Origin of the sequence: Burkholderia sp. RF7-non_BP4 (genome assembly GCF_001521935.1) — a bacterium.
GTDB lineage: Bacteria > Pseudomonadota > Gammaproteobacteria > Burkholderiales > Burkholderiaceae > Burkholderia > Burkholderia diffusa.
The window spans coordinates 1-112,492 of sequence record NZ_LOTA01000034.1 but is presented as its reverse complement, the minus strand read 5'-3'; the positions used below and the strand labels follow the sequence as shown (position 1 = coordinate 112,492).

105 protein-coding genes, 1 tRNA gene and 1 pseudogene (1 of these 107 cut by a window edge) are annotated in these 112,492 nt (G+C 65.7%); 46 read left to right on the top strand and 61 right to left on the bottom strand.

The window, feature by feature from the left end; all coding sequences use genetic code 11:
* The 4 genes from WS49_RS33590 to WS49_RS14330 all read left to right on the top strand — a co-directional run.
* On the top strand, positions 1–459 hold the 3' portion of the coding sequence (locus tag WS49_RS33590; RefSeq protein ID WP_081332273.1) for an acetyltransferase. Its footprint begins 9 nt before the window's first position; the window shows 459 of its 468 coding nt (coding positions 10–468); the start codon falls outside the window, past its left edge; the stop codon is at positions 457–459.
* Positions 460–521: 62 nt separating this feature from the next.
* Complete coding sequence (locus tag WS49_RS33585; RefSeq protein WP_081332274.1) at positions 522–1,298, top strand: NAD(P)H-dependent oxidoreductase; 777 nt, start codon at positions 522–524, stop codon at positions 1,296–1,298.
* A 101-nt stretch (positions 1,299–1,399) separates the two neighbouring features.
* Complete coding sequence (locus WS49_RS14335) at positions 1,400–1,942, top strand: hypothetical protein (protein ID WP_059529469.1); 543 nt, start codon at positions 1,400–1,402, stop codon at positions 1,940–1,942.
* Between the two features lie 129 nt (positions 1,943–2,071).
* Positions 2,072–2,569 (top strand): AAA family ATPase, encoded by a 498-nt coding sequence (locus tag WS49_RS14330; RefSeq protein ID WP_059529466.1) that lies wholly within the window; start codon positions 2,072–2,074, stop codon positions 2,567–2,569.
* A 371-nt stretch (positions 2,570–2,940) separates the two neighbouring features.
* Here WS49_RS14330 and WS49_RS14325 read toward each other — a convergent pair whose 3' ends face one another.
* Positions 2,941–3,417, bottom strand: a complete 477-nt coding sequence (locus WS49_RS14325; RefSeq protein WP_059529463.1) for a hypothetical protein — start codon at positions 3,415–3,417, stop codon at positions 2,941–2,943.
* 344 nt (positions 3,418–3,761) lie between these two features.
* Positions 3,762–4,385, bottom strand: a complete 624-nt coding sequence (locus WS49_RS14320; RefSeq protein WP_059529460.1) for a LysE family translocator — start codon at positions 4,383–4,385, stop codon at positions 3,762–3,764.
* 58 nt (positions 4,386–4,443) lie between these two features.
* On the opposite strand from WS49_RS14320, the gene WS49_RS14315 reads away from it, so the two are divergent.
* The 7 genes from WS49_RS14315 to WS49_RS14290 all read left to right on the top strand — a co-directional run bounded on the left by WS49_RS14315 (position 4,444) and on the right by WS49_RS14290 (position 10,463).
* Entirely contained in the window at positions 4,444–5,295 is an 852-nt protein-coding gene (locus tag WS49_RS14315; protein ID WP_059529965.1) for an AraC family transcriptional regulator, read from the top strand.
* A 54-nt stretch (positions 5,296–5,349) separates the two neighbouring features.
* The gene (locus tag WS49_RS14310) at positions 5,350–5,922 is read left to right on the top strand and encodes a GNAT family N-acetyltransferase (protein ID WP_059529457.1); all 573 of its coding nucleotides are present in this window, start codon (positions 5,350–5,352) and stop codon (positions 5,920–5,922) included.
* On the top strand, positions 5,919–6,089 hold the full coding sequence (locus WS49_RS35020) for a hypothetical protein (protein ID WP_155771103.1): 171 nt from the start codon (positions 5,919–5,921) through the stop codon (positions 6,087–6,089). Before WS49_RS14310 ends, WS49_RS35020 begins: the two co-directional genes overlap by 4 nt.
* Positions 6,090–6,359: 270 nt before the next feature.
* The gene (locus tag WS49_RS14305; protein WP_059529454.1) at positions 6,360–6,749 is read left to right on the top strand and encodes a BlaI/MecI/CopY family transcriptional regulator; all 390 of its coding nucleotides are present in this window, start codon (positions 6,360–6,362) and stop codon (positions 6,747–6,749) included.
* The gene (locus WS49_RS14300) at positions 6,746–8,455 is read left to right on the top strand and encodes a M56 family metallopeptidase (RefSeq protein ID WP_059529451.1); all 1,710 of its coding nucleotides are present in this window, start codon (positions 6,746–6,748) and stop codon (positions 8,453–8,455) included. Before WS49_RS14305 ends, WS49_RS14300 begins: the two co-directional genes overlap by 4 nt.
* Positions 8,456–8,495: 40 nt before the next feature.
* Positions 8,496–9,323: a class D beta-lactamase gene (gene blaOXA / locus WS49_RS14295; protein WP_059529448.1), complete on the top strand. Its 828-nt coding sequence runs from the start codon at positions 8,496–8,498 to the stop codon at positions 9,321–9,323.
* 18 nt (positions 9,324–9,341) lie between these two features.
* Positions 9,342–10,463 (top strand): acyltransferase family protein, encoded by a 1,122-nt coding sequence (locus WS49_RS14290; protein ID WP_059529445.1) that lies wholly within the window; start codon positions 9,342–9,344, stop codon positions 10,461–10,463.
* Between the two features lie 168 nt (positions 10,464–10,631).
* Here the strand turns inward: WS49_RS14290 and WS49_RS14285 are convergent, their stop codons facing one another.
* From WS49_RS14285 to WS49_RS14245, 10 genes are all read right to left on the bottom strand, one after another.
* Positions 10,632–12,590, bottom strand: a complete 1,959-nt coding sequence (locus tag WS49_RS14285; protein ID WP_059529442.1) for a relaxase/mobilization nuclease and DUF3363 domain-containing protein — start codon at positions 12,588–12,590, stop codon at positions 10,632–10,634.
* Positions 12,587–13,030, bottom strand: a complete 444-nt coding sequence (locus WS49_RS33580; protein WP_081332276.1) for a hypothetical protein — start codon at positions 13,028–13,030, stop codon at positions 12,587–12,589. The genes WS49_RS14285 and WS49_RS33580 overlap by 4 nt, the downstream gene beginning before the upstream one ends.
* Positions 13,027–13,614 (bottom strand): S26 family signal peptidase, encoded by a 588-nt coding sequence (locus tag WS49_RS14280; protein ID WP_059529439.1) that lies wholly within the window; start codon positions 13,612–13,614, stop codon positions 13,027–13,029. The genes WS49_RS33580 and WS49_RS14280 overlap by 4 nt, the downstream gene beginning before the upstream one ends.
* Entirely contained in the window at positions 13,611–14,144 is a 534-nt protein-coding gene (locus tag WS49_RS14275; protein ID WP_059529436.1) for a DUF2840 domain-containing protein, read from the bottom strand. The genes WS49_RS14280 and WS49_RS14275 overlap by 4 nt, the downstream gene beginning before the upstream one ends.
* Positions 14,141–14,392, bottom strand: coding sequence for a hypothetical protein (locus tag WS49_RS14270; RefSeq protein WP_059529962.1), 252 nt, complete (start codon positions 14,390–14,392; stop codon positions 14,141–14,143). Before WS49_RS14270 ends, WS49_RS14275 begins: the two co-directional genes overlap by 4 nt.
* Positions 14,389–15,027: a ParA family partition ATPase gene (gene parA, locus WS49_RS14265; RefSeq protein WP_059529433.1), complete on the bottom strand. Its 639-nt coding sequence runs from the start codon at positions 15,025–15,027 to the stop codon at positions 14,389–14,391. Before parA ends, WS49_RS14270 begins: the two co-directional genes overlap by 4 nt.
* 241 nt (positions 15,028–15,268) lie before the next feature.
* Positions 15,269–16,102, bottom strand: a complete 834-nt coding sequence (locus WS49_RS14260) for a replication initiator protein A (RefSeq protein ID WP_179949253.1) — start codon at positions 16,100–16,102, stop codon at positions 15,269–15,271.
* A gap of 26 nt (positions 16,103–16,128) precedes the next feature.
* Positions 16,129–16,410 carry a helix-turn-helix transcriptional regulator gene (locus tag WS49_RS14255; RefSeq protein ID WP_059529959.1) on the bottom strand — a complete coding sequence of 94 codons (282 nt, stop codon included), beginning with the start codon at positions 16,408–16,410 and terminating at the stop codon, positions 16,129–16,131.
* A 125-nt stretch (positions 16,411–16,535) separates the two neighbouring features.
* Positions 16,536–17,291 (bottom strand): DUF2285 domain-containing protein, encoded by a 756-nt coding sequence (locus WS49_RS14250; protein ID WP_059529427.1) that lies wholly within the window; start codon positions 17,289–17,291, stop codon positions 16,536–16,538.
* 316 nt (positions 17,292–17,607) lie between these two features.
* Positions 17,608–17,958, bottom strand: a complete 351-nt coding sequence (locus tag WS49_RS14245) for a DUF2958 domain-containing protein (protein WP_059529424.1) — start codon at positions 17,956–17,958, stop codon at positions 17,608–17,610.
* A gap of 318 nt (positions 17,959–18,276) precedes the next feature.
* Between WS49_RS14245 and WS49_RS14240 the strand changes: the two genes are divergently transcribed.
* Positions 18,277–18,576 carry a helix-turn-helix domain-containing protein gene (locus tag WS49_RS14240; protein ID WP_059529421.1) on the top strand — a complete coding sequence of 100 codons (300 nt, stop codon included), beginning with the start codon at positions 18,277–18,279 and terminating at the stop codon, positions 18,574–18,576.
* Between the two features lie 30 nt (positions 18,577–18,606).
* The gene (locus WS49_RS14235; RefSeq protein ID WP_156437248.1) at positions 18,607–19,299 is read left to right on the top strand and encodes a hypothetical protein; all 693 of its coding nucleotides are present in this window, start codon (positions 18,607–18,609) and stop codon (positions 19,297–19,299) included.
* A 39-nt stretch (positions 19,300–19,338) separates the two neighbouring features.
* On the opposite strand, the gene WS49_RS14230 is transcribed toward WS49_RS14235, so the two are convergent.
* The 3 genes from WS49_RS14230 to WS49_RS14220 form a co-directional block, all read right to left on the bottom strand.
* Entirely contained in the window at positions 19,339–19,656 is a 318-nt protein-coding gene (locus WS49_RS14230) for a DUF736 domain-containing protein (protein WP_059529415.1), read from the bottom strand.
* A gap of 765 nt (positions 19,657–20,421) precedes the next feature.
* Positions 20,422–22,467 (bottom strand): ParB/RepB/Spo0J family partition protein, encoded by a 2,046-nt coding sequence (locus WS49_RS14225; protein WP_059529412.1) that lies wholly within the window; start codon positions 22,465–22,467, stop codon positions 20,422–20,424.
* Between the two features lie 77 nt (positions 22,468–22,544).
* Positions 22,545–23,369 carry a DUF932 domain-containing protein gene (locus WS49_RS14220; RefSeq protein WP_059529408.1) on the bottom strand — a complete coding sequence of 275 codons (825 nt, stop codon included), beginning with the start codon at positions 23,367–23,369 and terminating at the stop codon, positions 22,545–22,547.
* 540 nt (positions 23,370–23,909) lie between these two features.
* On the opposite strand from WS49_RS14220, the gene WS49_RS35015 reads away from it, so the two are divergent.
* A complete protein-coding gene (locus WS49_RS35015; protein WP_156437247.1) occupies positions 23,910–24,578 on the top strand; it encodes a hypothetical protein in 669 nt (222 codons plus the stop codon).
* A 113-nt stretch (positions 24,579–24,691) separates the two neighbouring features.
* On the opposite strand, the pseudogene WS49_RS14215 reads toward WS49_RS35015, so the two are convergent.
* Positions 24,692–25,041: pseudogene (locus tag WS49_RS14215) on the bottom strand (DUF2958 domain-containing protein).
* Positions 25,042–25,470: 429 nt separating this feature from the next.
* On the opposite strand from WS49_RS14215, the gene WS49_RS14210 reads away from it, so the two are divergent.
* The 8 genes from WS49_RS14210 to WS49_RS14175 all read left to right on the top strand — a co-directional run bounded on the left by WS49_RS14210 (position 25,471) and on the right by WS49_RS14175 (position 35,953).
* Entirely contained in the window at positions 25,471–26,568 is a 1,098-nt protein-coding gene (locus WS49_RS14210; RefSeq protein WP_059529405.1) for a hypothetical protein, read from the top strand.
* On the top strand, positions 26,568–27,464 hold the full coding sequence (locus tag WS49_RS14205) for a hypothetical protein (RefSeq protein ID WP_059529402.1): 897 nt from the start codon (positions 26,568–26,570) through the stop codon (positions 27,462–27,464). Before WS49_RS14210 ends, WS49_RS14205 begins: the two co-directional genes overlap by 1 nt.
* Positions 27,465–27,475: 11 nt before the next feature.
* Positions 27,476–30,496, top strand: a complete 3,021-nt coding sequence (locus WS49_RS14200) for a DEAD/DEAH box helicase (RefSeq protein WP_059529399.1) — start codon at positions 27,476–27,478, stop codon at positions 30,494–30,496.
* Positions 30,497–30,511: 15 nt separating this feature from the next.
* Entirely contained in the window at positions 30,512–32,446 is a 1,935-nt protein-coding gene (gene qatA / locus WS49_RS14195; protein WP_059529396.1) for a Qat anti-phage system ATPase QatA, read from the top strand.
* On the top strand, positions 32,446–33,330 hold the full coding sequence (gene qatB, locus WS49_RS14190; protein WP_032966680.1) for a Qat anti-phage system associated protein QatB: 885 nt from the start codon (positions 32,446–32,448) through the stop codon (positions 33,328–33,330). The genes qatA and qatB overlap by 1 nt, the downstream gene beginning before the upstream one ends.
* Positions 33,327–34,694: a Qat anti-phage system QueC-like protein QatC gene (qatC, locus tag WS49_RS14185; protein ID WP_059529393.1), complete on the top strand. Its 1,368-nt coding sequence runs from the start codon at positions 33,327–33,329 to the stop codon at positions 34,692–34,694. Before qatB ends, qatC begins: the two co-directional genes overlap by 4 nt.
* 10 nt (positions 34,695–34,704) lie before the next feature.
* Positions 34,705–35,454: a Qat anti-phage system TatD family nuclease QatD gene (gene qatD / locus WS49_RS14180; protein ID WP_059529390.1), complete on the top strand. Its 750-nt coding sequence runs from the start codon at positions 34,705–34,707 to the stop codon at positions 35,452–35,454.
* A 115-nt stretch (positions 35,455–35,569) separates the two neighbouring features.
* Positions 35,570–35,953 carry a helix-turn-helix transcriptional regulator gene (locus WS49_RS14175; protein WP_059529386.1) on the top strand — a complete coding sequence of 128 codons (384 nt, stop codon included), beginning with the start codon at positions 35,570–35,572 and terminating at the stop codon, positions 35,951–35,953.
* 118 nt (positions 35,954–36,071) lie between these two features.
* Here WS49_RS14175 and WS49_RS14170 read toward each other — a convergent pair whose 3' ends face one another.
* A complete protein-coding gene (locus WS49_RS14170; protein WP_059529381.1) occupies positions 36,072–37,328 on the bottom strand; it encodes a tyrosine-type recombinase/integrase in 1,257 nt (418 codons plus the stop codon).
* 57 nt (positions 37,329–37,385) lie between these two features.
* Here WS49_RS14170 and WS49_RS35635 point away from each other — a divergent pair, with 57 nt between their 5' ends.
* Positions 37,386–37,547 carry a hypothetical protein gene (locus WS49_RS35635; protein WP_179949252.1) on the top strand — a complete coding sequence of 54 codons (162 nt, stop codon included), beginning with the start codon at positions 37,386–37,388 and terminating at the stop codon, positions 37,545–37,547.
* 81 nt (positions 37,548–37,628) lie between these two features.
* On the opposite strand, the gene guaA is transcribed toward WS49_RS35635, so the two are convergent.
* From guaA to WS49_RS14145, 5 genes are all read right to left on the bottom strand, one after another.
* On the bottom strand, positions 37,629–39,248 hold the full coding sequence (gene guaA, locus WS49_RS14165; RefSeq protein ID WP_059529378.1) for a glutamine-hydrolyzing GMP synthase: 1,620 nt from the start codon (positions 39,246–39,248) through the stop codon (positions 37,629–37,631).
* 107 nt (positions 39,249–39,355) lie between these two features.
* A complete protein-coding gene (locus WS49_RS14160) occupies positions 39,356–39,943 on the bottom strand; it encodes a hypothetical protein (protein WP_059529375.1) in 588 nt (195 codons plus the stop codon).
* Positions 39,944–39,949: 6 nt separating this feature from the next.
* Positions 39,950–41,410 (bottom strand): IMP dehydrogenase, encoded by a 1,461-nt coding sequence (guaB, locus tag WS49_RS14155; protein ID WP_059464274.1) that lies wholly within the window; start codon positions 41,408–41,410, stop codon positions 39,950–39,952.
* Positions 41,411–41,686: 276 nt separating this feature from the next.
* Positions 41,687–42,514 (bottom strand): DUF2182 domain-containing protein, encoded by an 828-nt coding sequence (locus WS49_RS14150; RefSeq protein ID WP_059529372.1) that lies wholly within the window; start codon positions 42,512–42,514, stop codon positions 41,687–41,689.
* A 30-nt stretch (positions 42,515–42,544) separates the two neighbouring features.
* Positions 42,545–43,309, bottom strand: a complete 765-nt coding sequence (locus tag WS49_RS14145; RefSeq protein WP_059529368.1) for a DUF899 domain-containing protein — start codon at positions 43,307–43,309, stop codon at positions 42,545–42,547.
* Between the two features lie 113 nt (positions 43,310–43,422).
* Between WS49_RS14145 and WS49_RS14140 the strand changes: the two genes are divergently transcribed.
* From WS49_RS14140 to WS49_RS14130, 3 genes are all read left to right on the top strand, one after another.
* The gene (locus WS49_RS14140) at positions 43,423–44,643 is read left to right on the top strand and encodes a hypothetical protein (RefSeq protein ID WP_059529364.1); all 1,221 of its coding nucleotides are present in this window, start codon (positions 43,423–43,425) and stop codon (positions 44,641–44,643) included.
* Positions 44,644–44,673: 30 nt separating this feature from the next.
* A complete protein-coding gene (locus WS49_RS14135; protein WP_059529361.1) occupies positions 44,674–45,357 on the top strand; it encodes a Vgb family protein in 684 nt (227 codons plus the stop codon).
* Between the two features lie 182 nt (positions 45,358–45,539).
* Positions 45,540–46,523, top strand: a complete 984-nt coding sequence (locus WS49_RS14130) for a DMT family transporter (protein WP_059529358.1) — start codon at positions 45,540–45,542, stop codon at positions 46,521–46,523.
* Positions 46,524–46,587: 64 nt separating this feature from the next.
* On the opposite strand, the gene WS49_RS14125 is transcribed toward WS49_RS14130, so the two are convergent.
* Together WS49_RS14125 and WS49_RS14120 are read right to left on the bottom strand one after the other, a co-directional pair.
* A complete protein-coding gene (locus WS49_RS14125) occupies positions 46,588–46,911 on the bottom strand; it encodes an RnfH family protein (RefSeq protein ID WP_059450006.1) in 324 nt (107 codons plus the stop codon).
* Between the two features lie 4 nt (positions 46,912–46,915).
* A complete protein-coding gene (locus tag WS49_RS14120; RefSeq protein WP_059529356.1) occupies positions 46,916–47,353 on the bottom strand; it encodes a type II toxin-antitoxin system RatA family toxin in 438 nt (145 codons plus the stop codon).
* Between the two features lie 98 nt (positions 47,354–47,451).
* Between WS49_RS14120 and smpB the strand changes: the two genes are divergently transcribed.
* The gene (smpB, locus tag WS49_RS14115; RefSeq protein ID WP_050012888.1) at positions 47,452–47,898 is read left to right on the top strand and encodes an SsrA-binding protein SmpB; all 447 of its coding nucleotides are present in this window, start codon (positions 47,452–47,454) and stop codon (positions 47,896–47,898) included.
* Positions 47,899–48,123: 225 nt separating this feature from the next.
* Here the strand turns inward: smpB and WS49_RS14110 are convergent, their stop codons facing one another.
* From WS49_RS14110 to ppsA, 3 genes are all read right to left on the bottom strand, one after another.
* Entirely contained in the window at positions 48,124–49,059 is a 936-nt protein-coding gene (locus WS49_RS14110; RefSeq protein ID WP_059529353.1) for an SPFH domain-containing protein, read from the bottom strand.
* Between the two features lie 33 nt (positions 49,060–49,092).
* Complete coding sequence (locus tag WS49_RS14105) at positions 49,093–49,527, bottom strand: NfeD family protein (RefSeq protein WP_059529350.1); 435 nt, start codon at positions 49,525–49,527, stop codon at positions 49,093–49,095.
* A 218-nt stretch (positions 49,528–49,745) separates the two neighbouring features.
* Positions 49,746–52,145: a phosphoenolpyruvate synthase gene (gene ppsA, locus WS49_RS14100; RefSeq protein ID WP_059529348.1), complete on the bottom strand. Its 2,400-nt coding sequence runs from the start codon at positions 52,143–52,145 to the stop codon at positions 49,746–49,748.
* 376 nt (positions 52,146–52,521) lie between these two features.
* Here ppsA and ppsR point away from each other — a divergent pair, with 376 nt between their 5' ends.
* Positions 52,522–53,337: a posphoenolpyruvate synthetase regulatory kinase/phosphorylase PpsR gene (gene ppsR / locus WS49_RS14095; RefSeq protein WP_059450011.1), complete on the top strand. Its 816-nt coding sequence runs from the start codon at positions 52,522–52,524 to the stop codon at positions 53,335–53,337.
* A 119-nt stretch (positions 53,338–53,456) separates the two neighbouring features.
* Here the strand turns inward: ppsR and WS49_RS14090 are convergent, their stop codons facing one another.
* From WS49_RS14090 to rpsB, 16 genes are all read right to left on the bottom strand, one after another.
* Complete coding sequence (locus WS49_RS14090; RefSeq protein WP_059529345.1) at positions 53,457–54,239, bottom strand: TrmH family RNA methyltransferase; 783 nt, start codon at positions 54,237–54,239, stop codon at positions 53,457–53,459.
* Positions 54,236–54,880, bottom strand: a complete 645-nt coding sequence (gene rnhB, locus WS49_RS14085) for a ribonuclease HII (protein ID WP_059529342.1) — start codon at positions 54,878–54,880, stop codon at positions 54,236–54,238. Before rnhB ends, WS49_RS14090 begins: the two co-directional genes overlap by 4 nt.
* Positions 54,877–56,046 (bottom strand): lipid-A-disaccharide synthase, encoded by a 1,170-nt coding sequence (gene lpxB, locus WS49_RS14080; protein ID WP_059529340.1) that lies wholly within the window; start codon positions 56,044–56,046, stop codon positions 54,877–54,879. The genes rnhB and lpxB overlap by 4 nt, the downstream gene beginning before the upstream one ends.
* 3 nt (positions 56,047–56,049) lie before the next feature.
* Positions 56,050–56,838, bottom strand: coding sequence for an acyl-ACP--UDP-N-acetylglucosamine O-acyltransferase (lpxA, locus tag WS49_RS14075; protein WP_059529336.1), 789 nt, complete (start codon positions 56,836–56,838; stop codon positions 56,050–56,052).
* 67 nt (positions 56,839–56,905) lie between these two features.
* A complete protein-coding gene (gene fabZ, locus WS49_RS14070) occupies positions 56,906–57,373 on the bottom strand; it encodes a 3-hydroxyacyl-ACP dehydratase FabZ (RefSeq protein ID WP_006495559.1) in 468 nt (155 codons plus the stop codon).
* Positions 57,374–57,502: 129 nt separating this feature from the next.
* Positions 57,503–58,597: a UDP-3-O-(3-hydroxymyristoyl)glucosamine N-acyltransferase gene (gene lpxD, locus WS49_RS14065; RefSeq protein WP_059529333.1), complete on the bottom strand. Its 1,095-nt coding sequence runs from the start codon at positions 58,595–58,597 to the stop codon at positions 57,503–57,505.
* A gap of 16 nt (positions 58,598–58,613) precedes the next feature.
* Positions 58,614–59,111 (bottom strand): OmpH family outer membrane protein, encoded by a 498-nt coding sequence (locus WS49_RS14060; protein WP_059529330.1) that lies wholly within the window; start codon positions 59,109–59,111, stop codon positions 58,614–58,616.
* A gap of 64 nt (positions 59,112–59,175) precedes the next feature.
* Positions 59,176–61,482, bottom strand: a complete 2,307-nt coding sequence (gene bamA / locus WS49_RS14055) for an outer membrane protein assembly factor BamA (protein WP_059529329.1) — start codon at positions 61,480–61,482, stop codon at positions 59,176–59,178.
* A 64-nt stretch (positions 61,483–61,546) separates the two neighbouring features.
* Positions 61,547–62,935, bottom strand: a complete 1,389-nt coding sequence (gene rseP, locus WS49_RS14050; protein WP_059529326.1) for an RIP metalloprotease RseP — start codon at positions 62,933–62,935, stop codon at positions 61,547–61,549.
* Between the two features lie 11 nt (positions 62,936–62,946).
* Complete coding sequence (locus tag WS49_RS14045) at positions 62,947–64,143, bottom strand: 1-deoxy-D-xylulose-5-phosphate reductoisomerase (RefSeq protein WP_059529323.1); 1,197 nt, start codon at positions 64,141–64,143, stop codon at positions 62,947–62,949.
* 15 nt (positions 64,144–64,158) lie between these two features.
* Positions 64,159–64,980 (bottom strand): phosphatidate cytidylyltransferase, encoded by an 822-nt coding sequence (locus WS49_RS14040; protein ID WP_059529320.1) that lies wholly within the window; start codon positions 64,978–64,980, stop codon positions 64,159–64,161.
* Positions 64,974–65,756 (bottom strand): polyprenyl diphosphate synthase, encoded by a 783-nt coding sequence (uppS, locus tag WS49_RS14035; protein ID WP_006758563.1) that lies wholly within the window; start codon positions 65,754–65,756, stop codon positions 64,974–64,976. The genes WS49_RS14040 and uppS overlap by 7 nt, the downstream gene beginning before the upstream one ends.
* 49 nt (positions 65,757–65,805) lie before the next feature.
* Complete coding sequence (gene frr / locus WS49_RS14030; RefSeq protein ID WP_006752152.1) at positions 65,806–66,366, bottom strand: ribosome recycling factor; 561 nt, start codon at positions 66,364–66,366, stop codon at positions 65,806–65,808.
* Between the two features lie 102 nt (positions 66,367–66,468).
* The gene (gene pyrH, locus WS49_RS14025; RefSeq protein ID WP_011885142.1) at positions 66,469–67,182 is read right to left on the bottom strand and encodes a UMP kinase; all 714 of its coding nucleotides are present in this window, start codon (positions 67,180–67,182) and stop codon (positions 66,469–66,471) included.
* A 156-nt stretch (positions 67,183–67,338) separates the two neighbouring features.
* Positions 67,339–68,220, bottom strand: a complete 882-nt coding sequence (tsf, locus tag WS49_RS14020; RefSeq protein WP_034188848.1) for a translation elongation factor Ts — start codon at positions 68,218–68,220, stop codon at positions 67,339–67,341.
* 162 nt (positions 68,221–68,382) lie between these two features.
* Positions 68,383–69,123 (bottom strand): 30S ribosomal protein S2, encoded by a 741-nt coding sequence (gene rpsB, locus WS49_RS14015; RefSeq protein WP_006483818.1) that lies wholly within the window; start codon positions 69,121–69,123, stop codon positions 68,383–68,385.
* A 388-nt stretch (positions 69,124–69,511) separates the two neighbouring features.
* Between rpsB and map the strand changes: the two genes are divergently transcribed.
* The 3 genes from map to WS49_RS33560 are packed head-to-tail and all read left to right on the top strand — an operon-like array spanning position 69,512 to position 74,859.
* Complete coding sequence (map, locus tag WS49_RS14010) at positions 69,512–70,327, top strand: type I methionyl aminopeptidase (RefSeq protein ID WP_012328760.1); 816 nt, start codon at positions 69,512–69,514, stop codon at positions 70,325–70,327.
* Positions 70,328–70,382: 55 nt separating this feature from the next.
* Positions 70,383–72,959, top strand: a complete 2,577-nt coding sequence (locus WS49_RS14005) for a [protein-PII] uridylyltransferase (RefSeq protein ID WP_059529317.1) — start codon at positions 70,383–70,385, stop codon at positions 72,957–72,959.
* Positions 72,960–72,975: 16 nt separating this feature from the next.
* Positions 72,976–74,859 carry a pseudouridine synthase gene (locus WS49_RS33560; protein WP_082725518.1) on the top strand — a complete coding sequence of 628 codons (1,884 nt, stop codon included), beginning with the start codon at positions 72,976–72,978 and terminating at the stop codon, positions 74,857–74,859.
* 96 nt (positions 74,860–74,955) lie between these two features.
* Here WS49_RS33560 and def read toward each other — a convergent pair whose 3' ends face one another.
* The 5 genes from def to WS49_RS13975 all read right to left on the bottom strand — a co-directional run bounded on the left by def (position 74,956) and on the right by WS49_RS13975 (position 83,709).
* Positions 74,956–75,489 carry a peptide deformylase gene (gene def, locus WS49_RS13995; RefSeq protein WP_059511077.1) on the bottom strand — a complete coding sequence of 178 codons (534 nt, stop codon included), beginning with the start codon at positions 75,487–75,489 and terminating at the stop codon, positions 74,956–74,958.
* On the bottom strand, positions 75,486–77,561 hold the full coding sequence (gene ligA, locus WS49_RS13990) for an NAD-dependent DNA ligase LigA (protein WP_059529314.1): 2,076 nt from the start codon (positions 77,559–77,561) through the stop codon (positions 75,486–75,488). Before ligA ends, def begins: the two co-directional genes overlap by 4 nt.
* A gap of 173 nt (positions 77,562–77,734) precedes the next feature.
* Positions 77,735–79,030 carry a cell division protein ZipA C-terminal FtsZ-binding domain-containing protein gene (locus WS49_RS13985; RefSeq protein ID WP_059529311.1) on the bottom strand — a complete coding sequence of 432 codons (1,296 nt, stop codon included), beginning with the start codon at positions 79,028–79,030 and terminating at the stop codon, positions 77,735–77,737.
* A gap of 85 nt (positions 79,031–79,115) precedes the next feature.
* Positions 79,116–82,628, bottom strand: a complete 3,513-nt coding sequence (gene smc / locus WS49_RS13980; protein ID WP_059529308.1) for a chromosome segregation protein SMC — start codon at positions 82,626–82,628, stop codon at positions 79,116–79,118.
* 139 nt (positions 82,629–82,767) lie between these two features.
* Positions 82,768–83,709 (bottom strand): DMT family transporter, encoded by a 942-nt coding sequence (locus WS49_RS13975; RefSeq protein ID WP_059529305.1) that lies wholly within the window; start codon positions 83,707–83,709, stop codon positions 82,768–82,770.
* A gap of 159 nt (positions 83,710–83,868) precedes the next feature.
* Between WS49_RS13975 and dapC the strand changes: the two genes are divergently transcribed.
* From dapC to cls, 6 genes are all read left to right on the top strand, one after another.
* The gene (dapC, locus tag WS49_RS13970) at positions 83,869–85,101 is read left to right on the top strand and encodes a succinyldiaminopimelate transaminase (RefSeq protein ID WP_059529303.1); all 1,233 of its coding nucleotides are present in this window, start codon (positions 83,869–83,871) and stop codon (positions 85,099–85,101) included.
* Between the two features lie 45 nt (positions 85,102–85,146).
* A complete protein-coding gene (dapD, locus tag WS49_RS13965) occupies positions 85,147–85,974 on the top strand; it encodes a 2,3,4,5-tetrahydropyridine-2,6-dicarboxylate N-succinyltransferase (RefSeq protein ID WP_006478479.1) in 828 nt (275 codons plus the stop codon).
* Complete coding sequence (locus WS49_RS13960; protein WP_044847939.1) at positions 85,974–86,342, top strand: ArsC family reductase; 369 nt, start codon at positions 85,974–85,976, stop codon at positions 86,340–86,342. The genes dapD and WS49_RS13960 overlap by 1 nt, the downstream gene beginning before the upstream one ends.
* 88 nt (positions 86,343–86,430) lie before the next feature.
* A complete protein-coding gene (gene dapE / locus WS49_RS13955) occupies positions 86,431–87,570 on the top strand; it encodes a succinyl-diaminopimelate desuccinylase (RefSeq protein ID WP_059529300.1) in 1,140 nt (379 codons plus the stop codon).
* An 11-nt stretch (positions 87,571–87,581) separates the two neighbouring features.
* A complete protein-coding gene (prmB, locus tag WS49_RS13950) occupies positions 87,582–88,490 on the top strand; it encodes a 50S ribosomal protein L3 N(5)-glutamine methyltransferase (RefSeq protein WP_059529297.1) in 909 nt (302 codons plus the stop codon).
* A 113-nt stretch (positions 88,491–88,603) separates the two neighbouring features.
* Complete coding sequence (gene cls / locus WS49_RS13945) at positions 88,604–90,043, top strand: cardiolipin synthase (protein ID WP_059529294.1); 1,440 nt, start codon at positions 88,604–88,606, stop codon at positions 90,041–90,043.
* Positions 90,044–90,163: 120 nt separating this feature from the next.
* Here cls and WS49_RS13940 read toward each other — a convergent pair whose 3' ends face one another.
* Positions 90,164–90,643 (bottom strand): glutathione peroxidase, encoded by a 480-nt coding sequence (locus tag WS49_RS13940; protein WP_059529292.1) that lies wholly within the window; start codon positions 90,641–90,643, stop codon positions 90,164–90,166.
* 136 nt (positions 90,644–90,779) lie between these two features.
* On the opposite strand from WS49_RS13940, the gene WS49_RS13935 reads away from it, so the two are divergent.
* The gene (locus WS49_RS13935) at positions 90,780–92,711 is read left to right on the top strand and encodes an ATP-binding cassette domain-containing protein (RefSeq protein WP_059529289.1); all 1,932 of its coding nucleotides are present in this window, start codon (positions 90,780–90,782) and stop codon (positions 92,709–92,711) included.
* A 176-nt stretch (positions 92,712–92,887) separates the two neighbouring features.
* Here WS49_RS13935 and WS49_RS13930 read toward each other — a convergent pair whose 3' ends face one another.
* The 3 genes from WS49_RS13930 to alr all read right to left on the bottom strand — a co-directional run bounded on the left by WS49_RS13930 (position 92,888) and on the right by alr (position 95,761).
* Positions 92,888–93,154 (bottom strand): DUF2866 domain-containing protein, encoded by a 267-nt coding sequence (locus WS49_RS13930; RefSeq protein WP_059529286.1) that lies wholly within the window; start codon positions 93,152–93,154, stop codon positions 92,888–92,890.
* 148 nt (positions 93,155–93,302) lie between these two features.
* Positions 93,303–94,679 (bottom strand): DNA repair protein RadA, encoded by a 1,377-nt coding sequence (gene radA, locus WS49_RS13925; RefSeq protein ID WP_044847946.1) that lies wholly within the window; start codon positions 94,677–94,679, stop codon positions 93,303–93,305.
* Between the two features lie 11 nt (positions 94,680–94,690).
* On the bottom strand, positions 94,691–95,761 hold the full coding sequence (gene alr, locus WS49_RS13920; protein WP_059529283.1) for an alanine racemase: 1,071 nt from the start codon (positions 95,759–95,761) through the stop codon (positions 94,691–94,693).
* Between the two features lie 218 nt (positions 95,762–95,979).
* On the opposite strand from alr, the gene lplT reads away from it, so the two are divergent.
* Both lplT and thiD read left to right on the top strand, forming a co-directional pair.
* On the top strand, positions 95,980–97,287 hold the full coding sequence (gene lplT, locus WS49_RS13915; protein ID WP_059529280.1) for a lysophospholipid transporter LplT: 1,308 nt from the start codon (positions 95,980–95,982) through the stop codon (positions 97,285–97,287).
* Positions 97,288–97,345: 58 nt separating this feature from the next.
* Entirely contained in the window at positions 97,346–98,155 is an 810-nt protein-coding gene (gene thiD / locus WS49_RS13910; RefSeq protein ID WP_059529277.1) for a bifunctional hydroxymethylpyrimidine kinase/phosphomethylpyrimidine kinase, read from the top strand.
* Between the two features lie 18 nt (positions 98,156–98,173).
* Here thiD and WS49_RS13905 read toward each other — a convergent pair whose 3' ends face one another.
* The 4 genes from WS49_RS13905 to tsaB are packed head-to-tail and all read right to left on the bottom strand — an operon-like array spanning position 98,174 to position 101,427.
* The gene (locus tag WS49_RS13905) at positions 98,174–99,133 is read right to left on the bottom strand and encodes a DUF1853 family protein (RefSeq protein ID WP_059529274.1); all 960 of its coding nucleotides are present in this window, start codon (positions 99,131–99,133) and stop codon (positions 98,174–98,176) included.
* On the bottom strand, positions 99,130–100,176 hold the full coding sequence (locus tag WS49_RS13900; protein WP_059529272.1) for a uracil-DNA glycosylase: 1,047 nt from the start codon (positions 100,174–100,176) through the stop codon (positions 99,130–99,132). Before WS49_RS13900 ends, WS49_RS13905 begins: the two co-directional genes overlap by 4 nt.
* Positions 100,163–100,663, bottom strand: a complete 501-nt coding sequence (rimI, locus tag WS49_RS13895) for a ribosomal protein S18-alanine N-acetyltransferase (RefSeq protein WP_059529269.1) — start codon at positions 100,661–100,663, stop codon at positions 100,163–100,165. Before rimI ends, WS49_RS13900 begins: the two co-directional genes overlap by 14 nt.
* A complete protein-coding gene (gene tsaB, locus WS49_RS13890; protein WP_059529266.1) occupies positions 100,660–101,427 on the bottom strand; it encodes a tRNA (adenosine(37)-N6)-threonylcarbamoyltransferase complex dimerization subunit type 1 TsaB in 768 nt (255 codons plus the stop codon). The genes rimI and tsaB overlap by 4 nt, the downstream gene beginning before the upstream one ends.
* 147 nt (positions 101,428–101,574) lie before the next feature.
* Here tsaB and WS49_RS13885 point away from each other — a divergent pair, with 147 nt between their 5' ends.
* From WS49_RS13885 to aceA, 3 genes are all read left to right on the top strand, one after another.
* Positions 101,575–101,844: an acyl-CoA-binding protein gene (locus WS49_RS13885; RefSeq protein WP_059529263.1), complete on the top strand. Its 270-nt coding sequence runs from the start codon at positions 101,575–101,577 to the stop codon at positions 101,842–101,844.
* Positions 101,845–102,203: 359 nt separating this feature from the next.
* On the top strand, positions 102,204–103,745 hold the full coding sequence (locus WS49_RS13880) for a DEAD/DEAH box helicase (RefSeq protein WP_059529260.1): 1,542 nt from the start codon (positions 102,204–102,206) through the stop codon (positions 103,743–103,745).
* Between the two features lie 381 nt (positions 103,746–104,126).
* Complete coding sequence (gene aceA / locus WS49_RS13875; RefSeq protein ID WP_059529257.1) at positions 104,127–105,434, top strand: isocitrate lyase; 1,308 nt, start codon at positions 104,127–104,129, stop codon at positions 105,432–105,434.
* A gap of 223 nt (positions 105,435–105,657) precedes the next feature.
* On the opposite strand, the gene WS49_RS13870 is transcribed toward aceA, so the two are convergent.
* Together WS49_RS13870 and WS49_RS13865 are read right to left on the bottom strand one after the other, a co-directional pair.
* Positions 105,658–106,092: a universal stress protein gene (locus tag WS49_RS13870; protein WP_057929788.1), complete on the bottom strand. Its 435-nt coding sequence runs from the start codon at positions 106,090–106,092 to the stop codon at positions 105,658–105,660.
* A 159-nt stretch (positions 106,093–106,251) separates the two neighbouring features.
* Positions 106,252–107,157, bottom strand: coding sequence for a LysR family transcriptional regulator (locus WS49_RS13865; RefSeq protein WP_059529255.1), 906 nt, complete (start codon positions 107,155–107,157; stop codon positions 106,252–106,254).
* Positions 107,158–107,310: 153 nt separating this feature from the next.
* On the opposite strand from WS49_RS13865, the gene WS49_RS13860 reads away from it, so the two are divergent.
* A complete protein-coding gene (locus tag WS49_RS13860; protein WP_059529252.1) occupies positions 107,311–108,072 on the top strand; it encodes a haloacid dehalogenase type II in 762 nt (253 codons plus the stop codon).
* 67 nt (positions 108,073–108,139) lie between these two features.
* Positions 108,140–109,732: a malate synthase A gene (gene aceB, locus WS49_RS13855; RefSeq protein ID WP_059529953.1), complete on the top strand. Its 1,593-nt coding sequence runs from the start codon at positions 108,140–108,142 to the stop codon at positions 109,730–109,732.
* A gap of 132 nt (positions 109,733–109,864) precedes the next feature.
* Here aceB and WS49_RS13850 read toward each other — a convergent pair whose 3' ends face one another.
* Entirely contained in the window at positions 109,865–110,278 is a 414-nt protein-coding gene (locus WS49_RS13850) for a gamma-glutamylcyclotransferase family protein (protein ID WP_059529250.1), read from the bottom strand.
* A gap of 301 nt (positions 110,279–110,579) precedes the next feature.
* On the opposite strand from WS49_RS13850, the gene WS49_RS13845 reads away from it, so the two are divergent.
* Positions 110,580–111,458, top strand: coding sequence for an AraC family transcriptional regulator (locus tag WS49_RS13845; RefSeq protein WP_059529248.1), 879 nt, complete (start codon positions 110,580–110,582; stop codon positions 111,456–111,458).
* A gap of 38 nt (positions 111,459–111,496) precedes the next feature.
* On the opposite strand, the gene WS49_RS13840 is transcribed toward WS49_RS13845, so the two are convergent.
* Positions 111,497–111,961, bottom strand: coding sequence for a GNAT family N-acetyltransferase (locus tag WS49_RS13840; RefSeq protein WP_059529245.1), 465 nt, complete (start codon positions 111,959–111,961; stop codon positions 111,497–111,499).
* Between the two features lie 315 nt (positions 111,962–112,276).
* Positions 112,277–112,353, bottom strand: a tRNA-Asp gene (locus WS49_RS13835).
* Positions 112,354–112,492: the final 139 nt, after the last annotated feature.

Below are 112,492 nucleotides of genomic sequence, written 5' to 3'. Positions count from 1 at the left end.
ATACGAAAGTCAATGCCAATGGACAGTTTTCGAGTAATGGAAATTTGGCGAAGCTCCGTTGATGCAACACATCATTTCCTTGCTGCGGCGGATCGCCGGGATATTGAGTCCGAGGTCGCCGCATTTCTCCCTGAGGCGCCGCTGGATTTGGCGGTTGATGAGTCAGGTCGTGCCGTTGCTTTCATGTTACTCAATGGCGATCACATGGAAGCTCTATTTGTCGACCCGGATCACCGCGGGCGGGGCGTTGGCCGGGTCCTCGTGCGAGAGGCCATAAGGCGCCACCCTAGCCTTTCGACTGATGTCAACGAACAGAATCACCAAGCGGTCGGGTTCTATGAAAGGCTGGGATTCGAACCGTGCGGCCGATCCAACGTGGACGGTCAAGGACGACCATATCCCCTGATACACCTTCGGTACAAGTCGACAAGACATTCTTCGGAATTGACTGAAGACTAGTATCTGCTTCATATCGCGGGAATTGTTCCGTTGCAATGGCAACTAGTGCAGAGGGAGGCCGCATGCATGCGCTCATTGTATTGGCTCACCCTGAGCAGAGGTCTTTTAATGCGTACCTGGCTGAACTCGCCAGACAGGCATGGGGTGTTCAAGGACATGACGCCACCGTCCTTGATCTCTACGCAGAGGATTTCGAACCACGTGAAGCATCCTGGCATTATTCTTCGCTGAAGAGCGGAGATAAATTTGATCCGATGCAGGAGCAACGTCATCATTGGAGCTCCAATACTCTGCCACCCGTAGTCGCACAACACATTGAGCTTTTGCAGAAATCCGACGCCTTGATACTTCAATTTCCATTCTGGTGGTTTGGGATGCCCGCCATTATGAAAGGATGGATGGACCGAGTTTTCGTTTACGGCGGTTTATATCGGAGCCAGCATCGTTACGAAAGCGGCGTGATGCGCGGGAAAAAGGCCCTGATTGTGTCCACGGCCGGCTCTTCGGCCCAAGCTTGTGCACCGGATGGACGCGACGGCGATATGCGTCTGCTTCTGTGGCCCGTCATGCACGCGCTGCACTACCTTGGCTTTACCGTGCTGGAACCCTATCTCATCCATGGCGTTCGTGGCGGTTTATCGGGTAAGGAGGCTCAACAGCAACGCCACTTCCTTGAGCAACGAGCCATCGACTATCGCGTAAGGCTGCAACATTGGTCGACATGGCCTTCGATTCCCTTCAATCATGGAGACGACTTTACTGACGGGGTAAGCCTGAAGCCAGACGCTCCAGTATATAGCCCGTTCGTTCGCCATCGATTAGGTGACGAAAGTCGATAACGCATGGAGTTATCGGAATAGACACCGCGGGATGCTTTGTTATGGAGTGGCCCTCTCCTGCAGCATGCGATTTCGGAATTCATTTCTAACAGGAGGTTCACATGAGCATGACCTATTCGGAAGCTCTCAAGGTAAACGCCGAGAAGGGGGAGGCTGGCGCTTACAGCGCCGGGTTCTCGGATTTCATTGCTATGAAAATACTGGCAAGTAAACGCACAGAACGCTTTGGGAACGTCTATGGCGCGAATGCTTATCTCATGGCGTTTTCACAGCGCAAAGAACTGGTTTGCGATCTTGACATTCGTATCGATGCGATTCGCCTGGCCGAACTGGATGCGGTGACGGAAATTCTAAACTGCAACAAGCAGGAGTTTGCACTGGAACTCATTGTCGCCGGCATAGAGCAAGCAAAGCAGGCGCTCACCGCTGCAGGACTTCAACATGCCTACGATAAAGCAGTTGACAAAAAAATTGCGGAGATAGGTATCTCGATCGCACCCTCAGCATCCCAAGGATGCTGGACACTTCACCACAATGGCGAGCCCATCGTGAACCAGGACGCCGATCGGCATGGCAAGGCTGCGAATACAATTTCCGATATGGTCCAGGAGGCTGCCACTGGGCCTATGAATCCGGTTGCGTGAATAAACAGGGCTAATGCTAGCTCATTCATCAGGTTTGCAAGGGGCGCCTAGCCTTTGCAGAGTAGGCGAAAGCCGCACCGAGGCATCGTATGCGATTCGCTGCGCCCCTCTTTGAATGGATTAACTGAAATGGCGAAGATTCACTTGGTTGAAGGTCCCGTTGGAGCCGGTAAGTCCACGTTCGTTGCTACGCTCCGAAAGCAATACGCAGCACCAGGGTTCATCCTCGATGCGTGGTTCGTCAGACTCTACAGTCCTGATCGTCCTGCGGTGAATGTGATGGACTGGTATATAACTAGGAAAGAGCGCTGTCTGGAACAGATCTGGGCAACGGCTAAGGAAGTCCTTGATGCTGGTCATGACGTAGTCCTTGAGCTAGGACTGGTGGAGAAGATCAACCGCGAACGTTTCTATACTCAGGCCAGTGAGGCCGGCTACGAGTTGGCAATTTACTTAGTCGATGCCCCGCGAGAGGTTCGGCGGGAACGCGTCCGCAGGCGCAATCGGGAACGTGGCGCGACATATGCCATGGAAGTGCCGGATACATTTTTCGAGCTAGCAAGTGATCATTGGGAACCCATCGATGAGATCGAGCGCGAAATGTACGGCGTCCATGTGGTGACTTGAGGACAAAGTTCCGTCATGGTGGTGAAGTTGCCCTCAATCCGCCTTCATTTGGTTGATAAGGGCATGTGATGATGCTCGTTCTATTGGCCTCGACCTGCCTTGACGCACGCAGCGGCAACGCACACGTTACCAGGCTGAAATGGCACAAAAACTGTCAATACGGGGTTAGGCCGCCCCATAGTGCTACCGAGCACGCAATTGCCTCATCTGACCACGGGCATCCTTATCCCTTTGTCTCGCGAGGGGAACATCAACGCGGAAGGGCAGCAATCCAGCCGCGCGCGCTCCCATCACCGAGTCTCTGGCGCACCGCCTCGCCTGGCACAAACGTCCGGCACTCGTCCGGAAGTAACCGAGGCGGCAAGCCGTCCCTACGCTGACTCTTCCTCTCGCGGCGCCAGGAAGGCCATCACAAGGCGGACCGGCAACTCCTTGTCCTCGTGGCGTAGCTCAAGAGTGAGCTGATTTTCTGGGTCAATGTGCCAGCTAACTGCACGCAGGGCATCGCGATAGGGGTTCTCGGATACTACACCGGTGTTTCCGAGGATTCTGCCTAGGTCCGCCCAGACGTTATCAAAATCGTCATTGAAGCTAGTGATAACGGCTTCATATTCGTTCGGCCCGTCTAAGCTGTCCATATCTGTTGATCTGAGGGTCATCTCGACCGAATTGATTTTGCCTTTAACACCACTGTACACACTAAACTTGTTTGATCGACTGTCTCGATAAGTCTTCCTTCGGCCGACCTCTTGGGTGAGTTGCAGCCCCGAGCGCTCGACGGCTTCGCTCTCTGGGTAGATCCCGAAAGACTTCAGCGTATCGATAAAGACATCGAGTGCATATTGCATGTCTGGCGCTCCGACATCGGCTCCTAGTGATTAGAATCTGATTCTTAGTTTAGTACCCACGATGCCCTCTGATCCGTTGCCGACTTTGGGCAGCGGCGTCCAACCGTTGCAGAACCTTTCTTATATATATCCGGCACAGGTTGTGGCATCCGAATGCAAAACCATACGGTTTCAGTCTCGACGTATCGAATACCGCATCGTGATCTTGCCGCCCACTGGCTCAGGCGCGCCGCTTGCACGGGTGATGCCGGGCGATTATCAAGAAAGATGGGATCATCGAAGATATGGCAACGGCATCTTCCCCGCAATGATCATCGATTTAACGTATTACATTACTTGTTCCATTACTTGATCAGTTCAAAGACGGTCATCCCCACTAGGAGGAGGGCCATGAACACGTTCACGACACGTGAGGTCAAAGGATGGCGTAATAGCCTCGACAGCATCGTTCCCGCCAGCAACCATCCAAAATGAATCACAACGATCATGAGACTCAAGATCAATGTCTTCATCCAAGCATCAATGGCGCTCTCGGTGTAAATCGTAGCTCCCGCAAATACAGCGGCAATTGCGAGATAGGCCTTGGGATTGGCAACCGCAAGGACAAAACCCGCCACGAACGGAGGGGCGGCGGCTTGGTCCGGAAGGCTCGACAAAGGTGGAGAGGTCGCGATCTGGTAAGCGAGATAGCAGATATAGATTGCCGCAACGATGCTCAGAGCACGCGCCCCGAACGGAAACGACGTCACGAAAGCCATAACGCCGAACGCAACCAACACTAGCGCAGCTATCGTTCCTGCAATCAAACCCCATGTATAGCGGAGCGAGCGACCAACGCCATAAGAAGCCGCGACGGCTGTTACACTGACGGTTGAGGGCCCAGGGCTACCCATAATAAGCAATGATTGGAGTACGAAGAGCAGAATCGGCTGCCAATTGCCCGGCATCCACGCCACTGAATCATGCATGTAAGCTCCGTCAAAATGATCACGATCTTGACGTTAGATGAGCGATGGAGAGACTGTCTTGAATGATTGTGCGGAGCTGCCCTGCAGCGGTAGCCATGGACTGATATTTGGACCCGATGCCAAGGGTCTGCAGCTTGCGCAAGCAAGCTTCTCCAGGGAAGCCTTTTCCGCTCATCGTCACGATACCTATGCCATTGGCATTACTGTGAGCGGGGTTCAGGCATTTCGTTATCGCCGCGAGCAACACCACTGCCTACCGGGGCAATGCCACATCCTGCATCCCGATGAACTCCATGATGGCAAGGCTGCGACGGAAGCAGGATTTGCCTATCGCATCGCCTATATCGATCCCGCTCTCGTTCAAGCCGCCTTGCGCGGCCGCACGCTACCCTTTGTTGGCTCGCCGGTAACAGACATATCTCGTTTGCCAGACGACATCACTGGAAGGCTGATGCGTTTCGATGAGCCGTTCGACGATCTGTCGCGAACCGAATTCATCGTCTCTATCGCTGATTTTCTCGAAGAAGCGGCTGGAAATCGTGGCATCCGCAAAACAGAACCTCTGGCACTTCCGCAACTTTCCCGAGTGCGAGACATGATTACAGCGGAACCGATCAGGCAGTTCAAGATGACTGAACTGGAACAAATTGCCGGAATGGATCGATGGACCATCGCCCGGCAATTCCGCCTGTTGTTCGGCACCAGCCCCCGCCGGTTCCGCACTTTGCGCCAACTCGATATCACGCGGAATCTGCTCGAGAAGGGAGCATCGCTTTCGGTGGCCGCCGCCGAAGCCGGCTTCGCTGACCAAAGCCATATGACGCGACACTTCAAAGGGGCCTTCGGTTTCACACCCCGGAGGTGGATTGAAACAACGCGCAGTGTCTCAAACGCACACGAGTCACGATAGTGCGCACCTCCCGGTGCCCTGCGCGCGTCTGGATTCCGCCACGAAGGAACCCGCATGACCACTTTTCCCATTTCCACCGAACGCCTCGTCCTGCGCCCGTTCAAACGCGGCGATCTTGCCGCGTTCACCGCATACAGGAACCATCCTGACGTCGCGCGCTATCAGAGTTGGTCGTCGTACGCGGATGCCGACGCGGCGGCGTTCTTCGCCGAGCAGCAGACGCTTGAGTTCGACACCGACGGCACGTGGTTCCAGATCGCGGCCGAGCACCAGGCCGACGGCGCGCTGATCGGCGACGTCGCGGTGCATTTCTTCGACGAAGGGCGGCAGGCCGAGCTGGGCGCAACGTTCGACGTCGCCGCGCAGCAGCATGGCTTTGCGCTCGAAGCGGTGTCGCGGGTGATCGAACTGCTGTTCGCAGATTTTGGCAAGCACCGCATCGTCGCGACGGTGGACGCGCACAACGTACGCGCGCAGCGTCTGTTTGAGCGACAGGGCTTTCGCCGCGAAGGGCATTATCGCGAGAACATCTTCTTCAAAGGTGCGTGGTCCGACGAGTACGGCTATGCGTTGCTGAGCCGCGAATGGCGGGCTCTACGGCAAGCGGCGACGGGAGGCGCGCAATGACGGCGTTCGGGAATTTCGTCGAGCTGTGCACGCACCGCACCGCCGCGAATGGTGACGCGCTCGCCTACCGTTATCTGAGCCGTCACGGCGAGGACTGCACGCTCAGCTTCGGTACGCTCGATTTCGCGACGCGTCGCTACACGGCGTTCCTGCCGACCGAAAACTGACCACCTGCTGGTTATCAATTTTCAACCTGCGGCAGGCAGCCCATACCTCACACGTCAATGCTAGCGCTGCAGGCCGCAATAGGAAGGTGCCGTTCTCGAAGCGGCGCTGCGCGGCTCCCGACATCGATGTTGCCTCCTCTGTCGCGGGGTCTAGAAGTTCACTCAAGTTTGCGAACTTCCGAGGGCGTCGGAGGTGCCGTCATTGTCGTAGACAAACTGTTCTAGACAATTTATTCTAGACGCACATTTTGCCTTGTACCGTCCTTTTTCATGGCCAACAGGAACCAGCCCAGCGCCAAGCCGACCGCCGCCGAACTCGACGTGCTGCAGACGTTGTGGGAAACCGGCCCCGCCACCGTCAAGCAAGTCCACGCCGCCATGGCCGCCCGGCGCGACGGCATCACCTACGCAAACGTGCTGCGACTGATGCAGATCATGCATGGCAAGGGCGTGTTGACACGCGATGAAAGCCAACGCTCCCATGTCTATGCCGCTGCGCAAAGCCAGAGGGCGACGCAGGGCCGCCTGATCAAGGATCTGATTGGCAAGGCTTTCGCCGGCTCGGGCAAGGCACTGGTTCTGGCCGCCCTGCGCGGAGGTTACGTCAGCAAGAAAGACCGCGCGGAAATAGAAGCCCTCCTGCGCGACGACAAACTGTGAGCGACCTTCTGCTTGCCACCGCCTGGGCCATTGGCGGTGGCCTGCCGGCGCTGGCTTGGAAAATCCTGTGCCTCCACGCCGCCACGCTAGCGCTACTGTCACTTACGCGGCCAGACGACGCGAAACTGCGTTATGTGTTGCTCGGAACAGCGCTTTTCTCCAGCGTCGGTGTTGGCGTGGCCGAGGTGGCGTTGGCGTGGCGCGGCCTGCCGCCCACCTCGCCCGACGCCCCGGCTGTAGCCGACAGCGCAACGTTGGCCTGGCCGTTGTGGCTAGCGTTGGCCTGGCTAGTCGGCAGTGCAGTCGCGGCGCTGCGAGTGTGTCTCGGACTGACATGGCTGCGTGGCATTGTGCGTGCCAGCGCCCCGTGGATCGATCCCGCCTGGCAGGCGCGTGTGGCCGACATGGCGCGCCGCCTGCGGCTCTCGCGCACGGTTGGGTTGCGGGTAGTGCGAAACCTGTCCACGCCCGTCACGGCCGGATGGTTTAAGCCGGTGATCCTGGTACCGGCTTCGCTCGTCACCGGAATGCCAGCGGACCTGTTGGCGGCGCTGCTGGCGCATGAGTTGGCGCACGTACGACGCCATGACTATCTGATCAACCTGTTGCAACATGCGGCGGAGGTTCTACTGTTCTTCCACCCGTCCATCTGGTCACTGTCCCGCGCTATTCGTATCGAACGCGAGCGCATCGCCGACCAGATTGCGGCAGCGTTGATCGGCAGTCCCATGCCGCTGGCGCGCGCCCTGCACGCCCTGGACAACTCCGAGATCGGCACGCCGGTGCCGGTGGCTCCCGGCGCGCGCGACGGTGAATTGCTTGACCGCATCCGCCGTCTGGTGCGGCCCGAGAGTCTTTCCGCTCGGCGCGCGGTGGCCCTACCTGTCACGACCCTATCAATTGCGCTGGCAGGCTTTGGCGCCTGGTCAGCGCTGACCTCCGGACGAACGCATCCCTTGTCGGCGCAGGAAGAGCAACGCCTCATGGCACAGCTACCGGGGATACAGGCATTGGTCGAGGCGAGCGGCGCGTCCCACGTGCTGGTGCTGGATGCCCGCTCCGGCGCCACGCTGCTCGGCCGCGCCGAGAACGAGGCCGTGCCGATCGCGTCGCTGACTAAACTGATGACGGCCATGGTGGTTCTGGATACGGTGCCGGACTTGTCGCGTCGCATTCTCATCGACGAACGCGATGCGAGCGCCACGGCCTCGGGCGCGGCCTCGCCGCTGCCAGTGGGCGCCAGCGTGACGCTGGAGACCCTGCTCAAGCTGGCGCTGATGGCGTCGGACAACCGCGCGGCCCACGCCTTAGCCCGCACCTACCCGGGCGGTGAGCCAGCCTTCGCGCAAGCATTGCGGCGCAAGACCGCGGCGCTACACCTCGAACACACTACGCTCGAAGAAGCTACCGGCTTGTCGACCGCCAATCGCGCGAGTGCCGCAGACATCGGCAAGATTGTTGGTGCGGCCGCTGCCTACCCGCAAATCGCGCGCGACACCACTGCGCTCGCCGAGACCGTCGAGGCGGCTGGCAATCGGCTGCATTACCACAACACCAACCCACTGGTCGGCGCGCAGGGCTGGAATATCCGCCTGTCCAAGACCGGCACTTCCGCCGAAGCTGGGCGCTGCCTGGCCATGCGCATTCATATCGAGGACCGCGACCTGACGCTGGTCCTGCTCAACGGCCGTTCTGACAACGCGTGAGCCCTTCCTCCCGCTTTCCCCCGACGCCATTTCATCGATCATGACCATTCGACTCTCTTCGTTCGCTGTCGGCACAGCCCTTTCCCTGTTCGCGCTGGCCGCCGCCCCGGCCCGTGCGACCGTCCTATGCACCGTCGTCGCCGACGCCGCCGACGGCCGAATCGTCTTCCAGCAAGGCACGCAGCAGGCTTGCGCGGAACGCTACACGCCCGCCTCGACCTTCAAACTGCCCATCGCCCTGATGGGCGCGGATGCCGGCATCCTGCAAAGCCCGCACGAACCGGTCTGGAACTATCGGCCAGGCTACCCCGACTGGGGCGGTGACGCCTGGCGCCAGCCCACGGATCCAGCGCGCTGGATCAAATACTCGGTGGTCTGGTATTCGCAGTTGGCCGCCAAGGCATTGGGACAAGAGCGCTTCCAGCGCTATACCTCGGCGTTCCACTACGGCAACGAGGATGTCTCGGGCGAGCCAGGCAAGCACAACGGCACGGACGGCGCGTGGATCATCTCGTCGCTACGCATTTCGCCGTTGGAGCAGCTGGCCTTCCTGCGCAAAGTCGTCAACCGGCAATTGCCGGTCAAGGCTGCGGCCTACGAGTTGGCGGAAAGCCTATTCGACGTTGGCGAGGCCGGCGGCTGGCGCCTGTACGGCAAGACCGGCACCGGCTCACCCGGCAGTAACGGCGTCTACAACGCTGCCAACGCCTACGGCTGGTTCGTTGGCTGGGCCCGCAAGGACGGCCGCCAGTTGGTGTTCGCCCGCCTGGTGCAGGACGAGCGCGCAACCAAGCCCAACGCCGGCTTGCGCGCCCGCGACGACTTGATGCACGACTGGCCCGCCATGGTCGGCACGCCCCGCAAGTAAGCCTGGCAACGCCCGATCATGAACGCCTCTGATACACGCGACGACGCCATCGACCTCCTGCGCGGCCTGTCGATCCTGCTGGTACTGCTGCATCATTTCAATATCGCCTATTCCCTTGGCGATACCACGCTTGCCGGCCTGCTTGGCTGGCCGCTGTTGCGCGCCATCGCGCGTAACGGCAACTACGGCGTAACGATTTTCTTTGCGATATCGGGCTTTCTGATCACCCGCAACTCGCTGGAGCGCTGGGGCCGACTCGACGCCATTCGGACGGTGTCGTTCTGGCGACTGCGCTTCGCGCGAATCCTTCCCATGCTGGTCCTGACGCTCGCGGCGGTCGACGCGCTCGCGCTGGCCGGCCTGCCGCTGTTCGGCAACCGGGCGGCGAGCACGGTGCCGCTGTGGACGACCAACGCCGCCGCGCTAGGCGCCTGGATGAATGTACTGGTCATCCGCGAGGGATGGATCAACTATCCGCTGGGCGTGATGTGGTCGCTGTCGGTCGAGATGGCCTTCTACCTCCTGTTTCCATTGGCTTGTGTGTTGTTGCGGCGTAGCACGCGACTGGCGTTGCTGGCCGCCGTCCTAGTTGTTGCCGGCCCGCTCTACCGCCTCGCCAACCAGGGAAACGGTGAGGCCTATCTGTATGGCTATCTCGCCTGCTTCGACGCCATCGCCATCGGTTGCTGCGCTGGTGTCCTTGCGCGGCGGCGGACATGGCCGGCGTTGCAGCGGCCATACGTCCGTCCATTGATCGGCATCACCATGACACTGCTCTACCTGATGTGGCCGATCAGCCAGAGCAACATTCTCGGCGTCAGTGCCATGGCACTAGGAACCGCCTTGCTTCTGCTCGGCCGCCCCGCGGCGAGACATAGTTCGCCCGGCCTGTCGCGGCGCATCCTGACACGTTGCGGCAGCGACTGCTACGAGATCTACCTGCTGCACCTGCTGGTGCTGGGCCTGCTGCGCACCTGGCTGCCACCGGCGCAGCTCCTAAGCGACGCCAGGCTTGGGTTGCTGCTGGCCTATTTCGCCGGATCATGCCTGCTGGGCGCGCTGGTGTCCCGCGGCTACTCCACGCCCCTGAATCGCTGGCTACGGCAACGTTCTGGCGTTGTATTCCGGGCTACGCGCTAACGCTGGGTCGCGGTTCGAAGCGGCAGCGCGCCGGAGTAACGCGGCAAGCCCACAAAATTCCCAGTTAAGTGACGCTTTCTTGGATGCGGCGCTGGCCGGCCAGGCATTGCTCTGGTATCCGACTGGCTAATGGCCGAACCTTTGAGAAGCGCCGTGGAAGATGCGCGCCTAAATTTCCAGGCCACGTTGTCGCCCAACCTCCCACGACACTCCGCCGGCTCGCACCGTAGCGGTGAGCTGCTGCCCCAACCGCTGTTCGATCACCGGCTTCCACGGCACGAGCGAGAACCCCATACCATCATCGAGCATCGCGTAGCGCCCGCTGGCGAGCATGACGGAGCGCCGGTAGATGCCGGCCACGCGCTGCCCCTCGGCGACGGGGCGATGTTCCAGACCGGTTGTGGCGGTAATGTCCTTGGCAGCCTGCGCCAATTCGCGCCGGCGCAGCGTTGCCAACAGGTTGCGCGCGAGAACGACACGCTGCCCGCGACGCTCGGCCAGTCCCTGTTCGGCCAGGAACTCGGCTCGCTGGCGCAGCGCGTCCTTGACCTCGGCCCCAAAGCCAAGGTCGCCCAGGCCTTTGCCGCCGCCAATCAACTGCTGGTCGAGCCACGTGGCTCCGATCACGCGGGTCTGTCGCTCGATGGGTAGGTGCGATTTCAACTCCACCATCACGCCGCCACCAAGGCGTTGCGCGTCGTACTGGCGACCTTGCTCGGCCAGGTCGTCGGGCAGGCGCCAGACGCCTTCGGCCTCGCGCTCCACGATGCCGACGCGGCGCAAAGCTTCGAGCCGGCGCACATGGGCGGCCACCACTTCGCGCGGATCGCGCTCGGGCGTCGCCTGACCTTGGGCGACGGCCAGGTGATGATCGGTGCGATACACGCCATCAACAGCCAGCGCGGCGATGTTGCGGTCAGCCGCGCGCACGTCGGCCGCCCCTTTCACTTCCACCACGGCCCCGGTCGGATACTTCTCCAGTTCGGCGCGCGGTGGCAGCGCGATATAGTGCGCCTTGCCGTCCGTGCCATCCACGATCAGATAGCCCTTGTCGTACAGTTCGTCGGCCAGCCCCTTGCCGACGACACGGCCAACGACGGCGCGGCCACCCTCGCCAGACTGGAATACAGTTAATTCACGCTGCTTGCCGCTCATGGCCCGCTGCATCGTTCGGATGATGTCGCCACGTTCGCCCATCGCCCGCAGGGTCAGTTCGGCGTCGGCATGGACGGCCCACGTGCCGGGCCGAGGCTCGGACGCCAGGCCCATTCGCTGCAGATGTTGCAGGCGGCCGATCAGCACTTGCCGCTGGCCTTGCAACCTAGGTTCGGCGAAGCGTTCGACGCGCACCAGGCCATCGTCACCGGTCTCGCGCTGCAAGGTGCGATCCAGGCCCGTCCACCGCTCTTGATCGACTTCGCGCTGCATGGCGCGCTGCAGCTCCAGTTCGGTGCGTGGCCCCAGCCATTCAGTCGCCAATTCCGACGCCCGCCGGCGCATCCCCTCGGCGATGTAGTCGCGGGAAACGATGAGGTCTTTGCTGGTGTCGTCCTTGCCGCGCAGGACGACGTGCGTGTGCGGGTTGTCGGTATTCCAGTGATCGACGGCCACCCATTCCAGCCGCGTCCCCAGGTCGGCCTCCATGCGCGCCATCAGGTGCCGGGTGTAGGTACGCAAATCGTCGATCTGTTCGGCATCCTCCGGCGAGACGATGAACCGGAACTGGTGCCGATCCTCGCGCCCGCGTTCCTCGAACGCCTTGGTGTCCGCCTCGTCGGTCGTCGGCCCGTAGGCGTGGCCCGGCCCGCCCTGGCGATCGACGCCTTCCCGCTCGATGTAGCGCAGGTGCGCGGCGGTCGAGCGCGGCCCGGCCTGCGCCAGATTGACCAGCCGCGCCTTGATCGTCACGCGCCGGGCGTTGGCCCCAAGTCCCCGGCCTGCGAAGCGCGCCGCAACGTGGCCGCGGCCCAGCCGGGAACCGGGTCGCTGGCTGACCTTGCCTGCCGCCTTGCCAAGCTTCGCGCCGGCCTTGTTGGCTTGCCGCAGAACCTTGTTGACGTAGGCATCGCCTCGCTGCTTCGGAGCGCCAGGCCGGACGCGAAATCGGTCGTCGTCGCGCTGGCTCATGGTATGGCCCCATCCAACGCCGGCGCAGTCCAGCGGACAAAGCACGCGACTTCGCCAATACCGATGCGGCATTGCGCACCTTCGCGGCACGCTGCCGCCCCGTGGCGCGTGCCGCGCCCCCCCCATGTGCAGACAAGGTTTTCAAGCGGCCATGTGCCGCGACCTTTTATCTTGCCTTCCGCCTTTGCCCTGCGCTGTCGCTCAGGGCGTGGACGGCCCGGCGGCGCGGCGCTGCTTGCAGCCAGCGCGCCGGCGAACGCGGCCACGGCCACCGGCCGGGCGCGTTCGAGGCAAGACGCCTGCACGTGGGAAAGCGGCGCCGGATGTTGCGCGACGTGCGACGCGGATGCGCTCGCACGACACGCGCGGCGACACGGCGACGGCCAGCAGGACGACACGCCGGATGGCACGATGAAGCGCAGCGAATCGGCGGCCATCATCGGCGTGTCTCCAGCCAGACCGGATGCGCGATGCCGAGCACGGTGGATGCACCGACCGGGCCGAAATACCGGCTGTCGAACGATGCTGGGTTGGTCGTGCTCAACAGGAACAGCTCGCCGGGTTCAAGGCGACGGCATTGCGTCCACGACGGCAGCGGCCGGCCCAGCCGGTCGGCGGGAAGCGCGGTGGCGGCTGGCACACCGTCGATGCGCACGCTACGACCGACGATGCACACCTCCTGCGGCGCGACCGCACCCACGCGCTTGAGCAACGGCACGTGCGTCGGCAGGTAGCCGCGCCGTGCAGCCAGCGCGGCGGCTTCGGCCGGCAGCGGGACGAGCACGATGCTGTCTACGGCCAACGGAGGGGCCCGGTGATAGAGTGGCTCGACGCGATACCAGCCGACCGCCACGCTGTCGGACGGGTTGTAGGTCAGGCGCGGCAGCGGCCGCATATCGTCAGGCAGGAAGGACACCCAGGCCAGCGCAGCGAGGCCGCAGGCGGATACGCCGCCAAGCACGAGGCAAGCGCGCAGGCGCGAGCGAGGACGTGGCACAGTACCGGACGTGGAAAGCGTGGTCATGACAGCATCCTCCCGGCCCGCCAAGCGGCGTGCCGCTCGGCGGTGTATGCCGGCAGCGGCAGGCGCGCGGCGAGACGGTTGCCGAGCGTTCGCCAGTACGCGGGCGACACGTCGGCAGGCGCGATGCCTTGCGCCTCAATGGCGTCGAGCTGCGCCAGCACGGCGCGCACGGGGGGTTCGCCTTCGGCGTGTAGCAGCAGGCACGCGCCGGGCAGCACGCCGGGGATGCGCTGAGCCGCGTCCAGCGGCGTGCACGCCTGCATCACCATGAGCTGCCAGCGGATGGTGCCGTAGTCGTTGGCCTGCCAGCGGATGCGACAGAACACGGCACCGGGCAGGAACACCGCGACGCGCCGCCAGCGATCGAGGCGGACGGTGCGCGCCGGTTCGCCAAAGCGCAGGTAGAGGTCGATGCGCTGCTCGACGTAGGCGAGCGATACGCGGGTCAGCGGCGCGGCGCCGGCCTGGCCGGCGAGCACCGCGAGCGATGGCGGCGGCGCAGCCGTGACCGTCGAGAATTGCGCGTTCATGGGGTCGTCTCCGGAAACTCGCGTTCCAGCAAAGCGCGCAGCAGTTCGGCGACGGTCACACCCTGGGTGAACGCCGACACCTTGATGCGGGCGCGCATCGCAGGCGTGATGTCGAGGGTCAGGCGCGCGGTGTAGAGATCGCCTTTCTGGAGGCCGTCGGCGTCGCCCTGGCGAATCCACGCCTCGGCGTGCGGGTTCGCGGGCGGACGTGCGCCGATGCCGACGCGTTTGCCGTTGCGCTGGCTCATGTCGGCCACCGCAGCAGCTCGTCAGTCAGCGCGGCAATCTCGCGTGCGGCGGCGCTGTCCGGTGCCGTCTCGCGTGCAAGCCGGCCAGCGGCCACGCTGTCGGCGAACACGATGCGCTGGCGCACCTCGGCGTGCAGCGCCGGCAGCGGCTGTTCGGCGAGCGACTGCCGTGCTTCGCGGCCGATGATGGTGGTGCTGATGCGTCGGTTGATGACGAAGGCCGCTGCTAGCTGCGGCCGGAACACCTGCGCCTCGCGGATGAGCATCACCATCTCGGCGCTGGCCCACACGTCATAGGGACTCGGCTGCACCGGGATCAGTACGCGCTCGGCCGCCAGCAGCGCGGAACGCGCCAAGGCGGCGATGCGCGGCGGGCCGTCGATGATGACGTGATCGGCACGGCGGGCCAGCTCCGGCGCTTCCTGGTGCAGCGTTTCGCGGGCGAGGCCCACGGCGCTGAACAAGCGCGGCAAGCCCTGCTGGGCACGCCGTTGCGTCCAGTCCAGCGAAGAACCCTGCGGGTCGGCGTCCAGCAGGACGACGTGCTGACCGCGCAGCGCGAGTTCACCCGCGATGTGGGTGGCGAGCGTGGTCTTGCCGACGCCGCCTTTCTGGTTGAGCAGCGCGACGATCATGACGCGGCCCTCCGTGTTGGAAAGCCGGCTCGGCCGTGCCGTTTCGTGGTTGTCCACCGAAACGGCGCGCTCTTTTCAAAAGTTAGAGATTTAGAGTTAGGGAAGTTAGAGAGCGCCGAAACCCTCGCCGTTATTGGCTTTGCGGCGATTTCGCACGCCTGATGGCACGATAGGGACACGCCCGATAGCACGATACCCGGCACGCCTGATAGCACGAGGCCGTCCACACGTTTTCCCGCAGTTATCCCCGTGCCGTCTGCGGCACGGGCCGGAAGGTCAGCAACTCGGCCCCGTCCTCGGGCATGCGCACGATGCCCAGGACGTAGCCCGGCATGGACTGCCGCGCCACCAGAGCGCGCAGGTCGCAGGCGAAGTCGTAGGGCTTGGCCGTGCTGCCCGACTTGCGGTGCAGGTGCCGAAAGTCGAATTGCCAACCGCCTGGCTGCTTGCCGCCGTGCTTGCGCACCAGGCGGTACAGCCATCGCTCGATGCCGCCGGTCAGCCGGAAATACGCCGGGTCGATGGTCAGCACCAGCGCGGCGTCCAGTACGCCCGCGTAGAACCAATCCGGCAGGATTAGCTCGATGCCCAGCGGCGTACCGCGGGCGTCGGCCAGCTCCTTCCATTCGTTGATCCACGAGAAGCGATGCAGGCGCCGCCCGGTCGTCTCGCGGATGGACGTCGCCACGGTGGTCGATTGCAGCCGGTCGAGCGCGGCCTTGAGGCGCTGGTAGTCGCGCAGCGACACCCCACGGCCGATGAAACGCAGGATCTCGTAGGGCGTGGCGTGCATCAGGCGCGACGGGCGCAAGCCCGCGTCGCGCGCTTCGACGATCTGCGAGGCCGCCCAAATCAGTACGTCCGCATCCCAAATCGTGGCGATGCCGTGTTCCTGCGTGCCCTCCACGCGGATGGTGACGTTGCCGCTGCGGAAGTCGATCGGCGCCGTGCGCCGCGACTTCGCCAGCGAGAAGAATGGATACGCCATCAGGTCCTGGGCATCGCGCGGCGCCATGTCGCCCGGCAAGGCGCGGAACAGGTCGAGCTGTTCCCGCTCCCGCGATGGGCTGGACATGGCGATGGCCACCGGCGAGCCGCCGATCAGCGCACACGACTGTCGGCCGAATGGTGCTCGGCATACTCGGGGTCGGACGTGGCCTCGAAACTGCGCTGGTCGGCCCAGGCGTCGAGGTCAGCCACCGCGTACATGACGCGGCGACCGAATTTGCGGAACTTCGGTCCGCCACCGATCACGCGCTGCTTTTCGAGCGTGCGCGGCGACAGCCGCAGGTACTCGGCGGCTTCGTCGTTGGTGAGGTAGCGTTGGGGTTGCGGCGGCGTGGTGGCGGCAGCGGCAGCAGGCCGCAAGGGTGCGGGTCGCATCGGATGAACCTCCATCGGTCAGGAACGCCCGGCCACACAGCGCGACCGGATGGAGGCAGTCTTGGGAAAGCGGCGCGTCCTGCTGAGGGTCGTTTTGCACCGTGGACGAAACGACCCTCCCCGGGTCATTCGAGCTGTGCAAGGCGGCGGTAGCCGCCGCGCATCAGCGATTGGCCACGCCGTACCAGGCGGCGCACGCGCGAGCGCAGGCCGCCGTCCGTGTACCAGCCGGTGGCCACGGCCTCGGCGCCGAACAACCCTGCGGCTGTTTCGCGCAAGGACACGCCCGCAAGGGTCGCGTCGAGCGCCTGCAGGGTGTGCAATTCCAGCAGCGCGGCCGACGTGGGCCGAGAGCGGGCCGCCGCCGCAGGCGCGGCCTCGTCCACCGTCGCCAGCTTGTCCAGCTCGGCCATGATCGTGCGGTAGTGCGTGCAGGGTTCGGCGCACGCGCGGACGGCATACAGGTAGGCCATGCCATCGGCCAGGCCCGGTGACAGTGCGAGCCGCACGCAGCAGCCGGGCCAGCGCGCCGTCAGCACCAGGCGCTTGCCATCGTGGATCAGGTGTTTGTGACCGGGGATGCGCCAGAACGCGAAGGCGTCCGCATGCGGCGGCGGGTCAGCATCCGGGTAGAGCTGAAGCATGCCGACAGGATCGGGAAACCAGTCTGGATGCGCGTCACGCGCATCCAGTGCCGGGTCTTCCAGCAGGCGCAAGCCCCAGGCGTGCGCCGCGCCCGGCGGGTGGCGACAGCGCCGCCAGTCGCGCCGGTAGTCGGGATGGCGGCGCAGGTACTCCCACGCCAAGGAGGGGCCGTCCAGATGCAGCACATACAGGTACGCGGCAGTGGGATACCAGGCTTCGGCACTTCGATCAGCCATGATTCGACCTCCCGTTCAACAGGAACGTCGCTACGGCGTCGAACACAGGAGCTACAACATCAGAGCGCCATCCAGTGGACGTAGACTCAAGCTGTAACAAGGGGTGTCAAGACCGATCAGCTCCGATGCCTTGCAAGGGTCGTCCGAATGCGACGGCTGCGCCGCACGGAAACGGCGCGCAGCACCGGGCACCTTGCCGCAAGCCGCGGCGCGCATCATGTCTCTTTCGGTCACGGTCGCACCTGCTTGGTGCCGAAACGCCGATCCAGACCGTAACCGTCTTGAACTAGACTGAGAAAGACACAATACGCCCCGATTAGTCGGGAATGGAGCCATCACGCTGCGCCAGCCTGACGTACTCCGATAGTGGCCGTGCGGCGTGGAAATAGAGGTCGCGCAAGACAGGCCGTAGCTGCGGCCCGACGATGCCGGCCAAGTCGGACAGCTTGACCGTCCCGAGCGCCGGCATCCCGATACCAAGGTCAATCAGTCCCCAAGCGGTATCGCCATCGGCGGGATCGAGCGAAGCCAGCAACCAGGTCGCATGCGCGTCCGGCGTGAACAGCCGCACCACCGGCAGCGGGTCAATGTCCTGCCCCGCAGCACGCACTGTACCGGCGGCGAGCAGCTGCGCGCGCTGTTCTGCGGTGACGAGCGGCTGGGTCATGGGCGGCTATCCCACGAATCCGACAATGCAAGGATGCGCTTCTCTTGAGAAGCACGGAACTGACGAAGCGGATGCGTGCTTTCTTGTGAAAGCATGAAGACGCAAGCCGTCGAATCCGTACAGCCACGGAAGCGTAAAAGTGGAATTGTGCAGGTCAGGAAAGGCACGAATGTGACTCTCTGGTTCAGCTTGAATCCGCGGATGCGGATTTCCGTAAAGGCACGAATATGGAAATCAGCACCGCCAAATGAACACTATAGATTGTAGCCCTATAGAGTGCAATGAGATGTCATCTTGGTTTTCTAGGGGAAACCATAGGTGGCAGCGAAACCCTCTTTGGCGACGGCGATACGGATGGTCAGGAAGGCGCGTGGCTTAAGCCAGGAAGCGTTCTCTGACGTATCCAGCCGTACCTATATGAGTTCGCTGGAGCGCGATCAGAAAAATCCGACCATGCACAAGCTGACCGAGTTGTGCGAGGTCATGGAAGTGCATCCACTCACGCTTTTGACATTGGCATACGCAGGGCGCGACCCGCTCAATGCCGATCAGCTCCTTGCGCAAATCCAGCGGGAGCTGAAGGAAATCGTTGCGGCATCGAAAATCGAGAACTCATGATCGCGGTCTAGCTGGCCGTTGAAACGCCCTATGGCCATACCGACACATTGCGGCATGCCGCCGCTTCACCTGAACATTGAGGGTCTTCGCTCGCACGCCATGCTTGTAGGCATGTTCATGCTCGAGCCAGATGTTTCGGTCGAAAAAAGAAAGTGGCGTTCGTGGCTGGTGCATTGCCTTGTCAAAACGGCCCGTCACTACAACGATGCACGATCGTTAATACTTGCGCAGATAAATGAAGGCAAACGATCTTCTGCCGAGATGGAAAAAGGCCGACTTTTGCCCGTGTTCGACTTCGCGTTTGCTATGGAAGACTGCATTACATCGCTGGAAAAAGCGGTAGCGTGCATCCGGGCTTTGGCAGACAAGGGAGAAATGCCATCGGCATTTGTTCTCGCGTTAGATGACGAGCGACAATCCCTAAACGCTTTTCGCAGGCAACAGGAACACATGCATTCTCAGATCGCCGCAGGCCAAACCGGCGATGGCCCAATCCTCGTGACGCTGTCAGACGATGGTGAGGGCATGAGACTCCGCAGTCTTACAATGTCGTTCGTTGCTCTGTTTCGGTTGATCGACGCTATCTATCGCGATGTAGCGACCTTCTTCCCTGCACACGATATTCAGTCGCCTCCATCGCCGGGAGGTGTGCCTCAAATTTCAATGTCTATGACGATTGAGGTCGTCCAGGGCGGGTCCAAGCCGCCGGAAGTTCCATCATAGGAAAGCCCCGCCGCAGTGCGCGGGGCTTTGTGGCTGCGATCAGCCCGCCTGCTGCGGCCTGCTGCGCGACCAGATCAGGTCGTACGTGCCGTCCTCGTTCTCGATCAGGCGGGCGTAGACCGTCGCCGGGAATGAAGGATCGTCGAGGGTCACGGACAGGTATTCCCGCTTGGCCTCGCTGGTTTTCTTCCACGCCGCGCCGATGTCGTGGCCGGCCGCCTGCAGGCGGTAGTCCGGGGCTTTCTCGTTGTCGCCCTTGTCGTTGGGAATCAGCTTGACCTTGACGTTGAGCATCAGGGTGCGAAGCGTGCCGGTGAAGCCGTCTTTCTCTGCGGTGAAGGTGCCGATGTTAGCCATGATGTTTCTCCGTTCGGGTTGAACAAGGTCGCGCCAGTGCGTCCTTGTTGTGAACCGGCCGGCGGGGGATGGGCGGGCCGCACCGCGCAGCGGTCGCAACAACGTGGAGAACCTGGAAGCGAAAAGAATTTGTTCCGCGAGGAAGCCGCGCAGCGGCGGGGAAATTGTTTTCGCTAAAAGGTTGCGGCCATGAAGCCCAAGGCGTAGCCGTGCCCTCGCCAGGATTCACGACAAGCCAAGGACGCACGGGCCGCCCGCTCCCGGAAGGAGATGTGGCTGACTCGGTGTCTCCGCGTGACGGCTTCTCCGGCTTGCGCCCTGCCGCGGACAAGGCCAACTCTCCAGCGACAAGGCCAGAACGCCCCTTGCCGCGAGCAGGCGGCCTTCGTACTTGAGGCGTGGCATGGAAACTCCATAAGCGCGGCCGGGCGGCGTGTCGGAGAACCGACCTTCGTGACGTACAGGCGACGAGCCATCAGCGTCGAGGACGGCAGGCTTTTGCACAACCTACGGCAGCAAGCCGGGGCGTAGCCCCACAAACCCCGCCCCTTGCGGCGGGGCGCCGTCGAAATCTTGCCCGCGCCAGCGGGCGCCGCTGGCCGTGCCGCGCGAAATACATTGCGCGCCCGCCCCGTCGCCGCCTAGTGGAAGGCGGCGACGGGGCGATTTTGGTTTTGCGGTGGACGTTGAAACCGGGCGCGGCAACCTGCCGCGCCCGGTTTGAGTGAAAACCCCGGCGCGATGCGCCGGGGCTACGCTGCTGCCTCACGCGGCCAGCGTGTGCACTTCCTCCACATCGGCCGCATCTTCAGGTGTATCCGCGTCGTCTGCCACCTCCGGCACGTCTTCCGGTTCGGTGTGGTGGTCGACCTGGAACACCGCTGGCATCCAGCCGGTGCCATCCGCTAGCCGTTCCGCTTCGCTGGCAATGTCGGCCTTCTTCAACTTCGACAGGCGGGTGACGTGCGCCGGGGCGTACTGGTTCACGGCGTCCAGAATCGCGGTCTTGGCGATGTGGCGAAAATAGCCCTCGGCGGTCGGCTTCCACCATGCGGCCATGTCCAGCCCCACGGCCTCCGCCAGTTCCGCACCGGGCTGCTGCGTGGCGCGCGGCGTCACCACGTCCACCGTGGACGCCACGCACACGGCCAGCAGGCGCACCAGCTCGTCTTGCGACTTCGCCTGCAATGCAGCGAACAGTTCGGCGCTGTCCTGCGGCAAGGCTTCGCCCGCGACTTCCTGCAATTCGCGCAGCGCCACGGCGGCGGGCGATTCCGGCACGTCCGGAGCCATGGCTTCCAGCCGGTCCCGCACTTTCAGGCTCACGCTAAGCGGCAAGCCATCGCCGTAGGTATGCGGCTGCAAGACAGCCTGCACCATGCCATGCACGAGCGCGGCGAGCGCCACCTGAGGATGCCGGGCTACTTCGATTTGCAGCGCGGCGGTCCGGTACGCGCTCAGCCGCTGCGCCAGCCGATCAGACAGGCTCGCAGCCTTGGGCGCTTCGGCATCCTCGTCGCCCGCCTCGCCGTTCACGCCCTCCCCTGCGCTGAAACCCTGCCGGAGCTTTTCCAGCGTCCGCAGCTCCTTTGCCTCGGCCTCGCGCAGCAGCCCGCGATGAATCACGACTTCGCCTTCGCGGTCGAGCGTGACGATGGCACCGGCCACGGCGCGCACGTCCGGCGCATAGCCCTGCAAGGATTCTTCGATGGCTTGCAGTTCCTCCGCCACCTGCTCGCGGCGCGGTTCCAGTGCCTCGGTCCTGCCCTCGTCCTCGGCGTCGTAGGCTTCTTCGAGTTCGGCGTCGAGCTTGTCGAGGCGGTTTTGCAGCGAGGCGATGCGGCGGGCTTCGCGGGAGGTCGGCTCGCGCCGATGGCGCGGAGCGTTCTGGAACATCTGGCGTTCGGCGTGGCTCATGTTCGGCACGGCTTCCACCCACGCCCAGCCCTCGGCGCGCACGTCCTCGGCCTGCGCATCCAGCCTGCCACGCAGCAGTGTTTCCAGCAGCGCGGCGTCGGTCAGGTAGGTTCCGGCATCGCCTTCCGCGAACAGGTCGCGGCGGATGCCGCCGCCGGCCTGCGTGTAGGCGTCCAGCCCGACGAAACGCACCAGCGGATGCGTGGCGGTGATTTCGCGCTCGGCCAGGCGGTCGCGCAGCGCGGATGCGCCGCGCTGCCATTCGGGCGCACCGTAGTACGCGGCCTCCTGTGCGGCGTGGTCGTCGGTAATAGTCAAGGCCATCAACTGTTCCAGCGTGGCGGCTCCGGCGCGGTAGTCGGCCAGCAGGCGCGGCGAGACGTTGGCGAGCTTGAGACGGCGCTGCACCACCAGCGGGGACACGCCGAAGTCGGCGGCAATGTCTTCGATGGGACGGCCTTCCTTGACCAGCGCGGCGAAGGCCGCGAACTGGTCAGCGGGGTGCATATTCTCGCGCTGCACGTTCTCGGCGAGGCTGACGGTACGCGCCGAAGCGTCTGCCACCAGCAGGCACGGCACTTCGCAGTCGGCAGCGATGCGCTTCTTCTTCGCCAACAGCTTCAACGCGGTCAGGCGGCGGTCGCCTGCGACGACTTCGTATTGCTCGCCATCGGCGGACAGAATGACGATGAGGTTTTGCAGCAGGCCGACGCGGGCGATGCTCGCGGCCAGTTCGGGGATGAACTGGCGCGGGGTCGTGCGGACGTTGCGCTTGGAACGGCGCGGCAACAACTGCGACAGCGTAACCAGAATCAGGTTCTTGGTCGGGTCGGCCACTTCCAGCGGCGCGGCGGTTTCGAGTGCGATGGCTTCGGTTTTAGTAACGGCGTTCATGGTGACAACTCCTAGCGGTTGAGATGCAGCAGCGAGAGAAGCGGCAAGGGCTGCTGCCTGCCCCTGCCGCGTGGGAATCAGGCTTTCAACTGGCGCAGGCCATCGGCCAGCAGCCACAGGGCGCGATTCAGGCGAATGCCGTTGTCGATGCCCTGCACCGGGCGGGTGGTCTGGCGGCGACCGTTCGCGGCGCGAGCGGACAGGCCGCCTTTGATGAGGTTTTCCTGCGTGCGGTTGAACACGCTCCACAGGTCGCGGCGACTGTCGTCGTGGCGGCGCGGCATCAGGACTTGCGATTCCGTGATGGGCGCCGGCGTTGCTTCGTCGTACTTCAACGCCAGTGCAGCGCGAGCGAACACTTCCGCCTCGCCGTTGTTCAGCGTGATGGACTGCATGACATCGCGGGATGCCTGCGCGCGGTCGAAGCCGCGCAGGACTTCGTAAGCGCCTTCGATGACCTGCCCGGCTACGTCGCCCTTGTGGGGTACGCGCACGTCCGCCACGGTGTCGCCGCAGACAAGGCCATTACTGCACACGAACCGGAACATCCCGGCCAGCATCTGATAGCTGCTCGTGCCGTCATGCGAGTTCAGCAGGATGATTTCGTTGGCTTCGCGGCCGTTGATCTGACTGGCATGGCGCAAACGGATCATGTGCTTGGTGTAGTCGCGGCGGTCGTCGGCACGCACGCGGGTCTGGCACACCATGAAAGGCTCGAAGCCTTCGCCGCGCAGTTCTTGCAGCACGCTCGCGGTGGGGATGTAGCTGTACCGCTCGGAACGGCTTTCGTGCGGGGCGTCCGCGAAGATGGAAGGCACGACGGCGCGAATCTGGTCATCCGACAGCGGATAGTCGGAACGCAGCACCGGGGAACGGGAAGCGAAACGGGACGCGAGTTGCATGGTCTTTCTCCTGACGAAAAGGGTTTGCTGTTCAAGCCGCACACCAGATTCCAAGATTCGGAGCCCAGCCTTTCGGCTGTTCTGTGCGGTTGGCACGAAGAACCCGGTTGGCTCTGTTGCCACCGTCTTTCCTGAGTTCATCGCCCGCGACGGTCAGGAGCGCGCGGACGGGGGCCGTCAAGGAGGAAAGTGCAGGGTTGGTGCGGCCCACAGGCGCAGCCGAGGACACGGCCCTGCGCGCCTTGACGGCACATGGACGCGGGCTACAGTCGCGGACAAGGGGATGAAGTCAGGGGAGACGGCTGGACAGGCAACGGCCGCTTCAACGTGCAGACCGCTCGCAAGCGAAGCGCGCAGGCCCGGATCGGGGAATCCGGGCCGTAGGCGTCAGCGATGTGGAAGGCTGGCGAATGCCAGTCCCGTCAGGGATAAGCGGATAGCGAACCTGGAGCAGCGCGATCCGCGAAGCGGGGACGCACAAGTTATTCGTTTATTCTCTACGCTTGATATGTGCGACTTGCACTCGATGAAGGAGGAAAAATGAAGATGATGCTCGCCAGTGAGCTTCATGCAGGCGATGTTCTGCTTTGCTACAAAGATGCAAAAATCGACCCGGTTGGCAAAGGCATCACCCGAGTAACAAACAGCGAATACACGCACGCCGCGATTTGCATTAGCTCCGGCACTGCGGCAGAGGCAACGGTTTTAGGTGGCGTGTCCAAGGTTGAGATTGAAGACCTCATCAAACGCTACGATCATGTCGCGGTGTTCCGTCAACCTGATGCGTGGCAACCTCCAGAGCGCGTGCGAGCCGTGAACGCTTTTATAGATTCCATCGTGGCGTCTGGAGCGAAATACAACTTGCGCGACGTAGTAACTTTCAAGAAAAGAAGTGAGGTTCACCAGCTATCGCTTACCGACCAGCTCCATGCGTACTTCAACGGAACCTACGCTCCTGCACCAGTCGAGAAAGGTAGTTACTTCTGCTCTGAGCTTGTGGCAAGTTGTTTTGTCGTCACCGGCTTCATAGATCCTAGCGCGGCCGTCGTCTACAAATCAGATGTCACTTCGCCTGGCGCATTAGGGAGAGATCCAACTTTCGGAACATTCTGCGGTTATGTCTCGACCGTGCCAAATTACTCGGTTCCGGCTACGGATGAGTTTATTAACCACTCGACATTTAATGAGATATTCGGCAGTGGCGCATAACAGCGAGGTTCAGTGTCGGCAATTGAAAGCGTCCGATTGAAGTCCGCTGTTTGTCGCTGGTATGGACACAGCATAAAACGCGCGCCGCCCGAAGGGCGGCGCGCTTGCTCTGATCACACGATGATCTGCCCGGCGCGCCGCGCATCGCGCGCATAGGCACTCAAGCGTTTCTCCGCGCGGAAGTGCAAATCGCGCTCGATCGGCAAGCCGAGCCGCCCGCGAACGGTCGCCAGTTCCTGCAGGCTAACCCAACCGAGTTCGGGCATTCCCAGGCCCAGGTCGCACAGGCCAAAGGCATGGTCGTGATCGTCCGGGTCGATCTCGGTTAGCAGCCAGGTTGCGCCGGCATCCGGCGTGAACAGCTTGACCACGGGCGCCGGATCGAAGTCTGGGTTCTGGAGAGGGATTCACGGCCGTTGGCCAGCAGCAGGAAGCGTTGTTCGTCGGTGATGAGTGCGCTCATGGCGATCTCCGGTTGCACGGGCGGAATTGCCCGGAACCGTCGTCAGCACGACGCAGCGCAGCAGTCAGGGGGCGAAGCCGGCCGCTAGGACGCCAGCGCCATCGGCGCGCCGCCCTTGACGGCGAGAACGCCGTGGTACGTTGAAGGAAACAGCAAGACCGCCCTCCCCCTCGCAGCTATCCGCAGGCAAGCGAGGCGCGCAGGCCCGCAGTGGCCGATGGCGTCGGGGCAAAGCCGGATGGCTGCGACTCGGCCCGAGGCGCGGGGCGTAGCCCGCGAACCTGACGGTGGAACGCCGGGACGCCCACTGAATCTTCAGCCCGAGTACAGGCGGCACCCATTTTTACTGCGCAGCAAAAATTGTAATTACGCCGAATATTCGGTATAGTGCCGATATTTACTGAACAGTGAACGAACCATCCGTGCCTTATGCTTGAGTCCTCGTCCCTGACCGAACAACAGTTGATCGCGCGCTTCATCGAGGCTTTGCGCGAGCTTCCGGAGGTACAGGCAGACCTCGACCATAGGGAGCCCACTGGGAAGCACGGCGACCGTGGATACGATGCCCAGGTCGATCTGCACGTCGCCGGCAAATCCTTCGTCTTACTGCTCGAAGCCAAGAAAGCCGTCTTTCCGCGAGATGTCCGCCAAGTGATCTGGCAGCTTCGGGCGTCAAGCCACAGGAGGCAAACTGAGCACGGGGACGAACCCTTGGCGCTTCTCGTAGCAGAGTCCATCTCCCCCGGCGCAAAAGAACTGCTGAGAAGCGAGCGCGTCGGCTACTACGACAGCGGCGGCAGCCTATATCTACCTGCACCCGGCGCCTATCTCTATATCGATAGACCGCCACCCAAGGCGCTGACGAAGTCGGTGCGGACGCTGTTTACTGGGCGGCGCGCCCAAGTGCTTCACGCCCTGTTGGTGCGGCATCAGAACTGGTTTGGCGTCACAGAGCTGGCACAGCAGGCGATGGTGTCGCCTGCCACCGCCTCGCAGGTGCTAACCGAGCTGGAGCGCTTCGACTGGCTGGAGTCGCGTGGGCAAGGCCCAAGCAAGGAGCGCCACCTTCGCGAGCCGGCGGCCTTGCTGGACACCTGGGCCAAGCAACTCGCCACCATTCGTCCGCCAGCCCTGCGCCGGTACTACGTGCCAGGCACAAAGGCCGACGCGCTGGCGGTGCGGATCGGCCGTGCCTTCGACGCGCACGACGTCCAGTACGAGGTCAGCCACGAGGCCGCCGCGCAACGCTATGCGCCGTTCCTTTCCAACGTCTCCCAGGTGCGCGTGCGGGTACTGATCGGGGTGAACGCCGATGCCGCGATCGGCGACTTGGATGCACATGTCGTCAACGAAGGCGCTAACTTGGGCGTCATCGAAGCCAAGTCTCCGGGTGAGCTGTTGTTTCGCGAGCAGATGGATGGCCTATGGCTGGCTAGCCCAATCCAAATCTATCTCGATCTGCTGCGCGGCGAAGGCCGCTCCAAGGAAATGGCCGAGCACTTCCGCAAAGAAAGGATCGGCTTCTGATGGCCAAGCCCGCAACGTTCGACGGTTATAGCGACCAGTACACGGTGGACTGCGAACGTGTCCTCGTGACGCTGCTGCGCGGTCTCGGGCCGTGGAAGGACTCGGTCTACCTGGTCGGTGGACTCACACCACGGTATCTCGTCGCCGCGCGGCCGCCTGTGGTTCCGGCGCACGCAGGCACGCTGGACGTGGACATAGTGATCGACCTGCAAATCCTGGCCGACACCGAGGCGTATCACACGCTGGAGGACAATCTCAAGAAGATGGGCTTCGAGCGCGCAGAGAACGAAGCCGGGAAGAAACTCTCGTGGCGTTGGCAGACCCGTACCGAACACGGTGCGCTGATGGTCCTGGAACTACTGGCGGACGCGCCGGATCTCGCCGGCGGCAAGGTACAGCCCCTGCCGACCGAGGGGACGATCTCGGCCCTGAACATCCCACATTCGTCGATCGTCTTCGACCTGCATCAGGTCACCGAAATCCAGGCGGAGCTGCTCGGCGGCAACGGCGTCGCCACCGAGAAGATCAAGCATGCCAATCTCGTCAGCTTCACCTGCCTGAAGTCCTTCGCGTTCGATCAGCGATTCGAGCGTAAAGACGCGCACGATCTGATCTATTGCATCGAGCACGCGCCCGAAGGCATGGACGCCGTGGCCGAAGCCTTCCGCAAGGAACGAGCTGGCAAGCATGGCGCCGTCATCGAGGCTTCGCTAGCGATCCTGCGTAGCCGTTTCACCAACGACGAGAAGACGGAGGGCTATCGCAAGGATGGCCCCGTGTCGGTTGCCAAGTTCGAGCTGGGCGAAGGCGATGATCCCGAGCAACGCGAAGCGCGGGCATTGCGGCAGCGTCAAGCCGGCGACGTGATCGAACAACTGCTTGCGCGAATCGGATAAGGGGGACACGCATGGCGATCAAAGCAATCTTCGTAGGCATCAACAAGCATCTCGATACCTCCATACCCGAATTGAGCGGAGCGCGCCGCGACGCGACAGCGTTGTGGGCGTTGTTCACCGATACGATCGAAGGCCTGAGTGCACGTCTGCTGGTAGACGAAGCCGCGACACACACGGAAGTTTCAAGCACCATGCTCGGTACCTTGGCTGCCGCGAGCGCGGACGACGTGGTGGTCATCGCGTTCGCCGGACATGGCTCGCCCGATGGCAACTTGGTGCTGTTCGACACGAACGCGAGTGACCTCGCAGGAACGGCCCTGTCGATGGCCGGTTTGGCGGATGCCTTCAAGGCAACGAAGGCCCGTGCAGTCCTGTGTATCCTTGACTGCTGCTTTAGCGGTCAAGCGCCGGCGCGCGTGCTGGAGACGGCAGCTCGCCCGCGCAGTGCGTTGGCACTCACCGGCATTTACGGTGAGGGACGCATCCTCTTGGCCGCCTGCGCAACCAATGAATCCGCATGGGAGCAACCGGGCACGGGGCACGGGCTACTCACACATGCGGTGATCGAGGCCCTGACCGGCGACGCCGGCGAATCGGTCAGCTTCCCCGAGATCGCGGGCGAGATCATCCGATTGGCACGGGTTGAGGCCGAGCGCATCAGCGTCACGCAAACTCCCGTGTTCCTAGGCAATGTTCAGGGCGGCCTGACGTTCCCGGTTCTCAAGCGCGGCGACAACTACGCCGCAGCCTTTCCCGCCAAAGCCGTGCAGCAGATGTCCGGATCGTTCGCGGAGTTTTCCGCGCACGGCTTTCCGCCCGAGATCGTCGAGCGATGGTCAGCAGACTTTCCTCAAGGCCTCAACACGCTGCAGCTCAAGGCCGTCAACGAGTTCGGCGTACTCAGCGGCAATTCCTTGTTGCTGGTTGCGCCGACGAGTTCAGGCAAGACGATGGTCGGCGAGGTGGCGGCGATTCAGGCGGTCACCGCCGGCAAGAAGGCGGCGTTCCTCTTGCCCTATCGCGCACTGGTCAACGAAAAGTTCGAGGAGTTCACCGAGCGCTATGCGGCGGCAGGACTGCGGGTAGCCCGGTGCAGTGGAGATGCCACTGACGGCATTGGGCCCGTGCTGGCCGGGCGCTATGACCTGGGCTTTTTCACCTACGAGACCTTTCTTAACCTCGCCCTCGGCTCGCCACGGCTTCTGACGCAGCTCGGCCTGGTTGTGCTAGATGAGGGGCAGTTCATCACCGACCCGCAGCGCGGCATCACGGTCGAACTGATCTTCTCGCTGCTCTTGCGGGCACGCCAGCGGGGTATCGAGCCACAGCTCGTGATCCTGTCGGCGGTCATCGGCAACCTGAACAGCTTCGACCGCTGGCTCGGCGTTCCGCTCCTACTGTCGCGCGAGCGGCCCGTGCCGTTGGTCGAAGGCGTGCTCGACCGCCGCGGAACATTCCAGTACGTCGATGCCGATGGAAGCACGAAGACCGAGGCCTTGCTGTCTTCGCATCGCATCGTGCAGCGCCGGGACAAACCCAGTTCCCAGGACGTGATCGTGCCTCTTGCCCAGCAACTGGTGGGACAGGGCGAGAAACTGCTGATCTTTCGCAACATGCGTGGCCCAGCCCAAGGTTGCGCGAAGTATCTCGCCAAGGAACTGGGTCTGCCACCAGCAACCGCTATCCTCGACGTTCTGCCGACCCAGGATCTGACCGGCGCCTCACAGGACTTGCGGGAGTGCCTAAGCGGGGGCACCGCGTTTCACAACACCAACTTGCTGCGGGCGGAGCGTGAGGCCGTTGAGAGAGGGTATCGCAGCGCCACGGGTGGCATTCACGCGCTGGTTGCCACAACGACCCTGGCGGCCGGCATCAACACGCCAGCATCCACGGTCGTGCTCGCGGAGAACGAGTTCGTCGGTGAAGACGGCCGGCAATTTACCGTGGCCGAGTACAAAAATATGGCGGGTCGTGCCGGACGGCTGGGCTTCAACGAGATTGGCAAGGCAATCATCTTGGCGGAAACGCCAATGGAACGTGCGCAGCTTTTTCAGCGCTACGTGCTGGGCGTTCCTGAGGACGTGAAGTCCTCCTTCCAGCAGCGCGACCTGCCGACATGGACGTTGCGCTTGCTTAGCCAGGTGCGCGGCGTTCGCGCCGATGAGATTCCGGGGTTGCTGGTCAACACGTTCGGAGGATATTCGGCGTCGCGCGCGAATCCGCAATGGGTCGCGATGGTGGAGCGGGACGTAACCACGCTGGTTGATCGCCTCCTGCAGGCGGGCCTGGCCGAGCGCGAAGGCGATCTCATTCACTTGACGCTGCTCGGGCGCGCCTGCGGCTCCTCGTCCTTGTCGTTCGAGTCGAGCTTGCGCCTGGTCGAGTTGATGGGACACCTGAACGTAGCGCAGACGCCGCCCGGCCACATCCTCGCGATGGTGCAGGTGTTGGATGAACTGGACGCCATCTACACGCCAGTCATGAAGAAGGGCCAATCGGAGAGCGTGCGCGCTGGCGAGGCATCGCAGCGCTTCGGGCATCAGATGCCTCAAATGCTGCAGCGGTATTGTCGCGACCAGATCGAGTTCTGGGCTCGCTGCAAGCGCGCGGCGCTGCTTCATGACTGGATCGAGGGAACGCCCGTTGACGTGCTGGAGAAGCGCTACTCCACCACGCCATTTGGCGGGGCCATCGGCTACGGAAACATCATCGGCATTGCCGATGCGACGCGCTTTCACTTGCGCTCCGCGCATCAGATTCTCGCAACGCTCTTCCCTGATCAACCTGATTTCCTCAAGGGCTTGGACGAGATTCTTCAGCGGCTCGAATTCGGGCTGCCCTCCACCGCCCTACCCCTCACGAAGGTTTCGGTGCGGCTGACACGCGGCCAATGTCTAGAATTGTTGTCCATCGGTGTTCGCAACGAGGATGACCTGAAAAATCTGGACGATGACCGACTTCGCCGCTGCGTGGGGGCAGGCATAGCCACACTATTGCGCCCGAGGAGTGATGCGGCTGGCGTTGGCGTATGAACGGGGAAGAGACTAATGATCCTGACCGATAACGAAACCAAAGTTGATCTGCTGAACAACGAGGCCATTGCCACCACGATCATCGGGCTGCTTCGCGCGAAGCCCGACCATCCGGTGACGATCGGCGTGCACGGCGACTGGGGTGCGGGAAAGTCCAGCGTGCTCGAAATGATCGAGGCTGGCTTCGCCGATCAGGAAGATGTCCTGTGCCTCAAGTTCAATGGATGGCGCTTCCAAGGCTTCGAGGACGCGAAAATCGCCTTGATCGAGGGAATCGTCACAGGCTTGATCGAAAAACGCCCGGCGCTAAAAAAGGCGGCAGTGGCTATCAAGGATGTCTTCCGTCGCATCGACTGGCTGAAGGTCGCCAAGCGGGCCGGGGGTCTAGCCCTGACCGCATTCACCGGCATTCCGACGCCCGAGCAAATCGGAGCCATCGTCGGCTCGCTCGAAACGCTAGTGGCAGACCCTGCCAAGCTCGTCACGAAAGAAAACCTTTCGACAGTCATCGACGAGGCGAAGGCCGCGCTGAAACCGGGCGAGTCCAAGAATGTGCCGGAGGAAGTGGAGGCCTTCCGCAAGGCATTCGACCAGCTCCTGAAAGATGCAGGCATCAAGCAGCTCGTTGTCCTGATCGACGACCTTGATCGATGCCTGCCCGACACCGCCATTGAAACGCTCGAAGCCATCCGGCTGTTCGTGTTCACCGCGCGAACGGCCTTCGTCGTCGCTGCTGATGAGGCAATGATCGAATACGCGGTGCGCAAGCACTTTCCAGACCTGCCCGACAGCACCGGGCCGCGTGACTATGCCCGCAATTACCTCGAAAAACTCATACAAGTTCCATTCCGCATCCCGGCCCTGGGTGAAACCGAGACGCGGATCTACGTGACGTTGTTGCTCGCTGGCGCCGAAGTCGGCGAGAACGACGAGAACTACGGGAAGCTGATCGCTGTAGCGCGAGAGAAGCTAAAACGGCCGTGGACCAGTGGCGGTCTGGATGCCGCGACGGTCAAGACAGCGCTCGGCCAACAGGCCGAGAAGGCAAACAATGCGCTGGCACTCAGCGACCAGATCGGACCCATCCTCGCAAGCGGCGCAAAGGGCAACCCACGCCAAATCAAACGCTTCCTCAACACGCTTTTGTTGCGCGAGCGCACTGCGACTGCACGCGGTTTTGGCGACGACATCAAGCTCCCCGTACTCGCGAAGCTCATGCTCGCAGAACGATTCATCCCAAGGTTGTTCGAGCAAATCGCGTTCGTCGCAGCGGTCCATCCACAAGGGCTGTGTGAAGACCTCGAAACGCTGGAGAAGAGCCTGGTGTCGGCTGACGGCAAGGATAGCGAGTCGAAGGGGCAAAAGGCCGCCGAAGCGGTCCCCGCCTCCGACAACGCCGTGTTGAACGAGTGGAAGTCGTCGGAGACGGTGCGCGACTGGGCGCACCTCTCCCCGAAGCTATCAGGAATCGATCTGCGCCCCTACTTGTTCGTCACAAAGGACAAGAAGGACTACTTCGGTCCGGTGTCGGTACTCGGCCACCTAGCCGGCGTGGTCGAGAAACTGTTCGGCGGCAAGATGACCGTCCAGGGCTACGAAGCCGAGTTGAAGCAGCTCGTGCAGCCCGAAGCCGAAAAGGTGTTCGAGGCAGTGCGCAGCAAGATCATGAGCACGGGCACATTCGATACCAGGCCTGCAGGCATCGATGGTCTCGCCGTCCTTGTGAAGGCGCAGCCTGGACTCCAGAGCCGGTTGATGGATTTCCTGGAGGCACTGCCAAGTGGCAAGTGTGGGCCTTGGGCTGTCAGCGGCTGGCAAGGCGTCATCAAGGACAGCGAATGCGCTGCTCGCCTGACTAAGCTGCTGGGAGACTGGAGCAAGGTCACCAATAACCCCGGCCTCAAGGCCAGCGCCGAAGCGGCGCTCAAGGATTTGAAGGGAGGACGTTGATGGGAACCTCGACGGCTTACGGCGGCCCTGGCGGCGGAACACCGCTTGTTCCGTCATGGTTGGGTGACGCCGATGGCGCGGGCGCCCCTGCAGCCCCTCCTGGCGACGGCGCAGTCCCGGACGGCCAGCCGCCGGCGGACGGCACCGCGCCGCCGGTGCCGCCGAACCGGCCCCCCATCCCCAAAACGGCAGATCCGCAGCGTTTCTCCGGTGCTCGCAACAGCTTCACGCGATTTGCCGGTTCTGGCGGCAGCGACCGTGCCAACCTGGGCCGTGCAGTTTCAAGATACGTCTCAACATCAGCCGGCGGCGCGCGCCAGGCTGCCCAACGTATGGGTGCCTCGCGCGGAGCGGGTGCACGGCTGCTTGGTTTTCTGGCCGATGCACAAGCAAGGGGTGTGCGCGAGGCGCTACGGGCGCTGGACCTGGAGTCGTTGGCCGGACGACCGCTAACGGAAATCTTCGTCGGCCTAGCCGACTACGTCTGCCCAGGCGCGGGCACCGTCGATGAAGGCATCGCCCGCGAGGCGTACATTGAAACCATCGTTGAACTGGCAAGTGAAGGGCTTACCGATCTGACCACCTTCACGCCGGATCAGATGCAGACAGTCTTCGAGCTGTATGCCACACACGCGATAGAAGCCCGCATCTGCAACGACATTGGTACAAAGGCCGTAACCATGCCAGCCGACACGCAAGCTGCGCACCGCGTCGAACAGCAGTTGCGCGACTTCATCCGGGGCGGGGTGAGCGACGCGCTGACGCGGGCCCGTGCGGAAACGCCGAATCTCACGCCCGAGCGAATTCAGGGTTTCGTCGATGCGCTGTACGAGTCTGCATTTGCAATCTTGCAAACCCTGGGCGATGCGGAGGCGGACCAATGAAGCGACAACTCCTGGCGGGCCGCTTCGGTCCTGACGACAGCTTCGATGTGACGGCGGGCGCCGATGAACAAAGGACCTACCTGCAACTCGTTGCCGGCGAGAAGTCTTTGGATCATGGCATCGGTGGCGCGCTGACTAGCTTGAAAAAAATCGGTGTGTTTCCCTCGGAGATCGGCATTGACCTGCTGGTCTTGGCCGCCCATGTCCATGCGGCTGACACACGCATCTCTCGCACCGAGCAATCGCAGGACTCATGGACGCGCGAGATACGACTGGTTGTGCCGGTAAGCGATCCATCTCGCTGGACCGCTGTGGCACCGACTCTCAAGAAGTCTCTGGATTTCCTGACGGGCGATCGCTGGACGATCGGGTTCAGGGCACGTCCAGATCGGTTCGCGACGATCACCCAAGCAGCGCCTCCGAGTCTGATCGCTCCTCCCTTTGATTCCGTCAGCCTGTTCTCGGGTGGATTGGACAGCTTGATCGGGGCGATCGATCTGCTGGAGGACGGCGCCACTCCCCTACTGGTCAGCCACTTCGGCGAGGGCGCGACGAGCGATGCTCAAGGCAAGCTGTTCGCAGGTTTGAAGAAGCACTACGTCAAGTCATCTTTCGAGCGTTTGCGGGTCGGCATGACCTTCGTGGATGGTCTTGTGGAAGGCGTCGGCGGCGAGAACAGCACACGCGGCAGGTCGTTCCTGTTCTTCGCTCTCGGGGTGTTCGCGGGTACTGGGCTTGGGCGCCGTTTCGTCCTGCGTGTCCCCGAGAATGGGCTGATCGCGCTGAATGTACCTTTGGACCCCCTGCGGTTGGGATCAAACAGCACCCGCACCACGCATCCGTATTACATGGCGAGGTGGAACGACCTGCTCGTCGCACTCGGCATAGACGGCGAGATCCGGAACCCATACTGGGACAAGACGAAGGGCGAGATGGCCGCAGCCTGCCGCAACCCAGACCTCTTGAAAAAGCTGGCGACAGATTCGTTGTCGTGCTCGTCGCCCGCCAAGGCCAGATGGCTAGGACATGGTATCGAGCAATGTGGCTATTGCCTGCCATGCCTCATCCGTCGCGCAGCGTTGACAGCAGCATGGGGGACCGGGAACGACCCGACGACGTACACGGTACCCGATCTTCATGCGCAGCCGTTGGACACACGCCAGGCGACAGGAGTGCAGGTCAGGTCGTTCCAGTACGCTATCGAGCGCTTGAAGGGTAAGCCCCAGCTCGCAAACCTCTTGATCCACAAGCCCGGCTCGCTTGCGGATGAAGCCGCACACTTGGACCAGCTTGCCGATGTCTACCGTCGCGGCCTGGGCGAAGTCGCACGACTCATCGACGGTGCAGAGGCGAAACCAAGATGAGGGTACGCGCATGATCGCCACTGCGGGCCTCGTGGACTTCCACTGCCATCTTGACCTCTACCCGGACCATGCAGCGGCGGTCCAGGATGCGGAGGCGTCCGGCGTGTTCACGCTGGCCGTAACGACGACACCTCGCGCGTGGCCCCGCAATCACGAACTCGCGCAGCGCACGAAGCATGTGCGCGCAGCGCTGGGGCTGCACCCCCAACTGGTCGCGGAGCGTGAAAGCGAGATCGAGCTGTGGGATCGATACCTCGCGGAGACGCGCTATGTTGGCGAAGTCGGATTGGACGCCGGCCCCCGGTTCTTCAAGTCGCTCGATGCACAGAAGCGTGTTTTCCAGCACGTGTTGCAGCGTTGCGCGCAGGCCGGTGACAAGATCATTACGGTCCACAGCATCAGATCGGCCAAGGCGGTTCTCGATCTCGTCGAAGCGAATCTACCGCCCGAGCGCGGAAAAATCGTTCTCCACTGGTTCACGGGAACAAAGAGCGAGGCGAAGCGCGCGTTGGCGTTGGGCTGCTACTTCTCCATCAACGCGGGAATGCTGGGCAATGAGAGGCACGCACCGATGGTGCAGGCTATCCCCTTGGATCGGATGCTGACGGAAACCGATGGTCCTTTCACTCGCACCGGCGACAGACCTTCACAGCCGACCGATGTAGCAAGCGTCGTTGAGGAACTGGGGCGTTTGCATCGGCTACCTGCGAGCGACGTGGCCAGCCTCGTTCGCGACAACCTACGAGCATTGCTCGGATAGCTGGAGGCGGAACGCTCCGAGCGGACTCTACGTCCGCTGGAGTGTTCCCCAACACGCTCTAGCGGGTTGTCTCCGATAGGTACTGAACCTCACCATGACTCCATACAGCACACTCATGGAGTCCGAGGTGAAACAGCTACCGCAAGCATTGAACACGGATGGCATCGACGCCGATCAGTCCCTCCCGTTGCCGGGGACAGAAGCCTACGAGTCGTTGCCGCAGTTCCCTAAACGCAGCGCTCTTCCCTTCCGCCGAACCATCCGCCGAAAGGATCTGCGTCAGATCGTCCCCTTGGCAGAAACGACGATCTACGAAATGGAGCGCCGCGGCGAATTCCCACGTCGCTTCAACCTGACCCCGCGCTGCGTCGTGTGGGACCTGGCCGAAGTGGAAGCGTGGATCGAGCAGCGCAAGCAAACCCCTCGCGCCGGCACCTCGAAGCCGAATGTCCACCTGCGAAAAACTCGCCCTGTCCGGACGGATTCGGGCGAGGAATGAAAACGAGGGCGGGCGCTCATCCGACCGCGGCTGTAGATGCTTGGACGACAAGGGGCGGCAACCACCGGACTTCCTTCGCCATGTTGACCTGCAGCCCCCCAGCCACCCTTTCACCCTGTCAGGCAGTTGCGCTCAACGCGGGTACCACCACGTTCTCCGGCATCAGCCTCGGCACGTAGGTCTGCCCGTCGATCCAGGCATCGACCATGTTGGCCCACTCCTGCAGCATGTGGCGCCGCTGCTCGGCATATTCGGCCTTGTTGTAGATCGAGCGCGAAGAACGCCCGTCCTCGTGTGCCAGGCATTTCTCGATCCAGTCGCGGTTAAAGCCGATTTCGTTCAGCAACGTCGAGCCGGTACGGCGCAGGTCGTGGACGGTAAATGGTTCCAGCGGCAGGCCTGCGGCCTTCGCTCGCTCCGCAACGATCTGCGTGACCCGATTCAAGGTCGCGTTCGACATGCAGCGGTCGGCGTCATAGCGCGATGGCAGCACGAATTTGGAACCAGCCGCACAGGTGTGCAGCGCCACGAAGATGTCGAGTGCCTGGCGCGACAGATAGACCACATGTGGGTTTCGCCCCTTCATCCGCTGCTTCGGGATCGTCCAGGTCGCGTTCTCGAAATCGACCTCATCCCACGTGGCCTGGATCAGTTCGCTCTTGCGCACCAGCGTCAGCAGGATCATGCGCAGCGCCAGCCGAATGGTCGGATAGGTGGCCACCGATTCCATCTGCCGTGCCATCAAGCGGATCTCCAACGGCGACAAGGCACGATCCTTCGGCACGAAAGTCGCAATCGACGCGGCACCCACGGCGGCGGCGGGGTTGTCCACCTTCTCGCCGTGCAAGATGGCGAAGGCATAGACCTGCTTCACGATGTCGCGGATATGCACCGCCGTGGCGGGCGCACCGCGCGCCTTCACCTTGTTGCACAAGGCGCGCAGGTCATCGGCAGTGATTTCATTGAGCTGCCGGTTCTCGAAGGCCGGCAGGATGTCGCGATCAACGATGCTCTTACGCATCGCCTTCGTGCTGTCGGCCATCCGGGCGCCCGCCAGCCACTTCTCGGTCACCTCGCCAAAGGTCTTGGCGGCGGTCAGCCGGCGCTTCTCGCGCTGCTTCTCCAGCGCCGGGGACTTGCCTTGGGCGACGGCCTTCTTAGCGTCAATCAGCTTTTCGCGGGCCAGCGCCAGCGAGACGCCCGCAGGCCCATAGCGGCCGATGGTGAGCGTCTCACGGCGGCCATTGAGACGGTAATCGTAGCGGAAGGTGACGGTACCGGTAGGCGATACCGTCACGTACATCCCATCACGGTCGGAAGCCTTATAAGTCTTGGACTTAGGCTTGAGGTTGCGCAGTGCGGTGTCGGTGAGCATCGAGGTTCTTCTCCTGTTTTTGACGGCTTTTACCGTCAGGGGCCAGGAGACCTGCTGATGCTCGGAAAGCCGCATAAAACCAGCTTTCCCGAGAAGACTTTTACCGTCAAAGACGGCTTTGGTCTGAATAGTGAACGGGACGGTCTTAATCCGGCCTCCAGTTCTTACCGCCACTTCTACCGCCAACCTGTTCCGCTGGCCGACGATAGCTACCGATAGATGCCGCAACGTATTTTCTTCTAAATCAACACGTTACAGCAGTTTTTCGATAGCAGGCGATAGTCCCCGAAGGACGTCAATTCACTCCCACTCGATCGTCGCCGGCGGCTTGCCCGAGATGTCGTACACCACGCGGTTGATCCCGCGCACCTCGTTGATGATCCGGTTCGACGCGCGGCCGAGCAGCGCGTACGGCAGGTGCGCCCAGTGCGCGGTCATGAAGTCGGTGGTCTGCACCGCGCGCAGCGACGTCACGTAGTCGTACGTGCGGCCATCGCCCATCACGCCGACCGACTTCACCGGCAGGAACACCGCGAACGCCTGGCTCGTCAGGTCGTACCAGGTCTTGCCGACGTCGGCCTCGCCGCACAGGCCCGCTGCCGCGTCCTGCGCGGTGGCGGTCGTGCCGCGCAGTTCCTCGATGAAGATCGCATCCGCGCGACGCAGCAGGTCCGCGTATTCGCGCTTCACTTCGCCGAGAATCCGCACGCCGAGGCCCGGGCCCGGGAACGGATGGCGGTACACCATCTCCGGCGGCAGGCCGAGCGCGACGCCCAGTTCGCGCACTTCGTCCTTGAACAGGTCGCGCAGCGGCTCGAGCAGCTTCAGGCCGAGCGTTTCCGGCAGGCCGCCGACGTTGTGGTGGCTCTTGATCGTCGTCGCCTTCTTCGTCTTCGTGCCGCCCGACTCGACCACGTCCGGATAGATCGTGCCCTGTGCGAGCCACTTCGCCTTCGACAGCTTCTTCGCTTCCGCCTGGAACACTTCGACGAACTCGCGGCCGATGATCTTGCGCTTCGCTTCCGGATCGGTCACGCCGGCCAGATGGCCGAGGAACTGCTCGGACGCGTCGACGTGCACGACCTTCGCATGCAGGCGGCCCTCGAACATGTCGAGCACCATCTTGCCTTCGTTCAGGCGCAGCAGGCCGTGGTCGACGAACACGCAGGTGAGCTGGTCGCCGATCGCGCGATGAATCAGCGCCGCCGCGACGCTCGAATCCACCCCGCCCGACAGGCCGAGAATCACTTCCTCGTCACCGACCTGCTCGCGGATCTTCGCAACGGCTTCCTCGATGTGGTTCTTCATGATCCAGTCGGGCTTCGCGCCGGCGATCTGCAGCACGAAGCGTTCGATGATCTGGCGGCCCTTCACCGTGTGCGTGACTTCCGGGTGGAACTGCACCGCGTAGTAGCCGCGCGCCTCGTCGGCCATGCCGGCGATCGGGCAGCTCGGCGTCGACGCCATCAGCGCGAAGCCCGGCGGCAGCTCGGCAACCTTGTCGCCGTGGCTCATCCAGACCTTCAGCATCCCGTGGCCTTCGGCCGTCTTGAAATCCTCGATGCCGTCGAACAGGCGCGTATGGCCGTGCGCGCGCATTTCCGCGTAACCGAATTCGCGATGGTCGCTCCACTCGACCTTGCCGCCGAGCTGCACGGCCATCGTCTGCATGCCGTAGCAGATGCCGAGCACCGGCACGCCGAGATCCCACACGGCCTGCGGCGCACGCAGCTGGTGGTCTTCGTACGTGCTCGCATGGCTGCCCGACAGGATCACCGCCTTCGGCGCGAACTCGCGGACGAAGTCGTCGGACACGTCGTTCGGATGGATTTCGCAGTAGACGTGCGCTTCGCGCACGCGGCGCGCGATCAGTTGGGTGACTTGCGAACCGAAGTCGAGAATCAGGATTTTGTCGTGCATGGCTGCGGACAGGATGAAGAGAATAAGAAAAGCAGCGCATGAAGCGCTGCGTCAATAGCATGGACAACGGCGTCGGGCGGCAGGCGGCTCGCGCGACGCATCGCCGGTCAATCCTGCGACGGCGGGCGTGCGTCGAACGCGACGCTGCCTGACAATCGGTCGGATGCGGCCGGCGTGGCTGCCGACGGGGCCGCCGGACGGCCGACGACCGGTTCGGCCCGTTGCTGCGGAGCGGAGGCCGGCGCCGGTGCGGCCGGACGCTGCGCGTCCCGGGCCTCGAGCGCCTGCGCCTTCTCGCGCCGCCGCACGGCCGAGGCGAGGCGTACGCCGCCGACACCGAGCACGATCAGCGCGACACCGGCCATCGTCGACAGCACGCGGCCGGCGGCCGCGAGCGCGGGACCATTGCCGGTGCCGAACGACCACACCACCGCCAGCACGCCGATCAGCCAGTTCACATGGCCGACCGCACGCGCGACGGGCGCCGTGAGATCGCCGTTGACCGCCGCATGGAACGCGAGCCACGCGAGGCCGAGCAGCGCGATGCCGAACGCCTGGCCGAGCATCGCCGGCTGGATGTTCGCCAGCTGCAGCGCGTTGAACAGCGCCTGCCAGGGCGTCAGCACGAACAGCACGCCGAACGCCAGCAGCAGCACGGCATCGACGATCAGCACGGCTCGCAGCAACGGTTTCATCGGCGATCAGTCCACGTGGTAGTTCGGTGCTTCCTTCGTGATCTGCACGTCATGCACGTGCGACTCGCGCATGCCCGCCGCGGTGATCTGGACGAATTCGGCCTTGTCGTGCAGCTCGTCGATCGTGCGGCAGCCGCAGTAGCCCATGCTCGCGCGCACGCCGCCGACCAGCTGGAACAGGATCGCGTTGACCGAACCCTTGTATGCGACGCGGCCTTCGATGCCTTCCGGCACGAGCTTGTCGATATTCGCCGAGTTGTCCTGGAAGTAGCGGTCTGCCGCGCCGTCCTTCATCGCGCCGACCGAACCCATGCCGCGGTACGACTTGTACTGGCGGCCCTGGTACAGGAACACGTCGCCCGGCGCCTCTTCGGTGCCCGCGAACATGCTGCCCATCATCACCGCGTTCGCGCCGGCCGCGAGGGCCTTCGACACGTCGCCCGAGAAACGCACGCCGCCGTCGGCAATGCACGGCACGCCGGTGCCCTTCAGCGCTTCCGCGACGTTCGCGATCGCGCTGATCTGCGGCACGCCGACGCCCGCGACGATCCGCGTCGTGCAGATCGAGCCCGGACCGATGCCGACCTTGACCGCGTCCGCGCCGTATTCGACGAGCGCCTTCGCGGCGGCTGCCGTCGCGATGTTGCCGCCGATCACCTCGACGTGCGGGAAGTTCTGCTTGACCCAGCGCACGCGCTCGAGCACGCCCTTGCTGTGGCCGTGCGCGGTATCGACGACGATCACGTCGACGCCGGCCTGCACCAGCAGCTCGACGCGCTCTTCGTTGTCCGGGCCGACGCCGACCGCCGCGCCGGCGCGCAGCTTGCCGTGTTCGTCCTTGCACGCATCCGGGTGTTCGGTCTGCTTGGTGATGTCCTTGACGGTCATCAGGCCGCGCAGTTCGAACGCGTCGTTGACGACCAGCACGCGCTCGAGGCGGTGGCTGTGCATCAGCGCCTTCGCTTCGGCGAGCGGCGTGCCTTCCTTGACCGTGACGAGGCGCTCGCGCGGCGTCATGATCGACTTGACCGGTTCGTCGAGGCGCGATTCGAAACGCAGGTCGCGGTTCGTGACGATGCCGACGAGTTGCGGGCCTTCCACGACCGGGAAGCCCGAGATGCCATGCTGACGCGACAGCGCGATCACGTCGCGCACCTTCATCTGCGGCGGAACCGTGATCGGGTCGCGCACGACGCCCGATTCGAAACGCTTGACCTTCGCGACCTCGCGGGCCTGCTCGGCCGGCGTGAGGTTCTTGTGGACGATGCCCACACCACCCTGCTGCGCCATCGCGATCGCGAGGCGACCTTCGGTGACCGTGTCCATCGCGGCGGACACGAGCGGCATGTTCAGGGAGATGTTGCGGGTCAGCTTGGTCTTCAGGCTGGTGTCGCGCGGGAGAACGTCGGAGAAGGCGGGAACGAGGAGCACATCATCGAAAGTGAGTGCTTTTTGGATCAGACGCATGGCAAATCCTATGGGCGCAAAAGCGAATTATACGCGAAGCGCTGCGAATTTTCACAACACGAACAACGGGTTAGGCGTTTTCAAGCGTTCGGGGGCCGAATCGTTCGGATCGTCGTTCGGTTCGTTTTCGATCGCCTTTCGTTTCACCCCCGCATCGACCCATTCGCGCAGGCGGCCGGAATCGGGCCGATCGCATGTCGTGGCCGCGCGACGGCGGCCCTGCCGGCGGGGCCTCGGCCAGCCCCGCTCGGCACGTCCATGCGCCCCCGGGCGGCACTAGACCACCCCGGCCGCGGCGCGCGCAATCATCGCCGCGCCGACACCGATCGCGCCGCCGCCGACGATCCGGGCAACGCGTTCGCCGCCCGGCGCCAGCCGCTCGGCGGCGATCGCCCCGGTCACGACGGCCATCACGCGTAGATCCATCATGCCGGCTGCCAGAGCAACGGCCATCAGGTTCCCGCAGCAGGCGCCGCAACGTAGCGCGGTTCGCACGCCGTACCACCAAGCAACCGCGGCCGCGGCTCCCGCCCGCCGCGCACATGCGTCGTCCGGTGCATGCCGGCAGCAAGCGAGCCGGCGCGCCTTCCAGCCGGACAACTGCAGCACGCCCGCGCCGAGCACGACCGTGCCGGACGCGAACGGCATCGCGGCGGCGAGCGCGGGCAACCGCGCGGCGACCGCCGCCAGCGCGGTGCCGCCTGGAAACACCAGCGCGCCGAGCGCCATCCATGCGCAGAAATACCCGGCGCCCGCGACCGCGACCAACCACGCCACGCGCGCCTCGCCCGACGGGCCAAGGCTCCGCCGGTATCGCCAGAGCACCGGCGCCAGCACCGGCAGCATCATCGTCACCGTCATCGCGCCCCACATGCCTGCGAACGCGGCGAACGCGCGCCCTGCCTGCCATCCGCACGGCCGGAGCCATCCAGCCGACAACGTCCAGCCGCCCGCCATCGGCATGCCGCCCATCGCGTCCATCGATGCGTGCTGCGCGAGCGTCGCCCAGACGCCGGCGCCAAATACCGCGACGAGCGCGGCGCCGAATGCCCGCCGGCCACCGCCCGGCGCGCCGGTCGCAGCCGGTTTCGTCGTGGCGCTCATTGCCCGCTCCCGCCGCTCGCCGGCCCGCGCTCAGCCGCGCGCGTACTCGTCATGGCGGCGCCACCACACGCCCGTCTCGTTGCGCCCGAGCGGCGCACGATCGAGCCACTGATACATCCCCCACAGCCCGTCGAGCCCGCGTGCGTACGTCGAATACGTGTGATAGACGACGCCATCCTCGCGCACGAACGCACTCATCCCGGGCCGGTCGCGCGCATACGTGGCGGCGTCGGTGCCGCAGGTCGCCGCGAACTGGGCGACGGCCGCCGGCGGCGGGTCCATGTCCATCGCGTGACCGGCCCGCGCATAGTTGTATTCGACGTCGCCGGTGCGTTGCTGCGTTTCGGTGAACGACACGTTGAAGTCGAAATTGAACTCGCCGCCGTCGGACGACGCCCACGGAAAGTGCCAGCCCATCCGCTGCCGGTACGCGAGCAGCTTCGCGAGCGGCGCGCGCGACACCGCCGCGAGCGTCACGTCGTGGTTCGCGAGGTGGACCGCAAAACCGTCGAAACCGTCGGCGAGCGCCGAGCACGACGGGCAGCCGGCCTTGTAGTCGGGGCCGAACATGAAGTGATAGACGAGCAGTTGCGAACGGCCGCCGAACAGGTCGTCGAGCGTCGCCGGGCCGTCCTCGGTGTCGAACCGGTAGGCCTTGTCGACGCGCACCCACGGCAGTGCCTGGCGCCGCCGCGCGAGTTCGTCGCTTTGCCGCGTCAACGCCTTTTCCGCATCGAGCAGCGCGCGGCGCGCAGTCAGCCATTCGGCGCGCGTTCCGGTGAGATGGTTCGTCATTGCAGGTTCCTCCTTTCGATGGATATCCGGGCACGGCGCCTCTGCCGTGTGCGTGGTGCTAGATTAGGGCCGGGCATCGGACCGGAGGGAGTGACAACTGTGTCGGGATTCGGATGGATTCGCTGATCACGGCCGCCGCGCGGGCGCTCGCGGCGGGCGACCCGCTCGGCGCGCTGAACCGCGTGGCACTGCGCGACGACGCGCCGGCGCTCGCGTTGCGCGGCATCGCGATGGCCCAGCTCGGCGATTTCGAGCGCGCGCGGGCGCTCGTGCGCGGCGCGGCACGCGCGTTCGGCGCGAAGGAAGCGGTCGCGCGGGCGCGCTGCGTCGTCGCGGAAGCCGAAATCGCGCTGGCGTCCCGCGACCTCGGCTGGCCGTCGCGCGCCCTCGAAGCCGCCTGCGCGACGCTCGACGCACACGGCGACCGCGCGAACGCCGCGCATGCGCGCTATCTCGGCGTGCGCCGACTGCTGCTGATCGGGCACGTCGACGAAGCCGAACGGCAGCTCGCGAACCTCGATCCCGCACCACTGCCGGCCGCATCGCGCGCGGCCCACGAACTGATCGCGGCCGGCATCGCGATGCGCCGCATCCGCCCGCACTTCGCGCGCACGGCACTCGCCCGTGCCCGCGCGGCCGCACGGGACGCCGGCATCGCCGCGCTGACGGCCGAAATCGAGACGGCCGCACGCATGCTGGATACGCCGGCCGCGCGGCTCATCGTGCGCGGTGCGTCGCGGCTCGTGCTGCTCGACGAGGTCGAGGCGCTGCTGGAATCGAATGCGCTGGTCGTCGACGCATGCCGCCACGCCGTGCGCGACGCACGCACGACCGTGTCGCTCGCGCGCCGCCCGGTGCTGTTCGTGCTCGCCCGCGCGCTGGGCGAGGCGTGGCCCGGCGACGTGTCGCGAAATGCGCTCGTCGCCGCGGCGTTTCGCGCGAGACACGCGGACGAATCGCATCGCGCACGCCTGCGCGTCGAAATCGGCCGCTTGCGCGCGATGCTGCGCCCGCTCGCGAACGTCACCGCGACGCCGCGCGGCTTCGCGCTCGAGCCGCTCGGCCCACGCGAGGCCGTCGTGCTCGCGCGTCCGGTCGACGATCGCCATGCGGCCGTGCTCGCGCTGCTCGCGGACGGCGAGGCATGGTCGAGCTCCGCGCTGGCGCTCGCGCTTGGCGCGAGCCAGCGCACCGTGCAGCGCGCACTCGACGCGCTCGCCGAAGCGGACAAGGTGCAGGCGCTCGGCCGCGGTCGCGCGCGCCGCTGGATGACGCCGCCGCTACCCGGATTCGCGACGACCTTGTTACTCCCCGCACCGCTGCCGGGCGACTAGGATGGGCACACCAACGACGAGGTGACAGACATGAAACGCTCCACCGCAGACATCCTCCGCGAATACGGCCCGTTTCCGGGCGTCGACGGCGTGCACGGCGTCACGTTCGACGGCCAGCGCGTCTGGTTCGCGTCCGGCGACAAGCTGAACGCGCTCGACCCGGAACGCGGCACGACCGTGCGCGCACTCGACGTCGCCGCGCACGCAGGCACCGCGTTCGACGGGCGTCATCTGTTCCAGATCGTCGAGGACCGCATCGAGAAGATCGATCCCGATTCGGGCCGCGTGCTCGCGACGATCCCCGCGCCCGGCGGCGGCGCGGATTCGGGGCTCGCGTGGGCCGAAGGTACGCTGTGGGTCGGCCAGTACCGCGAGCGCAAGATTCATCAGGTGGATCCGCAATCGGGCGCCGTGCTGCGCACGATCGAGTCGAACCGCTTCGTCACCGGCGTGACGTGGGTCGACGGCGAGCTATGGCACGGCACCTGGGAAGCGGACGAGAGCGCGCTGCGGCGGATCGACCCACGCACCGGCCAGGTGCTCGAACAGGTCGACATGCCACCCGGTGTCGGCGTGTCGGGGCTGGAATCCGACGGTCGCGACCTCTTCTACTGCGGCGGCGGCAACAGCGGCAAGCTGCGCGCCGTGCGGCGCCCTGCGCGAGCACGCGCGGAGGGCGACGGTGCGGCGGCGTCCGAGCCGGTCGAGCGCTGATCGCCGATCATCGACGGGCAACCCGGCCCGCCGCCATCCCCGGTCAACGCCGGAACGAATCGCGATGGCGCTCCCGGCCGATCCCGAATTTCGCCCGCTCCGCGAGTGCAGGAATGAACAAGACGCTGTCGCGCCGCCGTCGTTAAGATGCGCGCTCGTCAGTCATTCGTTCGGAGCAGTCGATGCAGCGCGGTGTGGTGTATGGCGTCCTTGCGGGCGCGTTGTGGGGGATGGTCTTTCTCGTGCCGCGGCTGATGACGGACTTCTCGCCGCTGCTGCTGAGCGCGGGCCGCTACGCGATGTACGGCCTCGTGTCGCTGGCGGCGGCACTGCCGGCCGCCCGTTCGCTGCTCGTGCGGCTGACGCGCGAGGATCTCGTCGCGCTCGCGAAGCTCGCGCTGATCGGCAACGTCGCGTACTACATGCTGCTGTCCGGCGCCGTGCACCTGATCGGCATCGCGCCCAGCTCGCTGATCGTCGGCGTGCTGCCCGTGACCGTCACGCTCGCCGGCCTCGGCGACCAAGGCGCGATGCCGCTGCGGCGCCTCGTCGCCCCGCTCGCGCTGGTGATCGCCGGCATCGTCTGCATCAACGTCGACCTGTTCACATCGGAAGCCGCGCATGCGACGACGCTCGGCCAGAAGCTCGCCGGCATCGCGTGCGCAACCGGCGCGCTCGCGAGCTGGACCTGGTACGCGGTCGCGAACACGCGCTACCTGCAGCGCCACCATCATTTCGGCGGCAACGAATGGTCGGTGCTGTGGGGTGTAGTGACGGGCCTGATCGGCGGCCTCTGCTGGCTCGCGATCCTCGCGCTGCCGGCCGGCACGGTCCAGGCGGCAGTCCCGGCATCGCGCTGGCAACTGTTCTGGCTGCTGAACCTCGCGCTCGCGATCGGCGCGTCGTGGCTCGGCAACGGACTGTGGAACGCTGCATCGAAGCGGCTGCCGCTCACGCTGTCCGGCCAGCTGATCGTGTTCGAGACCGTGTTCGCGATGCTCTACGCATTCGTCTACGACCACCGGATGCCGCGCGTGCTCGAGATCGCGGCGCTCGCGCTGCTGCTGGCGGGCGTGTACGGGTCGGTGCGCCGGCACGGCGACACGCACGCGAGCGGCGACACGCCCGGCCGTGCAGCCGCGAACGCGAACATCACGGCCCACTGAGCGCGTGCGAGCCTGGTCTGACGAATCGGGACAAAAGGAAATGGAGCGATGCTGGCGCGACGCGTCAGCGCGCGTCCTTGTGCATCCACTTGCGGCCCTCGATGGAGCCCTCGCGGCGGGTCTTGTCCACGCGCCGCTGGCGCGCGAGCTTCGGATCGACGATCAACGGGCGGTAGATCTCGACACGATCATGATCGGCAAGCGGCGCGTCGAGCGGCGCGAGCTTGCCGAACACGCCGGTTTTTGCGTGCGCGAGGTCGATTTCCGGGTGCAGCGCGAGCACGCCGCTCGCGTCGATGGCCGCGCGCACGGTCGCGCCTTCGGGCAGCGACACCGGAATCAGCGTCTGGCGATCCGGCAGCGCGTAACAGACTTCGATCGACAGCATCGCGTCACCCCTTCCCGTAGCGCTGGTCGGCGCGCTTGACGAACGAATCGACGAACGTGTTCGCGATATGGCTGAACACCGGCCCGATGATCTTCTCGAGCAGGATGCTCGAGAACTCGTAGTGCAGCGCAAATTCGATCTTGCATGCGTCGGAGCGCAGCGGGATGAAGCGCCACGAACCCGTGAACTTCCGGAACGGGCCGTCCGCGAACTCCATGTCGATCCGTGTCGGGCGCTGCTGCGTGTTGCGCGTCGCGAAATGCTGCTTGATGCCCTTGAAGTTGATGTCGATGCGCGCTTCCATCCCGCTGTCGTCCTGACGGCGAATCTCGACGCCGCCGCACCAGGGCAGGAAATTGGGGTAATCGGCCACGTCGGTGACGAGGTCGAACATCTGTTCCGCCGAATGACGGATCAATACGGTTTTCTGGACATCTGCCATAAATCGCGCGGCATCGCTCGAGGTAAGAACGCAAGCCGGGCGATTCCCGCCCCGCTTTGCTAAAATTGTGATTTTAAACGAGTTGGCCCGATCCTTTCATGAGCATCATCGACAACAGGAAAGCGCACTTCGATTATCACATCGAGGAACGCTACGAGGCGGGGCTCGTGCTCGAGGGCTGGGAAGTCAAGGCGCTGCGCGCCGGGCGCGGCCAGATCAAGGAAGGCTACGTCGTGGTCAAGAACGCCGAGATCTTCCTGATCGGCACCCACATCAGCCCGCTGCCCGAAGCCTCGACGCACATCAAGCCCGATCCGGTCCGCACGCGCAAGCTGCTGCTGCATCGCGACGAAATCAAGAAACTGATCGGCAAGGTCGAGCAGCGCGGCTACACGCTCGTGCCGCTGAACTTCCACTACAAGGGCGGTCGCGTGAAATGCGACATCGCGCTCGCGAAGGGCAAGAAGCTGCACGACAAGCGCGAAACCGAGAAGAAACGCGACTGGGAGCGCGAAAAGGCCCGCATCATGCGCGCCGGTACCTGACGCGCAACATCCCGCATCGCAAACGACACGGCCCGCTCGAAGCGGGCCGTGTGCTTTTGTGAGCCGCGATGCGTCGATGCGCCGATCGAGCAGCCGCTCACGGTTCCTGATGAACCCCTGCGCTGCTTATCGTCATGCGAGCAGCATCGCAATTCCATGGCGCGACGATTCGCCGCACGCCGGCCGCACGCAACGGCCGGACGGCTCACCGAGCCGCGCGTGCGCTCAACCCTTTCCGACCGCGGCGGGCGTCGCGTTCTTGACGATCGTCAGCGCCGATGCGATCGCGGTGCCGAGATCCGACAGGTTCGCCGGCACGATCAGCGTATTGCCCTGTTTCGCGAGGTTCGAGAACGCGCCGACGTACTGCTCGGCGACCTTCAGGTTCACGGCATCCATCCCGCCCTGCGACTGGATCGCGTTCGCGATCTTCTGGATGGCCTGCGCGTTCGCCTCTGCCACCGCGAGAATCGCGGCCGCCTCGCCCTGCGCCTGGTTGATCGCGGCCTGCCGCTCGCCTTCCGACTTCTGGATCGCCGCCTCGCGCGCGCCCGACGCGAGGTTGATCTGCTCCTGCTTGCGGCCTTCGGATGCGGCGATCAGCGCGCGCTTTTCCCGCTCGGCGGTGATCTGTGCCTGCATCGCGTGCAGGATTTCCTTCGGCGGCGTCAGGTCCTTGATCTCGTAACGCAGCACTTTCACACCCCAGTTCGCGGCAGCCTGGTCGAGCGCCGACACGATGTTGTGGTTGATGAAGTCGCGTTCCTCGAAGGTCTTGTCGAGCTCGAGCTTGCCGACCACCGACCGTAGCGTCGTCTGCGCGAGCTGCGTGATCGCGAGCACGAAGTTGCTCGATCCGTACGACGCCTTCATCGGATCGGTCACCTGGAAGTACAGCACGCCGTCGACCTGCAGTTGCGTGTTGTCGCGCGTGATGCAGACCTGGCTCGGCACGTCGAGTGGAATTTCCTTCAGCACGTGCCGGTAGGCGATCCGGTCGACGAACGGCAGCACGATATTGAGACCGGGCGACAGCGTCGCGTGATAGCGCCCGAAGCGTTCGAGCACCCACGCATGCTGCTGCGGCACGATCTTCACCGTCTTCGACACGATCACGATAGCGATGACGAGCAGGACGACCCAGATGATCAGCGAATCCATGAAATGTTCTCTCCTTGTTGTATCAGCGGACGATCAGCCCGCGGGTTTCGCTACGACCACGAGACAGTTGCCGCGCACGGCGCGCACCTGATACACGCGCACATCGTCGCGCTCGCCGTGCGCGAGTTCGACGTCCCAGTCGGCGCCGCGATATTGCACGCGCGCGCGGCCGTCATGCCACGCGTCGACCGTGACGGTCGAGCCGATATCGAGATTGACGTCGGGATTCGTCGACGTGTCGCGCTTCTGCTTGCGCCCGAGCCCCGAGCGGCGCAGCACGATCATCGCGATGATCGCGACCACGGCGGCCACGCCAAACTGCACGTGCGGCGCGAAACCGGCCAGTTGCAGCAATCCGCCCGCGAGAAAACCGAGCGCAATCATCAGCAGGTAGAACGTGCCCGTGAGCAACTCGGCCACGACCAGCACACCCACCGCGACCCACCAGAACAGATGCCCCGACATCATTGTGGTCTCCAGAAAAACGGTCCCGTACGCTCACTATATTCTTCGCAGCCGCAAGCGGACGCGACCGGCACGCCCGGGTCGGCCGGGTCACCCCGTTACGTACCGACAAACAAAAACACCCCGGTGCTTACCGGGGTGTTTATAACACGAACCTTGCATTTTGCCTTCAGCGCAAGCGCGACGGTACCGCACTTGCGCCGAACGGCCATTACCGACCGTTACTTCCGGTTGGCGAGCGCCTGCCACGTATCGATGATCGTGTCCGGGTTCAGCGAGATCGACACGATGCCTTCGTCGGTCAGCCATTGCGCGAAGTCCGGGTGATCGGACGGGCCCTGACCGCAGATGCCGACGTACTTGCCCATCTTGCGGCAGGTATCGATCGCCCGCTTGAGCAGGAACTTGACGGCCGGGTCACGTTCGTCGAAGTCGACGGCCAGCAGTTCCATGCCCGAGTCGCGGTCGAGGCCGAGCGTGAGCTGCGTGAGGTCGTTCGAACCGATCGAGAAACCGTCGAAGTGCTCGAGGAACTCTTCGGCAAGGATCGCGTTGGTCGGAACTTCACACATCATCACGAGGCGCAGGCCGTTCTCGCCACGCTTCAGGCCGAACTTCTCGAGCAGGCCGACGACGCGCTCCGCCTGCTTCACGGTCCGCACGAACGGCACCATGATCTCGACGTTGGTCAGGCCCATCTCGTCGCGCACGCGCTTCAGCGCACGGCACTCCATCTCGAACGCCTGCGCGAAATCTTCGGCGATGTAGCGCGACGCGCCGCGGAAGCCCAGCATCGGGTTTTCCTCGTCCGGCTCGTAGCGCGAACCGCCGATCAGCTTCTTGTACTCGTTCGACTTGAAGTCGGACAGACGCACGATCACGGGCTTCGGATAGAACGCCGCGGCGATCGTCGCGACGCCTTCCGTCAGCTTGTCGACGTAGAACTGGCGCGGCGACGCGTGGCCGCGCGCGACGCTCTCGACCGCCTTCTTCAGATCCTGGTCGATGTTCGGGTACTCGAGGATCGCCTTCGGGTGCACGCCGATGTTGTTGTTGATGATGAACTCGAGACGCGCGAGGCCAACACCACCGTTCGGCAGTTGCGAGAAGTCGAACGCGAGCTGCGGGTTGCCGACGTTCATCATGATCTTGACCGGGATTTCCGGCAGCTCGCCGCGCTGCACTTCCGTGACTTCCGTCTCGAGCAGCCCGTCGTAGATCTTGCCTTCGTCGCCTTCCGCGCACGACACCGTGACGAGCGCGCCGTCCTTCAGAATGTCGGTCGCGTCGCCGCAGCCGACGACTGCCGGCACGCCGAGCTCACGCGCGATGATCGCCGCGTGGCAGGTCCGGCCGCCACGGTTCGTGACGATCGCCGCCGCACGCTTCATCACCGGCTCCCAGTTCGGGTCGGTCATGTCGGCCACCAGCACGTCGCCCGGCTGCACGCGTTCCATTTCCGACGGATCCTGGATCACGCGCACGGGGCCCGCGCCGATCTTCTGGCCGATCGCACGACCCGTCGCCAGCACCTGCGACTGGCCCTTCAGCTTGAAGCGCTGCTCGGCCTTGCCGGTCGCCTGGCTCTTCACCGTTTCCGGACGCGCCTGCAGGATGAAGATCTTGCCGTCGCGGCCGTCCTTGCCCCACTCGATGTCCATCGGACGCTGGTAGTGCTTCTCAATGATGACCGCGTACTTCGCCAGCTCGATCACGTCTTCGTCGGTGATCGAGTAGCGGTTACGCTGCTCGTGCGGCACGTCGACCGTCTTCACGCGGCCCGGCTCGCCCGGCTGCGTGAATTCCATCTTGATCAGCTTCGAGCCGATCGAGCGGCGGATGATCGGGTACTTGTCCTGCGCGAGCGTCGTCTTGAACACGTAGAACTCGTCCGGGTTCACGGCGCCCTGCACGACGGTTTCGCCCAGGCCATAGCTCGACGTGATGAACACGGCGTCCTTGAAGCCCGATTCGGTGTCGATCGTGAACATCACGCCGGCCGCGCCGACGTCCGAGCGGACCATGCGCTGCACGCCGGCCGACAGCGCGACTTCCGCGTGCGTGAAGCCCTTGTGCACGCGGTACGAGATCGCGCGGTCGTTGTACAGCGACGCGAACACGTGCTTCATGCGGTCGAGCACGTCGTCGATGCCGACGACGTTCAGGTACGACTCCTGCTGGCCGGCGAACGACGCGTCGGGCAGGTCTTCCGCGGTCGCGGACGAACGCACGGCGAACGACAGCTCGCCCGGCGAGCCGTTCTTCAGGATTTCGAACTGTGCGCGGATTTCCTGCTCGAGACGTGCCTGCAGCGGCGCATCGACGATCCACTTGCGGATTTCGGCACCGGCTTCGGCGAGCGCCTTCACGTCGTCGATGTCGAGCGACTCGAGACGCTTGGCGATGCGATCGGTCAGATCGTTGTGCTTGAGGAAATCACGGAATGCGAGCGCGGTCGTGGCGAAACCGGTGGGTACGCGAACGCCTGCTTCGGAAAGCTGGCTGATCATCTCGCCGAGCGACGCATTCTTGCCGCCCACGATCTCCACATCGGTCATCCGCAACTGCTCGAACGGGATTACATACGCCTGGTCCTTTGCGACGTTTGCTGCGTTAGTCATACAAGCCCCTAAGTGTGAAAAAAATGCTCGATTGCGCAAGTGGGCTCGGACGCGGGCGCTTGCAAAAAGGCGCGGCGCGTCTTGCGCAACCTGTTGGAGAAACAATCGCAGCGGCGGAAAATCTTCCGACCCGATTTGCAAAAATCCCGGCAGAAGGGCGATATAGTCAGACGAATCGCCGAACTTGCCGGGAGTTTTAGATCGCTCGCGGCAAGCCCGGGGTGCCGTTCGCACCCTGCCCCCGCAATTGCTTATCCAACAGGTTGCCGCTATTCTACCGTGCCGGCTGCCGGATGTGGCGCGACCTTGTCACTGCGTCTGGAGGCGAACCTCCAGCCGCCCGCGCAACCGCCCTTCACGTTCGACGCCCAGATTCATGCTGCCTACCGTTTTCATCGTCTCCGACGGCACCGGGATCACTGCCGAAACCTTCGCGCACTCGATCCTCTCCCAGTTCGACCAGAAATTCCGCCTCGTGCGCTTGCCGTTCGTCGACTCGCTCGACAAGGCCTTTGCGACCGTCGAGAAGATCAACGAAGCCGCGGTGCACGACGGTCGCCGCGCGATCGTGTTCACAACGCTCGTCGACAGCGAGTCGAACGACATCGTCAAGCGCTCGAACGCGCTCGTGCTGGACATGTTCCAGCGCTTCGTCGAGCCGCTCGAGCAGGAACTGGAGCTGAAGTCGAGCCACGCGATGGGTCGCGGCCACCAGAACGCCGACACGGAGGAATACAAGACGCGGATCGAGGCGATCAACTTCTCGCTCGCGCACGACGACGGCCAGTCGAACCGCAACCTGTCGGAGGCCGACGTGATCCTGGTCGGCGTGTCGCGCAGCGGCAAGACGCCGACAAGCCTGTATCTCGCGATGCAGTACGGCGTGAAGGCAGCCAACTATCCGCTGATTCCGGAAGACTTCGAGCGCGGCAAGCTGCCGTCGGCGCTGTCGCCGCATCGCGACAAGCTGTTCGGCCTGTCGATCGACCCGCAACGCCTGTCGGAGATTCGCAACGAGCGCCGCCCGGGCAGCAAGTACGCGGCGCCGGAGAACTGCCGCTACGAGATCAACGAGGCCGAGGCGATGATGCGTCGCGAAGGGATCAAATGGCTGTCGTCGACGCACAAGTCGATCGAGGAGATCGCGACGACGATCCTGCAGGAAATCCGTCTCGACCGGCAGTCGTACTGACGACTTGCCCGCCGGCGCGGCCGCCAGGCCGCCGCCAGAAGCAGAAAGGCCGCGTCGAACGCGGCCTTTTTTCATGGTCGGGATACGCGCGCGGGCAACGCCGTGCGTCACGTCGTCAGTCACGCGCGCCGCTGCTGCCGCACCTGCTCGAACAGACACACCGCCGCCGCCGCCGCGACGTTCAGCGACTCCATGCCGCCCGGCTGCGGGATCGTTACGCGATGCGTGGCCGCGTCGCGCCAGAACGCCGACACGCCGGCGCCCTCGTTGCCGAACACCCATGCGACGGGCCCGGCCAGGTCGCAGTCGTAGACTGCCCGCGCGCCGTGCGAATCGGTCAGCGCGACCGGCACGTCGAGACGCGCGGCGAGCGCGTCCGGCTCGACGTCCTCGTGGATCGACAGCAGGAAATGCGCGCCCATCGCCGAACGCAGCACCTTCGACGACCACGCATAGGCGGTGCCCGGCGCACAGAATACGTGCCGTACGCCGGCGGCCGCCGCGCTGCGCAAGATCGAACCGACGTTGCCGGCGTCCTGCACGCCGTCGAGCACGACAGACGTGTGCGTGACGCGCTCCGGCAGCGGCTGCGCGGGCCGGTCGACGAGCAACAGGAAACCGACGCCGCTGACCACGTTCGACAGTTGCCCGAACAATGCGTCGGGCAGCGTGACGACCCGCTGCGCGTCGACGCGCGCGATGATCGCCTGGGCTTCGTCGTGCGCGAGCGCGCCTTCGGTCGCGACGCACAGCTCGGGTGTCGCGCCCGTATCGAGATACGCGCTGGCGAGGTGGAAACCCTCGAGCAGCGCCTGACCGCCCCGCCGCTGCTGGGACGTCGAACCCGCGAGCGCCTTCAGGCGCTTGTACAGCGGGTTGTCGCGGGAAGTAATGCTTTTCATCGAATCAGGTCAAGTGCCGCACGCACCGGCGCGAAGGAGCGCCGATGGGCTTCGCACGGGCCGTGCTCGCGCAGCGCGGCAAGATGTTTCTCGGTGCCGTAGCCGGCATGCACGTTGAAGCCATATACCGGGAAGCGCTCGTGCAGGTCGACGAGCATGCGGTCGCGCGTGACCTTCGCGAGGATCGATGCGGCGGAAATGCTCGGCACGAGCGCGTCGCCGCTGACGATCGCCTCGGCACGCACCGTCAGCGTCGGACAGCGGTTGCCGTCGATCTGTGCGAGCGTCGGCAGCACCGACAGGCCTTCGACGGCCCGCTTCATCGCGAGCATCGTTGCGTGCAGGATGTTGAGCGTATCGATCTCGTCGACGCTCGCCGAAGCGACGCAATACGCGCGCGAGCGCGCGACGATCAGCTCGTACAGCGCGTCGCGCTTCTTCGCGGACAACGCCTTCGAATCGTCGAGCCCGTCGATCGGCTGCGCGGGATCGAGGATCACCGCGGCGGCGACCACCGGCCCCGCGAGCGGGCCGCGGCCCGCTTCGTCGACGCCGCAGACGATCTCGTCGGGCCGGCTGAAGTCGAAGCCGCCCTGCACGTCGGTCGACGCGCGGCGGCGTGGTGCACGGGCGGTCGTCATGCGCGCCCCTTGCGTTGCTCGAGTACACGCACGACTGCTTCGGCCGCTTTCGCGGCCGTGTTCTGCCGCAGCGAGAGATGCATTTCGGTAAACACTTCGGTCAGCGTGCGACGGTTCGCATCGTCGCGCAGCTGCGTGAGCGTCGCATCGGCGAGCGCCTCGGGCGTCGCGAAATGCTGCAGCAGCTCGGGCACGACGAAGCGCCCCGCCAGAATGTTCGGCAAGCCGACGTACGGCAGGTAGCCCTGCCGGCGCATGATCTGCCCCGTCAGCCAGGGCACCTTGTACGAGATCACCATCGGCTTCTTCAACAGCGCGGCTTCCAGCGTGACGGTGCCGCTCTTCACGAGGATCGCGTCGGCGGCCGTCATCGCGACCTGCGAGCGGCCGTCGGTGATCGTCAGCGCAAGCTGCGGATGCGCGTCGACGAGCGGCTGCAGCAGTTCGCGCAGCGCAGGCGTCGCCGCCGGCATCACGAACCTCACGCCGGGCTCGCGCTGCTGCATCAGCGCCATCGCCGCGAAGAACGTCGGGCCGATCAGCCCGATCTCCGAGCGACGGCTGCCCGGCAGCACCGCGATCACGGGGCCGTCCGCGGGCAAACCCAGCGCGATGCGCGCGCCATGCGTGTCGGGCTCGAGCGGAATCTCGTCGGCCAGCGGGTGGCCGACATACGTCGACGCGACGCCCGCCTTGTCGAGGATCGCCGGTTCGAACGGGAACAGGCACAGCATGTGGTCGACGGACTTCGCGATCTTCTTGATCCGCCCCCCGCGCCATGCCCAGATCGACGGGCACACGAAGTGGATCGACGGGATGCCCGCGTCGCGCGCGGCCTGCTCCACGTTGAAGTTGAAATCGGGCGCGTCGACGCCGATGAATGCATCGGGCCGCTCCGCGAGCAGCTGGCGCTTCAGTTCGCCGCGAATCCGAAGGATTTCGGGAATCTGGCCCAGCGCCTCGACGTAGCCGCGCACCGTCAGCTTGTCCATCTGCCAGTGCGAGTCGAAGCCGTGCGCGAGCATCCGCTGCCCGCCGATCCCGTAGTAGCGGGTCGACGCGGGCAGCCGCGCTTGAAGCCCGCCGAGCAGCGACGCCGCGAGCAGATCGCCCGACGGCTCGCCGGCCACCATCGCGAGCCGGAGCTGATTGGTCGGGAGCGACATCGCTTAGCGGATGATGCCGCGTTGGGACGCGTCGATGAACGCGACGAGCGCGCCAACAGCTGCGTCGCCTTCGCCGCCCGCGGCCGCCAATTCGCGCAACTGCACCTTCGCTTCCTCGAGCGACAGGCCGTTCTTGTACAGCAGGCGGTACGCGCTGCGCAGCGCCGAGATCGCGTCGGGCGAGAAACCGCGCCGGCGCAAGCCTTCGACGTTGATGCCGTGCGGTTCGGCCTTGTTGCCGGCCGCGATCACGAACGGCGGCACGTCCTGCACGAGCGCCGAGGCGCCGCCCAGCATCGAGTGCGCACCGATGCGCACGAACTGGTGCACGCCCGACATCCCGCCGACGATCGCAAAGTCGCCGATCTCGACATGACCGGCCATCTGCGCGTTGCTCGACAGGATCACGTTGTTGCCGACGCGGCAGTCATGACCGATGTGCACATAGGCCATGATCCAGTTGTCGTCGCCGAGCGTCGTCACGCCGACGTCCTGCACGGTGCCGGTGTGGATCGTCGTGAATTCGCGGATCGTGTTGCGGTTGCCGATCACGAGCTTCGTCGGCTCGTCCTTGTACTTCATGTCCTGCGGACGGCCGCCGACCGACGCGTAATGGCCGATGCGGTTGTCCTCGCCGAGCGTCGTGTGACCTTCGATCACGCTGTGCGAACCGATCGTCGTACGCGCGCCGATCGTGACGTGCGGCCCGACGATCGCATACGGCCCGATCTCGACGGACTCGTCGATCTGCGCACCCGGTTCGACGATCGCGGTAGGATGAATCCTGGTCATGCGCCGTTGCCTCTCGATGTGATGTGTCGCGTTGCTCGCGTTATGTTACCCATGCGTGCCGCGTCGCTCAGGGCGCCGCGTCGGCCGTCTTGACCGTGCACATCAATTCGGCTTCCGCCGCCACCTTGCCGTCCACTTCCGCCACCGCCTTGAACTTCCAGATGCCGCGGATGTAGCGTTCGAACGTCACGTTCAGAATCAGCTGGTCGCCCGGTTCGACCACACGCTTGAAGCGTGCGCCGTCGATGCCGACGAAGTAGTACAGCGTGTTCTCCGGATCCTTCGGCTGCTCTTCCGCGAACGTCAGCAGCGCGGCCGCCTGAGCGAGCGCCTCGAGGATCAGCACACCCGGCATCACCGGCCGCTTCGGGAAGTGCCCCTGGAAGAACGGCTCGTTGATCGACACGTTCTTCAGCGCTTTGATTCCCTTGTGCGGCTCGAGTTCGAGCACGCGATCGACGAGCAGAATCGGGTAGCGATGCGGCAGCAGCGTGAGGATCTTGTGGATGTCGAGATTGATTTTTTCAGTGCTCATGATGGTTCGTCTCACGCAGAAGCTGCGCGGTGGTGATGCAAAGGCTGAAGCGGGCCGCCGCGCGGCCCAGTCTGGCAAACCGGGCCGGATGCGCTGGCGGTGCCCGGTTCGTGGTCTCGCATGGTGCGGTCAGGCGTCCGTGCCGCCCTGGGCGGCCAGCGCGGTTTCGAGCGCCTTGATGCGGTCGCGCAGCTTGTCGAGGTTGCGCACGAGCGCGGCGCTCTTGTTCCATTCGCCGTGGTCGACGGCCGGGAACGCGCTCGTGTAGATGCCTGCCTTCGGCAGCGACTTCGACACGCCCGAATTCGCGGTGATGATGACATAGTCGCCAAGCGTCACGTGGCCGGCGATCCCGGCCGCGCCGCCGATCATGCAGTGGCGGCCGATCGTCGTGCTGCCCGCGATGCCCGCCTTGCCGGCGATCACCGTGTAGGCGCCGATCCGGCAGTTGTGGGCGATCTGCACCTGGTTGTCGATCTTCACGCATTCCTCGATGACGGTGTCCGCCATCGCGCCGCGATCGATCGTCGTGTTCGCGCCGATCTCGACATCCGGGCCGATCGACACGCCGCCGACCTGCGGAATCTTGACCCAGCTGCCGGTGCGCGCCTCGCCGTCGCCGACGAAATCCGGCGCGAAGCCGAACCCGTCGGAACCGATCACGGCACCCGAATGGATGATCGCGCGCGGGCCGATCTTGCAGCCGTGGTACACCGATGCGTTCGGATACAGGTGCGAACCCGCGCCGATCGTCGTGCCGCGCCCCACGAACACGTTCGCGTCGAGCTGCACGCCGTCCTCGATCACCGCGCCGGCCTCGATCGTCACGTGCGGACCGATCACCGCGCTCGCGGCCACCTGCGCGGCCGGATCGATCGTCGCGCTCGGATGCACGCCGGCCGCGCGCGGCGGCGTGGCGAGATCGATGAACATCTGCGCGACGCGCGCGAAGTACGCGTACGGATTCGGCGTCACGATGAAATTGCGGGAGCCGGCCGTCCGGCCATCAGCGGCCGCACCCAGCTTTTCGAGATCCTTCGGCGCGATCAGCACCGCGCCGGCGCGGGTCGTCTCGACCTGCGACAGGTACTTCGGATTCGCGAGAAACGCGAGTTGCTGAGGGCCTGCCTGGTCGAGCGGCGCGAGGCCGCCCACCTTGCACTGGGCGTCGCCGACGATCTCGCCGCCGAACCGCTTTACGAGTGCCTCAAGCGTCAATGCCATTCGTCGTCTGCTCCGTTCAGTTCGTCGAGCCGGACGCGAGCGCCTTGAGCACCTTGTCGGTGATGTCGATGCGCGGGCTGACGTACACGGCTTCCTGCACGATCAGGTCGTAATTCTGCTGCTCGGCGATCTGCTTGATGACCTTGTTCGCACGCTCCAGCACCGCCGCGAGTTCCTCGTTGCGGCGCTGGTTCAGGTCCTCGCGAAACTCGCGCTGCTTGCGCTGGAAGTCGGTATCGAGCTGCGCGAGATCGCGCTGCTTCTGTGCGCGATCGGCCGCCGACAGCGACGGGCCGTTCTTGTCCAGCGAATCGGACATCGACTTCAGACGCGCGGCGAGGTCCTGCAGATCCTTGTCGCGCTTCGCGAACTCGGCTTCGAGCTTCGTCTGCGCCGCCTTGGCGGGCGCGGACTCGCGCAGGATCCGATCCGAATTGACCGCCGCGATGCGGGCGACGTCCTGAGCATGTGCCGTCGCCGCGCCCAAGGCCAGCGCAACGGTCAGCGCACACATCACTCGTTTCGAAAACTTACCGGTTAGCAAAATTACCCTCTCGTTGCTGTTGTCATGCGTTCGATCAGAACGCCGTCCCGATCTGGAACTGGAATTTCTGGTACTGGTCGCCTTCATGCTTCTGCAGCGGGAAGCCGAGGCTCAGCTTCAGCGGGCCGATCGGCGAGATCCACGCGAGACCCACACCGTAGCCGTAACGCAGGCCGTTCGCGCCGGTACTCGTACCGCCCGGCGCGTTGCCCCACACGTTACCGCCGTCGAGGAACGTGAACACGCGCAGCGTGCGGTCGTAGCCGGTACCCGGCAGCGGGAACGTCAGCTCGATGTTGCCGACCAACATCTTCGAACCGCCGATCGGGTCGTTCGTCTTCGTGTCGCGCGGGCCCAGCGAGCTCGGCTCGTAGCCACGCACGGAGCCGATACCGCCCGCATAGTAGTTCTTGAAGATCGGGTACGGGTTGCCGATACCGTTGCCGTAACCGCCTTGCAGGTTCAGGCCCAGGATGAAGCCGCGCGAGAACGAATAGTAGTACTGCGCCTGCAGGTCGGCCTTGTAGTACTGGATCTTGCCGACCGGCACGCCGTATTCGACGTTCGCCTGCGTGAAGTAGCCGCGGCTCGGGATCAGCGCGCTGTCACGCGCGTCGCGCGACCACGCGACCGTCAGCGGCACCGTGTTCGACACGCGGCCGAACTCGTTGACATACGCCTTGTAGCTCGCCGGCGTGTTGTCGTCAGTATCGAGACGGTTCTGCTCGAAGCCCGCGCCGAAGTAGACCGTATCGACTTCCGAGAACGGAATGCCGAACTTCAGGTTGCCGCCCGCGCTGATGATCCGGAAGCTCGAGCTCGTCGAATAGTAGAGCGGCTGGTACGTGCGGTAGTAGACGTCCGTGATCCGCTTGATGCCGTCGACCGTGAAGTACGGGTCGACCTGCGTGACGGTCAGCGTGCGGTAGCTCTTCGCGGTGTTGACGTTCACCGACAGGCTCGTGCCCGAGCCGAACACGTTGTCCTGCGACACGCCGGCCGACAGCACCACCTTGTCCGTCGACGAGAAGCCCGCGCCCAGCGTGATCGCGCCGGTCGGCTTTTCATCGACCTTCACGTTCACGTCGACCTGGTCGTTCGTGCCTTCGACGGGCACCGTCGTCACGTCGACGTTGGTGAAGTAGCCGAGACGGTTCACGCGGTCCTTCGACAGCGCGAGGCGGTTCGAATCGAACCACGAGCTTTCGAGCTGGCGCATTTCGCGGCGCACGACTTCGTCACGCGTACGCGTGTTGCCGACCACGTTGATGCGGCGCACGTACACGCGGCGGCTCGGATCGACGACGAGATTCAGGTTCACCTTGTGGTTTGCCTGGTCGATGTCCGGCTGCGCGTTGACGGTCGCGAACGCATAGCCGTATTCGCCGAGCTTGTCGACGATCGACTTCGTCGTTTGCTGCAGCTTTTCGGCCGAGAAGCGATCGCCCGGCTTGATCTTGATCAGCTTGTTCAGTTCGGCTTCGCGATCGAGCAGGTTGCCCGACAGCTTGATGCCCGACACCGTGTACGGCTCGCCTTCGTGCAGCGTGACCGTCAGGTACATGTCCTTCTTGTCGGGCGAGATCGACACCTGGGTCGACTCGATGTTGAACTCGAGGTAGCCGCGGTTCAGGTAGTACGAGCGCACGGCCTCGAGGTCGCCCGTGAGCTTTTCCTTCGAGTACAGGTCGTTCTTCGTGTACCAGGAGAACCAGTTCGGCGTCGACAGCTGCATCTCGTCGCGCAGCGCGCTCGTGCTGAACGCCTTGTTGCCGATGAAGTTGATCTGGCGGATCTTCGCGCTCGGGCCTTCGGCGACCGCGAACAGGATCGACACGCGGTTCGCGTCGACCGGCGTGACCGTCGTCTTGACCTCGGCCGCATAGAAGCCGCGCGTCAGGTACTGACGCTTGAGCTCCTGCTCCGCCTTGTCGACGAGCGCCTTGTCGTAGTAGCGGCCGTCGGCCAGGCCCACCGCGCGCAGCGCCTTCGTCAGGTTGTCCTTGTCGAATTCCTTCGTGCCGGTGAAGTCGATCGACGCGATGGCCGGACGCTCCTGCACCTGCACGATCACGACGTTGCCCTGGGTGGCAATGCGCACGTCGTTGAAGAAACCCGTGGCGTACAGCGCGCGGATTGCTTCGGATGCCTTGTCGTCGGTGAAGGTATCGCCCTGCTTGATCGGCAGGTAGGCGAACACCGAACCCGCTTCGACGCGCTGCAACCCCTCGATCTTGATGTCTTGCACCACGAACGGTGCCGCTGCATGCGCCGCGAGGCCGTGCGCGGCGAGCGCGGCCGCTGCAACTGTCTTAGGTACAAAGCGATGAGGTTTGAACAACGTGCATCCCCAATATTTAGCTGCATCAAATCAGGCGGCGGCCGACTGGCCGCCGCCTGACGCTTCAGAAATGGATTAACCGAGCCAGGTCGTTGAACAGCGCGATCGCCGACAACGCGACGATGCAGATCAACCCGGCTCTTTGCAGAATCAGCTGCCAACGCTCCGAGACGGCTTTCCCGGTCGCGGCTTCAACCAGATAATATAACAGATGCCCCCCGTCCAAAACGGGAATCGGCAGCAAGTTCAGCACCCCGAGGCTAATGCTGACAAGGGCGAGGAACGACAGGAAGGCCGACGGACCGAGCCGCGCGCTCTTGCCGGCGTAGTCGGCGATCGTCACCGGGCCGGACAGATTCTTCAGCGACGCATCGCCCGTGATCATCCGTCCGAACATCTTCAGCGAGTAAACCGCAATGTCCCACGTGCGGTGCGCGCCGAGCCGCAAACTCTCGATCGGCCCATAGCGCACGTCGACCGACGGCGTGTGCATCGACAGCGCCGCGCCGATGCGGCCGATCTGCTGCCCCGTTTCATCGTCGCGCTGCGCTTGCGGCACGATCGACACCGTCCGGGCGGCGCCGCCACGCTCGACCTGCAGTTCGACCGCCTGGCCCGCATGGTGCTTCACCGCGTCGATGAAGCGCGATGCACCGCCGATCGGATTGCCGTCGAGCGCCAGCAGCTTGTCGCCGGCCTTCAGGCCCGCCTGCTCGGCCGCGCTGCCGGGCTGCACCGACGCCACCGACAGCGTGCCGCCGCCGGTCTCGAAGCCCAGGTGCATCATGAAATCGTCGTCGAGCTGGCTTTCGGGAACATTGCGCAGGTCGACGCGGAAGTCGAACGTCGACGCGCCGCCGTCGCGCGCGCCGAGCACGACCTCGCGATGATCGAACGCGGCGGACAGCAGCTTCCAGCGCAGGTCCGACCACGAGCGCACCGGCACGGCCTCGCCACCTTGCGCGTCACCTACGCGCGCGTCGCGGATCGACACGATCGTCTCGCCGCCGTCGAAGCCCGCGTGGGCCGCCACCGTGCCGGCGGCCGGCGGCGCGAGCACCGCGGCCGGCTCGGTCACACCGGTTGCGAATACGACGGAAAACAGGACGATTGCCAACAGGAAGTTCGCGATCGGGCCGGCGGCGACGATCGCGATGCGCTTGAACACCGATTGCCGGTTGAACGCCTGATCGAGTTCCTCGGGCTTGACGCCCGCCCCCGGCTCGCGCTCGTCGAGCATCTTCACGTAACCGCCGAGCGGCAACGCCGAGAGCGTCCATTCGGTGCCCGTCCTGCGGCTGACCCAGCGCGCGACGGGCTGGCCGAAACCGATCGAGAAACGCAGCACCTTCACGCCGCACCAGCGCGCGACGCGATAATGTCCGTACTCATGCACGACGACCAGCACCCCGATCGCCACCGCAAACGCGATCAGTTCGACCAGCACGTTCATGAGCACCTCATTCAGACAGCGCGCTCCACGCGTGGCGCAGGCGCTTTCGCAATGATCTCGGCGGCGAGGCGGCGTGCCTCGGCGTCCGCCGCAAGGACGTCTTCGAGCCCGTTCGGGTTACGGTTCGGCAGTGCGTTGAGCACCGCATCGACCGTCGCCGCGATCGCCATGAAGCCGATCCGGCGCTCGAGAAATGCTTCGACCGCGATTTCGTTCGCCGCGTTCAACGCGGCGCTCGCGATACCGCCCTCCTCAAGCGCCTTCAGCGCGAGTGCGAGGCACGGGAAGCGCGTGTAGTCGGGCTTCTCGAACGACAGCTGCGCGATCTGCGCGAGGTCGAGCTGGTCGACACCGGCGTCGACGCGCTCCGGGAACGCGAGCGCGTGCGCGATCGGCGTGCGCATGTCGGGGTTGCCGAGCTGCGCGAGCACCGAGCCGTCGCGGTACGACACGAGCGAATGGATCACGCTCTGCGGGTGGATCAGCACGTCGATCCGGTCGCCGGGCAGGCCGAAAATCCAGTGCGCCTCGATGACTTCGAGGCCCTTGTTCATCATCGTCGCGGAATCGACGGAAATCTTGCGGCCCATCACCCAGTTCGGGTGCTTGCATGCTTCGTCCGGCGTCACGTCGACGAGCGTGGCCGGCTCACGCGTGCGGAACGGGCCGCCCGACGCGGTCAGGATGATCTTCGAGATCCCGCCGTGCTCGTTCTCGTCGCGCGGCATGCACTGGAAGATCGCGTTGTGTTCGCTGTCGACCGGCAACAGGATCGCGCCATGGTCGCGCACGGCGTCCATGAAGATCGCGCCCGACATCACGAGCGATTCCTTGTTCGCGAGCAGGATGCGCTTGCCGGCGCGCGCGGCCGCGAGGCTCGGCGCAAGGCCGGCCGCGCCGACGATCGCGGCGACGACCGTATCGCAGCCATCGCTCTTCGACACGTCGACGAGCGCCTGCGGCCCGTACAGCACCGTGGTCTTGCTGCCCGCCGCGCGCAATTTCGCCTCGACGTGCGCGGCCGTGCTCGCATCGCCGACCACCGCGATTTCGGGTGCGAAGCGCAGGCACTGCTCGACGAGCTTGTCGCCGTTGCGGTGCGCGGTCAACGCGTAGACCGAGAAACGCTCGGGATGGCGGGCGACCACGTCGAGCGTGCTGTCTCCGATCGAGCCCGTGGAACCGAGCAGTGTCAGACGTTTTTGCATAGCAGAAATAGTGGTTTAACCAAGCAGCAGCATTGCGAGCGGCAGCACCGGCAGCAGCGCGTCGACGCGGTCGAGCACGCCACCGTGACCGGGCAGCAGGCCGCTCGAATCCTTCACGCCCGCCTGACGCTTGAGCAGCGACTCGAACAGGTCGCCGATCACGCTGTAGACGACCAGCAGCGTCAGCGCGGCCCACGCGCCGGGCATCCCGTAGCGCGCGGCGAATGCGGAAAACAGGGTCGGCTCGAACCAGTGCGCGGCCATCGCGACACCCGCGACGACCATCACGGCGAACCAGCCGCCGATCGCGCCTTCCCAGCTCTTGCCGGGACTGATCGTCACGGCCAGTTTACGCTTTCCGAAGGCCTTGCCCGCGAAGTATGCGCCGATATCGGCCAGCCAGACGACCAGAAGCAGCGACAGCACGAACGCAACGCCCTGCGCGCGCGCCGCGACGACCGCATGCCAGCAGGCCGCGAACACCACGAGCCCGGCCGCGAGCAGGAACGGCCGCCACACGCCGCCCGCGAGCTCCGGCTTGCGCCGCAGCGAGAACGGGCCGACCAGCAGCCAGAACACGCCGGCCGCCATGAAAAGGGGACGGGACGAAGTGGCTTCGACGCCGAGCGGCGCGGTCGCCGCGAGCGCCAGCGCCGCGACGATCGCGTAGACGACCGAGCCGGTCGCGCCGAGCTTGAGCAGGCGCGCCCACTCCCACGCGGCGAACACGAGCACGACGCCGATCAGCGCGCCGAACGCGGCGAGCGGCGCGAACAGCGTCACCGGCAGCAACACTGCCAGCATCACGACCGCCGTGATCACACGGGTCTTCAGCATGAAAGGGAATCGGCGTTCTGCGATTGGGGTTCGAGCTGCGCGCTGGTGCGCCCGAAACGGCGCTCGCGCTCGGTATACGACGCGATCGCGTCGGCCAGCGCCGCGCCGTCGAAGTCCGGCCAGTATTTGTCGGTGAAATAGAATTCGGCGTATGCGAGCTGCCACAGCAGGAAATTGCTGACGCGCTGCTCTCCGCCGGTGCGGATGAAGAGATCGGGCTCCGGCGCATAGGCCATCGCCAGGTGCGGCGCGAACGCGTCTTCGGTCACGTCGACCTCGCGTCCCTCGCGCACGGCCTGCTCGACGAGTTTCTTCGTCGCCTGCAGGATGTCCCAGCGGCCGCCGTAGTTCGCGGCGATCGTCAGGGTGAGACGGGTGTTGCGCGCCGTCTTGGTTTCGGCACGGCGGATCAGTTCGCGGATGCGCGGCTCGAAGCGCTCGAGATCGCCCACCACCCGCAGGCGGATCCCGTTCGCATGCAGCTTGCCGATCTCGCGCTCGAGCGCGGTGATGAACAGCCGCATCAGGAACGACACTTCGTCGTTCGGCCGGCGCCAGTTTTCGGAACTGAACGCGAACAGCGTCAGGTATTCGACGCCGGCGCGCGCGCAGCCTTCGACCACCGCCCGCACGGCATCCACGCCGCGGGTGTGCCCCGCGACGCGCGGCAAGCGGCGTTCGGTCGCCCAACGGCCGTTGCCGTCCATGATGATCGCGATATGACGCGGCACGGCGCCGACGTCAGGCACGCGAACGGTAGAGCTGGTATAGGTCATGGCCGTTGAGACAGTAATGCGGGAAGAAGGCGGCGCGCGAGGACGGTCGTCAGACCGTCATGATCTCGGCTTCCTTGCTCTGCACGAGCTTGTCGACTTCGGCAACGTGCTTGTCGGTCAGCTTCTGCACGTCGTCGCTCGCACGGCGCTCGTCGTCTTCCGAGATTTCCTTGTCCTTCACGAGCTTCTTGAGCGCTTCGTTCGCGTCGCGGCGCAGGTTACGGATCGCAACCTTGGCCGTTTCGCCTTCGCTCTTGACAACCTTGGTCAGCTCGCGGCGGCGCTCTTCCGTCAGCGCGGGCATCGGCACGCGGATCAGGTCGCCGGCCGTCGCCGGGTTCAGGCCGAGATCGGCTTCGCGGATGGCCTTCTCGACCTTCGCGACCATGTTCTTTTCCCACGGCTGCACGCCGATCGTGCGTGCGTCGACGAGCGTCAGGTTCGCAACCTGCGAGATCGGCACCATCGAACCGTAGTAGTCGACCTGCACGTGATCGAGCAGACCGGTATGCGCACGGCCCGTACGGATCTTCGCCAGATCGTTCTTGAACGCTTCGATCGAGCGCTGCATCTTCTGCTCTACGCCCTTCTTGACATCAGCGACACTCATTTCAACCTCCAAACCTTCCAACCTTCAAAGAACGCGGGCCCTGCCCGGCGCGCCACGCACCGCGGCCGGCAACCCACGCCGCTTGCCCGCATCCGCGGGAGTTTACACGTGGACGAGCGTACCTTCGTCCTCGCCCAGCACGATACGCTTGAGCGCGCCCGGCTTGTTGATCGAAAACACGCGGATCGGCAGCTTCTGGTCGCGGCACAGCGCGAAGGCCGTCGCGTCCATCACCTGCAGATTGCGGCTGATCGCCTCGTCGAAGCTGATCGTCGTGTAGCGCGTGGCCGACGGATCCTTCTTCGGATCGGCAGAATATACGCCATCGACCTTGGTCGCCTTCAATACGACCTCGGCGCCCACTTCCGAACCGCGCAGCGCGGCGGCCGTGTCCGTCGTGAAGAACGGGTTGCCCGTGCCGGCCGCGAAGATCACGACCTTGCCTTCCTCGAGCTGGCGGATCGCGCGGGGCCGGATGTACGGCTCGACGACCTGGTCCATGCGCAGCGCAGACTGCACGCGCGCGACGATGCCGGCGTGACGCATCGCGTCCTGCAGCGCCAGCGCGTTCATCATCGTCGCCAGCATCCCCATGTAGTCGGCCGTCGCGCGGTCCATGCCGGCCGCACCGCCCGCGACACCGCGGAAAATGTTACCGCCGCCGATCACGACCGCGAGCTGCGTGCCGAGACCCACGACTTCGGCGATATCCGCCACCATCCGCTCGATCGTCGCGCGATTGATGCCGAAGGCATCGTCGCCCATCAGCGCTTCGCCGGAGAGTTTGAGGAGGACGCGTTTATAGGCATTGGACATAGGGGCTTCCGAGCGACGAGAGGATGACAACCACGAACTGTAGGGGCGAAATACTGATTCGGGCAAGCACCGACGGTCGGACGGGGGTTCCCGGCCGGCCGGCGGCGCCGCCGGCCGCGGCGGAGCGGACGCCCGCCGCGGATACTGCCTGACTGCTTACTGCTGCTTTGCTGCTGCGACTTGCGCGGCCACTTCGGCGGCAAAGTCGTCCTGGCGCTTCTCGATGCCTTCGCCGACGACGAACAGCGCGAACTTCTGCACTGCCGCATTCGCTGCCTTCAGCATCTGCTCGATCGTCTGCTTGTCGTTCTTCACGAACGTCTGGTTCAGCAGCGACACTTCCTTCAGGTACTTCTGGACGCTGCCGTCGACCATCTTCGCGACGATTTCAGCCGGCTTGCCCGATTCGGCAGCCTTCTGCTCGGCAACACGGCGCTCCGTCTCGATCAGCTCCGCCGGCACGTCGGCCGACGACAGCGCGACCGGCTTCATCGCGGCGATGTGCATCGCGACGTCCTTGCCGACCTGCTCTTCCGCACCCGTGTACTCGACGATCACGCCGATACGCGCGCCGTGCAGGTACGTTGCGATCTTGTTCGCGGTTTCGAAACGGACGAAACGGCGGATCGACACGTTCTCGCCGATCTTGCCGATCAGGGCCAGACGCACTGCGTCGACCGTCGAGCCGTCGAGCGGCAGTGCCGACAGCGCTGCCACGTCGGCCGGGTTTTGCGTCGCGACGAGTTCCGCGACCGTCTTCGAGAATGCGAGGAAGTCGTCGTTCTTCGCGACGAAGTCGGTTTCGCAGTTCAGTTCGACCAGCGCGCCCGCGTTGCCGCCGACGAACGATGCGACGACGCCTTCGGCCGTCACGCGCGATGCCGCCTTGCTCGCCTTGTTGCCGAGCTTCACGCGCAGCAGCTCTTCAGCCTTGGCCAGATCGCCGTCGGCTTCCGTCAGCGCCTTCTTGCACTCCATCATCGGTGCGTCGGTCTTTGCGCGCAGTTCTGCCACCATGCTTGCGGTAATTGCCGCCATCATTCGCTCCTTGAGTCTGTATTCACAACGCCGCCCGCTTGGACGCGAACGGCCGAAAATCGTTTCCGGACCCGCGCCGATTCGGCGCGATCAGGTCCGGCGCACAAGCTTAAAAAAAGGGGGCCTGTTGAGAGCCCCCTTTTTGCGCCGGCTCGGGGCCAGTTACGCGTTTTCCTCGACGTACTCGTCGTCGCCACGCGCTGCCTGGACCACTTCGTTGACCGCGTTCGCACGGCCTTCCAGGATCGCGTCGGCCACGCCTTCGGCGTACAGCGCGACTGCCTTGCTCGAGTCGTCGTTACCCGGGATCACGTAATCCACACCTTCCGGCGAGTGGTTCGTATCGACCACGGCGATGACCGGCACGCCCAGCTTGTTCGCTTCCGTCACGGCAATCTTGTGGTAGCCGACGTCGACGACGAAGATTGCGTCCGGAATGCCGCCCATGTCCTTCACGCCGCCGATCGACTTCTGCAGCTTGGCGATTTCGCGTTCGAACAGCAGCGCTTCCTTCTTGCTCATCTTCTCGAGCTCGCCTGCCTCGACTGCCGCTTCCATGTCCTTCAGGCGCTTGATCGAAACCTTCAGCGTCTTGAAGTTGGTCATCATGCCGCCGAGCCAGCGTGCGTTGACGTACGGCATGCCCGCGCGCTGCGCTTCCTGGGCGATCGTGTCACGCGACTGACGCTTCGTGCCGACGAACAGGATCGTGCCGCGGTTCGCTGCCAGCTGGCGCACGTACTTCTGTGCGTCCGTGAACATCGGCAGCGTCTTTTCGAGGTTGATGATGTGAATCTTGTTGCGGTGACCGAAAATGAACGGAGCCATCTTCGGGTTCCAGAAACGGGTCTGGTGACCGAAGTGGACACCCGCTTCCAGCATTTGGCGCATCGTGACTGCCATGTAAATTCTCCACGAGGGTTGGGTCTTAAGCCGGCTGCCGTACCGCCGCGCGAACGCGCCCCGAAGGACCCTCGTTCCGCGCGGCCGGCACCCTGGTTGCGCCGGCTTGCGATTCGGCACGTGCGAAAATGCCCGTGCCGCAAGCCTTTCATCGCCATGCCGCCCTGCACCGCCCGATGACGGGCATGTTCGGCATTTGGATGTCGACTTAGCCAGAGAGTATAGCACGCCGATTTGTCGGCTCTCAAGTCGCCCGGCACTTTCGCTTGCCGCGCGGCAGTCGGCCGGACAATCCGCGAAAACCCGCATCGGCACCGCCGGCAGGGGCTGCGAGGCCCGCCATAAGGTGCGATAATCCGTCAATTCACCGCATTCCAGGCATACCTCGATGGCTATTACGCTCAAAAACGAACACGACATCGCCGAGATGCGCGTCGCCTGCCGTCTCGCGAGCGAAGTGCTCGACTTCATCACGCCGCACGTCGTCGCGGGCGTCACGACCGCCGAACTCGACCGGCTCTGTCACGAATTCATGCTCAACGAGCAGGGCACGATCCCCGCGCCGCTGAATTATCAGCCGCCCGGCTATCCGCCGTACCCGAAGGCCACCTGCATCTCCGTCAACGACGTGATCTGCCACGGCATTCCGGGCGAGAAGGTGATCAAGAACGGCGACGCGCTGAACATCGACATCACCGTGATCAAGAACGGCTACTTCGGCGACACCAGCCGGATGTTCATCGTCGGAGAGGGCTCGATCCTCGCGAAACGCCTCGTACAGACCACCTACGAGTGCATGTGGCTCGGCATCGACCAAGTCAAGCCCGGCGCCCACCTCGGCGACATCGGCTACGCGATCCAGAAGCATGCGGAAGCGCAGGGCTACAGCGTCGTGCGCGAATACTGCGGCCACGGCATCGGCACGGTGTTCCACGAGGATCCACAGGTCGTCCACTACGGCCGTCCGGGCACCGGCATCGAGCTGAAGGCCGGGATGATCTTCACGATCGAGCCGATGATCAACGCCGGCAAGCGCGATATCCGCACGATGCCCGACCAGTGGACGGTCAAGACGCGCGACCGCAGCCTGTCCGCGCAGTGGGAGCACACGGTGCTCGTCACCGAGACGGGCTACGAGGTGCTGACCGTGTCCGCCGGCACGCCGGCGCGCCCGGTGTTCGCGCAACCGGCCGCCGCGGTCTGAGCGCCGCCGCGCCAACCCGCCCCGCCCCTGACCTGCTGACCTGAACGGCCCGCCCATGAGCGCTCACGCCGCCCCCTCGCCCGAAGCGCTGTCGCGGCGCGCCGAATTCAAGGCCGCCAAGGCCGACATGCTCGAGCGCTTTCGCAGCGCGACGAACGTCGCGTCGCTGATGCACGCACTGTCGAAACTCACCGACGACGTGCTCAAGCGCGTGTGGGACGACTGCGGGCTGCCCGCGACGCTCGCACTCGTCGCCGTCGGCGGCTACGGGCGCGGCGAGCTCGCGCCCTACTCCGACGTCGACATCCTCGTGCTGCTGCCCGATGCGCACGACGCGGCGCTCGACGCACGCATCGAGCGCTTCATCGGGATGGCATGGGATCTCGGCCTCGAGATCGGCAGCAGCGTGCGCACGGTCGCCCAATGCATCGAGGAAGCATCGCAGGACGTCACCGTGCAGACCTCACTGCTCGAGGCGCGCCGCATCGTCGGCAGCACCGCGCTGTTCGAGCGCTTCACCGTGCGGTATCACGAGGCGCTCGACGCGCGCGCGTTCTTCACCGCGAAGGTGCTCGAGATGCGCCAGCGCCACGCGAAGTTCCAGGACACGCCGTACAGCCTCGAGCCGAACGTGAAGGAAAGCCCGGGCGGGTTGCGCGACCTGCAGACGATCCTCTGGATCGCGCGCGCGGCCGGCTTCGGCAGCAGCTGGCGCGAGCTCGACACGCGCGGCCTCATCACCGATCGGGAGGCGCGCGAGCTGCGCCGCAACGAAGGATTCCTGAAGACGCTGCGCGCGCGGCTGCACGTGATCGCCGGCCGCCGCCAGGACATGCTCGTGTTCGACCTGCAAACGCAGGCCGCCGAGAGCTTCGGCTACCAGCCGACGCAGGCCAAGCGCGCAAGCGAGCAACTGATGCGTCGTTACTACTGGGCCGCGAAAGCGGTCACGCAGCTGGCGACGATCCTGATCCAGAACATCGAGGCGCAGCTGTTTCCCGCGACGAGCGGCATCACGCGCGTGCTGTCGCCCGATCGCTTCGTCGAGAAGCAGGGCATGCTCGAGATCGTCGACGACGGCGTGTTCGAACGCCATCCGGACGCGATCCTCGAAGCGTTCCTGCTATACGAGGCGACCCGTGGCGTGAAGGGTCTGTCCGCCCGCACGCTGCGCGCGCTGTACAACTCGCGCGAGATCATGAACGACACGTGGCGGCGCGATCCGCAGAACCGCCGCACGTTCATGCAGATCCTGCAGCAGCCCGAAGGCATCACGCATGCGTTCCGGCTGATGAACCAGACGAGCGTGCTCGGCCGCTATCTGCTGAATTTCCGCCGCATCGTCGGCCAGATGCAGCACGACCTTTACCACGTGTACACGGTCGACCAGCACATCCTGATGGTGTTGCGCAACATTCGCCGCTTCGCGGTGGCCGAGCACGCGCACGAGTACCCGTTCTGCAGCCAGCTGATCGGCAATTTCGAGCGCCCGTGGGTGCTGTATGTCGCGGCGTTGTTCCACGACATCGCGAAGGGCCGCGGCGGCGATCACTCGACGCTCGGGATGGCCGACGCGCGGCGTTTCTGCCGCGAGCACGGGATCGCCGGCGACGACGCGGCGCTGATCGTGTGGCTCGTCCAGCATCACCTGACGATGAGCCAGGTCGCGCAGAAGCAGGACACGAGCGACCCGGAGGTCATCAAGCGCTTCGCCGAAGTCGTCGGCAACGAGCGCTACCTCACCGCGCTCTACCTGCTGACCGTCGCCGATATCCGCGGCACGAGCCCGAAGGTGTGGAACACGTGGAAGGGCAAGCTCCTCGAAGACCTCTACCGGATCACGCTGGCGGTGCTCGGCGGCGCCAATCCCGACGCGCATTCGGAACTGAAGTCGCGGCAGGAGCAGGCGCTCGCGCTGCTGCGCCTCGAGACCGTGCCCGACGACGCGCACCGCGCGCTGTGGGATCAGCTCGACATCGGCTTTTTCCTGCGCCACGACGCGGCCGACATCGCATGGCAGACGCGCGTGTTGTACCGGCACGTGAACGCCGAAACTGCGATCGTCCGCGCGCGGCCGTCGCCGATCGGCGACGCGCTGCAAGTGCTCGTGTACGTGAAGGACCGCCCCGACCTGTTCGCGGGCATTTGCGCGTACTTCGACCGCAACGGGCTGTCGGTGCTCGATGCGCGGGTCAGCACGACGCGGCACGGCTATGCGCTCGACAACTTCATCGTCACGCAGACCGAACGCGACGTGCGCTACCGCGACATCGCGAATCTCGTCGAACAGCAACTCGCGACGCGCCTTGCCGAAACCGCGTCACTGCCTGAGCCGTCCAAGGGTCGCCTGTCGCGGCTGTCCCGGACGTTTCCGATTACGCCGCGCGTCGACCTCCGGGCCGACGAGCGCGGTCAGTACTACATCCTGTCCGTGTCCGCCAACGACCGGCCGGGCCTTCTCTATTCGATCGCGCGCGTCCTGGCCGAGCATCGGGTCGGCGTCCACGCGGCGCGGATCAATACGCTCGGCGAACGCGTCGAGGACATCTTCCTGCTCGACGGTGCCGGCCTGTCCGACAACCGCTTGCAGATCCAGCTCGAAACCGAATTGCTGCGCGCGATCGCAGTCTGAATGAATCCCAGCGTTTATGCGCACCAAATTGACCGTCAAGAATCCGCGGCCGGCGTCGCCGACCCGCGCACCCGTCCGCTCCGGCAGCCTCGTCGCCCGCAAGGCGGTGCGCCCCGCCGCACCGGCCGCGGCCGACAAGCCGCCGCGCCCGAAGAAGGCCGCCGCACCGGCTGCCGCCGGCGAGCGTGCGTTCAAGCCGCGCGGTGCGGAGGGCCCGGGTGCGGAACGCGCTCCGGCGAAGCGCGCGCCGCGTGACGGCGGCGCCGAGCGCGGCTATCGCAGTGACGCGAAGCCCGGCGGCCGCGCCGAACGCGGCGACGCCCGTCCGTATCGCGGCACCGACGGCAAGCCCGATGCGCGGCCGCGCCGTGCGGGTACCGAAGGCGGCGCACGTGCGCCCTATCGTGACAAGGCAGCCGGTGAAAGCGAAAGGCGCAGCTTCGGCGAACGCCGCACGTCCTCCGACCGCCCGGCTCGCCGCAGCGACGACGATGCGCGCCCGCGCCGCGCAGGCGCCGAAGGCGCTGCACGTGCCCCCTACCGCGACAAGGCAGCCGGCGCAGGCGAAAAGCGCAGCTTCGGCGAACGCCGTACGTCCTCCGACCGCCCGGCTCGCCGCAGCGACGACGATACGCGCCCGCGCCGCGCAAGCGCTGAAGGTGGCGCACGTGCGCCCTACCGCGACAAGGCAGCCGGCACAGGCGAAAAGCGCAGCTTCGGCGAACGCCGTACGTCGTCCGACCGCCCGGCTCGCCGCAGCGACGACGATACGCGCCCGCGCCGCGCAGGCGCTGAAGGCGGCGCACGTGCGCCCTACCGCGACAAAGCAGCCGGCGCAGGCGAAAAGCGCAGCTTCGGCGAACGCCGCACGACATCCGACCGCCCGGCACGTCGCAATGACGACGATGCGCGCCCGCGCCGCGCAGGCGTCGAAGGCGCTGCACGCGCACCCTACCGCGACAAGGCAGCCGGTGCAGGCGAAAAGCGCAGCTTCGGCGAACGCCGCACGTCGTCCGACCGTCCGGCGCGCCCCGCACGCGACAACGAACGTAGCGGCACCGAACGCCGCTCGACCGGCGCCGCGCTGAAGACCGCGCAACCGGTCAAGCGCCGCGCCGCCGACGTCGACCACGGCGACGAAACGGGCCTGATGCGCCTGTCGAAGCGCATGTCCGAACTCGGCCTGTGCTCGCGCCGCGAAGCGGACGAGTGGATCGAAAAGGGCTGGGTGCTCGTCGACGGCGAACGCATCGACACGCTCGGCACCAAGGTCCGCCCGGACCAGAAGATCGAGATCGACGAGCGCGCGAGCGCCGCGCAGGCCGCGCAGGTGACGATCCTGCTGCACAAGCCGGTCGGCTACGTGTCGGGTCAGGCCGAAGACGGCTACGAGCCGGCATCGGTACTGATCACGCGCGCGAACCAGTGGAGCGGCGACCGCTCGCAACTGCGCTTCTCGCCGCAGCATCTGCATGCGCTCGCGCCGGCCGGGCGGCTCGACATCGATTCGACCGGCCTGCTCGTGCTGACGCAGAACGGCCGGATCGCGAAGCAGCTGATCGGCGAGCAGTCGGACATCGACAAGGAATACCTGGTGCGCGTGCGCTTCGGCGAACGGCTGATCGACATCGACCAGCACTTCCCCGCGGAATCGCTCGCGAAGCTGCGCCACGGTCTCGAGCTCGACGGCGTCCCGCTGAAGCCCGCGATGGTGAGCTGGCAGAACGGCGAACAGCTGCGTTTCGTGCTGCGCGAAGGCAAGAAGCGCCAGATCCGCCGCATGTGCGAACTGGTCGGCCTCGAAGTGATCGGCCTGAAACGCGTGCGGATGGGCCGCGTGATGCTCGGCGCGTTGCCGCAAGGGCAATGGCGCTATCTGTCGGCTGACGAGTCGTTCTGACGGCGGGCACGCACTGCGTGCCGCACAATGCAAAAAGCCCGCGCAAGCGGGCTTTTTCGTTTCGGTACGGCGACGGCGCGCGCGGCCGCTTGAAGGTCAGTCGTCGTCGGCCGGATCAAGCCCCGGAAACAACACTTCGGTGAAGCCGAAGCGCGTGAAGTCGGTGATCCGCATCGGATACAGCTTGCCGATCAGGTGATCGTATTCGTGCTGGACGACCCGCGCGTGGAAGCCTTCGGCGACGCGGTCGAGCTTCGCGCCGAACTGATCGAAGCCGCTGTAGCGCACCTTCGCATAGCGGCTGACGACGCCGCGCATGCCCGGGACCGACAGGCAGCCCTCCCAGCCCTCTTCCATGTCCGGCGGCATGTACTCGAGCTTCGGGTTGATCAGCACCGTCTCGGGCACCGGCGGTGCGTCCGGATAACGGTTGTTGCTGCCGAAGCCGAAGATGATGATCTGCAGACCGACGCCGATTTGCGGCGCGGCAAGCCCCGCACCGTTCGCGTGATGCATCGTCTCGAACATGTCCGCGACGATCTCGTGCAGTTCGGGGGTATCGAACCGCTCGACCGGCTTGGCGACTTCGAGCAGGCGCGGATCGCCCATCTTCAGGATCTCGCGAATCATGGCGTGTTGCCCTCCAGGAGTTGGTGCAGTCCGTCTTCGTCCAGCACGGGGATGCCGAGTTCCTCGGCCTTCGCGAGCTTGCTGCCGGCGTCAGCGCCCGCGACCACGTAATCCGTCTTCTTCGATACCGAGCCCGCGACTTTCGCGCCCGCCGCTTCGAGCATCTCCTTCGCCGCGTCGCGCGTGAGCGTCGGCAGCGTGCCCGTCAGCACGACCGTCTTGCCGGCGAGCACGCCCTGCGGCGCCTTCGGCGCGGGCGGGCCTTCGGGCCACGTGACCTTGCCGGGCGCACGCAACTGCTCGATCACCGTGCGGTTGTGCTCTTCCGCGAAGAACTGGTGCAGCGACTCGGCCACGATCGGACCGACGTCGTTCACTTCGAGCAGTTCCTCGATCGACGCGTCCATGATCGGCGTCAGCGACCCGAAATGCTTCGCGAGATCCTTCGCGGTCGATTCGCCGACATGGCGGATCCCGAGCCCGTAGATGAAGCGCGCGAGGGTCGTGTGCTTCGCCTTTTCGAGCGAGTCGAGCAGATTCTGTGCGGACTTCTCGGCGAACCGGTCGAGTTCCGCGAGCGTCGCGAAACCGAGATTGAACAGGTCGGCCGGCGTGCGCACGAGGTTCAGCTCGACGAGCTGATCGATGATCTTCTCGCCGAGCCCGTCGATGTCGAGCGCGCGGCGCTGCGCGAAGTGCCACAGCGCCTGCTTGCGCTGCGCCGGGCAAAACAGGCCGCCCGTGCAGCGCGCGATCGCCTCGTCGGGCAGGCGCTCGATCTTCGAGCCGCATACCGGGCACTCGGTCGGCATCACGAACTCGGCCGCATCGGCCGGCCGGCGATCGAGCAGCGCGCCGACGACTTCGGGAATCACGTCGCCCGCGCGCCGCACGATCACGGTATCGCCGATCCGGATGTCCTTGCGGCGCACTTCGTCCTCGTTGTGCAGCGTTGCGTTGGTTACCGTCGCGCCGCCGACGAACACCGGCTCGAGCCGCGCGACCGGCGTGATCGCGCCCGTGCGGCCGACCTGCACGTCGATCGCGACGAGCTTCGTCAATGCTTCCTGCGCGGGGAACTTGTGCGCGAGCGCGAAGCGCGGCGCGCGCGACACGAAGCCGAGGCGGTCCTGCTCGTCGCGCCGGTTGACCTTGTACACGACGCCGTCGATATCGTACGGCAGCGATTCACGCTTCTCGCCGACCTTGCGGAAGAAACCGAGCAGGCCGTCGGCGCCGAGCACGACCGCGCGTTCGCGGTTCACCGGCAGGCCGAGCGACTCGTACCAGTCGAGCAGCGCGCTGTGCGTGTCCGGCATCGGCATCCCGTCGAGCACGCCGATCCCGTACGAGAAGAACGACAACGGACGCTGCGCGGTGATCTTCGGGTCGAGCTGGCGCAGGCTGCCAGCCGCCGCATTGCGCGGATTCGCGAATTCGCGCTGCTCGGCCGCGCGCTGGCGTTCGTTCAGGCGTGCGAAATCGCGCTTGAACATCAGCACCTCGCCGCGCACGTCGAGCACGGCGGGCACGTGCGCGCCCTTCAGCTTCAGCGGGATCGAGCGGATCGTGCGGACGTTCTCCGTCACGTCCTCGCCGGTCGTGCCGTCGCCGCGCGTCGATGCCTGCACGAACACGCCGTGCTCGTAGCGCAGCGAGATCGCGAGCCCGTCGAACTTCAGCTCGCATGCGTATTCGACGGGATCCGTCACCGAGCCGGCAAGATCGGTCGTCTTGCCGAGCGCATCGGCGACGCGCTTGTCGAACGCGGCGATGTCCTCGTCGGCGAAGCCGTTGTTCAGCGACAGCATCGGCGCGTCATGGACGACCGGCGTGAAACCGCTCGCCACTTCGCCGCCGACGCGCTGCGTCGGCGAATCTGGCGTCACGAGCTCGGGATGATCGGTTTCGAGCTGTTGCAGCTCGCCGAAGAGCCGGTCGTATTCGGCGTCGGGCAGATCCGGCTGGTCGAGCACGTAATAGGCGTAATTCGCCCGCTCGAGTTGATCGCGTAGCCACGCGGCACGCGCGTCGGGGTGGCTGGCTGGCGGTTCGGCTTGGGTTCGGGCCATGCTGGCGGCAATTCGCTCTGAAAAATCGGATGTTCGATTATCTCAGTTTGACGCCGCGGCGGGGGCGCGCGATGCGTGCCGCGCAGGCGCGTTGCAGTGCACACGGACGATGTGTTTGCGGCGCTGCAACGACAACGGGCGACGGCACCGCAGGCCGTCGCCCGTGAAACGCGTTACTGACTGAAGAGGCGGCGCGTGACCGGCGAACCGGCCGGGATGCCCGCTTCCTCGAGCTTCGCGTACAGCTTCATGAGTTGCTGGTCGATCGCAACCAGCGTCGATTCCGGCAGCGGCCGGCGCGAATCGTCGACGACCCGCGCACCGATCCGCTCGGACAGCGACTTCGCGTAGTCGCACATCAGCCGGAACGGCAGGATGTCCTCTTCGGCAACCGGCACGTCGAGCACCAGCGTGATCATGTTGCCGCCCTTGTAGGTCAGGTCGTCACGCAGGAAGTTCGTGTCGCCGAACTGCAGCATGAACACGGGGTTCTGCTTCGCATCGAGCTTCACGAAGCGCGTGCCGTCGCGCGACAGCAGCAGCCCGTCCTGGGAAGCGACGGCCTGCACGTAGTTCGCCGACCACGGCGCGCCGTCCGACATCACGTTGATCGACAACTGCGCGTCGCACTGCGCGGCAAAGCCGTCGAGTTCGCGCGCCATCGCGACCGTCTCCATCATGTCCGGGAATTCCGGTGCGCCGTCGATCGCGTCGGCGAACTGCTGGACGCCCGTCACGAATTCGGAGAATTCGAGTTCGTTCAGCGCGCCGCTGCGGTTCGCGAGCTGGGCCGCGGCACGCAGCTCTTCATAGCGCACGCCGTTCTGCAGCAGTTCCCACTGGCCGCCTTCCGGCTTGCCCTCGATATGCACGGGCTTGCTGCCCGCGCGGCGCAGCCGCTGCGCGACCGGCAGGATCTTGTCGCCCGGCAGCGGCGCGCCGAGGCGAATCGGCACGATGCAGTCGATCCGGCGGTCGACGATCGCGGGCGGCGCCGACGAAATCGTCGTCGCGGCGGGCAGCACGGGTTCAGCCGGTTCGTTCGATGCATCGGCGGCCGGTGCTTCCTGCGTGGCGGCGACCGCACCTTCGTCGACGGCCTGCTCGGCCGACTCGGCCGACGCCGACGGCGCGTCGACGCCGGTGGCCTCGGCCTGCAGGTCGGCCGGCGTGTCGGCAGGCGCCACGCCACCGAAGGTCGGCTCGACGCGCGCGGCGTCGGCCGACGCGCTCGCGGCAGCGGCGGCCGGTGCCGGCGCCGCGGATTCGCGGCGCACGGGCTGGCGCACCGGCTCGATGAACGGCAGCTCTTCGTCGCGCTCGGGGCGATTCATCGCCTCGGCCGTCTCTTCCGGCATCGGGCGCGGCATCCTGCGCCGCACCTTCGCGCCCTGCCACGCGTTGTAGACCACGACGCCGCCCACCACGACGGCGCCCGCGCCGATCAATCCGAGTGTCAACTCGTCCATGCACGCTCCATCAGCAATTCTTGTTCGTCGGACTCGCGAACGGGCGCCCATGCGCCGCGCGAACGCGGTCCGGTTTCGTCAAACGTCAATTCTGGGCAAAACCCGCGGCGGTTTCCATGTCCACCGCGACGATCCGCGACACGCCCTGCTCCTGCATCGTCACGCCGATCAGTTGCTGCGCCATCTCCATCGCGATCTTGTTGTGAGAGATGAAGAGGAACTGCGTCTTGTCGGACATCGCGCGCACGAGATTCGCGAAACGCTCGGTGTTCGCGTCGTCGAGCGGCGCGTCGACCTCGTCGAGCAGACAGAACGGCGCCGGGTTCAGCTGGAACATCGCGAACACCAGCGCGGTGGCGGTCAGCGCCTTTTCGCCGCCCGACAGCAGGTGGATGGTCGCGTTCTTCTTGCCCGGCGGCTGCGCCATCACCTGCACGCCCGCGTCGAGGATCTCGTCGCCCGTCATGATCAGCTTCGCCTGGCCGCCGCCGAACAGGCGCGGGAACAGGTCGCTGAAGTGACGGTTGACCTCGTCGAACGTGCCCTGCAGCAGCGTGCGGGTTTCCTGGTCGATCTTGTGGATCGCATCCTCGAGCGTCGTGATCGCGTCGGTCAGGTCGGCCGACTGCGCATCGAGGAACACCTTGCGCTCGCTCGCGGCTTTCAGCTCGTCGAGCGCGGCCATGTTGACCGGGCCCAGCGCGTTGATCGCGTTGTTCAGGCGCGTGACCTCGCCCTGTAGGTACGACGGTTTCAGGTCCGGCGTCAGCTTCTCGCGCAGCGCTTGCTCGTCGACCTCGGCGGCCGCGAGCTGCTCGGCAAACTGCTCGACGGACAGGCGCGCGGCCTGCTCCTTCAGCTGCAGCTCGGTGATGCGGTCGCGCAACGGCTGCAGCGAACGCTCGGCGACGAGACGCTGCTCGTCCGAGGCGCGCAGCTTTGCCGTCAGGTCGTCGAGCTCGATCCGCGCGGCCTGCAACGCCTCTTCCTTCACCGCGCGAATTTCGAGCGCGTCCTGCAGCCCCGTGTGCGCGGTCTGCTCGTTGATCGTTTCGAGTTCGGCGCGCGCGTCTTCCAGCGACGCGGCGACGCGCTCGCTCTGCTCGTGCGCGACCTGGATGCTGCGCTTGAGCTCGTCGATCCGCGTGACCGCGTTGCGTGCGGCGAAGCGTGCGTCGTTCGCGCCGCGCTCGAGGTCGCGCGCTTCCTGGCGCGCCTGCGTCAGCGATTCGTCGAGCGCCTCGAATGCGAGCTGGTTGTCCTCGAAGCGCGCCTGCAGTTCGGCGAGTTCGCCGTCGAAACGCTCGAAACTCGCCTCGGATTCCGCGCGCAGCGCGCGCTGCTCGTCGATCTGCGCGCCGATTTCCTCGAGCTCCTCGCGGATCTGCGTGCTGCGCTGCGTGTAGCGCTCATGCGCCTGCGCGAGCTTCAGCACGTCCATCTGCAGTGCGTGTACGCGCTGCGTCGCGCGCTCGGCCTGCGCGCGCATGTCGCCGAGCGCCTGCGTGGCCTGCGTGTGCGCGGCCTCCGCCCGCACGGCGGCGGTGCGGGCCTCGTCGGCGAGCAGCGCCTGCGCGCGCACCTGGCGCGTCAGGTTCTCGATTTCCTGCTGGCGGGCCAGCATCCCGGCCTGCTCCGAATCGGCCGCGTACAGCTGCACGCCGACACGCGTGACGATGTGGCCGGCCTTGACGACGAACGCGCCGCCTGCCGGCAGTTGCGCGCGCGTCGCGAGCGCCTGCGCGACGTCGTCGGCAACGTACACGTTGCCGAGCCAGTCATTCAGCACCGCACGGATGCCCGCATCGTCGATGCGTACGAGCGACAGCACCGGGCGCAGCCCGGCCGCGGCGGCCGGCGGTTCACCGGCCGCGGGCGGCGCGTAGAACGCGAGCTTCGCGGGCGGCGCGTCGGTCGCGAACGCCTTCACCCAGTCGAGATTCGACACTTCGAGCGCAGCCAGACGCTCGCGCAGCACGGCCTCGAGCGCCGCTTCCCAGCCCGCCTCGACGTGCAGCTTCTTCCAGAGACGCGGCAGCGCGCCGAGCTCGTGCTTGTCGAGCCACGGCTGAATCTTGCCTTCGGTCTGCACGTTCTCCTGCAGCTGCTTGAGCGCGGCGAGCCGCGCCTCGAGCTGATGGATCTGCGCGCTTTCGGCCTGTACGCGCTCCTGCGCGGCACGGCGTTCGCCGTCGAGGCGCGGCAGCGCGTCCTGCGCATCGGTGAGGCGTGCCTGGGCTTCGGCGAGGATCTCTTCCTGCTCGGCGAGCTGCATGCGCAACTCCTCGAGCTGCGCTTCGTCCGGTGCGTCGAGCCCGCCCGCCTCGGACTTCAGGCGTTCGTGGCGCTGCTGAAGCTGCTGGAGCTGCTGGTCGGCATTGCGCTGGTGCGCGGCCTCGAGCTTCAACGACTGTTCGGTCTGCGCGATCCGCGCGCGTTCGTCGTTGAGCTGCGCCTGCGCATCGCGCCATTTCGCCTCGAGCGCCGGGAGCGCGTCGTGTTTCGCGGCCGCGTTGTCTTCAGCGAGCGCGGCCTTCTCGTCGGCCATCGCCCGCGCTTCTTCCGCTTCCTCGAGCTCGTCCTGCGCCTTCTCGGCCTGCGCGCGCCATTGCTCGCGCTGCGCGTTCAGCGCGGCGATCTGCGCCTGCACGCGATTGCGCGATTCGACGATGAACTTGATCTCGGCCTCGAGGCGGCTCACTTCGGCGTTCGCCTCGTAGAGCGCACCCTGCGCGCCCTGCATCGCGTCGCTCGCCGAATAATGCGCGACCCGCAACGTCTCGAGCTGCGACTCGACCTCGCGCAGCTTTGCCGTCTGCGCCTCGAGGTCGATCTGCGCCTGCTCGATCGCGCGCTGCTGCTTCTGCTGCTCGCTCGCGGCCTCGTTCTTGCGCAGCAGCCACAACAGGCGCTGCTTCTCCTCGCCGTCGGCGACGAGTTCCTTGTATTTGGTCGCGACGACGGCCTGCGCCTCGAGCTTCTCGAGGTTCGCGCCGAGCTCGCGGACGATGTCCTCGACGCGCGTCAGGTTCTCGCGCGTGTCGTGCAGGCGGTTCTCCGTCTCGCGGCGGCGCTCCTTGTACTTCGACACGCCGGCGGCTTCCTCGAGGAACACGCGCAGCTCTTCCGGCTTCGCCTCGATGATCCGCGCGATCATGCCCTGGCCGATGATCGCGTACGCGCGCGGGCCGAGGCCCGTGCCGAGGAAGATGTCCTGGATGTCGCGGCGGCGTGCCGGCAGGTTGTTGATGTAGTAGCTCGACGTGCCGTCGCGCGTCAGCACGCGCTTCACGGCGATCTCGCCGTACTGGCCCCACTGCCCGGCCGCGCGGCCGTCGGAGTTGTCGAAGATCAGCTCGACGCTGGCCCGGCTGCCGGGCTTGCGTGCGGTCGAGCCGTTGAAGATCACGTCCTGCATCGACTCGCCGCGCAGCTCGGACGCGCGCGACTCGCCGAGCACCCAGCGCACGGCATCGATGATGTTGGACTTGCCGCACCCGTTCGGGCCCACCACGCCGACAAGCTGGCCCGGAACCTGGAAATGCGTGGGATCGACAAAGGATTTGAAGCCAGCGAGTTTGATCGAGCTCAGACGCACGGCGGTATCGGATGTGAAGAAGGTGTGAAACGGACGGGGCCGCGACGCGCGGGGCCGGACGGCCCGTGCGCGCGATGCGCCCCGGAATTCAAAAGCGGGGCCGCGCGCATCCAGCGTTGGGCCCCGCAAACGGCTTCCATCATACCATCGCGCGTGCGCCGTCCCGCCCGTCGCCGGGTTTGCCCGATGCCGGCGCGGCACGATGGACCCGGCTCGACAGCAGCGTCGCCAGCACGATGCATGCGCCGCCCGCCCATTCGCGCGCCGTCGGCAGTTCGTTCGCGAACACCCACGCGGACAGCGCGGTGATCACGATCTCGAACAGCATGATGATCGACGCGCGGTTCGCCGGCACGCGCGCGAGGCCATATTGCACGAGCAGGTTGTTCGCCGCCATCGTCACGCCGATCGCGGCGACGATCAGCGCGGCGACGCCGAGCTGGCCGCCCGCCGGCGCGGCCGGCAGCCCCTCGAACAGCGATGCGATCGCGCCGAAGACCGCCGCGCCGCCGAACAGCGTCGCCGTGCGCATTTCGGCGCGCATGTCCGGCAGCTCGCGGCTCGCCTTGATCACGAGCACGTTGCTCATCGCGAAACTCAGGCCGGCCGCGAGCCCCGCCCATTCGGCCGGATTGGCCGGCAGCGGCATGCCGAGCTTCGGCGACCACAGCATCAGCATCGCGCCGCCGATCGACAGCGCCGCGAGCCCCACGCCGGCCCAGGTCAGCCGCTCGCGCAGCAGGAAATGCGCGTAGATCGCGGTCCAGGCGGGCGTCAGGTAGAACAGCAGCATCACGCGCAGCACTTCGCCGTGGATCGTGCCCCATACGAAGCCGAGGTTCGTCACGCCCGCCATGATCGCGATGCCCGGCAGCACCCAGTGCCAGCGCAGCGTGGCGATCGTGCGGTGCCGCACGACCACCACGAACAGGAAAGCAACGGCGCTCGTCAGCGCGCTCGCCAGCGTGCCGGTGAGCCCGAGCGACGCGAGGATCCGCAGCGGATACCAGATCAGGCCCCATACCGACGCGCCGATCAGGATGGCCAGCGTCGGCAGGCTGCCGCGTACCGCGTTATTCATTTGGTTCGATACCCTTTATTCGACCGGCCCGGCCGCCGTTCCGGCGGGCCGTGACCGCATTGCATCACGCTATAATCGTCCGTTGCGACCCGCGCGCCGTCGGCGCCCGCTCGCAGCCGTGCGGCACCCGCGCCGCCCCTTTCGCTCCAACCGGCCGCGATGGCCGCTTCGCCCGTGAACCCTCGACTCGACTCGCTCCAGCCCTATCCCTTCGAAAAGCTGCGCGCCCTGTTCAAGGACGTGACGCCCTCCGCCGGCCTGAAACCGATCAGCTTCGGCATCGGCGAGCCCAAGCACCCGACTCCGGCGCTGATCCGCGACGCCGTGGTGGCTTCGCTCGACGGCCTCGCGTCATATCCGGCCACGGCCGGCTCGGACGCGCTGCGCACGTCGATCGCGCACTGGCTGGAGCGCCGCTACGGGCTGCCGGCGATCGACCCGGCCACGCAGGTACTGCCCGTGTCGGGGTCGCGCGAGGCGCTGTTCTCGCTCGCGCAGACGGTGATCGACGCGCGCCCGACTGCGGACGGCGAGAAGGCGATCGTACTCTGTCCGAATCCGTTCTATCAAATTTACGAAGGCGCGGCGCTCCTGGCCGGTGCCGAACCCTATTTCGCGAACAGCGACCCGGCGCGCAACTTCGCGTGCGACTACGCGGCCGTGCCCGATGAAGTCTGGGCGCGCACCCAACTGCTGTACGTGTGTTCGCCGGGCAACCCGACGGGCGCCGTGCTGACGCTCGACGACTGGCGCGAGCTGTTCGCGCTGTCCGACCGCCACGGCTTCGTGATCGCATCCGACGAGTGCTATTCGGAGATCTACTTCGACGAAGCGGCGCCGCCGCTCGGCGGCCTCGAGGCCGCGCACCGCCTCGGTCGCGGCTTCGAGCGGCTCGTGATGCTGTCGAGCCTGTCGAAGCGCTCGAACGTGCCGGGCATGCGCTCGGGCTTCGTCGCCGGCGACGCCGCGCTGCTGAAGAAATTCCTGCTCTACCGCACGTACCACGGCGCCGCGCTGTCGCCGGTCTGGCAACACGCGAGCATCGCCGCGTGGAACGACGAGGCGCACGTGCGCGAGAACCGCGCGCTGTACCTGCAGAAGTTCAGCACGGTCACGCCGATGCTGGCCGACGTGATCGACGTGAAGCTGCCCGACGCCGCGTTCTACCTGTGGGCCAATGTCGCGCGCACCGGCCTGTCGGATACCGAGTTCGCCCGCCGCCTGTACGCCGACTATAATGTGACGGTTCTGCCCGGCTCGTATCTGGCGCGCGATGCGCACGGCACGAATCCGGGCCGCGATTTCATCCGGATCGCGCTCGTCGCGGGCACCCCCGAATGCGTCGAGGGCGCGCAACGCATCGTCGATTTCTGCCGGGCTCTCGCGCGGTAAGACGTCCATCCCGATCAATTCCATTCATCTCCTGCGAAAACGAACATGTCGCAACAACTTCAGCAAATCATCGATACCGCCTGGGAAAACCGCGCCGAGCTGTCGCCGAAGGCCGCGCCCGCCGACGTCCGCGAAGCCGTCGCTCACGCGATCGAGCAACTCGACAAGGGTGCACTGCGCGTCGCCGAGAAGATCGACGGCAACTGGACCGTGCACCAGTGGCTGAAGAAGGCCGTGCTGCTGTCGTTCCGCCTGGAGGACAACGCACCGATGCCGGCCGGCGGCTACTCGCAGTTCTACGACAAGGTGCCGTCGAAGTTCGCGAACTACACGGCCGAAGACTTCGCCGCGGGCGGCTTCCGCGTCGTGCCGCCGGCCATCGCGCGCCGCGGCTCGTTCATCGCGAAGAACGTCGTGCTGATGCCGTCGTACACCAACATCGGCGCATACGTCGACGAAGGCACGATGGTCGACACGTGGGCCACGGTCGGCTCGTGCGCGCAGATCGGCAAGAACGTGCACCTGTCGGGCGGCGTCGGCATCGGCGGCGTGCTCGAGCCGCTGCAGGCGAACCCCGTCATCATCGAAGACAACTGCTTCATCGGCGCGCGCTCGGAAGTCGTCGAAGGCGTGATCGTCGAGGAGAACTCGGTGATCTCGATGGGCGTGTACCTCGGCCAGAGCACGAAGATCTACGATCGCGAAACGGGTGAAGTCAGCTACGGCCGCATCCCGGCCGGCTCGGTCGTCGTCGCCGGCAACCTGCCGTCGAAGGACGGCTCGCACAGCCTGTACTGCGCGGTGATCGTGAAGAAGGTCGACGCGAAGACCCGCGCGAAGGTCGGCCTGAACGAGCTGCTGCGAGGCGACTGATGGCCAAGCCGCGCACCGTGGTCGTCTACGGCATTCCGAACTGCGACACCGTGAAGAAGGCCCGCGTGTGGCTCGACGATCACGGCGTCGAGTTCGAGTTCCACGACTTCAAGAAGCTCGGCGTCAGCGCACCGCTCGTCGAGGACTGGCTGAAGGACGTGTCGCTCGACGCGCTCGTGAACAAGCGCGGCACGACGTGGCGCGGCCTGGACGACGCCATGAAGGCGGCCGCGGAAACGAAGTCCGGCGCGGTCGCGCTGATGATCCACAAGCCATCGGTCATCAAGCGCCCCGTGCTCGTCGTCAACGGCCGCGTGAAATCGCTCGGTTTCGTGGCCGATCAGTACGCGGCGCTGTTTGCCGCCTAGGGCCGCCCGCGCTGCGCCCGCGCCGCGCTCGACGCCCCATCGCTGCCGGCCACCGCGCCGGCATTTTTTATCGAAAGTGGTCCGAACCATGTCCGCCACCCTAGCCCTTACCGAACAGCTGATCGCCCGCGCGTCCGTCACGCCCGACGACCAGCATTGCCAGCAGATCATGACCGAGCGCCTCGCCGCGCTCGGCTTCGAATGCGAGACCATCGCGTCGCACGGCGTGACCAACCTGTGGGCCGTCAAGCGCGGCACCGACGGCCGCGACGGCAAGCTGCTCGCGTTCGCGGGCCACACCGACGTCGTGCCGACCGGCCCGCTCGAGCAGTGGACTTCGCCGCCGTTCATTCCCGCGCATCGCGACGGCAAGTTGTACGGCCGCGGTGCGGCCGACATGAAGACGTCGCTCGCGGCGTTCGTCGTCGCCTCCGAGGAATTCGTCGCGGCCCACCCCGGCCATCGCGGCGCGATCGCGTTCCTGATCACGAGCGACGAGGAAGGACCGGCCACCGACGGCACCGTGAAGGTCGTCGAGCTGCTCGAAGCGCGCGGCGAACGCCTCGACTACTGCATCGTCGGCGAACCCACGTCGACCGCCGAACTCGGCGACGTCGTGAAGAACGGCCGCCGCGGCTCGATGTCGGGCGAACTGATCGTCAAGGGTGTGCAGGGCCACATTGCATACCCGCACCTCGCGAAGAACCCGATCCACCTGCTCGCGCCGGCGCTCGCCGAGCTCGCCGCCGAACAGTGGGACGAAGGCAACGAATACTTCCCGCCGACCACCTGGCAGGTGTCGAACCTGCATGCGGGCACCGGCGCGACCAACGTGATCCCCGGCCACGCGGACCTGATGTTCAACTTCCGCTTTTCGACGGCGAGCACCGTCGAGGGCTTGCAGGCACGCGTGCATGCGATCCTCGACAAGCACGGCCTCGAATACACGTTGAAGTGGTCGGTGAGCGGCCTGCCGTTCCTCACGCCGCGCGGCGACCTGTCGAACGCGCTCGAGAACGCGATCCGCGCCGAAACCGGCCTCACGACCGAGCTGTCGACGACGGGCGGCACGTCCGACGGGCGCTTCATCGCGCGCATCTGCCCGCAGGTGATCGAGTTCGGCCCGCCGAACGGCAGCATCCACAAGATCGACGAACACATCGACGTGCGCTTCGTCGACCCGCTGAAGAACGTGTACCGCCGCGTGCTCGAACAACTGATTGCCTGACGGAGCCTCGCATGACGACACCTTTTGCAACCGTTCGCGACCTGCTGCGCTATGCGGTCACGCGCTTCTCGAAGGCGAAGCTCGCGTTCGGCCACGGCTCGGACAACGCGTACGACGAAGCCGCCTACCTCGTGCTGCACACGCTCGACCTGCCGCTCGACACGCTCGAGCCGTTCCTCGATGCTCGCCTGCTGCCCGACGAAATCGCGGCAGTGCTCGCGGTGATCGAACGACGCGCGACCGACCGCGTGCCGGCCGCCTATCTCACGCATGAAGCGTGGATGCACGGCCACCGCTTCTACGTCGACGAGCGCGTGATCGTGCCGCGCTCGTTCATCGGCGAGCTGCTCGACGACGGGCTGCAGCCGTATGTCGCCGATCCCGAACAGGTCGGCGCGGTGCTCGAGCTGTGCACCGGCTCGGGCTGCCTCGCGATCCTCGCGGCCAGCGCGTTCCCGAATGCCGAGATCGACGCGGTCGACCTGTCCGAGAAGGCGCTCGAAGTCGCCAGGATCAACGTGCACGACTATGGTCTCGACGATCGCATCACGCTGCATCACGGCGACCTCTACGCGCCACTGCCCGCGTTCCGCGCCGAGCCCGACACGCGCTACGACGTGATCCTGACGAATCCGCCGTACGTGAATGCAACGTCGATGGCGGCCCTCCCGCCCGAATACCGGCACGAGCCGGAGATGGCGCTCGCAGGCGGCGACGACGGCATGGACATCGTGCGACGCATCATCGGGCAAGCACACAAGTGGCTGCACGACGACGGCGTGCTCGTCGTCGAGATCGGCAACGAGCGCGAGCACGTCGAAGCCGCGTTCGGCGGCCTCGAGCTCACGTGGCTGCCCACCAGCGCGGGTGACGACGCCGTGTTCCTGATCCAGGCGTCGGACCTGCCGCGCAAGGCCTGACGGCGCGCCACGACCGGACCGTGCGGTACGGCACACCGCTGTCCCGCACGGTTGGGTAAGATGCGCGTAAGCGGCCGTCGCGCCGCACGACTTCAGGAGTCCGTCACGCGCCCATGACCCTCGACTGGTTACACCTCGGCACCCTGATCCTGGCCATCCATGTGCTCGGGATCATCGCGGCGTGTCACGCGATCTTGAACACGCGCACGTCGCAAGGCGCGATCGCGTGGGCGGTATCGCTCGCCGCGATGCCATACCTGACGCTCATTCCGTATCTGTTCCTCGGCCGCAGCAAATTCTCCGGCTACGTCGACGCGCGGCGCCACGAGATGGAAGCGCTGCGCACGCACACGCCGCGCGCGCCGTGGCCCGATGCGAACGCAACCGACGGGCCGGCCGCCGACGCGATCGGCCGGGCCGCCGTGCTCGCGCTTACGCGGCTGGGCGGAATGCCGTTCGTCGGCGGCAATGCGGTGCGCACGCTCGTGAACGGCGACGCGACCTTCTCGGCGATCCTGTCGGCGATCGACGCCGCGCGCGACTACGTAATCGTCCAGTTCTTCATCGTGCGCGACGACGCGCTCGGCCAGATGCTGCGCGACGCGCTGCTCGCCCGCGCGGCGGCCGGCGTGCGCTGCTACCTGCTGTACGACAGCATCGGCAGCTTCGACCTGCCGCACAGCTACGTCGACACGCTGCGCCGCGGCGGCGTCGAGGTCCATCCGTTCGCGACCCACCGCAAGTTCGTCAACCGCTTCCAGCTCAACTTCCGCAACCATCGCAAAATCGTCGTCGTCGACGGCGATCGCGCGTTCGTCGGCGGCCTCAACATCGGCGTCGAATATCTCGGCGCGAACCGGCGCCTGTCGCCGTGGCGCGACACCCATATCGAGATCCGCGGCCCGGTGGTGGCCAGCATTCAGTACGTGTTCGCCGAAGACTGGCACTGGGCCACGCAGACGCTGCCGGCGCTCGCCACACCGCCGGAGGCGCTGCCCGACGACGCGATGCATTGCCTCGCCGTGCCGATGGGGCCGGCCGACAAACAGGAAACCGGCTCGCTGTTCTTCGTCGAGGCGATCAACGCCGCGCGCGAACGGATCTGGATCACGACGCCGTATCTCGTACCCGACGAAGCGGTGATCGCCGCGCTGAAGCTCGCGGTGATGCGCGGCGTCGACGTGCGCATCCTGATCCCGAGCCGGCGCGATCACTACGTCGTGTTCGAGGCGTCCAGGCTCTATGCGCGCGATCTCGTCGACGCGGGCGTCAAGGTGTTCCGCTACCGGCCCGGCTTCCTGCACCAGAAGGTCGTGCTGATCGACCGCGTCGCCGCCGCGATCGGCAGCGCGAATCTCGACAACCGCTCGTTCCGGCTCAACTTCGAAATCATGGTGCTGACCGTCGATCGCACGTTCGCCGACGAGGTCGAGGCCATGCTCGACGCCGATTTCGCACAGGCCTACGAAGTCGATGCGAACGAGTATCGGCACTCGCCCGCGTGGCGACGCATCGCGATGCACGTCGCGCGCCTGTTCGCGCCAATCCTGTAGCGGCCGCGCGAGCGCCGGACGTGCGCCGCTCGAATGACGGCACACGCTTTCGCGGGATTCGGCTCGGCGCCGCGGCCACTGCCCGTTCGGTCCGAACAGCCCGCCCGCCGCTTCTCGGCGTTACAACAGCTTGTCGATATCCGCGGCGATGTCCTCGGGCTTCGTCGACGGCGCGTAGCGCTTGACGATCCGCCCGTCACGGTCGATCAGGAATTTCGTGAAATTCCACTTGATCGCCTTGAGGCCGAGGATGCCGGGCGCCTCGTCGGTCAAATAGCGGTACAACGGATGCGCGTGGTCGCCCTTCACATCGATCTTCGCGAACATCGGGAACGTGACGCCGTAGTTGCGCTCGCAGAACGCGCCGATCTGCGCGGCGTCGCCCGGCTCCTGCTTGCCGAACTGGTTGCACGGGAAGCCGAGCACGAAGAAACCGCGCGCCGCGTACTGGTCGTACAGCTTCTGCAGGCCCGCATACTGCGGCGTGAAACCGCACTCGCTCGCGGTATTGACGATCAGCAGCACCTTGCCGCGGTATGCATCGAGCGACGCCGGCTCACCGGCGAGCGTCTCTGCGCTGAACGAATACAGGGTGGACATCGGGCACTCCTTTTACGAAACCGGATCGAGGTGGAGTCTAGGCCAAATCGCGCCGTTGCGGCATCTGCCGAACGGCCGATATCCGGGGCGACGCGCGCGCAGTCTAGAATAGCGGTTTTGGCCAGTCATTCCCGCCGTGATCCGTTTCAATCAGTTCAGCCTTGCGCGCGGCACCAAGCCGCTGTTCGAGTCGGCCTCGTTCGTGCTCAATCCCGGCGAAAAGGCCGGCCTGATCGGCGCGAACGGCGCCGGCAAATCGACGCTGTTCTCGGTCCTGCGCGGCGAGCTGCATTCCGACGCCGGCGATTTCGCGATGCCGCCGTCGTGGCGGATCGCCCACGTGTCGCAGGAAACGCCCGCCGTCGACCGCTCGGCGCTCGACTACACGCTCGACGGCGACACCGCGCTGCGCGAGATCGAAGCGCGCATCGCCGCCGCCTCGGCCGCGCATGACGGCGCGGCCGAGGCCGACGCACATGCGGCCTTCGCCGACGCCGACGGCTATACCGCGCCGGCGCGCGCCGAAGCACTGCTGCTCGGCCTCGGCTTCACGCTCGCGCAGACGCGCGAATCGGTCGCCAGCTTCTCCGGCGGCTGGCGCATGCGGCTGAACCTCGCGCAGGCGCTGATGTGCCGCTCCGACCTGCTGCTGCTCGACGAACCGACCAACCACCTCGACCTCGACGCGATCGTCTGGCTCGAGGACTGGCTGCACCGCTACGCCGGCACGCTCGTCGTGATCTCGCACGACCGCGAATTCCTCGACTCGATCTGCAACGTCACGCTGCACCTGGAAAATCGCCAGGTAAAGCGCTACGGCGGCAATTATTCGCAATTCGAAGTGCTGCGCGCGCAACAACTGGCGCTGCAGCAAAGCGCATACGAAAAGCAGCAGAAGACGATCGAGCACCTTCAGAGCTTCGTCGACCGCTTCAAGGCCAAGGCGACCAAGGCCAAGCAGGCGCAAAGCCGGATGAAGGCGCTCGAGAAGATGGAGCTGATCGCGCCCGCGCACATCGCGTCGCCGTTCACCTTCGAGTTCCGCACGCCGGATGCCGCGCCGAATCCAATGATGGTGATGGAGGACGTCCGCTGCGGCTACCACGCCGACGACGGCACGGACATCCCGATCGTCGAACGCGTGGCGCTGTCGATCCAGAACGGCCAGCGCATCGGCCTGCTCGGCGCGAACGGCCAGGGCAAGTCGACGCTGATCAAGACGCTGGCCGGCACGCTCGCGCCGCTGTCGGGCCACGTGCGCGACGGCAAGGGGCTGACGATCGGCTATTTCGCGCAGCACCAGCTCGAAACGCTGCGCGAGGACGATTCGCCGCTCGCGCATCTCGCCCGGCTCGCCCCAGATACGCGCGAGCAGGAACTGCGCGATTTCCTCGGCGGCTTCAATTTCTCGGGCGACGTGGCGACGAGCCCGGTCGGCCCGTTCTCGGGCGGCGAGAAAGCGCGGCTCGCGCTCGCGCTGATCATCTGGCAGAAGCCGAACCTGCTGCTGCTCGACGAGCCGACCAACCACCTCGACCTCGAGACGCGTCACGCGCTGACGATGGCGCTCGCGCAGTTCGAAGGCACGCTGATCCTCGTCTCGCACGACCGCCACCTGCTGCGCGCGACCACCGACCAGTTCATGCTCGTCGCGAAACACCGTCTGCAGCCGTTCGACGGCGATCTCGACGATTACCGCGACTGGCTGCTGCAGCATGCGGCCGAGCAGCGCGCGGCCGCGAAGGCCGACAGCGCGGCTGCAGCGGGTGTGGATCCGGGCGTCAACCGCAAGGATCAGAAACGTCAGGCGGCCGAGGAGCGCCAGCGGCTGTCGCAGCTGAAGAAGCCGCTGCAGAACCGCATCACGAAGCTCGAAAAGGAAATGGAAACATTGCACGCGGAGAAGGCGCGCCTCGATGCGTTCGTCGCCGATCCGGCGAGCTACGAGGCCGCGCGCAAGACGGAACTGACCGACGCGATCCGCAAGCTCGGCGAGGTCAATACCCGGCTCGAAACGGTCGAGGCGGACTGGCTCGCCGTGCAGGAAGAGCTCGAGCAGATCGGCTGACCACGGCCCGGGCGCCGTCGGCCGATCGCTTCATCGGCCACGCGCGGCATCCCCGGGATGCGTCAACGCCCAACGCACCCGCCCGGAAACGACAAGGCCGGGCACCAGGCCCGGCCTCTTCGTCATTGTCGCGTTCGCCGTTGTCGCGTCGGCCGTTCGTCGGCCCCGCCGGCCGCTCAACGCCGCGGCAACGTATCGCGCGGCATCTGCTCGTCGTCGTCCATCAGATGACGCCGCCCTTCGGTCGGCCGGCGGATCGCCGCAGCAACCTCCGCTTCCGTCACGTCCTCGGACACGACCCGGCGCGCGATGCGCCCTTCGTCGTCGATCCACTCGACAATCCGGCATCCACCGCCCCACGGCTGAACGATCGGCTCCGACACGCGGCAGCCGCGCAGGTTGTAACTGCGTCCGCCCGGCGTTTCCCCATACTGTTTGAACATAGGTTCCCTTCGCATTGCGCGGTTCGACAATCCGGCAAAGGATAGGGAAAAGCGATGTCCGGCGGGTTACATCAGCCTACATATTCTTTACAACGAATTACGCGACAGATCGCGGCGGGCCGGCACGCGCGGGTGCCGGCCACCACGGTCATTCGAGATCGCGCACGCGGTCGATCGCCTGCTCGATCCGCTCGACGGCCATCACGTTCAGCCCTTCGATCGGCTGTTTCGGCGCATTCGCCTTCGGGATCAGCGCCGCGGTGAAACCAAGCTTCGCCGCCTCGCGCAGCCGTTCCTGGCCGCGCGGCGACGGCCGGATCTCGCCCGCCAGCCCCACTTCGCCGAATACGATCAGACCCTTCGGCAGCGCCTTGTTGCGCATCGACGAATGGATCGCGAGCAGCACCGCGAGGTCGGCGGCCGGTTCGGTGATCTTCACGCCGCCCACCGCGTTCAGAAACACGTCCTGATCGAAACACGCGATGCCCGCATGCCGGTGCAGCACCGCGAGCAGCATCGCGAGCCGGTTCTGCTCGAGGCCAACCGCGAGCCGGCGCGGGTTCGGCACGTGGGCCGTATCGACGAGCGCCTGGATTTCGACGAGCAGCGGGCGTGTGCCCTCCTGCGTGACGAGCACGCAGGAACCCGGCACGACCTGCTCGTGCTGCGACAGGAACAGCGCGGACGGATTCGCGACACCGCGCAGCCCGCGCTCGGTCATCGCGAACACGCCGAGTTCGTTGACCGCGCCGAAGCGGTTCTTGAACGCGCGCACGAGCCGGAACGACGAATGGGTGTCGCCTTCGAAGTACAACACCGTGTCGACGATGTGCTCGAGCACGCGCGGGCCGGCGAGGTTGCCCTCCTTCGTCACGTGTCCGACCATGATGATCGCGGTGCCGGACTGTTTCGCGATGCGCGTGAGCTGCGCCGCGCACTCGCGCACCTGGGCCACCGAACCGGGCGCCGACGTCAGCGCTTCGGAATAGACGGTCTGGATCGAGTCGATGACGGCGACGTCCGGCCGTTCCGCATCGATCGCGGCCTGGATCTTCTCGAGCTGGATTTCGGCGAGCAGCTTCAGCTCGGCCGCCGGTGCGCCGCCGTCGAGCAGCGCGAGCCGTTGCGCGCGCAACGCGATCTGCGCGGCCGATTCCTCGCCGCTGATATAGAGTGCACGGCGCTCGCTGGCGATGTCCGCGAGCGACTGCAGCAACAGCGTCGACTTGCCGATGCCCGGATCGCCGCCGATCAGCACGACGCCGCCCGGCACCAGCCCGCCGCCCAGCACGCGGTCGAATTCGCCGATGCCGGTGGAGAAGCGCGGCACGTCGGCCGCCTCGATGTCGACGAGCCGCTGCACGGGCGCCCGCTTCGCGAGCGACTGGAAGCGATGGGCGGCCGGCGACTCGGCGACCGATTCGACGAGCGTGTTCCAGGCCTGGCACGACGGGCATTGCCCCTGCCACTTCGGGGTTTGTCCGCCGCACTCGCTGCAGACGTAGACGGTTTTCTGTTTTGCCACGCGTGCCGCCCTTATTCCGCGCGCACCGGCACGCGGCCGGCGACCGCGCACATCAGTTCATAGCCGATGGTCCCGCAATGGCGCGCGACGTCGTCGATCGGCAGCGCGTCGCCCCACAGCTCGACCCGCGCGCCGACGCCGGCCTGCGGGCACGGCGTCAGGTCGACGGTAATCATGTCCATCGACACGCGGCCGACGATCCGCGTGCGGATGCCGTCGACGATCACCGGCGTGCCTTCTGGCGCGACGCGCGGATAGCCGTCCGCGTAGCCGCACGCGACGACACCGATGCGCATCTGCGCCTGCGCGGAGAACGTCGAGCCGTAGCCGATCGCCTGCCCCTTCGCGATCGTCTGCACGGCGATCAGTTCGGACGCGAGCGTCATCGCGGGCTTCAGGCCCGTGTCGGCGATGTCGGCCGACAGCCCCGACGGCGACGCGCCGTACAGCACGATCCCCGGGCGCACCCAGTCGAAGTGCGTATCCGGATGCCACAGCACGGCCGCCGAATTCGCGAGACTGCGCGCACCGGCAATGTTTTCCGCACCGCGCTCGAACGTCGCGAGCTGCTCGGCCACACCGCGCTCGTTGTCCGCGTCCGAAAAATGGGTCATCAACGTAATCTGGCCGATGCCGGGGCACGCGCGGGCGCGCTCCCACGCGGCGCGGTATTTCTCCGGCACGTAGCCGAGCCGGTTCATCCCGCTGTTCATCTTGAGGTGCACGTTGACGGGCTTCGACAACCGCGCCGTCTCCAGCATCCGCATCTGTTCGTCGTTGTGGACGGTGGTCGTGAGGCTGTAGCGGTCGATCACATCGATGTCGGTCGAGCGGAAGAACCCTTCGAGCAGCAGGATCGGGCCGGCCCAGCCGAGCTCACGCAGCTTCACGGCCTCGTCGAGGTCGAGCAAGCCGAAGCCGTCAGTGCCGCGCAGGCCGGGAAACACGCGCGCGAGACCGTGGCCGTACGCGTTGGCCTTGACGACCGCCCAGACCTTGGACGGGCCGGCAAATCGGCGGACGACGGAGAGATTGTTCGCGAGAGCGGCGGTATGGATGGTGGCGGAGATCGGGCGCGGCATGGGAAATTTACGTAAAGACGCTTGCGAATCATCAGCTTACCGCGCCTTTTGAGCACCGAAGCCGACAATTTGCGGAACGATCGGGGAATCTTGCTAGTCCGAATTGCCGTATTTTCGTGTTATAAAGCCGTGCGCACAACCCATTTCGAACGGAATAAGCCGATCGCATACCAGGCGGCCTACGCGGCCCTGCCGCAGCGACGAAAGCATCGCATCAGATGAAAAAAGGTTTTTACACCATCATGGCCGCGCAGTTTTTCTCGTCGTTGGCCGACAATGCGCTTCTCATCGCCGCCATCGCCCTGCTGAAAGACCTTCACGCCCCCAACTGGATGACACCGCTGCTCAAGCTGTTCTTCGTGTTGTCCTACGTGGTGCTGGCGGCGTATGTCGGTGCGTTCGCCGACTCGCGCCCGAAGGGCCGCGTGATGTTCATCACCAACTCGATCAAGGTGGTCGGCTGCCTGATCATGCTGTTCGGTGCTCATCCGCTGATCGCATACGGGATCGTCGGCTTCGGCGCCGCGGCCTACTCGCCCGCGAAATACGGCATTCTGACCGAGCTGCTGCCGGCCGACAGGCTCGTCGCCGCGAACGGCTGGATCGAAGGCACGACCGTCAGCTCGATCATCCTCGGCACCGTGCTTGGCGGCGCGCTGATCAGCCCGCACATCGCGTCGCACGTGATCGCGCACACGCCAGCCTGGATCGCCACGCCCGCCGAAGCGGCGATGGTGATCATCATGGCGATCTACGTGATCGCCGCCATCTTCAACCTGCGGATCCCCGATACGGGCGCGCGCTACCCGAAGCAGGAGCGTGGCCCGGTCAAGCTCCTCACCGACTTCGCCGACTGCTTCATGGTGCTCTGGCGCGACAAGCTCGGCCAGATCTCGCTCGCGGTCACGACGCTGTTCTGGGGCGCCGGCGCGACCCTGCAGTTCATCGTGCTGAAGTGGGCCGAAGTCTCGCTCAACATGTCGCTGTCCGAAGGCGCGATCCTGCAGGCGGTGGTCGCGGTCGGTGTCGCGGGCGGCGCGATCGCCGCCGCCGCGCGGATCCCGCTGAAGAAGTCGCTCACCGTGCTGCCCGTCGGTATCATCATGGGCATCGCGGTCATGCTGATGGCGTTCTACACGCGCGACCTGTTCCCGTCGCACTGGGCCGTGCACTTCGGCCACCTGCGCCTGCCGGCGTACCTGATCGTCGCGTACATCTTCCTGATCTGCGTCGGCGCGCTGTCCGGCTACTTCGTGGTTCCGATGAACGCACTGCTGCAACATCGCGGCCACGTGCTGCTGTCGGCCGGCCACTCGATCGCGGTGCAGAATTTCAACGAGAACCTGTCGGTGCTCGTGATGCTGTGCCTGTATGCGGTGCTGGTCTGGCTCGACGTGCCGGTCGGCGTCGTGATCGTGCTGTTCGGCACGTTCGTGTGCCTGACGATGTGGCTCGTGATGCGCCGCCACCAGGCGAACCAGCGTCAGTTCGACTCGGTCGCGCTGATCGGCGAATCGCGGCACTGACGCTACACTTCCTGTTTCCGTCCGTCGGCGCCGGTCTTCGAACCGACGCCTTGCCATCATGACGCACCCGATACCCAACGTCCTGACGATCGCCGGCTCCGACTCGGGCGGCGGCGCGGGCATCCAGGCCGACATCAAGACCTTCTCCGCGCTCGGCGCGTACGGCGCGAGCGTGATCACCGCGCTGACCGCGCAGAACACGCGCGGCGTGACCGGCGTGCACGCGCCGGACGCCGCGTTCGTGACCGCGCAGCTCGACGCGGTGTTCGACGACATCCGCATCGACGCGGTCAAGATCGGCATGCTCGCGAACGCGGCGATCGTGCACGCGGTGGCCGACGCGCTGCGGCGCCATGCGCCGCGCTTCGTCGTGCTCGACACGGTGATGATCTCGAAGAGCTCGCATGCGCTGCTCGCGCCCGATGCGGTCGACGCGTTGCGCGACGCGCTGCTGCCGCTCGCGACCGTCGTCACGCCGAACCTGCCCGAAGCGGCCGCCCTGCTCGGCGATACGCCCGCGACGACCGAAGACGAGATGGTCCGGCAAGGTCAACTGCTGCTGAAGACCGGTGCGTGCGCCGTGCTGATGAAGGGCGGCCATCTGCCCGATGCCGCCGCGAGCCCCGACTGGCTCGTCGACGCGGCGCATACGGTGCGGTTCGACGGTGCGCGCGTGCCGGCCAGCAACACGCACGGCACCGGCTGCACGCTGTCGTCGGCGATCGCCGCGCTGCTGCCGCAACAGCCCGATCTCGAGAGCGCGGTGCGCGAAGCGAAGGCCTATCTCACCGGCGCGATCGCCGCGAGCGGCCGGCTCGACGTCGGCCACGGCGTCGGCCCCGTCCATCACTTCCATCGCTGGTGGTAAGCGCCGGCTGACGCGGCGTCAGTGGTCCTGCGCGGCGAACGCCCGCGCACGCGCCGGCCAGTCGTCCGGGACGATGAAGCCGCGTGCCGTCTCCCGCCATACGCCGTCGCCGTCGTGTCGATGCACGGCGATCAGCGCAGGCGCCTGGCGCACCGTCAATACGGACGGCAGCTCGAGCGAATGCGCCAGCGGTTCGGGCGCGGCGTCCGCCGCCACTCGTCGCGGCGCGAGCCACGCCAGCCGCGGCAGCACGTTCCACGCCGCTCCACCAGGTTGCGCGGCCGCCCAGGCCGGCCACTGCGCATGCGTGAGCCAGAACCCGCGCGGATGGTCGGCCGCGATTTCCGCGGCCACCGGCGGCAGCGGCACGCCGTGCGGATAGAACAGCCAGCCCTTGATGAACATCTGCGCATCGGACGGCGCGCCGTAGCCGAGCAGCGCGAACCCGTGGCGAGCGCTCAGCCGCAATTGATGCTCGAGCAACCGGCTGCGCTTGCGGTCGAGGCGGTCGACGAGATTCGGCCCGACGAAATCCGCGAGCGTTGCGTCGCCGTCCACCGGCGCGCACAGATAGCACTTCACCGCGAGTTCCCAGTGCAGGCGCTGCCCGCCCGGCGCATCGACGAGGAAATCGACTTCGCCGAGCGTCTTGCCGTTGCTGCGCAGCGGCAGATTGGCGGCGACGAGCCGCAGCGACGGCCCGTGCGTGAGGAAATACTCGAGCAGGCATTCGGCATAGCGGCCGAGTCGCACGGGCCGCAGCCCGTCGAGTGCGCGGTGCAGCGGCGCCGGCGCGGCATCGAGCGCGACGAGCCACGCTTCGACGGCCACCCGCTCGACCGCGTCCGACCACGGATGCGCGAGCGGCGCGCCGGGCGCCGCGGTGAGCAGGCTCGGGCTCGCGAGGAGCCAGCCCAGATCGCGGACCGCGGCATCGTGCAGCGTATCGACGAACGCGAACGCCGCGCCGCGCGTCATCGTCCGGCCGGCCCGTTCGCGTCGTCACCCTCCGGCCGCTGGAAGGTATCGCGCGCCAGGCACAGGTCGGCCCACGCCTTCGCCTTGTCCTGCAGGCTGCGCAGCAGGTACGCCGGGTGATAGGTAACGATCACCGGCACGCCTTCATACGTGTGCACGCGGCCGCGCAGCGAGGCAATGCTCGCGTCGGTTTTCAGCAGCGTCTGCGCGGCGAAGCGGCCGAGCGCGACGATCAGCTTCGGCTTCACGAGCGCGACCTGGCGCTGCAGGTACGGCTCGCAGCGCGCGACCTCGTCCGGTTCCGGATTGCGGTTGCCCGGCGGGCGGCACTTGATCACGTTCGCGATGTAGACGTTGTCGCCGCGCTTGAGCGCGAGCGACTGCAGCATGTTGTCGAGCAGCTTGCCGGCCTGGCCGACGAACGGCTCGCCCTGCTTGTCCTCGTTCTCGCCCGGCGCCTCGCCGATCAGCATCCAGTCCGCCTCGCGATCGCCGACACCGAACACGGTATTGGTGCGCTTCTCGCACAAGCGGCAGCTCGTGCAGCCGGCAACGCGGTCGGCCAGCGCATCCCAGTCGAGCATCGCCACCGGGGTTGCGGCGGGACGCGATTCGGCCGGCGGCAGCGGATCGCCGGGCGGCGCCGCGTCAAACCAGGCGAAATCGTCCTCGGTGACGGGCGGCATGTCGTCCGCGGCAGCGGCCGGTGCGGGCGTGGTGGGCGCGCGGTCGTCATCGCTCGCGCCCCGGGCGGCCGAACCGGCGTCGCCCGCCGGTGCCGCATCGCGTGCGGTTGCGCCGACCGGCGCCGTATCGTCGCGTGCGAACGCACGCGTCGCAGGCGGCGGCGTGTCGCGAGGCCGTTCCGCGACCGGCCGAGGCGTCGCCGCGACGGTTGCGGTCGCAACGGCGGACACCTCGCCCCCCGCGCCGGACGCGGCCGTCGGCGTTGCGCCCGCTTCATCGCCTTCCGCACGCTGCCCGCGCCGCACCCATATTTGCGCGAGCCCCATTTCCTCGAGCGCTGCTTCAGCCCACGCCATGCGCGTCCCCTTCGTCCTTGTTCAGCGTCAGACGCATCACGATCGCGTCCTCCCGGCTGCGATGCCGCGCCGGATAGTAGTTCTTGCGCCGGCCGATCGTCACGAAGCCGAAGCGCTCGTACAGATGGATCGCGCGCGGATTGGACGGCCGCACCTCGAGCAGCACGCCGTCGAGCCGTTCGGCGCGCGAGATGCGCACGGCTTCGCGCAGCAGCGCGAGGCCCGCGCCCGACTGCTGGGCCGCCGGGGCGACGCACAGGTTCAGCAGGTGCATCTCGTCGATGACCGGCATCAGCACGCAATAGCCGACGAGCGCGCCCGTGACGTGCCGCAGGCACACGCCGAAATAGCCGTTGCGCAGCGAATCCTCGAAATTGCCGCGGCTCCACGGGAATTCGTACGCGACCTGCTCGATCGCGACGACTTCATCGAGATCGGTATCCGTCATCGGCGACAGATAGCGGTCGCTCAACAATACGCCCGTCATCCTTTCGCTCCGCCCGTCTGCGCGGCACGGGCCGCGATGCGCTCGGCGGTGGTCTGCGCGACCTTGTCGCGCACGTACTCCGGTGCAGCCTGGTCGGCAGGCACCGTACGGCCGGCGCGGAACGCCCGCAGCGCGGCATGCGCGACCGCCAGCGCATGGGGCAGCGCGTCGCCGTCGATCACGGCCGCGGCGGCCGCGGCCGGCAGCTGCGCGCCGAATGCGGCCGCCGCGTTGCCCGCGAGCGTGAACGGCGCGTCGGGCACGCCGACGGCGCCCGGCGCATCGAGCGACGCCGGATGCAGCGTGCGCCAGTCGCCTGCCTGGTCGTCCCACGCGAAGTCGGCCCAGTACGCTTCATCCATCCGCGCATCGAGCGCGGCCAGCACGCGCGTCGTGCCGGGCGCGCGCAGCCGCGCATGCTCGGCACACGCGAGCAGCGTGCCGACCGGCACGACCGGCAGCCCGCGCCCGAACGCGAGCCCTTGGGTAATGCCGGTCGCGGTACGCAGCCCGGTAAACGAGCCGGGGCCCGCGCCGAACGCGATCGCGTCGCAATCGGCGAACGTGAGGCCCGATTCGGCGAAGAGTTCCTGGATGGCCGGCAGCACGCGCGTGCTCGACACGGCGCCCGTCAGCTCGTGGCGGACCCAGGTTTGCGGGGTGGAAACGGCGTCATCGGCCGAAGCCGAGCGCAGCAGCGCGACCGAGCAGTATTCGGTCGACGTATCGATGGCGAGGAGCACTGTTTGCGTCATGGCCGACATTGTAATGCGGCGCCCCGCTCCCACGGGCGATCGGACCCGATCGCGTTGCGCGCGCCGCGCGGCCGGCGGTTTGGAAGGATCGCTCGACCCCGCGCGGCGCGGCGCTTGTTAAGATCGGCCGACTTGAAACCCTTACGGAGACACACGATGAGCGAACTCACCGCCCAATTCGACCAGGCCCAGATCGACGTCAAGCAACTGACCGAGCGACCGGGCAACCTGACGCTGCTGCGCCTGTACGCGCTCTTCAAGCAGGCGACCGACGGCGACGCGCACGGCGACAAGCCCGGCTTCACCGATATCGTCGGCAAGTACAAGTACGACGCATGGGAAGCCCTGAAAGGCACGACCCAGGATGCGGCGAAGCAGCAATACATCGAGCTCGTCGAATCGCTGAAGAACGGCACGGCGTCCTGACCTGCCCCGCCCGCCGCAATAGGCAATCAAATCAGTGGCGCAGCGCAGCAAATATCTTTATAATGCTGGCTGCGTCATCTCCCGCGCTCGGCTCGCAAGCCGTTCCGGCCCGACGCCTCGTAGCGTTAAGCTCCAATCCGGTTTAGAACCTGTCCCCTCCTGCTTCGACCCTCGCGGTCGTCACTTATCAGGCTGGCGGCCCCGCTCCAGAAGCGCGCCGCACCCAAAACAGCTTCTAATGCCTCATCCGCCGACGGTTCGGCGGATTGCACCCGTTTCCCGATTTGCTCGCTGAATCCGACGACTTGGGTATGCGCGATTGGCGCCGACGTTTCACCCACTGTGTTTCAAGGATTGTTATGACTTCGAGCATCAACTCCAGCCCGCTCAACGCGATCGCCGACCAGGCGCTCGGTCTCGAGAACGCCGCCGCACCGGCCGCGGTCGAACCGGCGTCGGACGAGCCGACTTTCGCGTCGCTCGGGTTGTCGCCGGAGATCGTCTCCGCGCTGCAGGCCGCCGGCTACGCCAAGCCGACGCCGGTCCAGCAGCGCGCGATTCCGGCCGGCATCGCCGGCCGTGACCTGCTGGTGTCGAGCCCGACCGGTTCGGGCAAGACGGCCGCATTCATGCTGCCCGCGATCGAACGTTTCGCGCAGCTTCAGAAGTCGCAGGCGCAGCAACCGCGTGCGCCGCGTGAACCGAACCAGGGCGACCGCCGTGCGCGCCGCCCGCAACCCGTCGCCCGCCCGGGCCTGCTCGTGCTGACGCCGACCCGCGAACTCGCGATGCAGGTCACCACGGCCGCGTCGACCTACGGCAAGCACCTGAAGCGTCTGCGTACGGTCAGCATCCTCGGCGGCGTCGCCTACGGCCAGCAGCTGATGCTGCTCGCGAAGAATCCCGAGATCCTGGTCGCCACGCCGGGCCGCCTGCTCGACCACCTCGAGCGCGGCCGCATCGACCTGTCCGAACTGAAGATGCTCGTGCTCGACGAAGCCGACCGCATGCTCGACATGGGCTTCATCGACGACATCGAGACGATCGTCGCCGCGACGCCCGAGTCGCGCCAGACGATGCTGTTCTCGGCCACGCTCGACGGCAAGATCGGTTCGCTGACGAGCCGCCTGCTGAAGGATCCGGAGCGCATCGAGATCACGGCGAAGATCGAGTCGCGCGCGAACATCGCGCAGACCGTCCACTACGTCGACGACCGCGATCACAAGGATCGTCTGCTCGATCACCTGCTGCGCGACGACGCGCTCGACCAGGCGATCATCTTCACGGCGACCAAGATCGACGCCGACCAGCTCGCCGGCCGTCTCGCCGACGCCGGCTTCCAGTCGGCCGCGCTGCACGGCGACCTGCCGCAGGGCGCGCGCAACCGCACCATCCGTGCGCTGCGCGAGCGCCGCGTGCGCGTGCTGGTCGCGACCGACGTCGCGGCCCGCGGCATCGACATCCCGGGCATCACGCACGTGTTCAACTACGACCTGCCGAAGTTCGCGGAAGACTACGTGCACCGTATCGGCCGTACGGGCCGTGCCGGCCGTTCGGGCACCGCGGTGAGCCTCGTGCACCACGCCGAACAAGGCGCGCTCAAGCGCATCGAGCGCTTCGTGCGCTCGCCGCTGCCGGTCAACGTGATCGAAGGCTTCGAGCCGCGCAAGGCACCCCCGCGCAACGATCGCGGCACCGGCGGCCGCGGCCGTCCGGGCGGCGGTAACGGCGGTCGTCGTTTCGGCGGCAAGCCGGGCGGCGGTCATGGCGGCAACGGCCGCAGCTACGGCGGCGGCAATGGCGGCGGCTGGAGCGGCAAGCCGGGCGGCAGCCGCGACGGCGGCCCGCGTCGCGACGGCCAGCGCAGCGGTGGCCCGCGTCGCAGCAATTCGGCGTCGTAAGCACGCCCGGGCGGCCCCGCGCCGCCCCGCCCATCCGGCAGACCGGCGCACCCGCGCCGGTTTTTTTTCGTCCCGCGCCAGATTTCACGATACGGAAAATTTTTTTGAGTCGTAAAAAATCATGCTGCGCGGCACAACCTTACAATTGCGAGATGGGAAAAATCGTTTCTCATTGCAAAACCGAATAGACAACACATTGATTAATAACGATTAAAAAATTCAAAACTTCCTGAGCCACCCCCTGTTTTGCTCCGATCGGCTTGCCTAAACTCTTATACAAGACTTCCCGAAAACGGCGCACACCCTGCCCCCGTTTCGAGAACGGCATCAGTACCGTCCGATTCGACCGATCTGGCAACACATCGCATCAAGGAGCTCATCATGTCGCGACAGCAACAGGCACAGGAACTGCAAAAGCAATGGGAAACCGATCCGCGCTGGAAGGGTATCAAGCGCAGCTACACGGCTGAGGACGTGGTTCGCCTGCGCGGCTCGATCGTCGTCGAGCACACGCTGGCCAAGCGCGGCGCGGAAAAGCTGTGGAGCCTCATCAACGAAGAGCCGTTCGTCAACGCACTCGGCGCGCTGACCGGCAATCAGGCGATGCAGCAGGTGAAGGCCGGCCTCAAGGCAATCTATCTGTCCGGCTGGCAGGTGGCCGGCGACGCGAACGTCGCGGGCGAAATGTACCCGGACCAGTCGCTGTACCCGGCGAACTCGGTGCCGCTCGTCGTCAAGCGCATCAACAACACGCTGACGCGTGCCGACCAGATCCAGTGGTCCGAAGGCAAGAACCCGGGCGACGAGGGCTACGTCGACTTCTTCGCGCCGATCGTTGCCGATGCGGAAGCCGGCTTCGGCGGCGTGCTGAACGCGTTCGAACTGATGAAGGCGATGATCGAGGCAGGCGCATCGGGCGTCCACTTCGAGGACCAGCTCGCGTCGGTGAAGAAGTGCGGCCACATGGGCGGCAAGGTGCTCGTGCCGACGCGCGAAGCGGTCGCGAAACTGTCGGCGGCGCGTCTGGCGGCCGACGTGATGGGCACGCCGACCGTGCTGGTCGCGCGGACCGACGCCGAAGCGGCGGACCTGATCACATCCGACATCGACGACAACGACAAGCCGTTCCTCACGGGCGAGCGCACGGTCGAAGGCTTCTTCCGGACGAAGCCGGGCATCGGGCAGGCGATCTCGCGCGGCCTCGCCTATGCGCCGTACGCCGATCTCGTCTGGTGCGAAACGGGCAAGCCGGATCTGGAGTACGCGAAGAAATTCGCCGAAGCGATCCACAAGCAGTTCCCGGGCAAGATGCTGTCGTACAACTGTTCGCCGTCGTTCAACTGGAAGAAGAACCTCGATGACGCGACGATCGCGAAGTTCCAGAAAGAGCTCGGCGCGATGGGCTACAAGTTCCAGTTCATCACGCTGGCCGGCTTCCATGCGCTGAACTACTCGATGTTCAACCTCGCGCACGGCTATGCCCGCACGCAGATGAGCGCGTTCGTCGAACTGCAGCAGGCCGAGTTCGCGGCGGCGGACAAGGGCTTCACGGCCGTCAAGCATCAGCGCGAAGTCGGCACCGGCTACTTCGACGCGGTCACGCAGACGGTCGAGCGCGAAGCCTCGACGACCGCGCTGCACGGCTCGACCGAAGACGAACAGTTCTTCGACGGCAAGAAGGTCGCGTAACACGCGAAAGCAAGCGTCACGCCGATGCCCGCCTGTCCTGCGACGGCGCGGCATCGGCGGCATGGAACAACAATCAGGGAGGAGACGGCTGGCGCGCGTGACCCGTGCGACCCGCCGCGCGGCCTGTGGCCGCCAGCAACGATGCGCGCCGGCTTCGTCCGGCGCGCCTTTTTTCAGCGGCGCTGCCGTGCCGCCGCCCGCGCGGCCCTACACGGCGCCGCGGCTACCGATAGACGATCACCGGAATTTTCGTATGGGTCAGCACGCGCTGCGTTTCGCTGCCGATCAGCAGACTGCCGAGCCCGCGGCGTCCGTGCGACGCCATGAAGATCACGTCGCAGCCACCGCGTTCGGCTGCCTCGATGATGCCGAGATACGGCGACGGATGCACGCTGGTCCAGCTGTCGCAGACGACGCCGGCCGCCTTCGCGGCCGCCTGCACGTCGTCCAGGTGCGCGCGCGCCTCGCGCTCGCTACGCGCCCGGAAATCGGCGGGCGGTTCGATGATCACTTCGGAAAACGGCGAGTATGGATACTGCGGCAGGCACGCATAGGCCGTGACCTGCGCGCCGACCGCGCGCGCCAGGTCGATCGCGCCGTCGATCGCCTTCTGCGACAGCTCGGAGCCGTCGGTTGGAACGAGGATGTGCCGGAACATCGCGCCCTCCTGCGTCAGATGCACCGCGCGCGCCGCGACCCCATGCGGGCCGACCCCGGCGCGTCGCGCATGCCAGTTTCGATTGTAGTGCGCGAAACCGGGCGACCGGCGCTGGCAGCGGGTTCGCCCTCATATCGGAAACGCGCGGGCGGGCGCGCCCTACTCGCCCCAATACCCGGGCCGCTCGTACGTATGTTTCAGATAATCGAGAAACAGGCGCACGCGCAGCGGCAAGTGGCGGCGCTGCGGAAATACCGCGTGGATGCCGATCGGCGGCGCCGCGAACGCATCGAGCACGCTGACGAGGCGCCCGGCTGCGATGTCGTCGCCGACTTCCCACCACGAGCGCCATGCCAGGCCATACCCGGCGAGGCACCACTCGTGCAGCACCGCGCCGTCCGAGCATTCCATCGTGCCGTTTACGCGAATCGACACGACCTTGTCGTCCTCCTGGAACGCCCAGCCGCGCTGCTGGTTCGCGTTCGCGGCAAGCGCGAGGCAGTTGTGGCGCGCGAGTTCGGCGAGCGTGGCCGGCGTGCCGCGCCGCGCGAGATACGCGGGAGACGCGACGCACACGCGCCGGTTCTCGCCGAGCTTCAGCGACACCAGCGACGAATCGGGCAGCTCGCCGAGCCGCACCGCGCAATCGAATCCTTCGTTGACGAGATCGACCATCCGGTCGGACAGGTCGAGCGTGACCGACACGTCCGGATGCGCGCCGCTGAATTCGGGCACGAGCGGCGCGACGTGGCGCCGGCCGAAGCCGGCCGGCGCGGAAATGCGCAAGTGGCCGCTCGCCTTCACGCCGCCGGCAGACACGCTCGCCTCCGCGTTCTGCATGTCGTTGATGATCCGCTGGCAATCCTCGAGGAAGGCCGAACCCTCGAAGGTCAGCGTGAGCTTGCGCGTCGTGCGCACCAGCAGCTTGACGCCGAGCCGCTCCTCGAGCGCATCGAGGCGGCGTCCGATGATCGCCGGCGCGACGCCTTCCGCGTGCGCGGCCGCCGACAGGCTGCCCTTCGCCGCGACCGCGGCGAACGTTTCGATCTGTTTGAACCGGTCCATGACTCGCCAGGGCGGCGCTCCCGCCCTCCAAATAGCTTGAGCGGTCAAGATTATGTATATGAAAGTAAAAGATCAAGTGATGATTAGCGTCTTTTTTAGCACCTGTTATCACGAATAGAATCGATCCGACCTCTGAAACTGGAGCGCAAGGCTATGTCGGCCACAACGACACTCTCCTCTCCCGACGCAATCCTCTTCGACGCATTCGGCACGTTGTTCGACGTGCATGCGGTCGTGGCCGCGGCAGAGCAGATGTTTCCCGGTCACGGGGAGCGGTTGTCGCAGCTGTGGCGACGCAAGCAAATCGAATACTCGCAGTTGCGCACGCTCGCCGATCCGTCCGGCGCCCGCTATCGGCCGTTCCGCGACATCACGCTGGACGCGCTGCGGTTCGCCGCGCGCCTGCTCGGCCTCGCGCTGAACAGCGCGGCCGAAAAGCGGCTGATGGACGAATACGCGTGCCTGTCCACCTATCCCGACACGGTGCCCGCGCTGCGCAAGCTGCGCGCGCTCGAACCGCGCCCGCCGCTCGCGATCCTGTCGAACGGCAACCCGGAGATGCTCGACATCGCGATCAAGAGCGCCGGCATGACCGGCCTGTTCGATCGTGTGCTGTCGGCCGACGCGGTGCGCGCGTACAAGCCGAGCCCGGTCGCGTACGCGCTCGGCACCGCCGCGTTCGGCGCGAATCCGCGCGACATCGTGTTCGTGTCGTCGAACGCCTGGGACGTCGCGGGCGCCGCCTGGTTCGGCTACACGACGTTCTGGCTCAACCGCACGGGCGCGCCCGCCGAGGAACTCGGCGCGCCGCCCGACGGCACCGGCAGCGGCATGGCCGACCTGCTCGCATTCCTCGCCACCCCGGCTCCGTCCGGCAGACCCGCGAACCGCGCGCGCCCCGGCCCGGGCGCATGACGTTCGCGGCGCTGCCGCCTTCCCCCTTCACCGAAACCGCAACTGACCGACCAAGGAGATGAGACTCATGAGCACCCCGATCACGCTGCCGCAAGGCATGGCGATCACCGGCGAAATCAAGCCGGGTTACGAAGCGATCCTGACGCCTGAAGCGCTCGCACTCGTCGCGGCGCTGCACCGCGCGTTCGAGCCGCGCCGCCAGGCGCTGCTGCAGGCCCGCGTCGAGCGCACCAAGCGCCTCGACGCCGGCGAACGCCCCGATTTCCTGGCCGATACGAAGGCGATCCGCGAAGGCGACTGGAAAGTCGCGTCGCTGCCGGCCGACCTGCAATGCCGCCGCGTCGAGATCACCGGCCCCGTCGAGCGCAAGATGATCATCAACGCGCTGAACTCCGGCGCCGATTCGTACATGACGGACTTCGAGGATTCGAACGCGCCGAACTGGACGAACCAGATCGACGGCCAGATCAACCTGAAGGACGCCGTGCGCCGCACGATTTCGCTCGAGCAGAACGGCAAGTCGTACCGGCTGAACGACAAGGTCGCGACGCTGATCGTGCGTCCGCGCGGCTGGCACCTCGACGAGAAGCACGTGACGGTCGACGGCCAGCGCGTGTCCGGCGGCATCTTCGATTTCGCGCTGTTCCTGTTCCACAACGCGAAGGAACTGATCGCGCGCGGCTCGGGACCGTACTTCTACCTGCCGAAGATGGAAAGCCATCTCGAGGCGCGCCTGTGGAACGACATCTTCGTCGCCGCACAGGAGGCAGTCGGCGTGCCGCGCGGCACGATCCGCGCGACGGTGCTGATCGAGACGATCCTCGCGGCATTCGAGATGGACGAGATCCTGTACGAACTGCGCGAACACAGCTCGGGCCTGAACGCCGGCCGCTGGGACTACATCTTCTCGGCGATCAAGAAGTTCAAGAACGACCGCGACTTCTGCCTGGCCGACCGTTCGAAGATCACGATGACGGTGCCGTTCATGCGCGCATACGCGCTGCTGCTGCTGAAGACCTGTCACAAGCGCAACGCACCGGCGATCGGCGGGATGAGCGCGCTGATTCCGATCAAGAACGATCCGGAAGCGAACGACAAGGCGATGGGCGGCGTGCGGTCGGACAAGCAGCGCGACGCGACCGACGGCTACGACGGCGGCTGGGTCGCGCACCCGGGCCTCGTGCCGATCGCGATGGAAGAATTCGTCAAGGTGCTCGGCGACAAGCCGAACCAGATCGCGAAGCAGCGCGACGACGTCCAGATCGAAGGGAAGAACCTGCTCGACTTCCAGCCCGAAGCACCGATCACCGAAGCCGGCCTGCGCAACAACATCAACGTCGGCATCCATTATCTCGGCGCCTGGCTCGACGGCAACGGCTGCGTGCCGATCCACAACCTGATGGAAGACGCGGCGACCGCCGAGATTTCCCGCTCGCAGGTGTGGCAGTGGATCCGCTCGCCGAAGGGCGTGCTCGACGACGGCCGCAAGGTCACCGCCGAGCTCGTACGCGAATTCGCGAAGGTCGAACTCGAGAACGTGAAGCGTTCGGTCGGCGGCAACACGCAGACGTACGAGCGTGCCGCGGCGATCTTCGAACAGATGTCGACGTCGGAAGGCTTCACCGAATTCCTGACGCTGCCGCTGTACGAGGAAATCTGACGACGCGGACGGGGTCGACCTGCTCGCCCCGTCCTGCCCGCCGGTCGCGCGACGTGCGACACGGCGGCATGAAAAAAGCGCCCCGCGGGGCGCTTTTTCCTTTTGCCGTGCAGCCGTTCGCCGCGCGGACGCTCAGGCGGCTTCCCGCTCGCGCCGGTGCTGAACCCAGTCGCCCGACGCAATGCGCGGACGGTCGGCTGCCGCATGCGCTGCGACCGGATAGTAGACGCACGCATACGTCCGGCCGCCGAGCTCGACGGTCACCGGCTCCTGCCGGAACAGCGTGTCGACGCCCGGATAGACGCGCTCGATCTCGTCGAGCACGGGCACCAGTTGTTCGTCGATCTCGTAGACGTCGCCCCATACGAGCGACTGGCCGGCCGGCCCGGCGACCATGCCCGGATACGTGCCGAAATCGTACAGTTCGCCCGGCAGCGCGGCCGCACCGAGCAGCGTCGGCGCGGCGATCCCGTGCCGCGCGGCCGCATGGCCGATGTCGTTGGCTTCTCCCGCTCTCAACGTGCCGTAGACGAATACGTAGCGCATTGTGGTTCTCCTCTTTGATTCAGGTGTTGCCGGGCCGTCGCGGCCGCGCCGCGGGCGCCGGCGTCGCCGGGGCGCCGCTCTCACGTGGACGCGCCCGCATCGATAGACCGCGCCGGCGGCCCGATGGTTCTTTCGGCACGACGCGGCGCGCTGGCCCTGAACCCGGCTGTGTGGGCCGGAACGCGTGCGGCCCCATACAAAGTTCATTTGAACGGTGCATTATCGGCCGAAAAACCGCCGCATGCGCCTGCGCGGCGCCTTCTAAAATAACGGCATCGCCGCCGCGCCGACCGAATCGTCCATGAATCCGCCTGCCCAAGCCGACGCATCGAATCCCTACGACGTCATCGACATCCCGCCCGAGTTTGCGCCGACCCGCGTCCACCCGATGCGCGTCCGGGCGCGGCAGGTGGATGCCGGCCGCCGGATCCCGCTGCACACGCACGCGTGGGCGCAGCTTGCGTATGCGTCGCGCGGCGTGCTGCGCGTCGCGACGACCGGAACGACCTGGATGGTGCCGCCCTCCCGCGCGATCTGGGTGCCGCCGCACGTCACGCACGAGGTCGTGATCGTCGAGGAAGCGTACTTGCGCACGCTGTACATCGACGAGTCGGTCGTGCCGGATGGGCTCGACGCGTGCCGCGTCGTCGAGGTGACGGGCTTGCTGCGCGAACTGATCGTCGCACTCGACGCGCGCGACCTGAGCGGCGAGCGCGAACGGCTGCTGTGCGGGCTGGTGCTCGACGAATTGAGCCGCGCCGAACCGCTGCCGCTCGCGGTGCCGATGCCCGACGAGAAACGGCTGCGCTTGCTGTGCGAGTCGGTGCTCGCACAACCCGCGCACGCGGAATCGCTCGAACACTGGGCGAGTGAGGTCGGCGCCAGCACGCGCACGATTTCGCGGCTGTTCAAGCAGGAACTGGGCGTGAGTTTTTCGCAGTGGCGGCAGCAGGCGCTGCTCGCGCGCGCGATTCCGCTGTTGAACCAGGGGCGTCCGCTATCGCATATCGCGCGCGAACTCGGCTACCAGAGCCAGAGCGCGTTTTCGGCGATGTTCCGGCGCGCGTTCGGCGAAAGTCCACGCGCATTCATGCTGCGAGGCTACGAGCATCGCGGCGCGGAAGACGACATCGCCACCAGCGACATCCCCGACGATGACGCGATCGGCACCGCACGCTGACGTCGCCATGTTGCCTGCGGCATTGTGCCGTTACGCGTTCAGACCGCGCGCACCATATGGCGGATCGATCCGAGCTGTGCCAGCCTCGGCCCGGTAACGCGGTACCCCATGCGCTGGTAGAGCTTCGCGGCCGGATTGTCGACGAACACGCGCAGCTGCAGTTCGTGCAGCCCGCGGGCGCGCGCCCAGCGATGCGACATGTCGAGCAGGTAGGTGCCTGCACCCTGCCCGCGATGGCCCGCTGCGATCTGCACGTCGCGGATGTGCAGCGAATCGCCCTCCTCGGTCACGCGCAGCACGCCGATGCGTTCGCCGTCGGCTTCCAGGATGAAGTTTTCGGATTCGCGCCAGCTTGCATAGAACAGATCGCTGCGCCAGACGAGCCCATGGCGCTTGTAATAGCCGCCCATGTTGCCGTGCGTGAGCGCCTCGGCAAAGGGAAAATCGCCAGGCTCCGCTGGCCGGAGCTGATACAGCAATCGCAGGTCGGTCGGATCGAGCATCGCGCGGGGGTCAAGTACGCATCCCGCCACGATAGCGCAGTCGCGGGTGGATGCAATCGCGAATTTCTCGTAGCGACACGCGGATCGGCAATGCAAACGAAAAAGCCCGCGCAAGGCGGGCTTCTTCATTTTTGGCGGAGCGGACGGGACTCGCCTACATCCCGCAGGCCGCGGCTGCGCGTACACGCGCAGCCCTTCGAGTCCCGCCGGAAGCCGCGCAGGCGGCTTCCTCCACTCCGCAGTCAAACGCCCGCAAGCGGGCGCGATCAACGATGCAAATGAAAAAGCCCGCGCAAGGCGGGCTTCTTCATTTTTTGGCGGAGCGGACGGGACTCGAACCCGCGACCCCCGGCGTGACAGGCCGGTATTCTAACCGACTGAACTACCGCTCCAGTCTTGCTTCTTGCCTGGCAGGCGTCGGTTACTTCCTGCAAGCTGCGACACTTCTACTACGAAACGACGCCGAAATCTGGCGTCCCCTAGGGGATTCGAACCCCTGTACTCACCGTGAAAGGGTGATGTCCTAGGCCT

What these genes read in the sequence shown, in the direction of transcription:
- WS49_RS14255 (WP_059529959.1), bottom strand. Translation starts at nt 16,410, where the DNA reads ATGCGACCCGCACCCTTGCGGCCTGCTGCCGCTGCCGCCACCACGCCG.
- WS49_RS14335 (WP_059529469.1), top strand. Translation starts at nt 1,400, where the DNA reads ATGAGCATGACCTATTCGGAAGCTCTCAAGGTAAACGCCGAGAAGGGG.
- tsf (WP_034188848.1), bottom strand. Translation starts at nt 68,220, where the DNA reads ATGGCGGCAATTACCGCAAGCATGGTGGCAGAACTGCGCGCAAAGACC.
- WS49_RS13900 (WP_059529272.1), bottom strand. Translation starts at nt 100,176, where the DNA reads ATGGCGTGGGCTGAAGCAGCGCTCGAGGAAATGGGGCTCGCGCAAATA.
- guaB (WP_059464274.1), bottom strand. Translation starts at nt 41,410, where the DNA reads ATGCGTCTGATCCAAAAAGCACTCACTTTCGATGATGTGCTCCTCGTT.
- WS49_RS13880 (WP_059529260.1), top strand. Translation starts at nt 102,204, where the DNA reads ATGACTTCGAGCATCAACTCCAGCCCGCTCAACGCGATCGCCGACCAG.
- WS49_RS13985 (WP_059529311.1), bottom strand. Translation starts at nt 79,030, where the DNA reads ATGGACGAGTTGACACTCGGATTGATCGGCGCGGGCGCCGTCGTGGTG.
- WS49_RS14225 (WP_059529412.1), bottom strand. Translation starts at nt 22,467, where the DNA reads ATGAACGCCGTTACTAAAACCGAAGCCATCGCACTCGAAACCGCCGCG.
- WS49_RS14245 (WP_059529424.1), bottom strand. Translation starts at nt 17,958, where the DNA reads ATGACCCAGCCGCTCGTCACCGCAGAACAGCGCGCGCAGCTGCTCGCC.
- qatB (WP_032966680.1), top strand. Translation starts at nt 32,446, where the DNA reads ATGGGAACCTCGACGGCTTACGGCGGCCCTGGCGGCGGAACACCGCTT.
- WS49_RS13975 (WP_059529305.1), bottom strand. Translation starts at nt 83,709, where the DNA reads ATGAATAACGCGGTACGCGGCAGCCTGCCGACGCTGGCCATCCTGATC.
- qatA (WP_059529396.1), top strand. Translation starts at nt 30,512, where the DNA reads ATGATCCTGACCGATAACGAAACCAAAGTTGATCTGCTGAACAACGAG.
- WS49_RS14135 (WP_059529361.1), top strand. Translation starts at nt 44,674, where the DNA reads ATGAAACGCTCCACCGCAGACATCCTCCGCGAATACGGCCCGTTTCCG.
- pyrH (WP_011885142.1), bottom strand. Translation starts at nt 67,182, where the DNA reads ATGTCCAATGCCTATAAACGCGTCCTCCTCAAACTCTCCGGCGAAGCG.
- WS49_RS14230 (WP_059529415.1), bottom strand. Translation starts at nt 19,656, where the DNA reads ATGGCTAACATCGGCACCTTCACCGCAGAGAAAGACGGCTTCACCGGC.
- WS49_RS14140 (WP_059529364.1), top strand. Translation starts at nt 43,423, where the DNA reads ATGGATTCGCTGATCACGGCCGCCGCGCGGGCGCTCGCGGCGGGCGAC.
- WS49_RS14270 (WP_059529962.1), bottom strand. Translation starts at nt 14,392, where the DNA reads ATGAGCCAGCGCAACGGCAAACGCGTCGGCATCGGCGCACGTCCGCCC.
- ppsA (WP_059529348.1), bottom strand. Translation starts at nt 52,145, where the DNA reads ATGACTAACGCAGCAAACGTCGCAAAGGACCAGGCGTATGTAATCCCG.
- ppsR (WP_059450011.1), top strand. Translation starts at nt 52,522, where the DNA reads ATGCTGCCTACCGTTTTCATCGTCTCCGACGGCACCGGGATCACTGCC.
- aceA (WP_059529257.1), top strand. Translation starts at nt 104,127, where the DNA reads ATGTCGCGACAGCAACAGGCACAGGAACTGCAAAAGCAATGGGAAACC.
- WS49_RS35635 (WP_179949252.1), top strand. Translation starts at nt 37,386, where the DNA reads ATGCTCGGAAAGCCGCATAAAACCAGCTTTCCCGAGAAGACTTTTACC.
- WS49_RS14260 (WP_179949253.1), bottom strand. Translation starts at nt 16,102, where the DNA reads ATGTCCAGCCCATCGCGGGAGCGGGAACAGCTCGACCTGTTCCGCGCC.
- thiD (WP_059529277.1), top strand. Translation starts at nt 97,346, where the DNA reads ATGACGCACCCGATACCCAACGTCCTGACGATCGCCGGCTCCGACTCG.
- WS49_RS14210 (WP_059529405.1), top strand. Translation starts at nt 25,471, where the DNA reads ATGCTTGAGTCCTCGTCCCTGACCGAACAACAGTTGATCGCGCGCTTC.
- frr (WP_006752152.1), bottom strand. Translation starts at nt 66,366, where the DNA reads ATGAGTGTCGCTGATGTCAAGAAGGGCGTAGAGCAGAAGATGCAGCGC.
- WS49_RS14060 (WP_059529330.1), bottom strand. Translation starts at nt 59,111, where the DNA reads ATGTGTGCGCTGACCGTTGCGCTGGCCTTGGGCGCGGCGACGGCACAT.
- WS49_RS13850 (WP_059529250.1), bottom strand. Translation starts at nt 110,278, where the DNA reads ATGCGCTACGTATTCGTCTACGGCACGTTGAGAGCGGGAGAAGCCAAC.
- ligA (WP_059529314.1), bottom strand. Translation starts at nt 77,561, where the DNA reads ATGGCCCGAACCCAAGCCGAACCGCCAGCCAGCCACCCCGACGCGCGT.
- dapC (WP_059529303.1), top strand. Translation starts at nt 83,869, where the DNA reads ATGGCCGCTTCGCCCGTGAACCCTCGACTCGACTCGCTCCAGCCCTAT.
- map (WP_012328760.1), top strand. Translation starts at nt 69,512, where the DNA reads ATGGCTATTACGCTCAAAAACGAACACGACATCGCCGAGATGCGCGTC.
- WS49_RS14170 (WP_059529381.1), bottom strand. Translation starts at nt 37,328, where the DNA reads ATGCTCACCGACACCGCACTGCGCAACCTCAAGCCTAAGTCCAAGACT.
- WS49_RS14090 (WP_059529345.1), bottom strand. Translation starts at nt 54,239, where the DNA reads ATGAAAAGCATTACTTCCCGCGACAACCCGCTGTACAAGCGCCTGAAG.
- WS49_RS14200 (WP_059529399.1), top strand. Translation starts at nt 27,476, where the DNA reads ATGGCGATCAAAGCAATCTTCGTAGGCATCAACAAGCATCTCGATACC.
- WS49_RS13860 (WP_059529252.1), top strand. Translation starts at nt 107,311, where the DNA reads ATGTCGGCCACAACGACACTCTCCTCTCCCGACGCAATCCTCTTCGAC.
- rnhB (WP_059529342.1), bottom strand. Translation starts at nt 54,880, where the DNA reads ATGACGACCGCCCGTGCACCACGCCGCCGCGCGTCGACCGACGTGCAG.
- WS49_RS13865 (WP_059529255.1), bottom strand. Translation starts at nt 107,157, where the DNA reads ATGGACCGGTTCAAACAGATCGAAACGTTCGCCGCGGTCGCGGCGAAG.
- WS49_RS14045 (WP_059529323.1), bottom strand. Translation starts at nt 64,143, where the DNA reads ATGCAAAAACGTCTGACACTGCTCGGTTCCACGGGCTCGATCGGAGAC.
- smpB (WP_050012888.1), top strand. Translation starts at nt 47,452, where the DNA reads ATGAGCATCATCGACAACAGGAAAGCGCACTTCGATTATCACATCGAG.
- WS49_RS14005 (WP_059529317.1), top strand. Translation starts at nt 70,383, where the DNA reads ATGAGCGCTCACGCCGCCCCCTCGCCCGAAGCGCTGTCGCGGCGCGCC.
- dapE (WP_059529300.1), top strand. Translation starts at nt 86,431, where the DNA reads ATGTCCGCCACCCTAGCCCTTACCGAACAGCTGATCGCCCGCGCGTCC.
- WS49_RS14110 (WP_059529353.1), bottom strand. Translation starts at nt 49,059, where the DNA reads ATGGATTCGCTGATCATCTGGGTCGTCCTGCTCGTCATCGCTATCGTG.
- WS49_RS13905 (WP_059529274.1), bottom strand. Translation starts at nt 99,133, where the DNA reads ATGACGCGCGGCGCGGCGTTCGCGTTCGTCGATACGCTGCACGATGCC.
- def (WP_059511077.1), bottom strand. Translation starts at nt 75,489, where the DNA reads ATGATTCGCGAGATCCTGAAGATGGGCGATCCGCGCCTGCTCGAAGTC.
- WS49_RS14040 (WP_059529320.1), bottom strand. Translation starts at nt 64,980, where the DNA reads ATGCTGAAGACCCGTGTGATCACGGCGGTCGTGATGCTGGCAGTGTTG.
- WS49_RS13845 (WP_059529248.1), top strand. Translation starts at nt 110,580, where the DNA reads ATGAATCCGCCTGCCCAAGCCGACGCATCGAATCCCTACGACGTCATC.
- WS49_RS14235 (WP_156437248.1), top strand. Translation starts at nt 18,607, where the DNA reads ATGGCCATACCGACACATTGCGGCATGCCGCCGCTTCACCTGAACATT.
- WS49_RS13885 (WP_059529263.1), top strand. Translation starts at nt 101,575, where the DNA reads ATGAGCGAACTCACCGCCCAATTCGACCAGGCCCAGATCGACGTCAAG.
- lplT (WP_059529280.1), top strand. Translation starts at nt 95,980, where the DNA reads ATGAAAAAAGGTTTTTACACCATCATGGCCGCGCAGTTTTTCTCGTCG.
- WS49_RS14105 (WP_059529350.1), bottom strand. Translation starts at nt 49,527, where the DNA reads ATGATGTCGGGGCATCTGTTCTGGTGGGTCGCGGTGGGTGTGCTGGTC.
- fabZ (WP_006495559.1), bottom strand. Translation starts at nt 57,373, where the DNA reads ATGAGCACTGAAAAAATCAATCTCGACATCCACAAGATCCTCACGCTG.
- rpsB (WP_006483818.1), bottom strand. Translation starts at nt 69,123, where the DNA reads ATGGCAGTCACGATGCGCCAAATGCTGGAAGCGGGTGTCCACTTCGGT.
- WS49_RS14310 (WP_059529457.1), top strand. Translation starts at nt 5,350, where the DNA reads ATGACCACTTTTCCCATTTCCACCGAACGCCTCGTCCTGCGCCCGTTC.
- WS49_RS13930 (WP_059529286.1), bottom strand. Translation starts at nt 93,154, where the DNA reads ATGTTCAAACAGTATGGGGAAACGCCGGGCGGACGCAGTTACAACCTG.
- WS49_RS14275 (WP_059529436.1), bottom strand. Translation starts at nt 14,144, where the DNA reads ATGAACGCGCAATTCTCGACGGTCACGGCTGCGCCGCCGCCATCGCTC.
- WS49_RS13960 (WP_044847939.1), top strand. Translation starts at nt 85,974, where the DNA reads ATGGCCAAGCCGCGCACCGTGGTCGTCTACGGCATTCCGAACTGCGAC.
- WS49_RS33580 (WP_081332276.1), bottom strand. Translation starts at nt 13,030, where the DNA reads ATGATGGCCGCCGATTCGCTGCGCTTCATCGTGCCATCCGGCGTGTCG.
- parA (WP_059529433.1), bottom strand. Translation starts at nt 15,027, where the DNA reads ATGATCGTCGCGCTGCTCAACCAGAAAGGCGGCGTCGGCAAGACCACG.
- WS49_RS14330 (WP_059529466.1), top strand. Translation starts at nt 2,072, where the DNA reads ATGGCGAAGATTCACTTGGTTGAAGGTCCCGTTGGAGCCGGTAAGTCC.
- uppS (WP_006758563.1), bottom strand. Translation starts at nt 65,756, where the DNA reads ATGACCTATACCAGCTCTACCGTTCGCGTGCCTGACGTCGGCGCCGTG.
- alr (WP_059529283.1), bottom strand. Translation starts at nt 95,761, where the DNA reads ATGCCGCGCCCGATCTCCGCCACCATCCATACCGCCGCTCTCGCGAAC.
- WS49_RS14250 (WP_059529427.1), bottom strand. Translation starts at nt 17,291, where the DNA reads ATGGCTGATCGAAGTGCCGAAGCCTGGTATCCCACTGCCGCGTACCTG.
- WS49_RS14145 (WP_059529368.1), bottom strand. Translation starts at nt 43,309, where the DNA reads ATGACGAACCATCTCACCGGAACGCGCGCCGAATGGCTGACTGCGCGC.
- cls (WP_059529294.1), top strand. Translation starts at nt 88,604, where the DNA reads ATGACCCTCGACTGGTTACACCTCGGCACCCTGATCCTGGCCATCCAT.
- WS49_RS14305 (WP_059529454.1), top strand. Translation starts at nt 6,360, where the DNA reads ATGGCCAACAGGAACCAGCCCAGCGCCAAGCCGACCGCCGCCGAACTC.
- WS49_RS33585 (WP_081332274.1), top strand. Translation starts at nt 522, where the DNA reads ATGCATGCGCTCATTGTATTGGCTCACCCTGAGCAGAGGTCTTTTAAT.
- prmB (WP_059529297.1), top strand. Translation starts at nt 87,582, where the DNA reads ATGACGACACCTTTTGCAACCGTTCGCGACCTGCTGCGCTATGCGGTC.
- WS49_RS14130 (WP_059529358.1), top strand. Translation starts at nt 45,540, where the DNA reads ATGCAGCGCGGTGTGGTGTATGGCGTCCTTGCGGGCGCGTTGTGGGGG.
- WS49_RS13840 (WP_059529245.1), bottom strand. Translation starts at nt 111,961, where the DNA reads ATGCTCGATCCGACCGACCTGCGATTGCTGTATCAGCTCCGGCCAGCG.
- dapD (WP_006478479.1), top strand. Translation starts at nt 85,147, where the DNA reads ATGTCGCAACAACTTCAGCAAATCATCGATACCGCCTGGGAAAACCGC.
- WS49_RS14175 (WP_059529386.1), top strand. Translation starts at nt 35,570, where the DNA reads ATGGAGTCCGAGGTGAAACAGCTACCGCAAGCATTGAACACGGATGGC.
- WS49_RS35020 (WP_155771103.1), top strand. Translation starts at nt 5,919, where the DNA reads ATGACGGCGTTCGGGAATTTCGTCGAGCTGTGCACGCACCGCACCGCC.
- lpxA (WP_059529336.1), bottom strand. Translation starts at nt 56,838, where the DNA reads ATGACCAGGATTCATCCTACCGCGATCGTCGAACCGGGTGCGCAGATC.
- WS49_RS14290 (WP_059529445.1), top strand. Translation starts at nt 9,342, where the DNA reads ATGAACGCCTCTGATACACGCGACGACGCCATCGACCTCCTGCGCGGC.
- qatC (WP_059529393.1), top strand. Translation starts at nt 33,327, where the DNA reads ATGAAGCGACAACTCCTGGCGGGCCGCTTCGGTCCTGACGACAGCTTC.
- WS49_RS14205 (WP_059529402.1), top strand. Translation starts at nt 26,568, where the DNA reads ATGGCCAAGCCCGCAACGTTCGACGGTTATAGCGACCAGTACACGGTG.
- WS49_RS14280 (WP_059529439.1), bottom strand. Translation starts at nt 13,614, where the DNA reads ATGACCACGCTTTCCACGTCCGGTACTGTGCCACGTCCTCGCTCGCGC.
- aceB (WP_059529953.1), top strand. Translation starts at nt 108,140, where the DNA reads ATGAGCACCCCGATCACGCTGCCGCAAGGCATGGCGATCACCGGCGAA.
- WS49_RS13870 (WP_057929788.1), bottom strand. Translation starts at nt 106,092, where the DNA reads ATGTTCCGGCACATCCTCGTTCCAACCGACGGCTCCGAGCTGTCGCAG.
- rseP (WP_059529326.1), bottom strand. Translation starts at nt 62,935, where the DNA reads ATGAACGTGCTGGTCGAACTGATCGCGTTTGCGGTGGCGATCGGGGTG.
- rimI (WP_059529269.1), bottom strand. Translation starts at nt 100,663, where the DNA reads ATGACGGGCGTATTGTTGAGCGACCGCTATCTGTCGCCGATGACGGAT.
- lpxB (WP_059529340.1), bottom strand. Translation starts at nt 56,046, where the DNA reads ATGTCGCTCCCGACCAATCAGCTCCGGCTCGCGATGGTGGCCGGCGAG.
- WS49_RS14125 (WP_059450006.1), bottom strand. Translation starts at nt 46,911, where the DNA reads ATGCTGTCGATCGAAGTCTGTTACGCGCTGCCGGATCGCCAGACGCTG.
- blaOXA (WP_059529448.1), top strand. Translation starts at nt 8,496, where the DNA reads ATGACCATTCGACTCTCTTCGTTCGCTGTCGGCACAGCCCTTTCCCTG.
- WS49_RS14325 (WP_059529463.1), bottom strand. Translation starts at nt 3,417, where the DNA reads ATGCAATATGCACTCGATGTCTTTATCGATACGCTGAAGTCTTTCGGG.
- WS49_RS33560 (WP_082725518.1), top strand. Translation starts at nt 72,976, where the DNA reads ATGCGCACCAAATTGACCGTCAAGAATCCGCGGCCGGCGTCGCCGACC.
- WS49_RS14120 (WP_059529356.1), bottom strand. Translation starts at nt 47,353, where the DNA reads ATGGCAGATGTCCAGAAAACCGTATTGATCCGTCATTCGGCGGAACAG.
- WS49_RS14285 (WP_059529442.1), bottom strand. Translation starts at nt 12,590, where the DNA reads ATGAGCCAGCGCGACGACGACCGATTTCGCGTCCGGCCTGGCGCTCCG.
- WS49_RS14220 (WP_059529408.1), bottom strand. Translation starts at nt 23,369, where the DNA reads ATGCAACTCGCGTCCCGTTTCGCTTCCCGTTCCCCGGTGCTGCGTTCC.
- WS49_RS14320 (WP_059529460.1), bottom strand. Translation starts at nt 4,385, where the DNA reads ATGCATGATTCAGTGGCGTGGATGCCGGGCAATTGGCAGCCGATTCTG.
- tsaB (WP_059529266.1), bottom strand. Translation starts at nt 101,427, where the DNA reads ATGTCGGCCATGACGCAAACAGTGCTCCTCGCCATCGATACGTCGACC.
- WS49_RS14150 (WP_059529372.1), bottom strand. Translation starts at nt 42,514, where the DNA reads ATGAGCGCCACGACGAAACCGGCTGCGACCGGCGCGCCGGGCGGTGGC.
- lpxD (WP_059529333.1), bottom strand. Translation starts at nt 58,597, where the DNA reads ATGGCATTGACGCTTGAGGCACTCGTAAAGCGGTTCGGCGGCGAGATC.
- WS49_RS14160 (WP_059529375.1), bottom strand. Translation starts at nt 39,943, where the DNA reads ATGAAACCGTTGCTGCGAGCCGTGCTGATCGTCGATGCCGTGCTGCTG.
- WS49_RS13940 (WP_059529292.1), bottom strand. Translation starts at nt 90,643, where the DNA reads ATGTCCACCCTGTATTCGTTCAGCGCAGAGACGCTCGCCGGTGAGCCG.
- qatD (WP_059529390.1), top strand. Translation starts at nt 34,705, where the DNA reads ATGATCGCCACTGCGGGCCTCGTGGACTTCCACTGCCATCTTGACCTC.
- guaA (WP_059529378.1), bottom strand. Translation starts at nt 39,248, where the DNA reads ATGCACGACAAAATCCTGATTCTCGACTTCGGTTCGCAAGTCACCCAA.
- WS49_RS35015 (WP_156437247.1), top strand. Translation starts at nt 23,910, where the DNA reads ATGAAGATGATGCTCGCCAGTGAGCTTCATGCAGGCGATGTTCTGCTT.